General features: G+C 74.0%; 93 protein-coding genes, 1 pseudogene and 1 riboswitch (2 of these 95 only partly in view). Of the genes and pseudogenes, 53 read left to right on the forward strand and 41 right to left on the reverse strand.

Annotated elements, in window-relative coordinates:
* From ACH4SL_RS16795 to ACH4SL_RS16810, 4 genes are all read right to left on the reverse strand, one after another.
* On the reverse strand, positions 1–856 hold the 5' portion of the coding sequence (locus tag ACH4SL_RS16795) for a hypothetical protein (protein WP_398445968.1). Its footprint begins 26 nt before the window's first position; 856 of the gene's 882 nt are visible here — the first part of the coding sequence; the start codon lies at positions 854–856; the stop codon falls past the left edge of the window.
* Positions 849–1,778: an SRPBCC family protein gene (locus tag ACH4SL_RS16800; RefSeq protein ID WP_398445970.1), complete on the reverse strand. Its 930-nt coding sequence runs from the start codon at positions 1,776–1,778 to the stop codon at positions 849–851. Before ACH4SL_RS16800 ends, ACH4SL_RS16795 begins: the two co-directional genes overlap by 8 nt.
* A 4-nt stretch (positions 1,779–1,782) precedes the next feature.
* Complete coding sequence (locus ACH4SL_RS16805; RefSeq protein ID WP_398445972.1) at positions 1,783–2,490, reverse strand: hypothetical protein; 708 nt, start codon at positions 2,488–2,490, stop codon at positions 1,783–1,785.
* Positions 2,491–2,636: 146 nt separating this feature from the next.
* Positions 2,637–3,716 (reverse strand): aminotransferase class V-fold PLP-dependent enzyme, encoded by a 1,080-nt coding sequence (locus ACH4SL_RS16810; protein WP_398445974.1) that lies wholly within the window; start codon positions 3,714–3,716, stop codon positions 2,637–2,639.
* 84 nt (positions 3,717–3,800) lie between these two features.
* Here ACH4SL_RS16810 and ACH4SL_RS16815 point away from each other — a divergent pair, with 84 nt between their 5' ends.
* A complete protein-coding gene (locus ACH4SL_RS16815; RefSeq protein ID WP_398445977.1) occupies positions 3,801–4,718 on the forward strand; it encodes a LysR family transcriptional regulator in 918 nt (305 codons plus the stop codon).
* 32 nt (positions 4,719–4,750) lie between these two features.
* On the opposite strand, the gene ACH4SL_RS16820 is transcribed toward ACH4SL_RS16815, so the two are convergent.
* A complete protein-coding gene (locus ACH4SL_RS16820; protein ID WP_398445979.1) occupies positions 4,751–5,053 on the reverse strand; it encodes a WhiB family transcriptional regulator in 303 nt (100 codons plus the stop codon).
* A 421-nt stretch (positions 5,054–5,474) separates the two neighbouring features.
* On the opposite strand from ACH4SL_RS16820, the gene ACH4SL_RS16825 reads away from it, so the two are divergent.
* From ACH4SL_RS16825 to ACH4SL_RS16840, 4 genes are all read left to right on the forward strand, one after another.
* Positions 5,475–6,086 carry a response regulator transcription factor gene (locus tag ACH4SL_RS16825; protein WP_003948568.1) on the forward strand — a complete coding sequence of 204 codons (612 nt, stop codon included), beginning with the start codon at positions 5,475–5,477 and terminating at the stop codon, positions 6,084–6,086.
* Positions 6,087–6,508: 422 nt separating this feature from the next.
* The gene (gene shbA / locus ACH4SL_RS16830; protein WP_398445981.1) at positions 6,509–7,135 is read left to right on the forward strand and encodes an RNA polymerase sigma factor ShbA; all 627 of its coding nucleotides are present in this window, start codon (positions 6,509–6,511) and stop codon (positions 7,133–7,135) included.
* 148 nt (positions 7,136–7,283) lie between these two features.
* A complete protein-coding gene (guaB, locus tag ACH4SL_RS16835) occupies positions 7,284–8,783 on the forward strand; it encodes an IMP dehydrogenase (protein ID WP_398445983.1) in 1,500 nt (499 codons plus the stop codon).
* A 266-nt stretch (positions 8,784–9,049) separates the two neighbouring features.
* The gene (locus ACH4SL_RS16840) at positions 9,050–10,171 is read left to right on the forward strand and encodes a GuaB3 family IMP dehydrogenase-related protein (protein ID WP_398445985.1); all 1,122 of its coding nucleotides are present in this window, start codon (positions 9,050–9,052) and stop codon (positions 10,169–10,171) included.
* Between the two features lie 69 nt (positions 10,172–10,240).
* Here ACH4SL_RS16840 and ACH4SL_RS16845 read toward each other — a convergent pair whose 3' ends face one another.
* The gene (locus ACH4SL_RS16845) at positions 10,241–10,867 is read right to left on the reverse strand and encodes a hypothetical protein (RefSeq protein ID WP_398445987.1); all 627 of its coding nucleotides are present in this window, start codon (positions 10,865–10,867) and stop codon (positions 10,241–10,243) included.
* A gap of 276 nt (positions 10,868–11,143) precedes the next feature.
* Positions 11,144–12,415: a nucleotide sugar dehydrogenase gene (locus ACH4SL_RS16850; RefSeq protein ID WP_398445989.1), complete on the reverse strand. Its 1,272-nt coding sequence runs from the start codon at positions 12,413–12,415 to the stop codon at positions 11,144–11,146.
* 264 nt (positions 12,416–12,679) lie between these two features.
* On the opposite strand from ACH4SL_RS16850, the gene ACH4SL_RS16855 reads away from it, so the two are divergent.
* The 5 genes from ACH4SL_RS16855 (at position 12,680) to ACH4SL_RS16875 (ending at position 22,372) form a co-directional block, all read left to right on the forward strand.
* Positions 12,680–14,386: a glycerol-3-phosphate dehydrogenase/oxidase gene (locus ACH4SL_RS16855; protein WP_398445991.1), complete on the forward strand. Its 1,707-nt coding sequence runs from the start codon at positions 12,680–12,682 to the stop codon at positions 14,384–14,386.
* A 60-nt stretch (positions 14,387–14,446) separates the two neighbouring features.
* Positions 14,447–16,240, forward strand: a complete 1,794-nt coding sequence (locus tag ACH4SL_RS16860; RefSeq protein WP_398445993.1) for a protein kinase — start codon at positions 14,447–14,449, stop codon at positions 16,238–16,240.
* A gap of 121 nt (positions 16,241–16,361) precedes the next feature.
* A complete protein-coding gene (locus ACH4SL_RS16865; RefSeq protein ID WP_398445995.1) occupies positions 16,362–18,233 on the forward strand; it encodes a serine/threonine-protein kinase in 1,872 nt (623 codons plus the stop codon).
* A gap of 117 nt (positions 18,234–18,350) precedes the next feature.
* Complete coding sequence (locus tag ACH4SL_RS16870; protein WP_398445997.1) at positions 18,351–20,408, forward strand: protein tyrosine kinase; 2,058 nt, start codon at positions 18,351–18,353, stop codon at positions 20,406–20,408.
* A gap of 449 nt (positions 20,409–20,857) precedes the next feature.
* Positions 20,858–22,372 carry a serine/threonine-protein kinase gene (locus ACH4SL_RS16875; protein WP_398445999.1) on the forward strand — a complete coding sequence of 505 codons (1,515 nt, stop codon included), beginning with the start codon at positions 20,858–20,860 and terminating at the stop codon, positions 22,370–22,372.
* Here the strand turns inward: ACH4SL_RS16875 and ACH4SL_RS16880 are convergent.
* Positions 22,362–22,964, reverse strand: coding sequence for a TetR/AcrR family transcriptional regulator (locus tag ACH4SL_RS16880; RefSeq protein ID WP_398446002.1), 603 nt, complete (start codon positions 22,962–22,964; stop codon positions 22,362–22,364). The two genes, ACH4SL_RS16875 and ACH4SL_RS16880, sit on opposite strands and share 11 nt — an antisense overlap.
* Before the next feature lie 9 nt (positions 22,965–22,973).
* Positions 22,974–23,954, reverse strand: coding sequence for a quinone oxidoreductase family protein (locus ACH4SL_RS16885; RefSeq protein WP_398446004.1), 981 nt, complete (start codon positions 23,952–23,954; stop codon positions 22,974–22,976).
* 213 nt (positions 23,955–24,167) lie between these two features.
* Between ACH4SL_RS16885 and ACH4SL_RS16890 the strand changes: the two genes are divergently transcribed.
* Positions 24,168–25,835 carry a succinic semialdehyde dehydrogenase gene (locus ACH4SL_RS16890; RefSeq protein WP_398446006.1) on the forward strand — a complete coding sequence of 556 codons (1,668 nt, stop codon included), beginning with the start codon at positions 24,168–24,170 and terminating at the stop codon, positions 25,833–25,835.
* A gap of 10 nt (positions 25,836–25,845) precedes the next feature.
* On the forward strand, positions 25,846–27,732 hold the full coding sequence (locus ACH4SL_RS16895) for an FAD-dependent oxidoreductase (RefSeq protein WP_398446008.1): 1,887 nt from the start codon (positions 25,846–25,848) through the stop codon (positions 27,730–27,732).
* Between the two features lie 388 nt (positions 27,733–28,120).
* Here ACH4SL_RS16895 and ACH4SL_RS16900 read toward each other — a convergent pair whose 3' ends face one another.
* Entirely contained in the window at positions 28,121–28,402 is a 282-nt protein-coding gene (locus ACH4SL_RS16900) for a chorismate mutase (protein WP_398446010.1), read from the reverse strand.
* Between the two features lie 258 nt (positions 28,403–28,660).
* Between ACH4SL_RS16900 and guaA the strand changes: the two genes are divergently transcribed.
* Together guaA and ACH4SL_RS16910 are read left to right on the forward strand one after the other, a co-directional pair.
* Positions 28,661–30,277, forward strand: a complete 1,617-nt coding sequence (gene guaA, locus ACH4SL_RS16905) for a glutamine-hydrolyzing GMP synthase (RefSeq protein WP_398446012.1) — start codon at positions 28,661–28,663, stop codon at positions 30,275–30,277.
* A 167-nt stretch (positions 30,278–30,444) separates the two neighbouring features.
* The gene (locus tag ACH4SL_RS16910) at positions 30,445–30,999 is read left to right on the forward strand and encodes a DoxX family protein (RefSeq protein ID WP_398446014.1); all 555 of its coding nucleotides are present in this window, start codon (positions 30,445–30,447) and stop codon (positions 30,997–30,999) included.
* On the opposite strand, the gene ACH4SL_RS16915 is transcribed toward ACH4SL_RS16910, so the two are convergent.
* Together ACH4SL_RS16915 and ACH4SL_RS16920 are read right to left on the reverse strand one after the other, a co-directional pair.
* Positions 30,947–31,165: a hypothetical protein gene (locus ACH4SL_RS16915; RefSeq protein WP_398446016.1), complete on the reverse strand. Its 219-nt coding sequence runs from the start codon at positions 31,163–31,165 to the stop codon at positions 30,947–30,949. The genes ACH4SL_RS16910 and ACH4SL_RS16915 overlap by 53 nt on opposite strands.
* A complete protein-coding gene (locus tag ACH4SL_RS16920) occupies positions 31,162–32,736 on the reverse strand; it encodes a PspC domain-containing protein (RefSeq protein WP_398446018.1) in 1,575 nt (524 codons plus the stop codon). Before ACH4SL_RS16920 ends, ACH4SL_RS16915 begins: the two co-directional genes overlap by 4 nt.
* Before the next feature lie 167 nt (positions 32,737–32,903).
* On the opposite strand from ACH4SL_RS16920, the gene ACH4SL_RS16925 reads away from it, so the two are divergent.
* From ACH4SL_RS16925 to ACH4SL_RS16940, 4 genes are read left to right on the forward strand one after another with little or no spacing between them, the layout of a single operon-like run.
* A complete protein-coding gene (locus ACH4SL_RS16925) occupies positions 32,904–34,304 on the forward strand; it encodes a PspC domain-containing protein (RefSeq protein WP_398446020.1) in 1,401 nt (466 codons plus the stop codon).
* Positions 34,301–34,987 carry a LuxR C-terminal-related transcriptional regulator gene (locus ACH4SL_RS16930; RefSeq protein ID WP_398446022.1) on the forward strand — a complete coding sequence of 229 codons (687 nt, stop codon included), beginning with the start codon at positions 34,301–34,303 and terminating at the stop codon, positions 34,985–34,987. Before ACH4SL_RS16925 ends, ACH4SL_RS16930 begins: the two co-directional genes overlap by 4 nt.
* Positions 34,988–35,038: 51 nt before the next feature.
* Positions 35,039–35,410, forward strand: coding sequence for a type II toxin-antitoxin system RelE/ParE family toxin (locus ACH4SL_RS16935; RefSeq protein WP_398446024.1), 372 nt, complete (start codon positions 35,039–35,041; stop codon positions 35,408–35,410).
* On the forward strand, positions 35,407–35,742 hold the full coding sequence (locus tag ACH4SL_RS16940) for a helix-turn-helix domain-containing protein (protein ID WP_398446026.1): 336 nt from the start codon (positions 35,407–35,409) through the stop codon (positions 35,740–35,742). The genes ACH4SL_RS16935 and ACH4SL_RS16940 overlap by 4 nt, the downstream gene beginning before the upstream one ends.
* A gap of 60 nt (positions 35,743–35,802) precedes the next feature.
* Here the strand turns inward: ACH4SL_RS16940 and ACH4SL_RS16945 are convergent, their stop codons facing one another.
* Complete coding sequence (locus ACH4SL_RS16945) at positions 35,803–36,567, reverse strand: SDR family oxidoreductase (RefSeq protein WP_398446028.1); 765 nt, start codon at positions 36,565–36,567, stop codon at positions 35,803–35,805.
* Positions 36,568–36,668: 101 nt separating this feature from the next.
* Between ACH4SL_RS16945 and ACH4SL_RS16950 the strand changes: the two genes are divergently transcribed.
* From ACH4SL_RS16950 to ACH4SL_RS16970, 5 genes are all read left to right on the forward strand, one after another.
* Entirely contained in the window at positions 36,669–37,319 is a 651-nt protein-coding gene (locus ACH4SL_RS16950) for a TetR/AcrR family transcriptional regulator (protein ID WP_398446030.1), read from the forward strand.
* Positions 37,320–37,436: 117 nt separating this feature from the next.
* Positions 37,437–38,366, forward strand: a complete 930-nt coding sequence (locus ACH4SL_RS16955) for a transglutaminase-like domain-containing protein (protein ID WP_398446032.1) — start codon at positions 37,437–37,439, stop codon at positions 38,364–38,366.
* A 423-nt stretch (positions 38,367–38,789) separates the two neighbouring features.
* Positions 38,790–42,533, forward strand: coding sequence for a LamG-like jellyroll fold domain-containing protein (locus ACH4SL_RS16960; protein WP_398446034.1), 3,744 nt, complete (start codon positions 38,790–38,792; stop codon positions 42,531–42,533).
* A gap of 247 nt (positions 42,534–42,780) precedes the next feature.
* The gene (locus ACH4SL_RS16965) at positions 42,781–49,167 is read left to right on the forward strand and encodes an RHS repeat-associated core domain-containing protein (RefSeq protein ID WP_398446036.1); all 6,387 of its coding nucleotides are present in this window, start codon (positions 42,781–42,783) and stop codon (positions 49,165–49,167) included.
* 28 nt (positions 49,168–49,195) lie between these two features.
* A complete protein-coding gene (locus ACH4SL_RS16970; protein WP_398446038.1) occupies positions 49,196–49,816 on the forward strand; it encodes a hypothetical protein in 621 nt (206 codons plus the stop codon).
* Between the two features lie 53 nt (positions 49,817–49,869).
* Here ACH4SL_RS16970 and ACH4SL_RS16975 read toward each other — a convergent pair whose 3' ends face one another.
* The 3 genes from ACH4SL_RS16975 to ACH4SL_RS16985 all read right to left on the reverse strand — a co-directional run bounded on the left by ACH4SL_RS16975 (position 49,870) and on the right by ACH4SL_RS16985 (position 53,812).
* Positions 49,870–50,970 (reverse strand): NlpC/P60 family protein, encoded by a 1,101-nt coding sequence (locus ACH4SL_RS16975; RefSeq protein WP_398446040.1) that lies wholly within the window; start codon positions 50,968–50,970, stop codon positions 49,870–49,872.
* Positions 50,971–51,312: 342 nt separating this feature from the next.
* Positions 51,313–52,353: an NlpC/P60 family protein gene (locus tag ACH4SL_RS16980; RefSeq protein WP_398446042.1), complete on the reverse strand. Its 1,041-nt coding sequence runs from the start codon at positions 52,351–52,353 to the stop codon at positions 51,313–51,315.
* 6 nt (positions 52,354–52,359) lie between these two features.
* A riboswitch (cyclic di-AMP (ydaO/yuaA leader) is annotated at positions 52,360–52,517 on the reverse strand.
* A 164-nt stretch (positions 52,518–52,681) separates the two neighbouring features.
* The gene (locus tag ACH4SL_RS16985) at positions 52,682–53,812 is read right to left on the reverse strand and encodes an NlpC/P60 family protein (RefSeq protein WP_398446044.1); all 1,131 of its coding nucleotides are present in this window, start codon (positions 53,810–53,812) and stop codon (positions 52,682–52,684) included.
* A 198-nt stretch (positions 53,813–54,010) separates the two neighbouring features.
* On the opposite strand from ACH4SL_RS16985, the gene pcrA reads away from it, so the two are divergent.
* A complete protein-coding gene (gene pcrA / locus ACH4SL_RS16990) occupies positions 54,011–56,464 on the forward strand; it encodes a DNA helicase PcrA (protein ID WP_398446046.1) in 2,454 nt (817 codons plus the stop codon).
* 78 nt (positions 56,465–56,542) lie between these two features.
* Here the strand turns inward: pcrA and ACH4SL_RS16995 are convergent, their stop codons facing one another.
* Positions 56,543–58,027, reverse strand: coding sequence for a M23 family metallopeptidase (locus ACH4SL_RS16995; RefSeq protein ID WP_398446048.1), 1,485 nt, complete (start codon positions 58,025–58,027; stop codon positions 56,543–56,545).
* A gap of 139 nt (positions 58,028–58,166) precedes the next feature.
* Positions 58,167–59,114, reverse strand: a complete 948-nt coding sequence (locus ACH4SL_RS17000) for an esterase/lipase family protein (RefSeq protein ID WP_398446050.1) — start codon at positions 59,112–59,114, stop codon at positions 58,167–58,169.
* A gap of 401 nt (positions 59,115–59,515) precedes the next feature.
* Between ACH4SL_RS17000 and ACH4SL_RS17005 the strand changes: the two genes are divergently transcribed.
* A complete protein-coding gene (locus tag ACH4SL_RS17005; protein WP_031516380.1) occupies positions 59,516–59,923 on the forward strand; it encodes a cobalamin B12-binding domain-containing protein in 408 nt (135 codons plus the stop codon).
* A gap of 269 nt (positions 59,924–60,192) precedes the next feature.
* The gene (locus tag ACH4SL_RS17010) at positions 60,193–61,620 is read left to right on the forward strand and encodes an FAD-dependent monooxygenase (RefSeq protein WP_398446053.1); all 1,428 of its coding nucleotides are present in this window, start codon (positions 60,193–60,195) and stop codon (positions 61,618–61,620) included.
* A 303-nt stretch (positions 61,621–61,923) separates the two neighbouring features.
* Here the strand turns inward: ACH4SL_RS17010 and ACH4SL_RS17015 are convergent, their stop codons facing one another.
* Positions 61,924–63,498 carry a DUF5691 domain-containing protein gene (locus ACH4SL_RS17015; protein WP_398446055.1) on the reverse strand — a complete coding sequence of 525 codons (1,575 nt, stop codon included), beginning with the start codon at positions 63,496–63,498 and terminating at the stop codon, positions 61,924–61,926.
* Positions 63,499–63,556: 58 nt separating this feature from the next.
* A complete protein-coding gene (locus ACH4SL_RS17020; RefSeq protein ID WP_398446057.1) occupies positions 63,557–64,900 on the reverse strand; it encodes an SWIM zinc finger family protein in 1,344 nt (447 codons plus the stop codon).
* 138 nt (positions 64,901–65,038) lie between these two features.
* Here ACH4SL_RS17020 and ACH4SL_RS17025 point away from each other — a divergent pair, with 138 nt between their 5' ends.
* The 5 genes from ACH4SL_RS17025 (at position 65,039) to sucD (ending at position 73,099) form a co-directional block, all read left to right on the forward strand.
* Positions 65,039–66,151, forward strand: coding sequence for an AAA family ATPase (locus ACH4SL_RS17025; protein WP_398446059.1), 1,113 nt, complete (start codon positions 65,039–65,041; stop codon positions 66,149–66,151).
* 191 nt (positions 66,152–66,342) lie between these two features.
* Positions 66,343–69,234: a DUF5682 family protein gene (locus ACH4SL_RS17030; protein WP_398446647.1), complete on the forward strand. Its 2,892-nt coding sequence runs from the start codon at positions 66,343–66,345 to the stop codon at positions 69,232–69,234.
* Positions 69,235–69,572: 338 nt separating this feature from the next.
* Positions 69,573–70,679 (forward strand): VWA domain-containing protein, encoded by a 1,107-nt coding sequence (locus tag ACH4SL_RS17035; RefSeq protein ID WP_398446649.1) that lies wholly within the window; start codon positions 69,573–69,575, stop codon positions 70,677–70,679.
* A gap of 331 nt (positions 70,680–71,010) precedes the next feature.
* On the forward strand, positions 71,011–72,189 hold the full coding sequence (sucC, locus tag ACH4SL_RS17040) for an ADP-forming succinate--CoA ligase subunit beta (protein ID WP_398446062.1): 1,179 nt from the start codon (positions 71,011–71,013) through the stop codon (positions 72,187–72,189).
* A gap of 25 nt (positions 72,190–72,214) precedes the next feature.
* Positions 72,215–73,099, forward strand: coding sequence for a succinate--CoA ligase subunit alpha (gene sucD / locus ACH4SL_RS17045; protein ID WP_031516364.1), 885 nt, complete (start codon positions 72,215–72,217; stop codon positions 73,097–73,099).
* A 120-nt stretch (positions 73,100–73,219) separates the two neighbouring features.
* On the opposite strand, the gene ACH4SL_RS17050 is transcribed toward sucD, so the two are convergent.
* On the reverse strand, positions 73,220–74,203 hold the full coding sequence (locus tag ACH4SL_RS17050; protein WP_398446064.1) for an RNA polymerase sigma factor: 984 nt from the start codon (positions 74,201–74,203) through the stop codon (positions 73,220–73,222).
* 167 nt (positions 74,204–74,370) lie between these two features.
* Here ACH4SL_RS17050 and ACH4SL_RS17055 point away from each other — a divergent pair, with 167 nt between their 5' ends.
* A complete protein-coding gene (locus ACH4SL_RS17055) occupies positions 74,371–76,026 on the forward strand; it encodes a DUF6350 family protein (RefSeq protein WP_398446066.1) in 1,656 nt (551 codons plus the stop codon).
* Between the two features lie 6 nt (positions 76,027–76,032).
* Here ACH4SL_RS17055 and ACH4SL_RS17060 read toward each other — a convergent pair whose 3' ends face one another.
* Positions 76,033–76,851, reverse strand: a complete 819-nt coding sequence (locus tag ACH4SL_RS17060; protein ID WP_398446068.1) for a hypothetical protein — start codon at positions 76,849–76,851, stop codon at positions 76,033–76,035.
* A 401-nt stretch (positions 76,852–77,252) separates the two neighbouring features.
* Here ACH4SL_RS17060 and purN point away from each other — a divergent pair, with 401 nt between their 5' ends.
* Positions 77,253–77,852 (forward strand): phosphoribosylglycinamide formyltransferase, encoded by a 600-nt coding sequence (gene purN / locus ACH4SL_RS17065; protein ID WP_398446651.1) that lies wholly within the window; start codon positions 77,253–77,255, stop codon positions 77,850–77,852.
* Positions 77,849–79,432 (forward strand): bifunctional phosphoribosylaminoimidazolecarboxamide formyltransferase/IMP cyclohydrolase, encoded by a 1,584-nt coding sequence (gene purH / locus ACH4SL_RS17070; protein WP_398446070.1) that lies wholly within the window; start codon positions 77,849–77,851, stop codon positions 79,430–79,432. Before purN ends, purH begins: the two co-directional genes overlap by 4 nt.
* A gap of 116 nt (positions 79,433–79,548) precedes the next feature.
* On the opposite strand, the gene ACH4SL_RS17075 is transcribed toward purH, so the two are convergent.
* Positions 79,549–80,208 carry an RDD family protein gene (locus tag ACH4SL_RS17075; protein ID WP_398446073.1) on the reverse strand — a complete coding sequence of 220 codons (660 nt, stop codon included), beginning with the start codon at positions 80,206–80,208 and terminating at the stop codon, positions 79,549–79,551.
* A gap of 145 nt (positions 80,209–80,353) precedes the next feature.
* Between ACH4SL_RS17075 and ACH4SL_RS17080 the strand changes: the two genes are divergently transcribed.
* The 4 genes from ACH4SL_RS17080 to ACH4SL_RS17095 all read left to right on the forward strand — a co-directional run bounded on the left by ACH4SL_RS17080 (position 80,354) and on the right by ACH4SL_RS17095 (position 84,046).
* Positions 80,354–81,220, forward strand: a complete 867-nt coding sequence (locus ACH4SL_RS17080; RefSeq protein WP_398446075.1) for a bifunctional methylenetetrahydrofolate dehydrogenase/methenyltetrahydrofolate cyclohydrolase — start codon at positions 80,354–80,356, stop codon at positions 81,218–81,220.
* Positions 81,210–81,608, forward strand: a complete 399-nt coding sequence (locus ACH4SL_RS17085; protein ID WP_398446077.1) for a DUF3017 domain-containing protein — start codon at positions 81,210–81,212, stop codon at positions 81,606–81,608. Before ACH4SL_RS17080 ends, ACH4SL_RS17085 begins: the two co-directional genes overlap by 11 nt.
* A 459-nt stretch (positions 81,609–82,067) precedes the next feature.
* Positions 82,068–82,847, forward strand: a complete 780-nt coding sequence (locus ACH4SL_RS17090) for a helix-turn-helix domain-containing protein (RefSeq protein WP_398446079.1) — start codon at positions 82,068–82,070, stop codon at positions 82,845–82,847.
* Positions 82,848–83,056: 209 nt separating this feature from the next.
* Entirely contained in the window at positions 83,057–84,046 is a 990-nt protein-coding gene (locus ACH4SL_RS17095; RefSeq protein WP_398185095.1) for a malate dehydrogenase, read from the forward strand.
* Between the two features lie 214 nt (positions 84,047–84,260).
* Here the strand turns inward: ACH4SL_RS17095 and ACH4SL_RS17100 are convergent, their stop codons facing one another.
* On the reverse strand, positions 84,261–85,724 hold the full coding sequence (locus ACH4SL_RS17100; RefSeq protein ID WP_398446081.1) for a PLP-dependent aminotransferase family protein: 1,464 nt from the start codon (positions 85,722–85,724) through the stop codon (positions 84,261–84,263).
* A 49-nt stretch (positions 85,725–85,773) separates the two neighbouring features.
* On the opposite strand from ACH4SL_RS17100, the gene ACH4SL_RS17105 reads away from it, so the two are divergent.
* Positions 85,774–86,256: a carboxymuconolactone decarboxylase family protein gene (locus ACH4SL_RS17105; protein WP_398446083.1), complete on the forward strand. Its 483-nt coding sequence runs from the start codon at positions 85,774–85,776 to the stop codon at positions 86,254–86,256.
* 5 nt (positions 86,257–86,261) lie between these two features.
* Here ACH4SL_RS17105 and ACH4SL_RS17110 read toward each other — a convergent pair whose 3' ends face one another.
* The 5 genes from ACH4SL_RS17110 to rocD form a co-directional block, all read right to left on the reverse strand.
* Entirely contained in the window at positions 86,262–87,065 is an 804-nt protein-coding gene (locus ACH4SL_RS17110) for a hypothetical protein (RefSeq protein WP_398446654.1), read from the reverse strand.
* A gap of 22 nt (positions 87,066–87,087) precedes the next feature.
* On the reverse strand, positions 87,088–88,350 hold the full coding sequence (gene efeB / locus ACH4SL_RS17115; protein ID WP_398446086.1) for an iron uptake transporter deferrochelatase/peroxidase subunit: 1,263 nt from the start codon (positions 88,348–88,350) through the stop codon (positions 87,088–87,090).
* Positions 88,350–89,498 (reverse strand): iron uptake system protein EfeO, encoded by a 1,149-nt coding sequence (gene efeO, locus ACH4SL_RS17120; RefSeq protein WP_398446088.1) that lies wholly within the window; start codon positions 89,496–89,498, stop codon positions 88,350–88,352. Before efeO ends, efeB begins: the two co-directional genes overlap by 1 nt.
* A gap of 64 nt (positions 89,499–89,562) precedes the next feature.
* Positions 89,563–90,411, reverse strand: coding sequence for an iron uptake transporter permease EfeU (efeU, locus tag ACH4SL_RS17125; RefSeq protein WP_398446091.1), 849 nt, complete (start codon positions 90,409–90,411; stop codon positions 89,563–89,565).
* A gap of 128 nt (positions 90,412–90,539) precedes the next feature.
* The gene (rocD, locus tag ACH4SL_RS17130) at positions 90,540–91,787 is read right to left on the reverse strand and encodes an ornithine--oxo-acid transaminase (RefSeq protein WP_398446093.1); all 1,248 of its coding nucleotides are present in this window, start codon (positions 91,785–91,787) and stop codon (positions 90,540–90,542) included.
* A 228-nt stretch (positions 91,788–92,015) separates the two neighbouring features.
* Between rocD and trpS the strand changes: the two genes are divergently transcribed.
* From trpS to ACH4SL_RS17155, 5 genes are all read left to right on the forward strand, one after another.
* Positions 92,016–93,035 (forward strand): tryptophan--tRNA ligase, encoded by a 1,020-nt coding sequence (gene trpS, locus ACH4SL_RS17135; protein WP_398446095.1) that lies wholly within the window; start codon positions 92,016–92,018, stop codon positions 93,033–93,035.
* A 111-nt stretch (positions 93,036–93,146) separates the two neighbouring features.
* Positions 93,147–93,728: a 2'-5' RNA ligase family protein gene (locus tag ACH4SL_RS17140; RefSeq protein WP_398446097.1), complete on the forward strand. Its 582-nt coding sequence runs from the start codon at positions 93,147–93,149 to the stop codon at positions 93,726–93,728.
* A gap of 43 nt (positions 93,729–93,771) precedes the next feature.
* A complete protein-coding gene (locus tag ACH4SL_RS17145) occupies positions 93,772–94,209 on the forward strand; it encodes a hypothetical protein (protein WP_398446099.1) in 438 nt (145 codons plus the stop codon).
* A 107-nt stretch (positions 94,210–94,316) separates the two neighbouring features.
* The gene (locus ACH4SL_RS17150; protein ID WP_398446101.1) at positions 94,317–95,861 is read left to right on the forward strand and encodes an alpha-N-arabinofuranosidase; all 1,545 of its coding nucleotides are present in this window, start codon (positions 94,317–94,319) and stop codon (positions 95,859–95,861) included.
* Between the two features lie 38 nt (positions 95,862–95,899).
* The gene (locus tag ACH4SL_RS17155) at positions 95,900–96,910 is read left to right on the forward strand and encodes a LacI family DNA-binding transcriptional regulator (RefSeq protein WP_398446103.1); all 1,011 of its coding nucleotides are present in this window, start codon (positions 95,900–95,902) and stop codon (positions 96,908–96,910) included.
* A 58-nt stretch (positions 96,911–96,968) separates the two neighbouring features.
* Here ACH4SL_RS17155 and ACH4SL_RS17160 read toward each other — a convergent pair whose 3' ends face one another.
* From ACH4SL_RS17160 to ACH4SL_RS17175, 4 genes are all read right to left on the reverse strand, one after another.
* On the reverse strand, positions 96,969–97,427 hold the full coding sequence (locus ACH4SL_RS17160) for a lamin tail domain-containing protein (protein ID WP_398446105.1): 459 nt from the start codon (positions 97,425–97,427) through the stop codon (positions 96,969–96,971).
* 312 nt (positions 97,428–97,739) lie between these two features.
* Positions 97,740–98,561, reverse strand: coding sequence for a class I SAM-dependent methyltransferase (locus ACH4SL_RS17165; RefSeq protein WP_398446107.1), 822 nt, complete (start codon positions 98,559–98,561; stop codon positions 97,740–97,742).
* The gene (locus ACH4SL_RS17170; protein ID WP_398446656.1) at positions 98,562–98,957 is read right to left on the reverse strand and encodes a GNAT family N-acetyltransferase; all 396 of its coding nucleotides are present in this window, start codon (positions 98,955–98,957) and stop codon (positions 98,562–98,564) included.
* Positions 98,958–99,354: 397 nt separating this feature from the next.
* Positions 99,355–99,873, reverse strand: coding sequence for a GNAT family N-acetyltransferase (locus tag ACH4SL_RS17175; RefSeq protein WP_398446109.1), 519 nt, complete (start codon positions 99,871–99,873; stop codon positions 99,355–99,357).
* Positions 99,874–99,971: 98 nt separating this feature from the next.
* Between ACH4SL_RS17175 and ACH4SL_RS17180 the strand changes: the two genes are divergently transcribed.
* Entirely contained in the window at positions 99,972–100,568 is a 597-nt protein-coding gene (locus tag ACH4SL_RS17180) for a GNAT family N-acetyltransferase (protein WP_398446112.1), read from the forward strand.
* A 3-nt stretch (positions 100,569–100,571) separates the two neighbouring features.
* Here ACH4SL_RS17180 and ACH4SL_RS17185 read toward each other — a convergent pair whose 3' ends face one another.
* The 3 genes from ACH4SL_RS17185 to ACH4SL_RS17195 form a co-directional block, all read right to left on the reverse strand.
* Positions 100,572–101,666 carry a hypothetical protein gene (locus ACH4SL_RS17185; RefSeq protein WP_398446114.1) on the reverse strand — a complete coding sequence of 365 codons (1,095 nt, stop codon included), beginning with the start codon at positions 101,664–101,666 and terminating at the stop codon, positions 100,572–100,574.
* Positions 101,663–102,790, reverse strand: coding sequence for a hypothetical protein (locus ACH4SL_RS17190; protein ID WP_398446116.1), 1,128 nt, complete (start codon positions 102,788–102,790; stop codon positions 101,663–101,665). The genes ACH4SL_RS17185 and ACH4SL_RS17190 overlap by 4 nt, the downstream gene beginning before the upstream one ends.
* Before the next feature lie 216 nt (positions 102,791–103,006).
* Positions 103,007–103,312, reverse strand: a complete 306-nt coding sequence (locus ACH4SL_RS17195) for an SCO4848 family membrane protein (RefSeq protein WP_398446118.1) — start codon at positions 103,310–103,312, stop codon at positions 103,007–103,009.
* 105 nt (positions 103,313–103,417) lie between these two features.
* Here ACH4SL_RS17195 and ACH4SL_RS17200 point away from each other — a divergent pair, with 105 nt between their 5' ends.
* Positions 103,418–104,791 carry a D-alanyl-D-alanine carboxypeptidase family protein gene (locus ACH4SL_RS17200; RefSeq protein ID WP_398446120.1) on the forward strand — a complete coding sequence of 458 codons (1,374 nt, stop codon included), beginning with the start codon at positions 103,418–103,420 and terminating at the stop codon, positions 104,789–104,791.
* A 37-nt stretch (positions 104,792–104,828) separates the two neighbouring features.
* Here the strand turns inward: ACH4SL_RS17200 and ACH4SL_RS17205 are convergent, their stop codons facing one another.
* From ACH4SL_RS17205 to ACH4SL_RS17225, 5 genes and pseudogenes are all read right to left on the reverse strand, one after another.
* Positions 104,829–105,299 (reverse strand): GNAT family N-acetyltransferase, encoded by a 471-nt coding sequence (locus ACH4SL_RS17205; protein WP_398446122.1) that lies wholly within the window; start codon positions 105,297–105,299, stop codon positions 104,829–104,831.
* A gap of 96 nt (positions 105,300–105,395) precedes the next feature.
* A complete protein-coding gene (locus ACH4SL_RS17210; protein WP_398446125.1) occupies positions 105,396–106,385 on the reverse strand; it encodes a YihY/virulence factor BrkB family protein in 990 nt (329 codons plus the stop codon).
* Complete coding sequence (locus tag ACH4SL_RS17215; RefSeq protein WP_398446659.1) at positions 106,373–106,831, reverse strand: GtrA family protein; 459 nt, start codon at positions 106,829–106,831, stop codon at positions 106,373–106,375. The genes ACH4SL_RS17210 and ACH4SL_RS17215 overlap by 13 nt, the downstream gene beginning before the upstream one ends.
* A gap of 206 nt (positions 106,832–107,037) precedes the next feature.
* Positions 107,038–107,940: a decaprenyl-phosphate phosphoribosyltransferase gene (locus ACH4SL_RS17220; protein ID WP_398446661.1), complete on the reverse strand. Its 903-nt coding sequence runs from the start codon at positions 107,938–107,940 to the stop codon at positions 107,038–107,040.
* 178 nt (positions 107,941–108,118) lie between these two features.
* Positions 108,119–108,622, reverse strand: a pseudogene (locus ACH4SL_RS17225) (phosphatase PAP2 family protein); the annotation flags it as partial.
* A 584-nt stretch (positions 108,623–109,206) separates the two neighbouring features.
* On the opposite strand from ACH4SL_RS17225, the gene ACH4SL_RS17230 reads away from it, so the two are divergent.
* The 7 genes from ACH4SL_RS17230 to ACH4SL_RS17260 all read left to right on the forward strand — a co-directional run.
* Positions 109,207–110,577: an FAD-binding protein gene (locus tag ACH4SL_RS17230; protein WP_398446127.1), complete on the forward strand. Its 1,371-nt coding sequence runs from the start codon at positions 109,207–109,209 to the stop codon at positions 110,575–110,577.
* Between the two features lie 43 nt (positions 110,578–110,620).
* A complete protein-coding gene (locus ACH4SL_RS17235; protein WP_398446129.1) occupies positions 110,621–111,376 on the forward strand; it encodes a decaprenylphospho-beta-D-erythro-pentofuranosid-2-ulose 2-reductase in 756 nt (251 codons plus the stop codon).
* A gap of 548 nt (positions 111,377–111,924) precedes the next feature.
* Positions 111,925–113,346: a histidine kinase gene (locus tag ACH4SL_RS17240; protein WP_398446131.1), complete on the forward strand. Its 1,422-nt coding sequence runs from the start codon at positions 111,925–111,927 to the stop codon at positions 113,344–113,346.
* Positions 113,339–113,788, forward strand: coding sequence for a roadblock/LC7 domain-containing protein (locus ACH4SL_RS17245; protein ID WP_398446132.1), 450 nt, complete (start codon positions 113,339–113,341; stop codon positions 113,786–113,788). Before ACH4SL_RS17240 ends, ACH4SL_RS17245 begins: the two co-directional genes overlap by 8 nt.
* Positions 113,785–114,141 (forward strand): DUF742 domain-containing protein, encoded by a 357-nt coding sequence (locus tag ACH4SL_RS17250; RefSeq protein ID WP_031516293.1) that lies wholly within the window; start codon positions 113,785–113,787, stop codon positions 114,139–114,141. The genes ACH4SL_RS17245 and ACH4SL_RS17250 overlap by 4 nt, the downstream gene beginning before the upstream one ends.
* Complete coding sequence (locus ACH4SL_RS17255; RefSeq protein WP_398446133.1) at positions 114,122–114,718, forward strand: GTP-binding protein; 597 nt, start codon at positions 114,122–114,124, stop codon at positions 114,716–114,718. The genes ACH4SL_RS17250 and ACH4SL_RS17255 overlap by 20 nt, the downstream gene beginning before the upstream one ends.
* On the forward strand, positions 114,715–115,343 hold the 5' portion of the coding sequence (locus tag ACH4SL_RS17260) for a cytochrome P450 (protein WP_398446134.1). The gene runs 682 nt beyond the window's last position; the window shows 629 of its 1,311 coding nt (coding positions 1–629); its start codon is at positions 114,715–114,717; its stop codon lies off the right edge, out of view. Before ACH4SL_RS17255 ends, ACH4SL_RS17260 begins: the two co-directional genes overlap by 4 nt.

Genomic DNA, 115,343 nt, shown 5'->3' on the forward strand with positions numbered 1-115,343 from the left:
TGCGGGTGGTGTGCCTGCGCTTGTCGGCGCGCGCCGCGGCGCGGGGCCGGCGGGCGGTACGCGGGCCCCGCGCGGAGGAGCCGGAGCCCCGCCGGCCGCGGGACCGGCGGCCGCGCCGGGACGAGGTGCCGGCGTCGGCGGGCTCCGCGCCGGGTGCGGGATCGGGCGTGCGGCCGGCGCGCGGGGCGCGTTCGGCGTCTTCCGTGACCTCGGCGTCTTCCGCCTCCGGCGCGTCCTGGTCCGTCGCGTCGCTCGTCATGTGCGAGGTGCCCTCCACCGTGTCGTCCACGGCGTCCTCGACCGCGCCGGTGGCCGCGCCGGTGGCCGTACCGGCCGCGTCGCCCGCCGCCTCGCCCGTGTCCTGCACGGCCTTCCCCGCGGCCTCGCCGGTGCTCTCGACGGCCTTCCCCGCGGCCTCGCCCGTGTTCTCCACGGCCTTCCCCGCCGCCGGGGCGAGTTCCCCGGCCGCGCGGCCGGTCTCGCGGCCGACCGCGGCCACGGCCTCGCCCGCGGGGGCGGTGATGCGCTCCACGAGTTCCGGGTTCCGGTCGAGGGTGCGCAGGACGTCGGACAGGATCGCGGCGACGTTGTCCAGCCGGACGTCCAGCAGCGCCTGCGCGTCGACGCCCGACAGGTCGAGCTCGACGTCGCCGAGGTGCGCCTCCGCGCCGACCTCCAGCTTGAGCACGTCCAGGACCTCGGCGTGCAGCGCCACCCGCGCGTGCAGGTCCTGCACATGCAGGTTGAGCCCGTCGACGTGCAGCGTGGGCACATCCAGGTGGACGTCGGGCTGCGCGCCGGGATCCCGGGAGTCCGGGCGCCCGGCGGAGGGGGCGGGGCTCCGCTCGTCAGTCATCGTCCTCGCCCTCGTCCGTCCCGTCGTCGTCCTCGTCGTCCTCGGTCTCGTCCTGGTCCCCGTCCTCCAGCTCCCCCTCCTCCGCCATGGCCTCCTCGTGCGTGCGCACCACCTGGCCCTCGCGGATCTCGCCGCGCCAGCCCTCGGCCTCCTCGTCGGCGAAGGTCACGTACCGCTGGAAGTTCTTGAAGTCCAGCCGGGCCCGGCGGCCCTGGGCGCGCCAGAGGTTGCCGGTCTTCTCGACGAAGCCGGTCGGGGAGTAGACCAGGACGAGGATGATCCTGGTCAGGGTCGGGGTGATCTCGTGGAAGCTGACGGCTCCCTGCGTGGTGCCGGACGAGCCCTCGGTCGTCCACACGATCCGGTCGTCCGGCAGCTGCTCCTGGACGGTGGCCTTCCACGTCCGGGTGGACGGGCCGATCTTGACCATCCACTCGCTCGTGGTGTCGTCGCCGCGCTCCGCGCTCTGGACGGCCTTCGCGAAGCCGCTGAAGGACTCGTACTCGGTCCAGTGGTCGTAGGCGGTGCGCAGCGGCACACCGACGTCGATCACCTCGACGATGTTGGTCGCCTTGGTGTCGGTCGTCCCGTCGCCGCCGCCGCCTCCGGAGTCGTCGTCCTCGGAGTCGTCCCCCGGCGTCACCGCGTTCTTGATCTTCCCGGCGACCCCGCTCGCCGTACCACCGACGGTCTCCTCCGCGAGGGCCTTCGCGGGGGATTCGCCGTGCAGGACGCGCGAGCCGACCTTCGGGAGCGTGCCGCCGTCCTCCTCCTGCGCGACGCGGTCGGTCGCGTCCCGCAGCCTCGTGCCGACCGTGCGGGCGGCGCGGCGGGTCCGGGCGGACATGTACTGGCCCAGCTCGTGGCGCAGCATCGCCAGGGGGCCCTGGTCCGTTTCCGCGTTCTTCTGTCCGGTTGCCATCGGATCACCTGTCCCGTTGCGTTCGTGAGCCGGACGCGGCCCGCGGCTGGGCCTTCTTCGCGGTCCCCGCGGCCTTGCCCGCCTTCGGTGCCGTCTTCCGCGCGGTCTTCCCGGCCGCCTTCCCGGGGGCCTTCGCGCCGCCGGTCTGCTTGCCGCCGCGCGCGGCCGTCCCGGACGGCTTCCCGGCCGGTGCCTTCTTCCGGGCCGTGGACCGGGTGGACTGGGCGGCCTTCTTCGCCGGACGGGAGGAGCCGCGGGTCGGTGACGCGCTCCGCGTGTCCTTCTTCCGCGAGTCGCCGCCACCGCCCGTGGGCTCGTCGTCCTCGTCCTCGCCGCCCTTGTCCTCCTCCTCGGCGGTGTCCTCCTCCGCCGGGGGCTCGTCCAGTCCGGCGAGCGCGGCGGTGCGTTCCCGCAGGGTGTCGCCCAGGGCGGAAGCGCCCCGGTCGGCGACCCCGCGGACGGCCCTGCCGAGCGGCCCGCCGCGCCGGGGCTTCTTCCCGTCGCCCTCGGCCTCGTCCTCGTCCGTCCCGCCCGGGGCGCCCGGGATCCCGGGGACCTTGCGGACGGCGCCGGCCAGGGCGCTGCCAGGACGCAGCCCCCGACCGGCCAGGAGCGCGGCGGCTGTCAGCGCCACCTGGCCCCGTTTGGTACGGCCGAGCACATAGCCACTGGCGATGGCGGCTGCCAGGCCGATGTTCCGCGGTTCGTCCATCACGGTGCGCCTTCTCCCGATGGATGCGCATGGTGACGGGGCGCGCCGGGCCTCCGGCGTGCGAGGCACGGCACAGCGCTCCCGTCCTCTCCCCCCAGTCTCGTCGAATCGGCCGAAAGCGCATCTCAGGGAGCCGGGCGGGCCTGCTACGAGGCCGCCGCCAGCACGAGGTCGACGTCGGCGGCGGTGGTGTAGAAGTGCGGCGCCAGCCGCAGATTCCCCGCGCGGGCGGCGAAGGAGGCGCCCGCGGCGCGCAGCCGGTCGGTCACCGCGGTCGGCACGCCGGGGACGGCGACGATCGCGGACGGGCCCGGCACGGGGGAGTAGCCCAGGGCGGTGAAGCCGTCGCGCAGGCGCTGCGCGAGCGCGGTGTCGTGGGCGTGGACGCGGTCGACGCCCAGCTCCTCGACGAGGGAGAAGGACGCGGCGGCGGCGATGTGCGGCAGATAGGCCGGGCGGGTGTCGAAGCGGTGTGCGCCCGGCGCGAGTTCGGCGATGGGGCCGTAGATGGAGTCGCGGTCGGCGGCGGCGTACCAGCCGGCGAAGGTCGGCGCGAGGGTGTCCTCGGCGCCGGGCCGTACGGTGAGGAAGGCGGCGCCGTGCGGGGCGCACAGCCACTTGTAGGTGTGGCAGACCACGTAGTCGTCGAGCGACGCGTCCAGCGGCAGCCAGCCCGCGGACTGCGTGGCGTCCACGAGCGTACGGGCGCCGTGCACGGCGGCCGCGGCGCGGATCGCGGGCAGGTCGGCGACCCGGCCGTCCGACGACTGCGCGGAGCTGACGGCGACCAGCGCGGTCCCCGGCCGTACGGCAGCCGCCAGCTCCTCCAGCGGGACGAGCCGCAGCGTGATGTCGGGGCGGGCGGCGAAGGGGTGCACGAGCGCGCTGAAATCCCGCTCGTACGCGACGACGTCGGCGCCCGGCGGCAGGGCGGTGGCGATCAGGCCGACGCTGCCCGCGACCGACCCGGCCAGCGCGACCTGCTCGGCGGGCACGTGCGCGAGCCGGGCGAAGGCGGCGCGGGCGGAGGTGACCGCGGCCTCGAAGGCGTCGCCGCCGGTGTGCCCGGCGGCCCAGGGGCCGAGCGCGTCGTGCAGGGCGGCGAGGGCGCGGGCCGGGGGGATGCCGACGGTCGCGGTGTTGAGGTAGCCGGGGGCCAACGACGGGTATTCGGCGGGGGCGAGGGGGCTGGTGAGGTCAAGGGGAGCGGTGGTGTCGGAGCTCATGGCACCTCAGCCTGGACCGGGAGCAGGGCAAAGTCTATTGCTGATCTCTTGGGCTCACCCCTAAGCAATGCTTATGGTGGGGAGATGATGGAGGCACGGCACCTGCGCGTGCTGCGGGCCGTGGCGCGCGGCGGCTCCTTCTCGGCCGCCGCCCGCGCGCTGGGCTGCACCCAGCCCGCGGTCAGCCAGCAGATGAAGGCCCTGGAGCAGTCGGCGGGCACCCCGCTGCTGGTGCGCGGCCCGCGCGAGATGCGGCTCACGCAGGCGGGCGAGGCACTGGTCCGGCACGCCGACGGCATCCTGGCCGGGCTGACCGCCGCCGAGGAGGAGATCGCCGCGATCGCCGGGCTGCGCGCCGGGCGGGTGCGGCTGGCGTCCTTCCCGTCGGGGACGGCGACGCTGGTGCCGGGCGCGGTCGCGGAGATGCGGGCGGCGCACCCGGGCACGGAGATCTCGCTCGTGGAGGCCGAGCCGCCGCGCTCCGTGGAGATGCTGCGCGCCGGGGACTGCGACATCGCGCTGGCCTTCCGCTACGCCGACCTGCCGACGCCCGCGGAGGAGTCGTGGGACGACCTGGTGGTGCGCCCGCTGCTGAGCGACCCGCTGGTGTGCGTCGTCCCTCCCGGGCACCGGCTCGCGGACGGCGGCGGCCCCGCCGAGCTGGCCCAACTCGCGGGCGAGCGCTGGATCGCGGGCTGCCCGCGCTGCCGGGGGCATCTGGTCGAGCTGTGCGAGCGGGCGGGCTTAACGCCCCGGATCGACTTCGCGACCGACGACTACCCGGCGGTGGTCGGCCTGGTCGCGGCGGGGCTCGGTGTGACGGTGCTGCCGCGGCTGGCGCTGGAGTCGGTACGCGCGCGGGGCGTCGCGGTGGTGGGCCTGGGGCCGGGGGTGCGGCGCGAGGTCGTGGCGCTGACGCTGCCCGACCTCGCGCAGGTACCGGCGGTGGACGTGATGCTGGGGCGGCTGGCGCGCGCGGGGCTGCGGCGGCGCGTCGGGTGAGGGGGGCGGACCTCGGGGCGTATCGGTTCTGCTCAGTTCTGCGCGACGGGCGTCCGGTTGCGGGAGCGGCCCATCATCTCCTCGCGCTCGTCCTCGGTGAGCCCGCCCCACACGCCGTACGGCTCGCGGACGGTGAGGGCGTGCGTGGCGCACTCCGCGCGCACCGGGCAGCGGCTGCACACCTCCTTGGCGGCGGTCTCGCGCGCACTGCGAGCGGCACCGCGCTCACCCTCGGGGTGGAAGAACAGCGAGCTGTCGACGCCGCGGCAGGCTGCCACGAGCTGCCAGTCCCAGAGATCGGCGTTAGGGCCGGGTAGGCGGGAGAAGTCTGCCATTGCTCATCCCCTCGACGGGTGCGTGACGGCCAAGACGACCTCGGTGTCTCCGACCGTACATCTACTGTCGTAGTAGATGTAAATATGACTCTTCGCCAATCTAACGGCGATTAGCGCACGCATCAGAAAAGAGCGGCCAAAGGGTGCAAAGCGGCCGCAAAGGCCGCATCACCGCCCGTTCAGCAGTATTCGCCGCGCCGCCCGCGCCCCCTCCCGCACGGAACGACGCGCGGAATTTTCCCGGCTCACCCGTTCTGACCTGCGGCGTGGCGGATCCGTATGCGCATGATCACGTAGAGTGCCGATCGCGACGACCAAACCTCGTAACTCTTTCGGGTGAGGGTCGTTGAGTGTGGCGGAAGTGGTTACTTCGTACAGCCTGGAGGCACAACGTGACGCGGTTCAGCTGCGGGGGGCGGTCATGACTTCCGTCCTCGTCTGCGACGACTCCCCGCTCGCCCGAGAGGCCCTGCGCCGCGCGGTCGCGACCGTACCCGGCGTCGAGCGCGTAACGACCGCGGCCAACGGTGAGGAAGTGCTCCGCCGTTGGGGGGCCGACCGGTCCGACCTGATCCTCATGGACGTCCGGATGCCCGGCCTCGGCGGGGTGGAGACGGTCCGGCGGCTGCTGTCCGCCGACCCCGGCGCCCGCATCATCATGCTCACCGTCGCCGAGGATCTGGACGGCGTCGCGCTCGCGGTCGCCGCCGGCGCCCGCGGCTACCTGCACAAGGACGCCTCGCGCGCCGAACTGCGGGCCACCGTCACCCAGGCGCTCGCCGACCCCACCTGGCGGCTCGCACCGCGCCGGCTGCGGTCCGCCGAGATGGGCGCCGCGCCCACCCTCACGGCCCGCGAGATCCAGGTCCTGGAGGGCATGAGCCACGGGCGGTCCAACGCCGAGATCGGCCGCGAGCTGTTCCTGTCGGAGGACACCGTCAAGACGCACGCCCGGCGGCTGTTCAAGAAGCTGGGCGCGTCCGACCGCGCGCACGCCGTCGCCCTCGGCTTCCGCTGGGGCCTGGTCCGCTGAGGCCGGCCGAGCCCGCGGGGGCCGGCGGGTCCGGCGCGCCCGCCGGGTCCGCGGCGCGGGCCGCCCGATGCGCCGGGCGGGTCGTCCGACGCACCGCGCCGTACGCCGTACGCATTACGCCGTACGGTGAAGCCCCGCACGAGTCCACGCTTTCCCGGGGGAGGACGCATGCTTGACGTATGGACTTCCTCGGGGATCGGCGGGGGCACCAGATGGCAGACCACACAGCGCAGGACGCGGCGGAAGACCCGGCGGGGCACGCGGCGGACCGGACCGTGCAGATGACGGCCCCGGCCGCCGAGCGGGCTGCCGGCCCCGCCGCGGAGCCGGGTGCCGATTCGGGCCCGGCGGCTCATAACGCTTCGGTGCAGAACTACCCCCGCGATGCGGCGGAAGCTCCTGCGGCGAGGCACCATGGGTGGATGCGCGACGACGACACTCCGGCCGGCACGGCCATCGGTGCCCTCGTCCGCCGCGCCGTCGCGGGCGACCAGCGGGCGACGCACGAGCTGCTCGCGCTCGTCCACCCGCTCGCCGAGCGCTACTGCCGCACCCGGCTCAGCCGGCTGCCCGGCGACGCGAGGCACTTCGTGGACGACCTCGCCCAGGAGGTCTGCCTCGCGGTGCTGTGCGCGCTGCCGCGCTACCGCGACCTCGGGCGGCCCTTCGAGGCCTTCGTGGTGTCGATCGCCGCCCACAAGGTCGCCGACCTGCAACGCGCCGCGATGCGCCACCCCGGCAGCACCGCCGTACCGTCCGACGAGATGCCGGAGAAGCCCGACGACTCGCTCGGGCCCGAGGAGCGCGCGCTGCTCAACAGCGACGCCGCCTGGGCCCGCGGCCTGCTCGACCGGCTGCCCGGCCACCTGCGCGAGCTGGTGCTGCTGCGGGTCGCGGTCGGGCTGAGCGCCGAGGAGACCGGCCAGGTGCTGGGCATGTCGCCGGGCGCCGTACGCGTCGCGCAGCACCGTGCGCTGAGCCGGCTGCGGGCGATCGCCGAGGAGTCGGCCGCCGCGCACCCGACGAGCGCGCGCGGCCTCAGCGCCTGACCCGTACGGGTGACGGCCCGGTCGCACCGCGTGCGTTCTGGCCGGTGAGCGCCCCGCACGGGTGACGTGGGGGCGGGTGGTCCGGGGAATACCGGCGATGCCACTACCATTGAACAACTCGCCGGGCAAGACCATTCGAGAAGGTGTCATGACGCTGAACGCCGACGGAGTAGCCGAGAAGTTCGCCGCCCTGGGGCTGACCTACGACGATGTGCTGCTGCTGCCGGGCGCGTCCGACGTACTGCCCAACCAGGTCGACACCTCCTCGCTCGTCTCCCGCAATGTCAGGGTGAACATCCCGCTGCTGTCCGCGGCCATGGACAAGGTCACCGAGGCGCGGATGGCCATCGCCATGGCCCGTCAGGGCGGCGTCGGCGTGCTGCACCGCAACCTGTCCATCGAGGACCAGGCCAACCAGGTCGACCTGGTCAAGCGGTCCGAGTCCGGCATGGTCACCGACCCGATCACCGTCCGCCCGGACGCGACGCTCGCCGAGGCCGACGGCCTGTGCGCGAAGTTCCGCATCAGCGGTGTCCCGGTCACCGACGAGGCGGGCAAGCTGCTCGGCATCGTCACCAACCGCGACATGGCCTTCGAGACCGACCGCAGCCGCCAGGTGCGCGAGGTCATGACCCCGATGCCGCTGGTCACCGGCAAGGTCGGCATCTCCGGTGTGGACGCGATGGCGCTGCTGCGCCGCCACAAGATCGAGAAGCTGCCGCTGGTCGACGAGGACGGCCGGCTGCGCGGCCTCATCACCGTCAAGGACTTCGTCAAGGCCGAGCAGTACCCGAACGCGGCCAAGGACTCCGAGGGCCGGCTCGTCGTCGGCGCCGCCGTCGGCGCCGGGCCCGAGGCGCTGGACCGCGCGCAGGCGCTGGTCGGCGCGGGCGTGGACTTCCTCGTCGTCGACACCTCGCACGGCCACAACAGCAACGCGCTGAACTGGATGGCCAAGATCAAGTCCGCGGTCGGCATCGACGTCGTCGGCGGCAACGTCGCGACCCGCGACGGCGCCCGCGCGCTCATCGACGCGGGCGTGGACGGCGTCAAGGTCGGCGTCGGCCCCGGCTCCATCTGCACCACCCGCGTCGTCGCCGGCATCGGCGTCCCGCAGGTCACCGCGATCTACGAGGCCGCGGTCGCGTGCCAGGACGCGGGCATCCCCGTCATCGGCGACGGCGGCCTCCAGTACTCCGGCGACATCGGCAAGGCGCTGGCCGCGGGCGCGCAGAGCGTCATGCTCGGCAGCCTGCTCGCGGGCTGCGAGGAGTCGCCCGGCGAACTGCTCTTCATCAACGGCAAGCAGTTCAAGTCCTACCGCGGCATGGGCTCGCTCGGCGCGATGCAGTCGCGCGGCCAGGGCCGCTCGTACTCCAAGGACCGCTACTTCCAGGCGGAGGTCTCCTCCGACGACAAGCTCGTCCCCGAGGGCGTCGAGGGCCAGGTCGCCTACCGCGGCCCCCTCTCCGCGGTCCTCCACCAGCTCGTCGGCGGCCTGCGCCAGACCATGGGCTACGTCGGCGCGGCGAACGTCGCCGAGATGGCGACGAAGGGCCGCTTCGTCCGCATCACCGCGGCGGGCCTCAAGGAGTCCCACCCCCACGACATCCAGATGACCGTCGAGGCCCCCAACTACCACAGCTGAGGCTCCCTACAGCGCAGGGCGGTGCCATGCGCCCCGCAGGGGCGCGGGAAACTGCGCGCTCAGCCACGACGGTGGCGCGCGTCGTCACCGACCCGAAGGGGCAGTTCGGTCCGTACCGGACCACCGGCCGGTGGTGGGTTGCTCGCGCAGTTCCCCGCGCCCCTGGTGGTTGCCCGGCGCGGCATGCGCGACCCCCGGCGGGGGCGCGCCGCTGTGCGCGGGGTGCGGGATACTGGGGCCGCAGGCCAATGAGAGAGGCACAGGACGTGACAGAGATCGAGATCGGGCGGGGCAAGCGCGGGCGCAGGGCGTATTCCTTCGACGACATCGCCGTGGTGCCGAGCCGCCGGACGCGTGACCCCAAGGAAGTCTCGATCGCCTGGCAGATCGACGCCTACCGCTTCGAGCTGCCGTTCCTGGCCGCGCCGATGGATTCCGTCGTGTCGCCGGAGACGGCGATCCGGATCGGCAACCTCGGCGGGCTCGGGGTGCTGAACCTCGAAGGGCTGTGGACGCGCTACGACGACCCGGAGCCGCTGCTCGCGGAGATCGCGGAGCTGGACGACGGGCGGGCGACCGCGCGGCTCCAGGAGATCTACGCCGCGCCGATCCGCGAGGAGCTGATCGGGCAGCGCATCAAGGAGGTCAGGGACGCCGGGGTCGTGACGGCGGCGGCGCTGTCGCCGCAGCGCACCGCGCAGTTCTCGAAGACGGTCGTGGACGCGGGCGTGGACCTGTTCGTGATCCGCGGCACCACCGTGTCCGCGGAGCACGTGAGCGGGTCGCACGAGCCGCTGAACCTGAAGCAGTTCATCTACGAGCTGGACGTCCCGGTCATCGTCGGCGGCTGCGCGACGTACACCGCGGCGCTGCACCTGATGCGTACGGGTGCGGCCGGCGTGCTGGTGGGCTTCGGCGGCGGCGCCGCGCACACCACGCGCAACGTGCTGGGCATCCAGGTGCCGATGGCGACCGCGGTCGCGGACGTGGCGGCGGCCCGCCGGGACTACATGGACGAGTCCGGCGGCCGGTACGTGCACGTCATCGCGGACGGCGGCTTCGGCTCCAGCGGCGACCTGCCGAAGGCCGTGGCCTGCGGCGCGGACGCGGTGATGATGGGCTCGCCGCTGGCGCGCGCGACCGACGCGCCGGGCCGCGGCTTCCACTGGGGCATGGAGGCGGTCAACACCGAGCTGCCGCGCGGCAAGCGGATGAACCTGGGCACGGCGGGCACCACCGAGGAGATCCTGCTCGGCCCCTCGCACGCCCCCGACGGCTCGATGAACCTCTTCGGCGCGCTGCGCCGCTCGATGGCGACGACCGGCTACTCGGACCTGAAGGAATTCCAGCGCGTCGAGGTGACGGTCTCCCCGACCCACCACCGCTGAGGATGTGAACGACGACGGAGGGGCGGCCCCGCGGGGCCGCCCCTCCGTCGTCGTTCGCGTACGGCTCGTTCAGCCGTTTGCCACGCGCTTGGTGATCACGAAGCCCTCGATGCCGGCGACGGCGTAGAAGACGAAGTCCATGCCGCCCATCGCTTCCTTCCAGGCCTCGTTCACGATGCCGTAGTGGTCGGTGAGGATGGTCATCACGCCGGGGGCGCCGGGGTAGGTCGCCAGGAGCAGGGCGATACCGAAGATCTGGCCGGCGTACACGCCGAGGAGGGCGAGCGGGATGCCGATGAACGGCAGTGCGGGGTTCCGGCCGCCGGCCTTGGCGAGGGCGAAGCCGACCAGCACGCCGACGGCGACCGCCGCGTAGGTGATCTCGTGCTTGGTGCCGCGGATGATGAGGCCGTAGAGCACGGCGGCAACCAGGGCCGCTGCGATGCCGGCGGCCACACCCGCGCCGAGGTTGTCGCGCCCGGTCCCACCGACCGGCGCGGGCGGGGCGTAGGCGCCCGCGTTGAAACCGCCGGGTGCCGGAGCGCCGGGCTGGCCGCCGGCGTACGGCGACGCGGCGTAGGGCGACTGCGGCTGGCCGGGCTGCGGCTGACCGTACGGGTTCTGGCCACCGGCCGGCGGCGGACCGTACGGGTTCTGGCCGCCGGGCTGCTGCGGCGGCGGGTAGTTGGAGCTCATGACTCTTCCCCCGGGGGACGGACGTGCTGCGGGTGTCGTGGTGCGGACGCGATGTGGGCTTGATGCGCACATGCCCGCGCACGAGTGGTGACGAGGAAATCTAGCAGGGGGAGGTGACAATCGGACAAGACGATTCGTCCGGTCGTTACATGACCCGTACGTATGGCCCGACCTGGACGGTTGTCCGGGAGTGTCCCGAACCGGGATCCGGGCGCGTCGCGGCGTCGGCGCGGGTGGCGGGGTCGTGCCGTACCGGGTAAGGGAGTTGACGGTACCTCAGAGCCGGGCGGCGGCGCCCGCGGGGGTCGCCCCCCGGGTGTCGAGCAGCAGCTGGGCCTTGACGGCGAGTCCTTGCAGGTCGTACGTGCGGTGGTGCTGGAGCAGCAGCGTGAGGTCGGCCTCGGCGGCGGCCTCCCACAGCGAGTCCGTGCGCGGGACGGGGCGGTCCATGACGCGCCACTGGGGTACGTAGGGGTCGTGGTAGCAGAGCTGGGCGCCGAGTTCGAGCAGCCGGGTGGCGATCTCGCGGGCGGGCGCGCCCTGCTGGTCGGCGAGGTCCGCCTTGTACGTCACGCCGAGCAGCAGGACGCGGGCGCCGCGCAGCGACTTGCCGTGCTCGTTGAGCAGGGCGGCGGCGCGCTGCACGACGTAGCGCGGCATACGGCCGTTGACCTCGGCGGCGAGTTCGACCATCCGCAGGGGGTGTCCGGGCAGCCGCGGGTGGGCAGGCGGGGTGAAGTGCGGAGCAGCGTTGGGATCCAGCGGGTGGGCCGGGCCTCCGACGCCGGGGCCGGGCCGGAAGGCCTGGAAGCCGAAGGGCTTGGTCTCGGCGCAGCGGATGACGTCCCACAGGTCGACGCCGAGGTCGTGGCAGAAGACCGCCATCTCGTTGGCGAAGGCGATGTTGACGTGCCGGTAGTTGGTCTCCAGCAGCTTGACCGTCTCGGCCTCGCGGATGCCGCGGGCGCGCACCACGCGCTCGGTGAGCCGGCCGTAGAAGGCGGCGGCGGCCTCGGTGCAGGCGGGGGTGGCGCCGCCGACGACCTTGGGGGTGGTGGCGAAGTGGACGGCGCGGTTGCCCGGGTCGAGACGGCCGGGGGAGTAGGCGAGGTGGAAGTCGCGGCCCGCGCGCAGGCCGTGCGCTTCGAGCAGCGGGCGCAGGAAGCCGTCGGTGGTGCCGGGGTAGACCGGCGATTCGAGGACGACGGTGGTGTGCGGCCGCAGGTGCGGGGCGAGCGCGCGGGCGGCGGCGGCGACCGCGGACAGGTCCAGCGCGTGGTCCTCGCCGGGCGGGGTGGGCGCGCAGATCACCGCGGTGCGCACCCGGCCGAGCACCGCGGGGTCGGAGGTCGCGCGGAAGCCGCAGGAGAGCATGCGGCGCAGGTCGGCGGCGGCCAGCGAGCCGGGCGGCACCCGGCCGGCGGCGATGTCGGCGACCGCCTCGGGGTCCGGGTCGTAGCCGATGACGCCGATGCCCGTGGCGGTCGCCGCCTGGGCGAGCGACAGCCCGGTGTGTCCGAGGCCGAGCACGGCGAGGTCTGCGGGCATGGGTGTCCTCCCTGGCGACCACCACGAACCACCTCGAACGGGCTCATGCACGGCGCCAAATCAGGCTAACCAGACAAATGACTGATATGACCACTCGCCGCGCCGGTCGGCGCCAGGACGCGCCCCGCCTCAGCCGTACGGGCTGCCCTGGCAGCGCCCCGCCCGGCCGGTCACTATCGAAGGGGACGGGCCCGCCCGCCGGCGCCCGCGCCACGCCCCGCACGACCCGCAAGCCCGACGAGCGCCGGAAGGCACGGAGGCAGGATGCGTACGACGACACTCGGACCCGACCAGCGGGCCGCGGCCATCGCCCGGATGGCCGAGCAGGAGCTGGACATCCTGGTGGTGGGCGGCGGCGTCGTCGGCGCCGGGACCGCGCTGGACGCCGTGACCCGCGGGCTGTCGACCGGCCTGGTCGAGGCCCGCGACTGGGCCGCGGGCACCTCCAGCCGCTCCAGCAAGCTCATCCACGGCGGCCTGCGCTACCTGGAGATGCTGGACTTCGCGCTGGTCCGCGAGGCCCTCAAGGAGCGCGGGCTGCTGCTGGAACGCCTCGCCCCGCACCTGGTGCGCCCGGTGCCCTTCCTCTACCCGCTCCAGCACAAGGGCTGGGAGCGGCTCTACGCGGGCACCGGTGTGGCCCTCTACGACACCATGTCGGTCTCCTCCGGCCACGGCCGCGGGCTGCCCGTGCACCGCCACCTGACCCGCCGCCATGCGCTGCGGGTGGCCCCCGCGCTGCGCAAGGACGCGCTGGTCGGCGCGCTCCAGTACTACGACGCCCAGGTCGACGACGCGCGTTTCGTCGCGACCCTCGCGCGGACCGCCGCCTCCTACGGCGCGCACGTCGCCAACGGGGTGCGGGTGACCGGCTTCCTCCGGGAGGGGGAACGCGTTGTCGGTGCCCGGGTGCACGATGGTGAGGCGGGCGGCGAGTACGAGATCCGCGCGCGGCAGGTCGTCAACGCGACCGGGGTGTGGACGGACGACACCCAGGCGCTGATCGGGGAGCGGGGGCAGTTCCATGTACGGGCGTCGAAGGGCATCCACCTGGTGGTGCCCAAGGACCGGATCCACTCGAATACCGGGCTGATCCTGCGGACCGAGAAGTCCGTGCTGTTCGTCATCCCGTGGGGGCGGCACTGGATCGTCGGCACCACCGACACCGACTGGGATCTCGACAAGGCCCACCCGGCGGCCTCCAGCGCCGATATCGACTATGTGCTCGACCATGTCAACTCCGTGCTGGCCACCCCGCTCACGCGGGACGACGTGCAGGGCGTCTACGCGGGCCTGCGGCCGCTGCTGGCGGGCGAGTCGGACGCGACCAGCAAGCTGTCGCGCGAGCACACCGTCGCCCACCCGCTGCCCGGCCTGGTGGTGGTCGCGGGCGGCAAGTACACGACCTACCGGGTCATGGCCAAGGACGCCGTGGACGAGGCGGTGCACGGCCTGGACCACCGGGTGGCGCCGTGCTGCACCGAGGAGATCCCGCTCGCCGGGGCCGAGGGCTACCAGGCGCAGTGGAACGCCCGCGCCAGGACGGCGGCCCGCACCGGGGTGCACGTCGCGCGCGTCGAGCACCTGCTGGGCCGCTACGGCGGGCTGACCGAGGAGCTGCTGGAGCTGATCGCCGCCGACCCCTCGCTCGCGGCCCCGCTCGGCGGCGCCGACGACTACCTGCGCGCCGAGGTCGTCTACGCGGCCTCGGCCGAGGGAGCACGGCACCTGGACGACGTGCTGGCCCGCAGGACGCGTATCTCGATCGAGACCTTCGACCGCGGCACCCGCTGCGCGCGCGAGGCGGCCGAGCTGATGGCACCCGTGCTGGGCTGGGACGCCGCGCAGATCGACAAGGAGGTGGCGTACTACGAGAAGCGCGTCGAGGCGGAGCGCGAATCGCAGCGCCAGCCCGACGACTTGACCGCGGATGCCGCACGGCTGGGGGCGCCGGATATCGTGCCACTCTAGGCGCGGGACGTCTGGGCGCGGCAAATCCGCGCAAAACGGGGGACGGTGGAGGGGCGCGAGATGGTGGGACCGGCGGACCAGGGGCGATTGGTCGCGGGCCGCTACCGGCTGCTCGAACGCATCGGCCGCGGCGGCATGGGCACGGTGTGGCGCGCGCAGGACGAACTGCTCGACCGTCAGGTCGCCGTCAAGAAGCTGCACCCGCCGCAGCCGGACATGGATGACGACGAGCTGGCCACGCTCTTCGAGCGCACCCGGCGGGAGGCCCGCGCCGCCGCCCGCATCAGCCACCCCAACGTCATCGTCGTGCACGACGTGGTCGACGACGCGGGCCTGCCGTCGATCGTCATGGAGTACGTCCCCTCCGTGACCCTCGGCGACCTGGTCAAGGAGCACGGCCCGCTGGCCCCCGGCGAGGCCGCCCGGATCGGCCGCGGCATGGTCGCCGCGCTCATCGCCGCCCACCGCGCCGGGGTGCTGCACCGCGACGTCAAACCCGGCAACGTCCTGCTCGGCCACCCCGCGGGCGGCCCGCACCCCGGCGAGGACACCGGCACCGGGCGCGTGCCGCTCGGCAGCCGCATCGTGCTCACCGACTTCGGCATCGCCCAGTCCTCCGGCACCTCCACCCTCACCCGCACCGGCGAGATCATCGGCTCCATCGACTTCCTGTCGCCCGAACGGCTGCGCGGCGCCCCGCCCGGCCCCGAGGCCGACCTGTGGTCGCTGGGCGCCACGCTCTACCAGGCCGTCGACGGCCGCTCGCCCTTCCGCCGCCCCACCGCGATCGAGACCGCCTACGCCATCGCCGAGGAGACGATCGAGCCGCCGCCGAGCGCCGGCGCGCTCACCGAGGTGATCGCCGGGCTGCTGGCCAAGGAGCCCGCCGAGCGGCTGTCCGCCGAGGACGCCGAGCGGATGCTCCGCATACCCGCCGCCGAGCCGGACACCGCGTACGTCGCGCACACCGGTCTGACCCGGCCCCTGCCGCCGCCCGCCGCCGGGCCCGTACGGCCGGTCACCATGGGCCCGCCGCCCGGGGCCGAGTCGCCCGCGTACACCGGCAGCGTGCCCCCGCCGCGCGCCCCGCACCAGGAGCCGCCGCACACCCCGCAGCACGGGCCGCTGCACGGGTCGCAGCACGGGCCGCTGCACGGGTCGCCGCCCGGCCCGCAGCGCCGCCGCGGGCGCTGGATCGCCGCCGCCGTCGCGGTCGCCGTCGTGGCCGCGGGTGTCGCGGTGGCCGTCGACCGGGCGCACAGCTCCGACGCCGCGAGCCCCGACCCGTCCCCGACCGCGACCGCCACCGGCACCTCGGCGGCCCCCACGAGCGACGCCCCGACGCAGGACCCGACGACGCGGCCGGCGCCCACCACCGAGGCCCCGACGTACGAGCCGCCGCCCGTCCCCGACGGCTACCACCTGGCCGAGCAGGCCAACCGCGGCTACCAGGTCCCGGTGCCCGACGGCTGGCACAAGAAGGTCTACGACGGCGGCGACCAGGTCAGTTACGTCGACCCGACCGACACCGTCGCCCTCAAGATCAGCGCCCTGGACTTCGCGGGCCTCGACCCGTACCAGCACTGGATCGACCTGGAGCCGCAGACCGAGGGCCAGGTCAAGGACTACCACCGCGAGCGCATGGAGCGGACGAAGACGGCGGACGGCCAGGAGGCCGCGCTGTGGCAGTTCACCTTCCAGGGCACCACCAAGCCCTTCCGCGCGCTCGACCTCGGCTTCGGCAAGCCGGGCGGCCGGGAGTACGCGGTGTACCTGTCGGCGCCCAAGGACCAGTGGTCCGACTACAAGCCGGTGTTCGACACCGCCGTCGCGGGCTTCCGCGGGACCGGCTGACCCCGGCCGGCCGGATCGCACCGCCGTTCGCCGAACCACCGGGCCCTCTCCTGCGTATTGGCCTGTGAGTGCCCGCTTCGGGGATGATGGGGTTTCACCCGAACGACCACAGAGGGAAGCCATGAGCGAGGTCGAAGGTACCGACGGACGCCTGCTCGCCGACCGGTACCGGCTCGACGGCGTGCTCGGCAAGGGCGGCATGGGCACGGTCTGGCGCGCGACCGACGAGACCCTGGGCCGTACCGTCGCCGTCAAGGAGCTGCGCTTCCCGGGAAACGTCGACGAGGAGGAGAAGCGCCGCCTCGTCACCCGCACCCTGCGCGAGGCCAAGGCGACCGCGCGGATACGCGGCACCGGCGCCATCACCGTCTACGACGTCGTCAAGGAGGACGACCGGCCGTGGATCGTGATGGAACTCATCGAGGGCCGCTCGCTGTCGGACCGGATCCGCGACGACGGCCCGCTCACCCCGCGCCGCGCCGCCGAGGTCGGCCTGGTCGTCCTGGACGTGCTGTCCGCCGCGCACCGCGAGGGCATCCTGCACCGCGACGTCAAACCCTCCAACGTCCTCATCGGCGACGACGCGCGCGTCGTGCTCAGCGACTTCGGCATCGCCCAGATCGACGGCGACCCGTCCGTCACCTCCACCGGCATGCTCGTCGGCGCGCCTTCGTACATCTCGCCCGAACGCGCCCGCGGCCAGAAGCCCGGCCCGCCCGCCGACCTGTGGTCGCTCGGCGCGCTGCTCTTCGCCGCCGTCGAGGGCCACCCGCCGTACGACAAGGGGTCGGCCATCGCGACCCTCACCGCGGTGATGACCGAGCCGGTCGGCCCGATGCCCAACGCCGGTCCGCTCGCCCGCGTCATCTCCGGGCTGCTCACCAAGGATCCCGACAAGCGGCTCGACGAGCACGCGGCCCGCACCCTGCTCCAGCAGGTCGTCAACGCGCCGGAGCCGCCCGCGGGCGCCCCGCGCATATCGGGTGGCGAGACCCGCACCAGCGTGCTCCCGCCCGTCCCGGAGCAGCCCGCCGCTCCCGCGGACGAACCCGCCGCCGCCCCGGCCTCCGCCGGGGCGCCCGACCTCGACCGGGCCCGCGAGGCGCTCGCCGCCGTCCGCCGGGCCGCCGCCAAGCCCAAGTCCAAGCCCGCCGCCGCGCACCCCGCGGCCGGACCCGGCGCGCCCGCCGACGCCGCCCCGCGCCCCGCGCGCGCCCCGCTCACCGATGTCGTGCCGCGCCGCACGCTCTTCATCGTGGTCGTCGCCGTCCTCGCGGTGATCGCCGCGATCATCGGCGTCCTGGCCGCCAACACCGGCGGCGGCAGCGGCGACAAGGACGGCGGTACGAAGGGCGGCACCACCGCGGGGGCCACCGGCAAGGCCGCGGACGGCAAGGACACGGCGCAGACGTCCGCCCCCACCACCCGGCCCGGGGACGACGACCAGGGCGACGACCACGGCGGCAACAAGGGCAAGGGGAAGGGGAAGGGCGGCGACGACGACGCGGACGGCGCGGACGACGACGCGGCGCCCGCCCCCGGTGTCGCCCCGAAGGACTTCCAGCTCGTCACCGCCAACGGCGGCGCCGTCGTCGCCCTCCCGAAGGGCTGGAAGCGCCTGCCGGACCGGGCCAGTTACCGCACGGGCACGTACTACAGCGGTCCGAACGGCGCGCGCCTGATGGTCGACCACACCGACTCGCCCAAGCCCAGCGCCCTCGCCGAGTGGCAGAAGGACGCCGCCCGCACCACGATCCCCGGCTACCAGCAGATCAGGATCGAGAGCGCCTCGTATCGCACGTACGACGCGGCGGACTGGGAGTACAAGCGCACCTCCGGGGGTAAGCAAGAGCACGTCCTGAACCGCGGGTTCGTGGTGGACAAGAAGCACGGCTACGCGCTGCTCTTCACGACCCCCGTGGACGACTGGAACAGCCCGGAGAACCGGCAGATGCGCGAGGTCGCCTTCGCCACCTTCAAACCGGCCGGATGAGCGCGGGACAGCACGTATGGTAAGGGTGCACGAACCGTCCGCAGCCGGATGAGGGCCGGACGCGACCGGTTCGGCGCGCGGAAGGACCGCAGTCGACCGGGCCAGGGAGGGGGCACCGTGGACGAATACGCGGGGCGGGTGCTCGCCGACCGCTACCGGCTGCCCAGGCCGCCCGCGGACGAGTTCGAGCTCGTCGAGACGCGCGCCTTCGACACGTACAGCGGCCAGGAGGTCCTGGTCCGCCAGGTGCTGCTGCCCGAGGTCGTCGGCGACGACGACGGCGCCTACGGCGGTTACGGCTACGGCTTCGGCGAAGGGGGCGGCGCGCTCGGCGAGAGCGCCCGGCGCGCCCTGGAGGCCGCCCGCGCCGCCGCCGCGATCCCCGACCACCCGCGCCTGGTGCAGGTCTTCGACATCTTCGTCGAGGGCGGCAGCCTCTGGATCGCGAGCGAACTGGTGTCCGGCCGGCCGCTCGCCGCGTTACTCGCCGAACGCCCCATCGACGCCTACCGCGCCGCCGAGATCGCCTCCGACGTCCTCACCGCGCTGCGCGCGCTGCACGCCGACGGCTGGACGCACCGCAACGTCACCGCCAGCACGGTGCTGGTGTGCGACGACGGCCGCGCCATGCTCGGCGGCCTCGCCGCGGGCGCCGCTCAGGAGGCGCTGTGCGGCTACGACACGCTGCCCGAGGCCGACGCCGAGCCCGTCCCGGCTATGACTGGCGGCCCCGCGGAGGAGGGCTCCGACGGGCCCGACGCCGGGACGGATCCCGCTCCCGACGCCGCCGCCTGGCACGGGCCGCGCTCCGCGCTGGAGGCCGAACGGGCGCGGCAGAACCGCATCACCGTCGTCGGCGCCGTCACCGAGCGCTGGGCGCCTGAACAGGCCCACCCCGTCCACGAGAAGTGGCAGCTCTCGCCGCCCGTCGGCCCGCCCGCCGACCTGTGGGCGCTCGGCGCGCTCCTCTTCCGCTCCGTCCAGGGCCACCCGCCCTACCCGGAGGAGAACGCCGCCGAACTCGTCCAGATGGTCTGCTCCGAGCCGCCCGCCTTCGCCGAGGAGTGCGGGGCGCTGCGCCCGCTCGTCGAATCGCTGCTCCGGCCCGATCCCGAGGAGCGCCCCGAGGCCGAGGAGCTGGGCGGCTGGCTGCGCTCCCTCATCCGCTCCGCGCCCGAGCCCGACCTCGGCGAGCACACCGTCTTCGTCCCGGCCGACCCCGCGAAGCTGCCCGTCAAACGCCGCAAGGGCGAACTGGTACGGCGCCGCCGCCGCGAATCCGCCGACCCCGGCGGGCTCCAGCACCGCCGCCACGCCCGCGGCAAGCAGGCGAAGGCGGCGCGGCCGGTGCGCCCGCCCCGCCGCGAGCGCGCGCCGCGCGCGGAGCAGGCGCACTTCCTGCACGAGCAGGTCGTCTCCTCCCGCCCCGCCGCCGACGGGGCTTCCTCGCCGCGCCGCCTCGGGCTGCGGCTGCTGGTCGTCCTGCTCGCGCTGATCGTCGTGGCCGCCGTCGCCGTCGTGCTGCTGATGCCGCACCGCGACACGTCCTCCGACGGCTCGAACGGCGACCGGACGGTGCCGGCGCAGATGCCCGGTTCCGGGTCCGGCGGCTCGGGGGGGAAGAAGCCTTCCGCGTCCGCGTCTGCTTCTGCCTCTGCCTCGCACTCCGCTCCCGCCTCCAAGGCGCCCACCAGCGCGGCCCCGCCGCCCGCCGCGCCCCCCGACCTCGGGCCCGACTTCGCCCTGCGCACCGACCCCGCGGGCTTCACCGTCGCCGTCCACACCGGCTGGCAGCGCGCCGGCAAGAACGGCAAGGACCAGGTCCGCTACACCGGCAGCGACCTCACGATGACCGTCGTGCCCGGCCGCGACAAAGCCACCGGCGACGCGCAGGATCCGCTGGCCTACCAGCTCGTCGAGCCCGAGCTCGCGGACTTCCGCGCATCGTCCTGGTCCTCGGCGTCGGGCCTTCAGACCGTGAACGTCCACGGTCACACTGCCGCCGAGGGCGAGTACACGTGGCGGGACGCGAACCAGCAGTCCGTCTACGCGCGGAATCTGGCGATCCAGATCGCGGGGCGGTATCACGTGGTGCTCGTCTACGGGCCCGATGCGCAGCGGGCCGCTGTGCAGCGGGCTTTCGACAAGGTCGTCGAAACGTACACTGCGGGCTAGCGCCCCGCCGGGTGCCCATGCTTTGGGCGGTGCCGCTCCGGGGTGCCTCTTGCGGTGGTCCGCGCGACCTTCTGCCGGTGGTGGGTTGCTCGCGCAGTTCCTCGCGCCCCTTCGCGGCGGCCCGGCGGTGGGGTCGGGGGACGGCACGGGGCACCTCCTCGGAATGCGCGTTCGCCCTCTTACGTGTTGGTGAGGTACGGGGAAGCGCATTCCTGCGGGGGCACCCCGCACCGTCCCCCTCCAGGTTGTACGGCGGGCTCGCCGCCGACGGTGGTTGAGCCCCACAGGAGGACCGTCAGACGACGTCTTACCTGCACGGGTCATGGGGGCACCCCCGGACGGAGTCTGGGGGAGGGTGGGAGAACCCCGCGCCGTTAGGCGCGGGCACCCCCGCGGCGGGAAGCCGATAGGGTCCGGAGGTTGGGGGCGGGGGAGCGTCCGGAGGGGGCATGGGAACGGACCGGGTCGTCGCGGAGAGGTATCGGCTGGGCGCGCGCCTGGGCCGCGGCGGCATGGGCACCGTCTGGGCGGCGACAGACGAACTGCTCCACCGCACGGTGGCCGTCAAGGAACTGCACCTTGCCGACGGCGAGCAGCGCGCGCTGCGCGAGGCGCGGGGCCTCGCCCGGATCCGGCATCCGAACGTGGTCCTCGTGTACGACGTCGTGGAGCAGGACGGCCGCCCGTGGATCGTGATGGAGCTGGTCGACGGCCGCTCGCTCGCGGAGGTCCTGCGGGAGGACGGCCCGCTCCCGCCGCGCGAGGCCGCGCGGGTGGGCGCGGCGGTCGCGGGCGCGCTGCTCGCGGCACACGAGCACGGCATCCAGCACCGTGACGTGAAGCCCGCGAACGTGCTGCTCGACCGTACGACCGGCCGCGTCGTGCTCACGGACTTCGGTATCGCCCGGGTGCCGGGCAGCGACACGGTCAGCGAGACGGGCGCCTTCGTGGGCTCGCCCGAGTACACCGCGCCGGAGCGGATGGATCCGAACCAGGCGGCGGGGCCGGAGTCGGACCTGTGGTCGCTGGGGGCGCTGCTGTGCGCGGCGGTGGAGGGGCATTCGCCCTTCCGGGGCGAGTCGGTGGCGGAGATCGTGCACGCCGTGGCGTTCGCGGACATCCGCCCGCCGGAGGCGGTGGGCCCGCTGCTGCCGGTCGTACGGGGGCTGCTGGAGCGGGATCCGGCGCGCCGGATGGCGGCCGCGGACGTGCGGACGGTGCTGGTGGCGTACGCGGAGGCGGGCATCGAGCCGCCGACCCCGCCCACCGTGCCGGCCGTGCCGAAGGCCCGGGCGGGCGGCGGCGAGCGCGCGCAGCGCGGGGCCGGGCGGCGCCGCCGGATACTGGCGGGGCTCGCGGTGGTGGTGCTGGTCGCCGTGGTGGCGGGCGGCACCGCCGCGCTCGTCGTCCTGCGGGGGAGCGACGGCGACCGCGGCGGCCAGGCCGCCACCGCGCCCCCGGCCACCACGGCGTCGCCGTCACCGGCCGCCACGACGCCGACGCCGACCGCCTCCCCGCTCCCGGCGGGCTTCCGCACCGTGACCGACAAGCACGGCTGGTCGGTCGCCCTCCCGGACGGGTGGGTCCGGCAGGAGGTCCCGCCGCGCGTCTACTACTGGTCCGCGGACCACGCCTTCCGCTTCGGGCAGCGCATACAGCCGCCGGGCAAGGGCACGGCGTACGACGTGATGCACGGTCAGGACGTCGCGGCCCGCGGGCCGAAGCCCCCGTACCAGGGCTACCGGGACGGCGTGGTGACGCGTACCACGCAGAACGGCGCGGACGCCGCGCTGTGGGAGTTCACCTACGACGGTTTCGCCGACGGGAAGGGCGCGAGGCGCACCTTCGACCTGTGCTGGGTGCAGGACGGGCGGATGTACGACGTGTGGCTCTCCGGTCCGCTGGACCGGACCGAGGAGACCAGGTCGCTCTTCGACACCGCCCGCCGGACGTTCACGCCGTGACGGGCGCGCCGCGGCGCAATGCGGCGATGCCCTCGTCGAGCGCGGCCTCCAGGTGCCCGATGCTGCCGGTCGACATGAGGATCAGCACCCCGCCCTGGATCGCGGCGAGCAGCGCGGCGGCGACGCGCTCCGGGTCGAGGTCGGGCGCGGTGCGGCCGGCCGCCCGCATGTGGGCGACGCCCACCGCGAGCGCGGACTGCCAGTGCTGCATCAGCTCGGCGACGACCGCCTGCGTGGCGGGCGTGGAGCGGCCCGCCTGCGAGACGGCGATGCTCAGCGGGCAGTCCTGGCCCTGCGTCCGGTAGTGGCCGACGACCTTGTCCCGCCAGGCCTGCCACGCCTCCCAGGAGGTGAGCGTGCTCAGCTCCGGCTGCTGGTCGGCGAGCACGCGGTCGGCCTCGTACCGGGCGACGGCGAGGAACAGCTCCTCCTTGCCGCCGGGGAAGTAGTGGAAGAGCTGGCTCTTGCTGGTGGCGGTGGCGGCGAGCACGTCGTCCAGCGTCACCGAGAAGACGCCCTGGCGGCGGATCTCGGCGGCGGCGCCCTCCAGGATGCGGTCGCGGGTGGCCGCACCCCTGCTGGTCAGCTTCACACGGGCCTCCTACGGGATCAGCAGCAGCTTGCCGGTGGTGCGGCGCGACTCCAGGTCGGTGTGCGCGGCCGCGGCCTCGGCGAGCGCGTACCGCCCGCCGACACGTACCCCGATCTTGCCCTCCGCGAGCATCGCGAAGACCTCCGCGCTGCGGCGCCGCAGCGCCTCGGGGGTGCGGACGTGGTGCTGCACCATGGGGTAGCTGAGCAGGATGCTGTTGGGCAGGTCCGTCACGGCGAAGGACGGGACGCCCATGAAGGGCCCGTAGTAGGCGTGCACGCCGTGCGGGCGCAGGGCGAGCTGGGAGGAGCGGAAGGTCGCGGTGCCGGAGCCGTCGTAGACGACGTGCGCGCCCTCGCCACCGGTCAGCTCGCGGACGCGGTCCTCGAAGCCGCCGCCGGACCACACCAGGACGTGGTCGGCGCCGGCCTCCTTCGCGACGGGGGCCTTGTCCTCGCGGGAGACCAGGCCGATGACGCTGCCGCCGCGGGCCTTGACCATCTGGGTGAGCAGGCGCCCGACGCCGCCGGCCGCCGCGTGCACGACGGCGGTGTCGCCGGGGCGTACGGCGTAGGTCTCGGTCGTGAAGTGGTTGGCGGTCAGGCCCTGCATCATGACGGCGGCGGCGGTCTCGTCGTCGACGCCGTCCGGCACCCGGACGAGGGACGTGACGGGGATCGCGGCGAGCTGGGCGTAGCTGCCGGGGTGGTAGAACCAGGCGACCCGGTCGCCGACCGCGAGGCCCTCGGGCCCGTCGGCGGTGGCGGCGCCTTCGCCGAGCGCGACGACCTCGCCCGCGCCCTCGACGCCGAGCAGGAAGGGCGGCGCCCAGCCGGGCCCGCCGACCTGCCGGGCGCCGACGTCCATGTAGTTCACGCCCGCCACGGCGACCTTGACCAGGGCCTGGCCGGGGCCGGGGACGGGCTCGGGGATGTCGGCGACGTCCATGACCTCGGGGCCGCCGTGCTGCTCGACGCGGATCGCGCGCATGGGCTGATTCCTTTCCGGAGGGGCCCGGGGGATGTCCGGGGGCCCGCTTGCGGGGATGTCTTCGACGGTAGGAAGTGAAAAATGGACCGGCAAGTCCAGTTCTGTGCGGGCCGCCGCCGGGGGCGGCCAGGCGTCCGCCAAAGGTGTTACCGCCGGTAGAAAGTGGCTACTCATGGGTAGCCACACCGGGCCCCGCGCCGTAACCTCACCGGCATGACGGAAAAGCCGCAGCCGACCCCGAGCAGCGCGGACGCCGCCGCGTCCGGGGCCCCCACCGCCACCGCGACCGCCGAAGCCCCCGAGAGCGGCAACCCGGTGCTGCCCCGCGGCACCCGCGGCCCCGCGGACGTCGTCACGCCCGACCTCGTCGCCCGCCTCACCCGCGGCCTGCCCGGCGCCGGGCGCACCGCGAGCCACACCCCGCTCACCGGCGAGGAGCTGGCCTTGCTCCCCGAGGCCACGCCCGACGACGTCGCCGAGGCCTTCCGCCGGGCGCGCGCGGCCCAGCCGCAGTGGGCGGCCCTTCCGGCGAAGCGCCGGGCCGCGGTCCTGCTGCGCTTCCACGACCTCGTCCTCGCCCGCCAGGCCGAGGCGCTGGACCTGATCCAGGTCGAGACCGGCAAGGCCCGGCTGCACGCGCACGAGGAGGTGCAGGTCGTCGCGATGGCGGCGCGGCACTACGGGCTCAAGGCCCCGTCCTACCTCGCCGCCCGGCGCCACCAGGGCGCGATCCCGGTGCTGACCCGCACGGTCGAGCTGCGCCAGCCGCGCGGGGTCGTCGGGCAGATCTCGCCCTGGAACTACCCGCTGGAGCTGTCGGTCGGCGACGCGCTGCCCGCCCTCGTCGCGGGCAACGCGCTCGTCACCAAGCCGGACACCGAGACCGCGCTGACCGCCCTGTGGGCGCGCGAGCAGCTGATCGAGGCGGGCCTGCCCGAGGGCGTGTGGCAGATCGTGATCGGGGAGGGCCCGGTCGTCGGGCCCGCCGTCGTCGAGCACGCCGACTACGTGTCCTTCACCGGTTCCACCCGCACCGGCCGCGAGGTCGCCCGGCGCGCCGCCGACCGGCTGGTCGGCGCGAGCCTCGAACTCGGCGGCAAGAACGCCCTGCTGGTGCTGCGCGACGCCGACCTCGACAAGGCCGCCGAGGGCGCGGTACGCGCGTGCTTCGCCTCCGCGGGCCAGCTGTGCATCTCCATCGAGCGGCTGTACGTGGACAGTTCGGTCGCCGACGCCTTCCTGGAGCGCTTCGCCGCCCGCACGAAGGCACTGAAGCTCGGCACCGCGCTCGCGTACGGCGCGGGCATGGGCTCGCTCGCCGGACCGGCCCAACTCGACGTCGTCACGCGGCACGTGGAGGAGGCCCGGGAGAAGGGCGCCCGTGTGCTGGCCGGCGGCCGCGCCCGGCCGGACGTCGGCCCGTACGTCTACGAGCCGACGATCCTGGACGGCGTCGAGGCGCCGATGGCCGTCTGCACCGAGGAGACCTTCGGGCCCGTCGTGTCCGTCTACCGCTTCCGGGACGAGGACGAGGCGGTCGAGCGCGCCAACGCCACGCCGTACGGCCTCAATTCGAGCGTCTGGACCAAGGACGTACGGCGCGGCGCCCGGATCGCCGCGCGGCTGCGTTCCGGCACGGTCAACGTCAACGAGGCCTACGCCGCCGCCTACGGCAGCGTGCGCGCCCCGATGGGCGGCATGAAGGACTCCGGGCTGGGCCGCCGGCACGGCTCGGAGGGCATCCTCAAATACACCGAGGCGCAGACCGTCGCCACCCAGCGGCTGCTGCCGCTCGGTCCTGCCCTCGGCATGGACGACGAGAAGTACGCGGCTTTCCTGAGCCGTTCGCTGCGGCTGATGAAGACGCTCCGGATGCGCTGAGGAGGCGCTTGTGACAGCGGAAGGCGAGCCCCGCGGCTACCGCGAGGCGGACGACGGCTTCGACTACGACGTCGTCGTGATCGGCTCCGGTTTCGGCGGTTCCGTCGCCGCGCTGCGGCTGACGGAGAAGGGCTACTCGGTCGGCGTGCTGGAGGCCGGCCGCCGCTTCGCACGCGGCGAACTGCCCAGGAATTCCTGGGACCTGCGCAACTACCTGTGGGCGCCCGCGCTCGGCCTCTACGGCATCCAGCGCATCCACGTCCTCGGCAACGTCCTGGTCCTCGCGGGCGCGGGCGTCGGCGGCGGCTCGCTCAACTACGCCAACACCCTCTACGTGCCGCCCGCCGCCTTCTTCCAGGACCGCCAGTGGGGCCGCATCACCGACTGGCAGCGGGAGTTGGAGCCGTACTACGACCAGGCGAGGCGCATGCTCGGGGTGCGGCTCAACCCCACCATGACGCCCTCCGACGAGCATCTGAAGGCCGCGGCCCAGGAGATGGGCGTCGGCGACACCTTCCACCTCGCCCCGGTCGGCGTCTTCTTCGGCGACGGCGCCGACGCCGACGGCGCCGCCAAGGCCGCCCCCGGCGAGGAGGTGCCCGACCCGTACTTCGGCGGCGCGGGGCCCTCCCGGCGCGCCTGCACCGAGTGCGGGGAGTGCATGACCGGCTGCCGGCACGGCGCGAAGAACACCCTCAACGAGAACTACCTGCACCTGGCCGAGCGGGCCGGCGCCACCGTCCACCCCATGACCACCGTCGTCGGCCTCACCGAGGAGGCGGCCGGGGGCTACCGGGTCACGACCGTGCCCACCGACCGCCGCCGCAAGGGCGCCCGCACCACCCTGCGCGCCCGCCAGGTCGTCGTCGCGGCGGGCACGTACGGGACGCAGACGCTGCTGCACACCATGCGCGACACCGGCCGGCTGCCCGCCCTGTCGCCGCGGCTCGGAGAGCTGACCCGCACCAACTCCGAGGCCCTGGTGGGCGCGCAGACCTCGCCGCGCCGCTACCGGAAGAAGAACCCGGGCCGCGCACCGGACTTCACCCGCGGCGTGGCGATCACCTCGTCCGTCCACCCCAACGACCACACCCACATCGAGCCGGTCCGCTACGGCCGCGGCTCCAACTCCATGGGCTCCTTCTCGATCCTGGCCGCGCCGCACCGCGGAAAGCTGCCGCGCTGGGCGGAGTTCGCCGGCGCGTACCTGCGGCACCCGCTGCTCGCGGTGCGGTCGCTGTCCAACCGGCGCTGGTCGGAGCGCACCATCATCGGCCTGGTCATGCAGACCAGCGACAACTCCCTTGCCACGTACCGCAAGAAGCGCGGCCCGGGCAAGGGCCTGCTGACCGCCCGGCAGGGCCACGGCGAGCCCAACCCCGTGCACATCCCCGAGGGCGCGCGGGCCGCGGGGCTCATCGCCGAGCAGATCAACGGCTTCGCGGGCAGCAACATCGGCGAGGCCGTCAACCGCCCGATGACCGCGCACTTCCTCGGCGGCTGCCCGATCGGCGAGGACGCCGAGCACGGTGTCATCGACCCCTACCACCGGCTGTTCGGCCACCCGGGCATCCATGTCGTGGACGGCGCCGCGGTGTCGGCGAACCTCGGCGTCAACCCGTCGCTGACCATCACCGCGCAGGCCGAGCGCGCGATGTCGCTGTGGCCCAACAAGGGCGAGCCGGACCCGCGTCCGGCGCAGGGCGAGACCTACCGCGAGATCCCGGCCGTGCCGCCGGCCGCCCCGGCGGTGCCGGACGGCGCCTTCGGCGCGCTGCGGCTGCCGCTGCTGCCCGTCCCGGTGGTGCCGCGCAGGGACACCGGGAGCACGGCTCCGGGGGACGAGGGGGCTCCCGGAGCCGCCGCGGACGACGCGGAAGGCCCCTCTTCCCGGTGAAGAGCACCGAACGCGCCTGTACGCACGGTAATGTGTGCGTTACGGTGCTCTCGGTGCAAAGCTCGCAGAGCGGCCGGTCCCGGGCGTCCCCGGAGCCGACCGCCTCCTTGGAGTCGTGACCGGGCTGCTGTCCCCTGCCGTCCGGTCACTCGCTGCCGGTGCGAGGTCCCACGGCGGCGCATCCCTGCGCCGCCTCATCGCACCGGCCACACCCCGCCCAGCTGCGTCTGGGCGGTGTCCACTTCCACGCGTGGTGCTGGTGACCGCCCCTGGCTGGCACGGACACCACCTCCAACGAAGGCGCCGCGGGGCGGTCACGTGCCGTTCGGGTGATGCCCCCCGAAAGGGTCGCGGCCGCCCGCGCGTTGTCCCGGCGCGCCCGGCCGTCTCACACCGTGCCGCGGCACAGCTCCAGCAGCGTCATCGCGACCGAGGTGCCGGGCCGGCCGAGCGCGTCGCCGTACGTGCGCAGGATCTCCATCTCGCGCGCCAGGTGCACGCGCCGCCCCCCGGCGCCCATCCGCGCCTGCTGGACGGCGCGCGACGCCGCCACGCGCTCCTCGACCAGGGCGATAATGCGCGCGTCCAGGTCGTCGATACGCGCCCGGTTCGCCGCGATCACCTCGTCGGGTGTGGGGGCGTCCTGCTGCTGCGGTGCCGGTGTGGTCATGTCTGCTCCTCGGGTCCGGTCGGTGGTGGACCTCCGGGAGCCGCGGTGCCGTCCCGCCCGGGAAACGGCAGACGCCCCGGGCGGTGAGCCCGGGGCGCCTGGATGTCGCGGTGTCAGCGGCACACGCGACGCGACCATGGCAGCCGGCCGGGCCGGTTGCCATAGGTAAACGCGAAGGTGTGCGCGGTCATGGGGGTGAGTGTAGCGGCGGTAGAATCGGAGATCGACCCCCCCTCGCAGACCGCCGGAAGGCAGCACGTGGCACCAGCGACCCCCGCGAACACCGAGACGCCCAGGACCGACGAACTGACGCCCGAGAACGACACGGTCCTCGTCGTCGACTTCGGGGCGCAGTACGCCCAGCTCATCGCCCGCCGGGTGCGCGAGGCCAGGGTCTACAGCGAGATCGTCCCGTCGACCATGCCGGTCGAGGAGATGCTCGCCAAGCGCCCCAAGGCCGTCATACTCTCCGGCGGCCCCTCGTCCGTCTACGAGCCGGGCGCGCCCACGCTGGATCCGGCGCTGTTCGAGGCCGGTGTCCCGGTCTTCGGCATGTGCTACGGCTTCCAGATCATGGCCACCACGCTGGGCGGCACGGTCGACAACACCGGGGCGCGCGAGTACGGGCGCACCGCGCTGAGCGTGTCGCGGCCCGGTTCGACGCTCTTCGAGGGCACCCCCGCCGAGCAGTCGGTGTGGATGTCGCACGGCGACGCGTGCTCGGCCGCGCCCGAGGGCTTCACCGTCACCGCGTCCACCGACTTCGTGCCGGTCGCGGCGTTCGAGAACGACGAGAAGCGGCTCTACGGCGTCCAGTACCACCCCGAGGTGCTGCACAGTACGCACGGCCAGCAGATCCTGGAGCACTTCCTCTACCGCGGCGCGGGCCTGGCCCCGACGTGGACGGCGGAGAACGTCGTCGAGGAGCAGGTCGCCGCGATCCGCGCGCAGGTCGGCAGCAGCCGCGCCATCTGCGGCCTGTCCGGCGGCGTGGACTCCGCGGTCGCCGCGGCCCTCGTCCAGCGCGCCATCGGCAGCCAGCTGACCTGCGTCTACGTCGACCACGGCCTCATGCGCAAGGGTGAGACGGAGCAGGTCGAGAAGGACTTCGTCGCCGCGACGGGCGTGCAGCTGCGGGTCGTCGACGCCTCCGAGCGCTTCCTGAACGCGCTCGCCGGGGTGTCCGACCCCGAGCAGAAGCGCAAGATCATCGGCCGGGAGTTCATCCGGGTCTTCGAGCAGGCGCAGGCCGAGATCGTCGCCGAGGCGCCGGACGACCACCCGGTGGAGTTCCTGGTCCAGGGCACCCTCTACCCCGACATCGTCGAGTCCGGCGGCGGCACGGGCACCGCCAACATCAAGTCGCACCACAACGTCGGCGGCCTCCCCGAGGATCTGGAGTTCCGGCTCGTCGAGCCGCTGCGGCAGCTCTTCAAGGACGAGGTCCGGATGGTCGGCCAGGAGCTGGGCCTGCCCGAGGAGATCGTCCAGCGCCAGCCCTTCCCCGGCCCCGGCCTGGGCATCCGCATCGTCGGCGAGGTCACCCGGGAGCGGCTGGAGCTGCTGCGCGAGGCCGACGCGATCGCCCGCGAGGAGCTGACCGCGGCGGGCCTGGACCGCGAGATCTGGCAGTGCCCCGTCGTCCTCCTCGCCGACGTCCGCTCCGTCGGCGTCCAGGGCGACGGCCGCACGTACGGCCACCCGATTGTGCTGCGCCCGGTCTCCTCCGAGGACGCGATGACGGCGGACTGGTCGCGCCTGCCGTACGACGTGCTGTCCCGTATCTCCACCCGCATCACCAACGAGGTCCGCGACGTCAACCGCGTCGTCCTGGACATCACGAGCAAGCCGCCGGGCACCATCGAGTGGGAGTGACCTCCCGCACACTCCGGAGGATCCCGGCGGCCGCACGGCCGCCGGGATCTTTTTGTGCCCTCCGCGGTGAGACACAGCGGGCTGGTGTACGTATGACTGTCTGACGCAGACAGGGCGGAAGAAACGCTTCCGCGGTACGTGGTGTGTGGCGGGAGAGGCGGAGGACCATGCGGGAGACGGTCGAGAGGTGGCGGGAGGTCGCCGGGCGGTACGCGCTGTTGCCGCTGCGGGTGTTCCTCGGGGTGACGTTCGTGTACGCCGGGCTGGACAAGCTGACCAGCGACAGCTTCTTCACCGACAGCGCCAACGGGTCGCTGCTGCAGATCCTGCACTCCTCGCACGACACCGCCGCGATCCCCGGCCTGGTCGACCTCGCGCTCAAGGCGCCGCACGGCTTCGGGTACGCCATCGCGCTGGGGGAGATCGCCGTGGGGCTCGGGACGCTCGCCGGGCTGTTCGGGCGGGTCGCCGCCGCGGGCGGGGCGCTCATCTCGCTGAGCCTGTGGCTCACCGTGAGCTGGCCCACCACGCCGTACTACTACGGCAACGACCTCGCCTACCTCATGGCCTGGCTGCCGCTGGTGCTCGCCGGGGCGCCCGTGCTGTCGGCCGACCGGCTGCTCGCCGTACGCCGGGGGCGCGCGGCGGATGCGCCGGGCGCCCCCGAGGTCACGCGCGCCCCCGGCGCGAGCGGGCCCGTACGGTCCGCACCGCCTGCGTGAGGACGCCGGTGGCGGCGGCCAGCACCAGGCCGCCGGCCGCCAGGAAGGCGGCGGTGTGCCACGTCAGGTGCCACACGCCGCCCGCGTCCAGCAGGAAGAAGACCGCGAGGGTGCAGAGCGCCAGGCCCAACACCAGGGCCGCGGGTTCGAACCGGTGCCTTCTCACCTGACCACCTTCAGCTGGCCCACGCCCACCTCGACGTGGAGATCGACCGTTCCGTGCGCGGGGACGCCCGCCGCCGGGCGCAGCGTCAGCGTGCCGTGCTCGTCCGACTGGATGCGCACCCCGTGGTTGACCTTGTCCGGCACGACCAGCTCGGCCAGGCCCAGGTCGTAGTCGAGCACCACCGTCGCGTCCTTCGGCAGATGCACCTCCGCCTGGCCCGCGCCCACCTTGACGTGCATGGCGACCGTCGTGCCCGCGGGCAGCGCCAGGCCCGACAGGTCCAGCAGGCCGCGGCCGGTGCCGCGCTCGTACAGCGGCCGCACCTGGGCGGCGTCCGCGGGGCGCCAGGTCGTCGTGCCGACGCCGGGGCCGCCCGCGGTGGGCAGCGCCGTCACGCCGACGAGCGCGCCGAGCGTCAGCACCGACCAGACGACGGTGCCGCCCCGGGCGCGTCCCGCGAAGGACGCGACGACGAAGGCCGTGCCCAGCACGGCGAGCGCCGACGCCAGGCCGATCTCCGCGCTGACCGCCGCGGGCTGGTAAGGCCACGACACGCCCGTGCCGACGCCGAGCGCGGTCACCGCCAGCAGGAAGACCGCGAGCGAGAAGGGCCACGACCGGTGGGCCGCCCGTACCGCCTTCTTGCGGTCCCGCCACGCCGCGCGGTCCTCGTCGCCGTACGGCCCGTCGTCCGGGCCCCACAGATACCGCGGCGGCTCCTTCGTCAGCGGGTCCCGCCACCACGAGGGCCGGCCCGGCTCGGGCGGCGGCGCCACCGCGGGCGGCGCGTCCACCACCGCCGCCGCGGCCGCCGGGGACACCGGCGGGGCGGGGGACTGGCGGCGCTGCGACCAGTACACCGCGCCCGCGGTCGCGAAGAGCAGCACGAGCGAGAAGGCCTGGTTGGTGGCGTTGCCGAGCATCGAGGCGTAGAGGCCGCAGCCGACGAGGGTCATGAGCACGGCGGTGAGCGGCGCTCCCTCGATCCGCCCCGACATCAGCCGGTGCGCCTCGCTCTGCTCCTCGTCCTCCTGCGGGATGACGAGCCAGCCCATCCCGTACACGATCAGGCCGATGCCGCCGGTGAGGGCGAGCACGGCGAGGACGATCCGGAAGATCACCGGGTCGAGCCCGAAATAGCGCCCGGCCCCGTCGCACACCCCCGCGACGACGCGGTGCTCACGGCTGCGCGTGATGCGCGGGCGGGCGGGCCGCCCGGCGCCGTCCGGGCCGCCGCCCGGCTGCCCGGCGGGGCCGTGGGGGTCGCTGTCCGCGGCGGTGCTGTCTGCGCGGGTGCTGCCGTGGCGGTCGCCGTCCGGGGCGGTGCTGTCTGCGCGGGTGCTGCCGTGGGGGTCGCCGTCCGAGGCGGTGCTGTCTGCGCGGGTGCTGCCGTGGGGGTCGCTGTCTGCGGCGGTGCTGTCTGCGCGGGTGCTGCCGTGGGGGTCGCCGTCCGGGGCGGTGCCGGCCGTCGCGCCGCCCGCAGCGGCGCTGTCCGCGCGGGTCGCGCCGGCGCGCGGCTCGGCGCCCCGCGCGGGGGAGGGCGGGGGGGCGTCGGTCGGCTCGTCCGTCATAGGCACCATGGTGGCCGCTCGTGGCGCGGCCCGGCACCCGGCTCGACCCTGGTAGGACCCTGATCCGACCCTGGGGCCCGCCCCGGGGCAAGCCCCGGTGGTCCGGCCGACCCTTGGGGGGTCAACCCTGATGCCCGGCGGGGGCCGGACGTGTGACGATCGGGGGTATGTCAGCGAGCAGCGCCCCGGCCGGGGCGCACACCGGACCGCCGGGCGGCGCGGCGCGCAGCACGGGCGCCGGGGCCGCGGGGGCGGGGACGACCGGGGGCGCCACGGGCAAGGGGCCCGGCGCGCGCTCCGGCGCGGGCGGCGGCCCCTCGGGCGCGTCCTTCCTCAACCCGCCCGACCCCGCCGCCGCCCCGCGCCGCCTCTACCGCAGCTCCGAGGGCCGCTGGGTCGGCGGCGTCGCGCGCGGCCTGGCCGGGCACCTCGGGCTGCCGGTCCTGTGGGTCCGCGTGCTCTTCCTGACCCTCTCCTCCTTCAACGGCATCGGCGTGCTGCTCTACGCCGTGTTCTGGTTCTTCGTCCCGCTCGGTGTCGGCGGCGTCGCGGAGGCCAAGGAGCCGCGCGACGCCCGCTCCTGGCTGGCCGGCCGCCGCCCCGACAAGGGCCAGGTCATCGCGCTGATCGCGCTCGCGGTCGGCACGGTCGTGCTGATCGACAACCTCAACCTCGGTGTCGCCAACCGCGCGGTGTGGCCGCTGCTGGTCATCGGCCTGGGCGCCGCCCTGGTGTGGCGGCAGGCGGACAACGCGCGCAAGGCCCGCTGGGTCGAGATGAGCCACGGCAAGCGCTTCTGGCCGCTGGTACGGGCCGCGGGCGGCATCGTCCTGGTCGTCGCGGGCGTGACCGGCTTCATCGTGGTGCGCGGCTCCGGCAGCCACCTCGGCGCGATCCTGCAGGCCGCGCTCGCCGTGCTGGTCGGCGTCGCGCTGATCGCGGGCCCGTACCTGGTGCGGATGACGCAGGATCTGTCGGCGGAGCGGCTGGCCCGTATCCGGGCGCAGGAGCGCGCCGAGGTCGCCGCGCACGTCCACGACTCGGTGCTGCACACGCTGACGCTGATCCAGCGCAACGCGGACGACCCGCGCGAGGTGTCCCGGCTGGCCCGCGCGCAGGAGCGCGAGCTGCGGGCGTGGCTCTACCGCCCCGAGGGCACCGGCCGCGACGACGAGCCGACGACGCTCGCCGACGCCGTACGCGCCGCCGCGGCCGAGGTCGAGGACGCGCACGGGGTGCCGGTCGAGGTGGTGTGCGTCGGCGACTGCCCGCTCGACGACCGCCTCGTGGCGACGATGCAGGCCGCGCGCGAGGCCATGGTCAACGCGGCCAAGTACGGTGGCGGCGGGGCCGTGCAGGTCTACGCGGAGGTCGAGGACGGCAGGGTCTTCGTGTCGGTGCGCGACCACGGGCCGGGTTTCGACATCGACGCGGTGCCGGAGGACCGGATGGGCGTCAGGGAATCGATCATCGGCCGGATGCGGCGCAACGGGGGCGAGGCGCGGCTGCGCCCCGCGCCGGGCGGCGGCACGGAAGTCGAACTGGAGATGGAGAGGGCCACGACATGACGGACACCGAGGGCGGCGCGCGCCGCCACGTACGGGTGGTGCTGGTGGACGACCACCGGATGTTCCGCACCGGCGTGCAGGCGGAGATCGGCGCGACCGACGAGACGGGCGTGGAGGTCGTCGGCGAGGCGGCCGACGTCGACCAGGCGGTCGCCGTCGTCACCGCGACCCGCCCGGAGGTCGTCCTGCTCGACGTCCACCTCCCCGGCGGCGGCGGCGTCGAGGTCCTGCGCCGCTGCGCGACCCTCGCCGCGGATCCCGACCAGCCCGTGCGCTTCCTCGCGCTGTCCGTCTCCGACGCGGCCGAGGACGTCATCGGCGTCATCCGCGGCGGCGCCCGCGGCTACGTCACCAAGACCATCACCGGCCCCGACCTCATCGACTCCATCTTCCGCGTCCGCGACGGCGACGCCGTCTTCTCCCCCCGCCTGGCCGGCTTCGTCCTCGACGCCTTCGCCTCCACCGACGCCCCACCCGTCGACGAGGACCTCGACCGCCTCACCCAGCGCGAACGCGAGGTCCTCCGCCTCATCGCCCGCGGCTACGCGTACAAGGAGATCGCCAAGCAGCTCTTCATCTCGGTGAAGACCGTCGAATCCCACGTCTCCGCGGTCCTGCGCAAACTCCAGCTCTCCAACCGCCACGAACTCACCCGCTGGGCAACGGCCCGCCGGCTGGTCTGAACGCGGGCGCACTCGGGGGTCCTGAGGTAAAGGATTTGCTACACTCTCGGCGTGGACGAGTGGGAAATCCGGGTCACCAATGAGCTGTTGGCCTGGATCAAGTCGCTGGACGAGGCGTCCCGTGCGCAGGTCGTCGATGCGGTGGACCGCCTTGCCGAAGCCGGGCCCGGCCTGGGGCGTCCGCTGGTCGATCGCGTGACGGGCTCCGACGTCCACAACATGAAGGAGTTACGCCCGGGCTCGGCCGGGCGGTCGGAGATCCGGGTCCTCTTCGTCTTCGATCCGTGGCGGTCGGCGATCCTGTTGGTGGGCGGCGACAAGTCGGGCGAATGGGCGAGGTGGTACCGCCACGCGATTCCGCGAGCCGAAGAACTGTACGAGGATTACCTCAAGGAGCGGCTGGCCGAGGAGGAGTCATCATGACGGACTTTCCCAAGTGGAGCGACGTCCGCGCCGGGGTCGTCGCCGACGCGGGGGGTGAGGAGGCCGTGGCCGAGGCCCGGCGGCGGAACCAGGCGTATGTCGACGGTCACCGCCTCGCCGAGCGCCGCACCGCCCTGGGGCTTTCGCAGAGCGACGTCGCAGCCCGGATGGCGGTCACGAAGAGCCGTGTGTCGCAGATCGAGCGCGGGGAGGTGTCGACCGTCGAGGTCATCGCCCGCTACGTCGAGGCGCTCGGCGGCACGCTCCAGGTGGCCGCGGTCTTCGGGGACGACCACTACATCCTGCGCGGCGCGGACACGCACGCCGCCTGAGCCGCGCCGGCGCAGGCGGCGAACGGCAGCCCGGAGGGCGCGCCCTCCGGGTCGGGGGCGCTACAGGCCGGAGCCGCCCGTTGCGTCGATGACGCGGCCGGTGACCCAGCGGGCGTCGTCGGAGGCGAGGAAGGCGACGACGTCGGCGACGTCCTCGGGTTGGCCGACGCGGCCGAGGGCGGAGAGGGCGGCGGCTTCGGCCTCGGCTTGCGGATTGCCGCGGAGCCAGGACGCGTTGATGTCGGTGTGGATGATGCCGGGGGCCACGGAGTTGGCGGTGATGCCGCGCGGGCCGAGTTCCTTGGCGAGGTTGAGGGTGAAGGTGTCGAGGGCGCCCTTCGTGGCCGCGTAGGCGATGATGCGCGGCAGGGCGATGCGGGAGGCGCCGCTGGAGACGTTGACGATCCGGCCGCCGTCGCGCAGCCGCGACAGCGCCTCCTTGACGATGAAGAAGGGCGCGCGGACGTTCACCGCGTAGACCTTGTCGAAGGTCTCCTCGTCGATGCCGGCCAGCTCGCTGTCGTAGCCGACCCCCGCGTTGTTGACGATGATGTCGACCGCGGAGCTGTCCGCGTACGCGCGTATCCCCTCGTCGAACGCCGCCCACAGCCGGGCCGCGTCGCCGTGCGTGCCCAGCTCCGCGTGCAGCGCGAACGCCCGGCCGCCGTCCTTCGCGATGCGCGCGACGACCTCGCGCGCGGCCGTCTCGTCGCGTGCGTAGCCGACCGCGACGGTCGCGCCGTCCCGGCCGAGCCGCTCCGCGATGGCCCGGCCGATTCCCCTGCTGCCGCCCGTGACCAGCGCGATCTTGCCTTCGACCGTCATGGGACCCCTCCTGGTGCTCGGTATTTGTTGAGCGATGACTCAACAAATGGACGACGCCGACGCTAGCACGCTTTTTGAGCGAACGCTCTAGAATGAGGGGCGTGAGCGACACGACACCCCCCAGGCGCGGCCGCCCCCGCGGCTTCGACCGCGACGAGGCGCTCGCCGCGGCGACCCGGCTGTTCTGGGAGCGCGGCTACGAGGCCACCTCCATCGGCGACCTGACGGAGGCCATGGGCATCAGGCCGGGCAGCCTCTACGCCGCCTTCGGCGACAAGAAGGCCCTCTTCCGCGAGGTCGTCCGGGTGTACGGAAGCACCCCCACCGGCGCCTTCCTCGGCCGCGCGCTCGCCGAGGAGCCCACCGGCCGCGCCGCCGTCGCCCGCATGCTGCGCGAGGCGGCCGCCAACTACGCGTGCTCCAGCCACCCCGCGGGCTGTCTGACGATCAGCGCCGCCACCAACGTCAGCCCGCAGGACGCCGAGGTGCAGGACTTCCTGTGCGGGCTGCGCACCGCCAACATCGATGCCTTCGAGGCCCGGCTGCGCGACGCCGGGCAGGCCGGGGAGCTGCCCGCGGGGGCCGACGCCCGGTCGCTCGCCGCCTACTTCGCCGCCGTCCTCCAGGGCATGTCGCAGCGCGCCCGCGACGGCGCCACCGCGCAGGAGCTGGCCGCGACGGCCGAACTGGCCCTGGCCGCCTGGCCGGAGCCCGTCTCGTCCCGGAAGACGGGTGCAGCGGGCGGGAGTTAATGCCCTGGACATTTCCGGGCGAAATTTGGCACGGTGGGCGGCGGTCGGCCGCGTCCGAGCGCGTCGGTGGGCCGCCGCACCCTTCCGCCGTACCCCTGCGCCTTTCGGAGGCCCACCGTGCCCGTTCCCCGTCTCACCCCCGAGGCTGCCGCGTACTACTCGACGCAGAGCCCGACGTCCGACCCCGGCGCGTACGCCGGGCTCCTCGCAGACCTGCCGCGCGACGTCGGCGGGCTCGCCCGGGTCGTACGGGGGCTGATGATCCACCGCGCCGAGGGCGGGCAGTGGGGCGTACCCATCGCCGACGACCGGATGCGCGACGACGCCGAGACGCGCTACGTCGACGACATCCTCGGGCTCGTCGCCGCCCGCGACCCCGGGCCGCTCACCGGCCGCCGCGCGTGGTCGGACCGCTTCGTCGGCATCTGCCGGGATTTCACGCTGCTGCACGTCGCCCTGCTGCGCCACTTCGGCATACCCGCCCGGCTGCGCTCGGGCTTCGCCACGTACTTTTCCGACAAGGGCTTCCACTGGGACCACGTCGCCACCGAGTACTGGGACGCCGAGCGCGGCTGGCTGCTGGCCGACGCGCAGATCACCGACCCCGAGCACTACGCGTACGGCTTCGACCCGATGGACATCCCGCGCGACCGCTTCATCGTCGCCGGCCAGGCCTGGCAGGCGATCCGCGCGGGCGACGCCGACCCGCTGAGCTTCGGCCTCGACCTGGAGGACACCCCGATGCTCGGCAAGCGCTTCGTCGCGGGCAACATCCGCTACGACCTCTCGGCGCTCAACAAGGTCGAGACGCTGCTGTGGGACGTCTGGGGCGCGGGCTCCGGGACGAGCGCCGAGACGTTCATGGACGAGGAATTCCCCGCGGAGCTGGACCCGCTCTACGACCGCGCCGCCGCCGTGACGGCCGGCCCCGACCCGGATTTCGCGGCCGTCCGCGACCTCTTCGCCACGGAGGACGGGCTCCGCACCCCGCAGACCGTGCGCTCGCTCGCCCCGCTGCGCGGCCCCGCCACGGTCACCCTGCGCTGAAAGCCGGCGGATTTCTCCGCAGCGTCCCCTTCCCGGCGGATCCCACCCTTTGCCGCCTTCGCCGGGAAGGGTATTCGAGAGCGCTCGAAGTCCCTGCGCATGCGGGATGAAACTTTTCCCGGACGATCACCCTGTTTCGGGCGTGGGCCAGGGTGATCGCCCCTCTCCAGCACCTTTCTTCCCTCAGTGCTCCATAGTTTCAGCGCATGGAATTAAGGCTTCCATCTTCTTTTGTTAATGTGGAATGAACCCTACCGGGGGTGTTTCTCGCGGCTAATTGCAAACGGCAAAGTTTGTATTGACGGTGCCTCGTCGGCGGTGTTTCCCTTGCTCCGTTTGTAAATTCGCAGCGCTCATTGGGTGGGTATTGTGAAACGGAGTGCAACAGGCCGCCGCCGGCCGGTGGCGGGCAGGCTCGGACCGGTGGTCGCGGTGCTCGCCGCGGCCGGGCTGCTGTCGGTGCTGCCGGCGGTCGGCGGCGCGCCCGCCGTGGCCGACAGCGGGCAGAAGGCCGCGGCCGGGAGCGGCGCGGCGGCGAGGACCGCGTCGCAGCGGGCCGCGCAGAGCGGCAAGCGCGTCGAGGTCACCGAGGACAGAACCGAGTTCGCCACCGTCTACGCGAATCCGGACGGCTACACGTACACCCAGGAGACCTCCGCCGTACCGGTGCGGGTGCACACCGCGTCCGGCGGCTGGACGCGGCCGGACGCCACGCTGGTACGGCGCCCGGACGGCAGCGTCGGGCCCAAGGCCGCGATGGTGGACCTGGCCTTCTCCGGCGGCGGTTCGGCGCGGATGGTGACGATCGGCAGCCAGGGCAAGGACATCTCCCTGACCTGGCCCGGTACGCTCCCGAAGCCCGTGCTCGACGGCGACAGCGCCGTCTACCCGGAGGTGCTGCCGGGGGTGGACCTGCGGCTGACGGCGTCGGTGCAGGGCTACCGCGAGGTGCTGGTGGTCAAGACCCCGCAGGCCGCCGCGAACGCCGACCTCAAGCGGCTCGCCTTCGGCGTGCGCAGCAGCGGCCTGAACGTCGCCCCGCTGGCGGGCGGCGGCCTCGCGGGCGTGGACGACAACGGCACGCAGCTCTTCACCGCGCCGCCCGCCCAGATGTGGGACTCCCACGGCACCGGGCCCGCCGCGCAGGCCGGGACGCCGCAGGCGGCCGCCCGGACCCTGTCCGCCACCCCGGCGACGCAGAAAGCCGCGCCGCAAGCCACGCAAGAGGCCACGCAGCAAGCCGCCCCCGCCGACCCGCCGCCCGACTCCGCCGTGGACGGCCCGGCGCCCGGCGCGGGCGCGGTCGACCTCCCCGTCACCGTGTCCGCCGGCGCGCTGGCCCTCACGCCCGACGCGCACCTGCTCGCGCAGACCGACCCGGCCGCGTACCCGCTCTACATCGACCCCAACATCAGCCTCTCCTCCGGCTCGCCCGAGCGCACCCTGCTGCGCAGCGACGGCTACGACGACTACGCCTGGGCCAACGGCACCAACGGCGAGGGCGACGGCAAGTGCGGCAGCTGGAACGGCTACTACTGCGGGCCCGGCTACGTGCAGAAGCTGTACTTCCAGTTCACGCCCGGCAATCTCAAGGGCAAGCAGGTGCTGTCGGCGACCTTCCGGGTGACGTCCCCGTGGGCCTTCCAGTGCGCGGCCCGGCAGACCGACCTGGTGCGCACCAACAACATCTCGTCCTCCACGACCTGGGCCACCCGCCCCAAGGAACTGGACTGGATGGTCGACGAGTCCTTCTCGGCGGGCCGCGGCTCGTCCTGCGACCCGGACACCCCGGACGCGCCGATCGAGTTCAAGGACAACCCGGCGGAGTCGGACGAGAACCTCACCCCGACGGTGCGGGACTTCGCGGCGGGCAAGTTCGCCAAGCTCACCCTGGAGCTGCGGGCGCACGACGAGGGCGACACCTCGGCGTGGAAGCGCTTCAAGAACGACGCGACGCTCACCGTCACGTACGTGGGCCTGCCCGTGCCGCCCACCTACGCGGGCATCCAGGAGGGCAGCGGCATCTCCTGCGAGCCCAGCGCCTCCGCGCCGGACGTCGTCGCCGACCCGCACCCGCAGCTGACCGCGCGGCCCCAGGTCGCGTCGGGCGGCACCTCGGCGGGCGCGCCCGCCAAGCTGCGGGTGGACTTCCAGATGCAGGCGCAGTCGGCGTCCGGCACCTGGTCGGTGGTCACCGAACCGATCAGACCCATGGCACCGGACTTCGCGGGCGCGAACTCCACCGTCTCGACCCCGACCCCGGTCACCCTCACCGAGGGCACGCTCTACCGGCTGGCGGCCTCCACCTGGTCCTACGAGGACAACCAGAGCACGCACATCAACTCCCACAGCACCGTGACCACGCACGGCTGGTGCTACTTCAAGGTCGACACCACCGCGCCGAAGCCGCCGCAGGTGACCTTCGGCGGCCCGTACACCCCGTGCACCACCAACGACTGCCAGGCGGCGGGCGGTCCCGGCCAGGCGGGCGCCTTCACCTTCGCCGCGGCCTCCGGTGACAAGGTGTCGGGCTTCCAGTACAAGCTGGCCAGCGGCGGCTGGTCGTCGACGATCAGCGGCGCGGGCCCGGTGACGGTGCACATCACCCCGCAGCTCACCGGCACCCAGCAGCTCCAGGTGCGCGCCAAGGACGACGTGGGCACCGGCCGGTGGGGCGCGCAGACCATCGTGTCGTTCAAGGTCGCCGAGGGCGCCGACGCGATCGGCCGCTGGCACTTCGACGACGGGGCCCCGGGCAGCGGCACGGTGGTCGCCGCCGACAGCGCGATGGAGGCCGGTGCCCGGCACCCGGCGACGCTGCGCAACGCGGGCGCCGGCTGGTCGAGCCTGGCCCGGCGCGGCGACGCCGACCGGTCGCTGTGGCTCAACGACACCACCGCGGCCGCCCAGCAGACCGGCTACGCCGACACCGCGGGCCCGGTGGTGAACACGCAGGACTCCTTCACCGTCTCCGCGTGGGTGCGGCTCTCCGACACCGACAACTACCACACCGTGCTGTCGCAGACCTCCAGCGACAAGAGCAGCTTCACGCTGCGCTACTCGCCGGGCGTGCACCGCTGGGTCTTCCTGTGGACCTGGCCGTCCGGCGGCAAGGTGACCTGGCTCGGCGCGAACGGCCTCACCGACGTCGTGCCGAACGAGTGGACCTCCGTGGCCGCGTCGTACGACGCGACCGCGGGCACCATCGCGCTGTACGTCAACGGGGTGCCGCAGGGCGCGCCGGTCGCGCTGCCCGCCGGGGCGAAGGCGGGCGCGAGCGACGGGCCGCTGGAGTTCGGCCGCTACAACGACCCCAACAAGGCGGCCTGGACGGAATATTGGAAGGGCCGGATCGACGAGGTCGAGGTGTGGCAGCGCGCGCTCACGCCCGAGGAGATCGCGCTGGACGCGCGGCTGCTGGACGAGAACGGCAAACCCGCCGTGGAGAACGTCGGCTACTGGTCGCCCGACCCCGCGGCCACCGGCACCGCCGACCTGGCCGACGCGGGCAGCGGCTACGGCCGGGCGCTGGCCCTGCAGAACGGTGCCTCCGTCGCCGACGGCGCGCTCGTGCTGGACGGTGTCAACGACGCGGCCGCCACGCCGCAGCCGCTGGTGGACGAGACCGGCTCGTTCACCGTCACCACCAGCGTCCAGATCGACCAGGACGCGATGCTCGCCAAGCCGGACGGCTACACCGCGCAGGTCGTCGGCCAGCGGTCGGCGGACGGCTCGTCGTGGGGCGTGTGGTACCAGCTCACCGGGCGGACCACGGCACTGGACGACGACCTGAACGTCATCACCGTGCCGACCAGCCGGTGGCTGTTCGGCCGGATCAACGCGGACGGCAGCTTCTCCGGCGCCGCCTCGGCCGTCGAGGTCGGGGCCGGCGACATCGGCGACACCTCCAACGGCGAGGGCGCGGTCCGGGTGACCGGTGTGTACGACGCGCAGGACGGCACCGGCACCGCGACCCTCTACCTCGGGGAGAGCGGCCAGGAGACCCAGGCGTACACCGCGCAGCCCGGCATCGCGAGCTTCACGGTCGGCGACGGCTACGTGGCCGGCGTCTGGGGCCACTACCTGCCCGCCCGCGTCGGGGAGGTCCGGGTCTGGACGGGCGCGATGAGCGACCCCGACCAGATCGGCTCCGTCATCGGCGACTGACCGCACGCGCGGCGACCGGGCGGCCCGCACCCGCGTCCCGCCCGGTTCGTCCGCTCCACCTGATCCACCTCTCGTCCGCACCACCGCTCCACCCCACCGCGGCCGGCACCGGCTTCTCCCCGTGCCGGCCGCGGTCAGGTCCGCGTGCCCGCACGCGGTTCGTCCAGGAAGGGATTCCGTGAGATCACCGAATGGCCCCCGGGGGCCGCGCCGTTCGGCGTGGTGGCGGGGCAGCACGATATGCGCGGTGCTCGCCGCGGCCGTCGTCGTGCCGATGCTGGGGCTGAACGCCGCCCCCGCGGCGGCGGACGCCGGACCGCTCGGCCGCAGCGCGGTGCCGAAGCCGCACAGCACGAAGACCCACCCCGTCGCGCTGGGCGCCCAGCAGCAGCGCGACGCCTTCGCCCGGCAGCGCAAGGCCGACGACACGCAGGCCGCCCGCGCCCTGACCCAGCAGCACGCGTCCTGGCCCGCGGGCGGTACGGGCACGGTCGCGGTCCGCGCGGCCGGCGGGCACGCCGCCGCCGCGGCGGCCGGCGGACTGCCCGTCGCCGTCACCGCCGCGGGGGCCGCCGCCGGCGCCCCGCAGGCGGCCACCGTCACGGTCGCCGACCGGGCGGCCACCCGGGCCGCGGGCGTCACCGGCGTCCTGCTCTCGGTCACCGGGCAGGGGACCACCCGGCCGGACGGGGTCCAGGTCGGCTACGGGGGCTTCGCCTCCGCGTACGGCGGCGGCTGGTCCGGACGGCTGCGGCTCGTGCGGCTGCCGGCCTGCGCGCTGACCACCCCGCAGCAGCCGCAGTGCCGTACGCAGACGCCGCTGGACGACACCAACGACGTGGCCGCGCAGACCGTCTCGGCGGCGCTGCCGCGGACCGCCGCCGCGGCCGCGCCGACCGTGCTCGCGCTCACGGCGGACGGCACCGGCGGCGAGGCCACCGACGGGGCGGGCGACTACTCCGCCACGAAGCTGGAGCCGTCCGCGACCTGGACAGCGGGCGACTCGTCCGGGTCCTACTCCTGGTCGTACGCCATGGACGTGCCCTCCGCGCCCGCAGGACCGGCGCCCTCGCTGTCGCTGGCCTACGACTCGGGCAGCATCGACGGGCAGATCGCGACCAGCAACAACCAGGGCTCCCAGGTCGGCGCGGGCTTCACCGACACCGCCGAGTCCTACATCGGCCGCAACTACGGCTCCTGCGACGAGGACGGCCAGAGCAAGGTCTACGACCTGTGCTGGAAGTACGACAACGCCTCGCTCGTCCTCAACGGCCGGGCCACCGAGCTGGTCAAGGACGACACGACCGGCACCTGGCGGCTCGCCGACGACGACGCCTCCACCGTCACCCACTCCACCGGCGCCGACAACGGCGACCAGGGCGACAGTGTGGACGGCGCGGGCGAGTACTGGACGGTGACGACCGGCGACGGCACGAAGTACGTCTTCGGCCAGAACAAGCTGCCCGGCGCCGGCACCCAGCGCACCAACTCGGTCTGGACGGTGCCGGTCTTCGGCGACGACTCCGGCGAGCCCGGCTACGCCAAGGGCAGCGCGTTCGCCGACCGCTGGTACCAGCAGGCCTGGCGGTGGAACCTGGACTACGTCGTGGACACGCACGGCAACGCCGAGACGTACTGGTACACCCCGGAGACCAACTCCTACAAGAAGGACAAGGCCACCACCGCCAACGCCACCTACACCCGCGGCGGCTACCTCGACCACATCCTCTACGGGCAGCGGTCCGACACCCTCTTCACCGCCACCGCCCCCTACCAGGTGCACTTCGGCTACGCCGAGCGCTGCCTGGCCGCCGACTGCTCCAGCCTGACCGAGAAGACCGCGCAGAGCTGGCCCGACGTGCCCTTCGACCAGATCTGCGCCGCGAACGCCTCCGACACCGCGTGCAAGGCGGTCGCCCCGTCCTTCTTCACCCGCAAGCGGCTGACGCAGGTGCAGACGTCGGTGTGGTCGGGCAGCGGCACCACCTACACGCCCGTCGACACCTGGGCGCTCACGCACAAGTACCTGGACCCGGGCGACATCGGCGACAGCTCCGACCAGTCGCTCGTCCTCGACACCCTCACCCGTACCGGCAACAGCGCGGGCAACGTCGCCCTCAAGCCGGTGTCCTTCACCTACCAGCAGCTGCCCAACCGGGTGGACGCCACCGACAACGTCCTGCCGCTGTCGCGTCCGCGGCTGGAGGGCATCACCTCGGAGACGGGCGCGGTCACCACCGTCACCATGTCCACGGCGGACGACTGCGTCCGCGGGTCGAAGATGCCGGCCGCCGAGGACGACGACACCATGGCGTGCTACCCGGTCTACTGGCACGTCAACGGCGCCACGGACGCCTCGGTGGACTGGTTCCACAAATACCGTGTGCTGTCGGTCAGCACCGCGGACCCGACCGGCAACAACGAGCCGGAGGAGCACTCCTACGAATACGCCGACCCCGCGTGGCACCACGACGACAGCCCGCTGACCCCCGAGGACGAGCGCACCTGGTCGATCTGGCGCGGCTACCGCACCGTCACCGACTACCTCGGCACGGGGGCGGGCCGGGAGAAGACCGTCACCACCTACTTCCAGGGCATGGACGGCGACAAGCGGAAGTCCGGCGCCGCCCGCTCGGCCACGGTCACGGGCCAGCCGGTCGCCGGCCTGAGCATCCCCGCGGTCACCGACGCCGACCAGTACGCGGGCTTCACCCGTGAGTCCGTCACCTACGACGGCGCCACCGCGATCTCCGCGACCGTCAACGACCCGTGGTCGGCGCGGACGGCGACGCAGCACAAGTCGTACGCCGACACCGAGGCCTACTACGTCCGCACCGGCAAGACGTACGACTACACCTGGCTCACCGCACGGTCGGCGTGGCGCTCCACCTCCACCGCGACCACGTACGACTCCTACGGCATGGCCGTCAGCGAGGACGACGCGGGCGACACCGCCAAGAGCGGCGACGAGACCTGCACCCGCACCTGGTACGCCCGCAACCCCGGCGCCGGCCTGACGGCGCTGGTGTCCAGGACCCGTACCGTCGGCAAGCCGTGCGGCACCGCCGACAGCGCCCTGGCGCTGCCCGCGAACAGCAGCACGCCCGGCGACGTGCTCTCCGACACCGCCACCGTCTACGACACCCCGTCCGCCACCACCTGGACCTCCGCCCAGACCCCCACCAAGGGCGACGGCACCTGGACCGGCCGCGCCTCGGCGTATCCGGCGACCGCCGACAGCAACGGCGACCGCAAGCCCACGAGCTGGCAGACCGTCACCAAGACCGCCTTCGACACGCTGGGCCGCGCCACGTCCTCGACCGACGCCGCCGGGCACACCGACACCACCGCCTACACGCCGTCAGGCGCGGGGGTCCCGACCCAGACCGTCGAGACCAACGCGGCCAAGCAGTCCACCGTCACCGTCCTGGAGCGGCTGCGCGGCCAGAAGACGCAAATCTACGACGCCAACGGCAAGCTCACCGAGCTGACCTACGACGGCCTCGGCCGGCTCACCGGCGTCTGGCTGCCCAACCGCAGCAAGGGCGGCGGCGAGAGCGCCAACACCACCTACACCTACCACGTCGACAACGCGACCCAGTCGTACGTCGCCACCTCCACCCTGGGGCTCAACAACACCCGCAGCACCAGCTACGACATCTACGACGCGCTGCTGCGGCCGGTCCAGAAGCAGACCCCGACGCCGATCGGCGGCCGGCTGCTCACCGACACCCGCTACGACTCGCGCGGCCTGGTCACCGCCACCTACGCCGACACCTACGACAGCTCCACGGCGCCCACCGGCACCTACGACCGGGGCGAGTACGGCGGCACGCCCACCCAGCACCAGTTCACCTTCGACGCGGCCGGCCGCACCACGGCCGACCAGCTGCTGGTCTACGGCGTGCCGAAGTGGACCACCACCACCAGCTACACCGGTGACTCCACGGCCGTCAGCGCGCCCGCCGGCGGCTCGGCCACCCGTACCGTGACCGACGCGCTCGGGCGGACCACGCAGCTGCGCGAATACTCCGGCGGCTCCTACTCCGACGCCGACTACGGCGGCACCGCGCCGCTGCCCGCGCACACCACGACCGCGTACACCTACGGCGCCGACGACCGCAAGCTCACCGTGACCGGGCCCGACAAGGCCGTGTGGTCGTGGGGCTACGACCTCTTCGGCCGCCAGACGTCGGCGACCGACCCGGACGCCGGGACCACCACGACGACCTACACCGCGGTCGACAACGTCGACACGGACACCGACGCCGAGGGCCGTACGCAGCTGTTCGGCTACGACGCGATCGGCCGCAGGACCGGCCTGTGGCAGACCGACCGCAGCGACGCCAACCGGCTGGCGAGCTGGACCTACGACACCGTCGCCAAGGGCCAGCCGGCGACCTCGACCCGCTACGACGGCGGCAGGCAGTACACCGACGCGGTCACGTCGTACGACAGCCTCTACCACGTCACCGGCAGCACCGTGAGCCTGGACCCGACCGATCCCCTGGTCACCTCCGGGGCGGCGCAGGCCGCCTACAGCTTCGCCGCGAGCTACAACGTCGACGGCAGCCTCGCCTGGAGCCGCGAACCGGCCGTCGCCGGGCTCCCGCAGGAGGACGTCAGCTACACCTACACCCCGACCGGGAACGTCGACACGGTGGTCGGCAAGTCCGGCTACGTGCTGGACACCGCCTACTCGCAGACCGCCCGGCCGGAGCAGCTGACCCTCGGGGTCTCCCCCTCGCCGACCGTCAAGCAGGCGTACCTCGACAACGAGTGGGAGGAGGGCACCGGCAGGCTGCTGCGCAGCTACGTCACCGACGACACGCACGCGTGGATGCCGATGGACCTGCACTACAGCTACGACGCCGCCGGCGACGTCACGAAGATCAGCAACCCCGCCACCCTCGGCGGCACCACCACCGCCGACACCCAGTGCTTCGGCTACGACGGCTACCAGCGGCTGACCAGCGCCTGGACCCCGGCCGGCGGCGACTGCACCTCGGGCACGGCCGCCACCGCCGGACTCGGCGGACCGGCGCCGTACAGCAGCAGCTACGCCTACACCGACGGCGGGCTGCGCACCAGCGACACCGAGCGCACCGCGGCGGGCAGCACCGGCACCACCACCTACTGCTACGGCAAGCCGAGCCAGCCGCACACCCTGACCAGCACCGTCACCAGCGGCAGCTGCACGGGCGCGGCCGACACGTACACCTACGACAAGGACGGCAACACCCTCACCCGCCCTGTCGCGGGCACCGCCGGGCAGTCGCTCACCTGGAACACCGAGGGCGACCTCGCCACCTCCGCCGAGGGCACCGACGCGGCGGGCTACCTCTACGACGCCGACGACGACCTGCTCGTCCGCCACGCCACCAGCGGTGACGGGGAGAGCGTGCTCTACCTCGGCGCCACCGAACTGCACTCCCGCAAGGGCGCCGACGGCAAGGCCACGACCTGGGGCGTACGGCAGTACACCGAGGGCGCGGACGGCCAGGTCGTCGCGGAGCGCACCACCGAGCCGGGGGTGCCGCAGCTGAGCTGGATCGCCTCCGACGACCACGGCACCGCGGGCATCGCCCTGGACGGCACCACCCAGGCCGTCAGCACGCGCTACACCACGCCGTTCGGCTCCTCGCGCGGCAGCAGCCCCGCGAACTGGCCGGACGACAAGGGCTTCCTCGGCGCCCCGGCCGACCCCGGCAGCGGCCTCACCCAGGTCGGCGACCGGCAGTACGACCCGCTCACCGGCCGCTTCCTGAGCACCGACCCGAAACTGGAGACGGACAAACCCCAGACCCTCAACGGCTACGCGTACGGCGCGGACAACCCCGTCACCTTCGCCGACCCCACCGGCGACGGCCTGGCCTGCGGCTTCGGCGACGAGCCGGCCTGCCCGCACACCCCGAGCAAGGGCAAGGGCGACGGCGGCGACCACCGCACCCAGAAGGAGAAGGAGCAGGACGCCCGGAGCCACAAGGGCGCGACCCACACCGCCACCAGCGCCTCCTACCACACCAAGGGCAGCAACAGCGGCGGCAGTTCCGTCGACAGCAAGACGCAGGACTGGCTGCGCAAGAACCTCGGGTACACCGGCGGCGGCAACCTGGACGACAAGACGTTCCGGAACTGGATGGACAGCGCGGGCGGCAAGTATTCGGCGCAGATCCAGCAGTTCGGCAAGTGCCTGGACGGCGGCAGTTCGGCGGCGCAGTGCAAGGACGCCGTCAAGATGCCGCACAAGAACGACGTCGCGGACAAGCTCAACGCGGCGTCCAACGCGGCCATCGCGGTGGCCGCCGGAGGGCTGCTCTTCTGCTCGATCGTGGGCCCCGAGGGCGGCGCGGCGTGCGGCGCGACGGCCATCGCCGTCTACACCGGCATCCAGATCGTGGCCAACGGCTACCAGGCGTACTACAACTGCCGTAACGGATTCGGCACCGCGTGTGTGAAGTCCTCCGTGCAGGCGCTGCTCATCTTCACCGGCATCGGATTCGCCCCCAAACTGGCGGCGACACCCGTCGGGAAGGTGGCGAACAAGATAGGGACCTCGGTGGCCGGCGGCGTCGTCAAGGGGGTCGGCGGGGTCGCGAAGGGACTCAAGAAACTCGGTGGGCTCTTCGGATGAGCGCGGTGAGGACGAAGGAGAACACGGAATGTCCGGCGACAGCGCAGGAGGTGGACCGGTGACGGCCGCGGCGGCAGAACTGCCGCACGGGCGGCAGCGGTTCCTGGTGCCGCTGGTGGCGCACGCCCGGTGGATGACCGCCGGGTGCGTGGCCGGCACCGCGGCGGGCCTCGCCGTGGCACTGTCGGTCGGCAGCCAGGAGCAGGACTGGGAGACCTTCAACCTGACCGGCCAGCTGGTCCTGCTGGGCGTCTTCCTGGTCGTCGTGCCGTGGGCGCAGCTCAGGCAGAAGACCCGGCGTTCGCTGGCCGAGGGCTACGCGGCGGCGGTACCGCTCCAGGCGCCGCCGGCCGTGCGGCGCGACCACGAGGGGCGGGACGCCGTCCGGCGCCGGCTCGCCCTCGACGCCGCCGTGACGGGGCTGGTCGGCGTGCTGCTCGCGCTGTTCGGCGTCTGGCGGCTGCATGTGCCGCTCCTCGTGCTGCTGCTGCCGCTGCTCTTCGCGGTGTTCGCGGTCGGGACGCGCAGCACCCGGCGGTGGGAGCGGGAGCACGGCGTCGTCCTGTGGCGGCCGGCGCTCGGCCGGGCCGTCGGGACGAAGGGCCCCGGGCTGTACGTGACGCCCGCGGAGGTGAGGCCGCCCGTGTAGCGCGGTGGGCCCCGCGGTGCCGCGGGGCCCACCTGTCACGGCCGCACCCCGGTTCAGCTGGGGCGGACCGCGCCCGCGAAAGGCATTTCGCTGATCGGCGCGATCCGCACCGTCGAGCCGGGGTGCGGTGCGTGGATCATCTTCCCGCCGCCGATGTAGATGCCGACGTGGCTCACACCCGAGTAGAAGAAGACCAGGTCGCCGGGCTGGAGCTGGTCGCGCGAGATGCGCGGGCCCGCGTTGATCTGGGTGTACGTGGTGCGCGGCAGCGACACACCCGCCGCCTTCCACGCCGCCTGCGTCAGGCCGGAGCAGTCGTACGCGCGCGGGCCCGTCGCGCCCCACACGTACGGCAGGCCGAGCGCCTGGTAGGCGAACGCCACGGCGCGGGCGGCGCGCGGCGAGGGGGCCGCGACCGCGGGCAGCGGCGCGGGGGCGGTGCCGTGCGCGGGGGCGGTGTCCTGCGCCGGGGGGCCGTCGTCCGCCGCGAGGGCCGCGCGCTGGGCGGCGGTCAGCCGGGCCAGCAGCGCCTGGGCGGCGGCGAGCTTGCCGGTGACGGTGCGGCGGTGGGCGGCGACGGCGGCCTGCGCGGTGCGCAGGGCGGCGAGCTTGTCGGTGGCCTGCGCGCGGGTGCTCGCGATGTCGCGCTGCTGGGAGGCGAGTTGGCGCAGCGTCACGGACTGGCGGGTGCCGGCCTGGTCGAGGAAGGCGGCGCGCTCCAGGTAGGTGCTCGGGGAGGAGCTGAGGGCGAGCTGCAGCAGCGGGTCGATGCCGCCGGTGCGGTACTGGGCGGCGGCGAGGCTGCCGAGCGCGTCCCGCGTGGTGTTGAGGGCGGCGGTCTTGCGGGCCAGCTCGTCCTGGAGGGCGGTGACCGCGGAGTTCGCCCGGTCGGCCTGCTCCGTGGCGCCGTCGTACTCCTGCGTGGCCTGCTCCGCCTGCTGGTAGAGCGTCGCGACCTGGGCGCGTACCTGGTCGGGGGTGAGCTGTGGCTCGGCGTGCGCGGCCTCGCCGAGCAGGGTCACGGAGGCGGCCGAGGCGAGGGCCAGGGTGACACCGACCCGTTTGGTGGCCGCGGAGGGACCGCCGGCTAAAGGAGGGCGCCTGCGGTGCGCGGCGGGGCCGGTGGGACTGCCGGCGGGACTGTGTGAGGCCATCGCGGCCGTCACTCCTTCCAGGGAACGGCCCGGCGGCGCCTGCACGGGGGGTCAGGGCGCCGCCGGGCCTTCGGCGGGGGTGGCCGAGTGCCGTCCACGAGCCGGGACGGCAGTGGGGTGTCGGCCACCTGAGGAGCGACGCTAGACCCGCCGGGGGCGGGAAAGGGGCGCGTTGACCGGGATTGGCCTCATCCGGTCACCTCTGCGCGCTTTCGACCGCCGTTCGACGGGTGACCCGCCCGCATATGCCCGCAGCCTGACCGGATGCCCCGGATCCGTACGACCGACGTACGGGCAGGGGCGCGGTCAGGCTGCGGAGGAGAGGCCGCGCGGGCGCCGGGGTCAGGCGACCCGGCGCGCCTGGGAGAAGGGCATCCAGCTCATCGGGGCGACCTCGACGACCGCGCCGGTGTGCGGGGCGTGCACGATCTGGCCGTTGCCGAGGTAGATGCCGACATGCGAGTTGCCGGAGTAGAAGAAGACCAGGTCGCCGGGCCGCAGATCGGCCTTCGAGACGGCCACCCCGTCGTGGATCTGGTCCTGAGTGGTGCGCCCGAGGGTCACGCCCGCCGCGCGGAAGGCGGCCTGGGTGAGCCCGGAGCAGTCGTACGAGCCGGGGCCGGTCGCGCCGCGCACGTACGGCTTGCCGCGCTGCGCGAGGGCGAACTGGATCGCGGCGGCGGCACGGCCGCTCGCGGGGCCGGAGTAGGTGTAGTCGCTCTTGGACGACGAGCCCTTGTGGATGTTCGCGACCTGGGCGCGCTGCTGGGCGGTGAGGCTGTTGAGCAGCTTCTGCGCCGCGGCGAGCTTGGTCTCCATCGTCTTCTTCTGCGTCGCGAGCTGCTGCTGCGCGGTGGTGAGCTGGGCGAGGCTCGCGGTGGCCTGCGCCCGCTTGATGGAGGCCTGCTCCTGCTGGATCTGGAAGTTCTTCAGCGCCGCGGTCTGGCTCGCCGACAGCTGGTTGAGCGTGTGCGACTGCTCCAGGAAGGCGGTCGGGTCGCTGGACAGCAGCAGCTGGACGGTCGGGTCGATGCCGCCGTCGCGGTACTGCGCGCTCGCGAACTGGCCCAGCAGCTGCCGGGTGGCGTTCATCTGCTCGGTCTTCCGGGCGACCTCGCCCAGCAGCGTGTTGGTCTTGTCGCGCTGCGTCTTGGTGTTCTCCACCGCCTGGTTGTAGGCCTCCGTCGCCACCTCGGCCTGCTCGTTGAGGGTGTCGATCTGCTGCTTGACCTCGGCGATGGTGGGCTTCGGTTTGGCGGGCGTGGCACTGGCGCTCTCGCTGAGCAGGGTGACGGAGGCAAGAGCCGCGGCCGTGACCCCGACCGCCGCGCGCGGGGCGGTGACGGCCAGCAGGCTCTGACGCGGCTTGCGGTGCGACGCCACGAAGGCGACTCCTTCCGTGAACCGCCGACCGGGTTAGCTGACGGGTTCGGGCCGGGAAGGTTGGCCCTACGGTCCGGCGCCTCGCGGCACCGTGTCCGATTCACCCCAACTGTGCTTGGTGGGTCCCCGGTTCCGGCCTGGGCCGGATTGAGCGGAGGTGAGACGCTGCCGGTGCGGTCACCGGCGGAGAACGTATCGCCTAGCGGGCTACCGTAGCCAAACTCTCCCGGGTCTGGGAAGTTTGGATCGGAACGTGACCGAAATCGCTTTGTGATCTTACGGTTCGTGACCGTGCGCCATGACGCCGGTCAACGTTCCCCGACGTCGGTCAGTACGGGCGGACCACGCCGTAGATGGGCATCTCGGTGATCGGCGCGATCTTCACGACGGTGCCGGTGTGCGGCGCGTGGATCATGTTCCCGCCGCCGATGTAGATGCCGACGTGGCTGTGGTCGCTGTAGAAGAAGACCAGGTCGCCCGGCTCCATGTCGGACTGCGACACCCGGGTGCCGACGTTGACCTGCTCGCCGGTGGTACGCGGCAGCGTCACGCCCGCCGCCTTGTACGCCGCCTGCGTCAGGCCCGAGCAGTCCCACGAGCCGGGGCCGGTCGCGCCCCACACGTACGGCTCGCCGATCTGGGCGCGGGCGAACGCGATGGCCTTGTCGGCGAGCGAGCTGTTCGCGGCGGAGGAGGTCGAGGTGGTGGAGCCGGCCTGCTGGGCCTGCTTGGCCGCCGCGTCCTTCTTCGCCTGCTCCTGCTTCGCGATCGCGGCGGCCTTGCGCGCCGCCTCCTCCTCCTGCTTCTTCTCCAGGGCCGCGAGCCGCGCCTTCTCCTGCGCGGTCAGGCTGTTGAGGAGCTGCTGCGCGGCGCCCAGCTTCTTCGCGACATCGGCCTTGGCGGTCTTGAGCTGCGCCTGCTTCGCGGTGAGCGTCTGGAGGGCCTGCGCGGCCTGGATGCGCTTCTGGGTCGCGTCGGCCTGCTGCACCCGGAAGTCCTCGACGGCGGCCTTCTGCCGCTTGCCGAACAGGTCGGTCAGGTGCCGCTGGTCCAGCAGGTCCTGCGGGCTGGCGGCGAGCAGGTAGGTGGCGGTGGAGTCGTCGCCGCCGCTGCGGTACTGCGCGGCGGCGTAGATGCCCAGCTGCCGGCGGGACTCGTTCAGCGTCTGCGTCTTCTGGGCGGCCTGCGTCAGCAGCGTGTTGACCTTGGTGTTCTGCTGGCTGGTGGCTTCCTTGATCCCGTTGTAGTTCTCGGTGGCCACCTCCGCGTCGTGCTGGAGGGCGTCCACCTTCGCCTTCACCTCGGCGATCGAGGGCTGCGGCGACGGGGCCTCGGGCGCGGCGCTCGCCGCCTCCGCGAAGATGGTCATCGTGGCCAGCGCGGCGGTCGTCAGCCCCACGGCCGTACGCGGCCCCGGGCTGCTGAGTATCGCGGTGCGGGACTTGCGGTGTGTCGCCATGCCCGACGGACTCCTTTCGGACGCTGCCTGGTGCGGCACCGTAACCAAGTGCCGCAGCGAGGGGAAGGCCGGTGTCCGGTTGGCCCCGATACCTTTTCGTAATCAATTCTGATTCTCACCGAGTGTGATTCGCGCGCTACGGGGAAAGGGGCCGAACCGGACGTCGCTGTCAGTACGGGCCTCTAGACTCGGGAGGCGATGAGCAGCCTCTTTGACGACGACTTCCTCGCCGGCCTCCAGTCCGGTCTGCACGTGGCCCCCGAGCCCGCCGACCCGGACGCCCCGCCGCCCCCGGAGGACCTGGAATCCGGCGGCGGCGCCCCGGCCGGCGAGCGCGACGCGTACTACCGCAACGGCGCCCCGCGCCCCGCCACCGACCCCGCGCAACTCCTCGAAGGGCTCAACGAGCAGCAGCGCGCCGCCGTCGAGCACGCCGGCGGGCCGCTGCTCATCGTCGCCGGCGCGGGCTCCGGCAAGACCCGGGTGCTCACCCACCGCATCGCCCACCTGCTCGCCGCGCGGCACGTCCACCCCGGCGAGATCCTCGCGATCACCTTCACCAACAAGGCCGCGGGCGAGATGAAGGAGCGGGTGGAGGAGCTGGTCGGCCCGCGCGCCAAGGCGATGTGGGTGTCCACCTTCCACAGCGCGTGCGTGCGCATCCTGCGCCGCGAGTCCAAGGTGCTCGGCTTCACGTCGTCCTTCTCCATCTACGACGCGGCCGACTCCAAGCGCCTGATGGCCCTCGTCTGCCGCGACCTGGACCTGGACCCGAAGCAATTCCCGCCGAAGTCCTTCAGCGCGAAGATCTCGAACCTCAAGAACGAACTGGTCGACGAGGAGACCTTCGCCGGGCAGGCCGAGAACGGTTTTGAGAAGAAGCTCGCGGAGGCGTACGCGCTCTACCAGGCGCGGCTGCGCGAGGCCAACGCGCTCGACTTCGACGACATCATCATGACGACGGTCAACCTGCTCCAGGCATTCCCCGACGTCGCCGACCACTACCGGCGGCGCTTCCGGCACGTCCTCGTCGACGAGTACCAGGACACCAACCACGCGCAGTACACGCTGGTGCGCGAGCTGGTCGGGACGGGCGAGGAGGCGGGGGAGCTGTGCGTCGTCGGTGACGCGGACCAGTCGATCTACGCCTTCCGCGGCGCGACGATCCGCAACATCCTCCAGTTCGAGGAGGACTACCCGCAGGCCCGCACGATCCTGCTGGAGCAGAACTACCGTTCCACCCAGACGATCCTGTCGGCCGCGAACGCCGTCATCGAGCGCAACGCCGGCCGCCGCGCCAAGAACCTGTGGACGGAGGCCGGCGACGGCCCCGTCATCACCGGCTACACCGCCGACCAGGAGCACGACGAAGCGCAGTTCGTCGCCGACGAGATAGACCGCCTCACCGACGCCGGCGACGCCCGCCCCGGCGACGTCGCCGTCTTCTACCGCACCAACGCGCAGTCCCGTGTCTTCGAAGAGGTCTTCATCCGCGTCGGCCTGCCCTACAAGGTCGTCGGCGGCGTGCGCTTCTACGAGCGGCGCGAGGTCCGTGACGTCCTTGCGTACCTACGCGTGCTGGCCAACCCCGAGGACGGCGTCCCGCTGCGGCGGATCCTCAACGTGCCCAAGCGCGGCATCGGCGAGCGCGCCGAGGCGATGGTCGAGGCGCTCGCGGCCCGCGAGAAGATCTCCTTCGCCGCCGCGCTGCGCCGGGTCGACGAGGCGTACGGCATGGCGGCGCGCTCGTCCAACGCCGTCAAGCGCTTCACGACGCTGATGGACGAGCTGCGCACCGTCGTCGAGTCCGGCGCGGGCCCCGCCGTCGTCCTGGAGGCGGTGCTGGAGCGCACGGGCTATCTCGCCGAACTGCAGGCCTCCACCGACCCGCAGGACGAGACCCGGGTGGAGAACCTCCAGGAGCTGGCCGCGGTCGCCCTGGAGTTCGAGCAGGAGCGCGGCGAGGAGGAGCCCGGCTCGCTGGCGGAGTTCCTGGAGCGCGTCGCCCTCGTCGCCGACTCCGACCAGATCCCGGACGACGACGAGTCCGGCGGCGTCATCACCCTCATGACGCTGCACACCGCCAAGGGCCTGGAATTCCCGGTCGTCTTCCTCACCGGCATGGAGGACGGCGTCTTCCCGCACATGCGGGCGCTGGGCCAGGTCAAGGAGCTGGAGGAGGAGCGGCGGCTCGCGTACGTCGGCATCACACGGGCCCGCGAGCGGCTCTACCTGACCCGGTCGATGATGCGCAGCGCCTGGGGACAGCCCGCCTACAACCCGCCCTCGCGCTTCCTGGAGGAGATCCCGGACGCCCTCATCCAGTGGCGGCGCACCGGCTCCGACGCCAAGGGCCCCGGCGGCGGGGGCGGCAGCCCGGCCTCCAAGGCGGCCGCGTCCCTCTCCTCGACCCTCGGCTCCGGCACGGGCGCGGGGCGGCGCGGCGCGGGCGGCTTCGCGACCCGGCGCGGTGCGGCCGACCGCCCGGTCATCTCGCTCGCGGTCGGCGACCGTGTCACGCACGACCAGTTCGGGCTCGGCACGGTCATCGCGGTGACCGGCCGGCCGGGTGACGAGAAGGCGACGATCGACTTCGGCGACGAGCGGCCCAAGCAGCTGCTGCTGCGGTACGCGCCGGTGGAGAAGCTGTAGCCGTTGTCGTTGCCGCAGGGATCGGGGTCCGCGGGGCTTGCGCTTCGCGGGCCTGCGGGTCCTGCGGGCTCGCGGGCCTCAGCGCGGGTCGAGGCCGTGCTTCAGGAGCCACGCCAGCGGGTCGATGGGGGAGCCGCCGTTCGGGCGGACCTCCAGGTGCAGGTGCGGGCCCGTGGTGTTGCCGGTGTTGCCGGAGTAGGCGATCACCGTGCCCGCCTTCACCTTGCCGCTGCGGATCTTCGTGCTGCTCAGGTGGCAGTACCAGGTCTCGGTGCCGTCCGGCGCGGTGACGATGGCCATGTTGCCGTAGGAGCTGTTCCACTGGGTGCGGACCGTGCCGTCGGTCACCGCCATCACCGGGGTGCCGACCATGACCGGGAAGTCGATGCCGGTGTGCACCGACATCCAGTTCACACCCGACTGCCCGAAGTACGCGCTGAGCCCGTGCTGCTTGACCGGCAGCAGGAACTTCGGCCGCAGCGCTTCCTTGCGGGCCGCCTCGGCCTCGGCCGCCTTCTTGGCCGCGGCCTGCCGGTCCTTGAGGTCGATGCGCTCCTGGGTGCGGCTCGCGCGGTCGGCGAAGTCGCTGGCGTCCGCGCTCACCCCGGCGAGCTGCCGGTCGAGCTGGGTGGTGGGCGCCTTGCCGCCGCTCGCGTCGGCGTCCGCCTTGCCGCTGTCCTGCGCCACGCCCACGCCGGTCACGGCCGCGGCGCCGACCGCCGCGACGCCCATCACGGCGACCGACGGCACCGCCACGGTGAGCAGCGCGGAGCGCCGCGCGGGCTTGCGGCGGCGGCTGCGGGCGGCGGGCGCGGCGGGGTCGGGGCCGTCGGCGGCGAAGTCGTGCCGCTCGTCGGGGGAGGGGGCGGTGGGCGCGCCGAGGTCGTCGAGCCCGTCGAGGTCGAGGTCGCTGAGGTCGGGGCCGAGGCCGGAGCCGGGGTCCGCGGCGGGCTGCGCGGCTTCGGGCGCGGCGTATCCGTACGGGTCGGGGGCCGGCGCGTCGTAGCCGTAGTGCTGCTGCGGGCCGGGCTGCGGGGCGTAGGCGTCGTAGCCGCTCGCCGCCGCGTACGGGTCATGGGGCTGGGCCTGCGGCTGCTGGGGCTGCGGCGGGAACTGCTCGTAGATCCCGGTGTCGCCGCCCGCGTCGTAGCCGTAGCCGTAGCCGTACGCGGGGTAGCCGCCCGAATCCCAGTCCTGCGACGGGTGGCCGGGCTGGGCCTGCGGCTGCGCCTGGGGCTGCTCGTACGACGCGAACTGGGTGGCGTCGAAGGTGCCCGTGTCGTAGTACGTCGTCCCGGAGGGGTACGCGTACGGGTCGTAGCTCTGCTGCTGGGCGTTCGGGTCGTAGCCGTACCCGTAGCCGGTGCCGTAGCTCACGTCCTGGGCTGCCTGCGGCTGGTCGTAGCCGTAGCCGGGGGCCTGCTGCGGGATGTAGCCGTACGTCCCGGTCGCGGTGTCGTCCGCGAAGGCGGTGCCGACAGCCTGGTAGGCGCCCGTGGAGTAGGCGTCGTACGGGTAGGCGTCGTGGTCGGGGGTGTGGCCCGACGGGTGACGTTCGTTCACCGCCAGCTTCTCTTTCGCCTCGGCAGCAGGAGAATCAGCGGTGACTGTAGCCGCCGGTAGGGGACGGGGACAATCTCTGCCCGGAGCGTGACGTCCGCCTTGCCCGGTGTTCGGTCGATATTCGACCGTTATGTGTCCGTTATGCGGCCTCGATCGCCGGACGCAGCGGACCGGCGCCCAGCAGCGCCCTGCGGATCTCCGCCACCACGGTGCCGTGCACCGGCAGGGCCAGATGGCCCACGCCGCTGACCTTGACGTTTTCCGCCGGCAGATCCGGATGGACCAGCCGGGCCGCCTCCGCCGGGATCATCAGTTGGTCCAGATCGCTCCAGAAGGCCACGAACCGCGTCCGGCACCCGGGTGACGGCGCGGCGAGTTCCTGGAGCACCTCGGAGCCCGGCCGCAACTGCCGGATGATCGGGTGCGGCGCGAGCACCGGCACCGCGCGCGTGCCCGCGTGCGGTGTCCCCAGCGTGACCAGCGTGCGGACGCGGTGGTCGCCGCCGAGCCGCTGGACGTAGTAGCGGGCGATCAGACCGCCCAGGCTGTGCCCCACCACGTCCACCCGGCGGCGGTGGCTCCGCGCGCACACCTCCTCCACATGGCGGCCCAGCATCTCCGCGGCCGTGCGGATGTCGCCGATCAGCGGCGAGTAGTTCAGCCCCTGGACCTGCGGCCAGCCGTGCTCGTGCAGCGAGCGGCGCAGGACGGAGAAGGTGGAGCGGTTGTCGACGAAGCCGTGCAGGAGGAGGACGGGCGGGCGCCCCCTCGCCGCCGCCGTACCGCGGACGTGGCCGTGCGTGCTCGCGGGGTCGCTCTCCCGGGCGGACGGGAGCTCGTGCCCGTGCTGGTTCTCGGCCTCGTGCTCGTGCTCGTGCTCGGGGAGCATGCCGGTGGGGTAGAGCACCAGGTGGCGGGCCAGCACCGCGAGGTCGGCGGCGGTGGCCCTGGCCAGGCCCACGCTGTGCCACAGGCGGCTTGCCGGGTGGTCGGGGTGGTCGGGGTCGTTCGTGGGGTCGGGGTAGGGGTCGGGGTCGTTCGGGCTGTTCGGGCGGTCGGAACTGTCCGTGCCGTCGGGGCCGGCCATGGCCCACCTCCCGTCGCGGCCCGGATCCGCACCGACCCGGGCACGCACCGGAGAAACCGCCGCTCGGGCGGGCGTCCGCGGGGTGCCCGCGGGCGATTCCGCGGATGCCGCACCGCCGCGCCCTGCGGCTGGGAGCGCGGCAATGCGGCGTCCTGACAGCGGCTCCTCAGAACCAGACGAGTCGGCGTACCGCCCGGGCGCGTCCCGTGCCCGCTCGCGGCCCCACCGGCCCGACCTTGCGGGGAATGTGTCCCACTGTGTGATTTCCCCCTCGGTGCCGTCCGTAAAACTGACGCCCGGCGGAGGGTGGAGATAACGTTCGTTCACACGGTTCGCGCACAGTGCGGTCCACGGGCGGCCGGACGGGTCGGCGCGGGGGCCGCGTACGCATGGAGGCAGAGATGGGTGTGTCCGGTCCGATCCGCGTGGTGGTCGCCAAGCCGGGGCTCGACGGCCATGACCGCGGGGCCAAGGTCATCGCCCGCGCCCTCCGGGACGCCGGCATGGAGGTCATCTACACCGGCCTCCACCAGACGCCCGAGCAGGTCGTCGACACCGCCATCCAGGAGGACGCCGACGCGATCGGCCTGTCCATCCTCTCCGGCGCCCACATGACCCTCTTCGCCAAGGTCGTCGAACTCCTCAAGGAGCGCGACGCCGCGGACATCACCGTCTTCGGCGGCGGCATCATCCCCGAGGCCGACATCGCCCCGCTCAAGGCGCTCGGCGTCGCCGCGATCTTCACTCCCGGGACGCCGACCGGCGACGTCGTCGAATGGGTCACCGCGAACGTCGCGACCGCGGCGTAGGCGCTGCGCTGCCTGCCGTAGGTGTGCGGGGCGCGCCGGCCGCGCCCCATTGCCCGTCCCGGAATGCCGCGGGGCGGGCAAAAAAATAGCGGCAAGGACGTCGTACTTTCCTTGCCACTCTTAACTTATAGCGCACAGGGGGGCTTGCGGCAAGGCCCGTCCGATACCGCACAATGACCGGCCCGAGGTGCTGTGGGCTGCGGAAACGCGGATTTCCCGGCCGGCGCGCCGCGGATCGGAATGCACCCTCGGCGAACGGGCAATACCGAATGACTGACGTGATCGTGATCGGCGCCGGGCCCACCGGCCTCATGCTGGCCGGCGAGCTGCGGCTGTACGGCGTACGCGTGCTCGTCCTGGAGCGGACACCCGGACCGGTCGACCAGCCCCGCGGGCAGGGGCTGCACACCCGCAGCGTCGAGATCATGGACCAGCGCGGCCTGCTCGACCGCTTTCTCGCCATCAGCGAGAAATTCCAGGTCGGCGGCTTCTTCGGCGGCATCCACAAGGACTGGCCCGCGACCCTCGACACCGCCCACCCCTACGGCCTGGCCGTCTCGCAGCCCGCCACCGAGCGGCTGCTGCGCGAACACGCGGAGCGCCTCGGCGCGGAGATCCGCTTCGGCAGCGAGGTCACCGGCGTGGAGCAGGACGAGGACGGTGTCGCGGTGGGGCTCGCGGACGGTACGCGGGTGCGGGCGCGGTACGCCGTCGGCTGCGACGGCGGGCGCAGCGCCGTCCGCAAGGCCGTCGGCGTCGGTTTCCCCGGCGAGCCCGCGACCGTCGAGACACTGCTCGGGCACATGACGCTCACGGAGGAGCCCGAGACGATCGCCGCCGTCGTCGCGGAGGTCCGCAAGACGCAGCTGCGCTTCGGCGCGCACCCGCTCGGGGGCGGGGAATACCGCATCATCGTGCCCGCCGAGTCCGTCTCGGAGGACCGGGCGGCCCCCACCCTCGACGAATTCCGCGCCCGGCTGCGCGCGTACGCGGGCACGGACTTCGGGGCGCACTCCCCGACCTTCCTCTCCCGCTTCACCGACGCCACCCGGCAGGCCGAGCGCTACCGGGTCGGCCGCGTCCTCCTCGCCGGCGACGCCGCGCACATCCACCCGCCGACCGGCGGGCAGGGCCTCAACGTCGGCGTGCAGGACGCGTTCAACCTCGGCTGGAAGCTCGCCGCGCAGGTCGCGGGCCGGGCGCCCGAGGGCCTGCTCGACTCCTACGAGGCCGAGCGGCACCCGGTGGGCGCGGCCCTCCTCGACAACACCCGCGCCCAGATCATGCTCCTCGGCACCGAGCCGGGCGCGGTCGCGCTGCGGGGGCTGCTGTCGCGGCTCATGGACTTCGAGGACGTCAACGCGTATATGACGGGCCTCGCTACGGCGGTGGGGGTCCGGTACGACCTCGGCGACGACGAGGCGGGCCTGCTCGGCCGGAGGATGCGGGACCTCCCGCTTCCCGGCGGCCGGCTCTACGAGCGCATGAGGTCGGGGCGCGGTGTCCTCCTCGACTCCACGGCTTCCCTCTCGGTGACCGGCTGGTCCGACCGCGTCGACCTCGTCCCCACGGAGCGCGCCCTCCTCCCGTCCCCGGCGCTGCTCCTACGCCCCGACGGCCACGTGGCGTGGCTCGGCACCGAGCAATCCGCGCTGCGCGCGCCGCTGGAACGGTGGTTCGGCGCGCCGACGCTGTGAGGGGTTACCCGGCGGGGCATCGCGCACTCCGTGCGTGGGTGGGGTCGGGTGCCACTCCGGGGGTACCTCCTCGGAATGCGCGTCTGACGTCATGGGGTAGGTGGCGGGTCTTGCGTGCGCATTCCTCCGGGGGCACCCCCGGATCGTCCCCCTCTGGGTTGTACGGCGGGCTCGCCGCCGATGGTGGTGCGGTCCCACTGGTGGACGGATAGCCGACGTCTTACCCGCACGGGTGGTGCGGGTGGGCAAACCCCGCGCCGTTAGGCGCGGGTACCCCCCGAGGCGGGAAGCCGCACGCGCAACTCAAGCCCCGAGCGGTCGGAGCTCAGAGAGCATGGCGGCGCGCAAGCGAAGTGTGCCGGCGAGGCGCTGGAAGGCCTCGGCCCAGTACGCGGAGGCACCCGGCGCGCCGTCAACCGCTTCCTCGCCGGCCGCGGCGAGGAGAGCGACCTGCTCGGCCCCCGCCGGGTCGAGGCAGCGCTCAGCGAGGCCCATGACACCGCTGAAGCTCCAGGGATAGCTGCCCGCGTCCCGCGCGATGTCGAGCGCGTCGACCACCGCGCGGCCGAGGGGCGCGGCCCACGGGACGGCGCACACCCCGAGCATCTGGAAGGCCTCGGAGAGGCCGTGCGCGGCGACGAAGGACGCGACCCAGTCCGCTCGTTCGGCGGCGGGGAGTATGGAGAGGAGCTTGGCCGGGTCGCCGATGGCGACGGCGGGTGCGGCGGGCGCGGGCGGCGGTCCGAGAAGGGCCCGCGCCCAGACGGCGTTGCGCTGCCGGACGGCGGCCCGGCACCAGGCGGCATGCAGGTCGGGCTGCCAGTCGTCCAGCACGGGCAGGGCGACGATCTGTTCGGCGCGGCGGCCGCCGAACCGTGCGGACCACAGGGACAGCGGCGCCGCGTCGACCAGTTGTCCGAGCCACCACGCGCGTTCGCCGCGGCCGTTCGGGGGCCGGGGGGCGACGCCGTCCCGCTCCATCGCGGCGTCGCACTCGTAGGGTGCCTCCACGACGATGCCCTCGGGGCCGAGCGACACGCAGGTGCGGGCGCGTACGGCCATGCGTGCGGCGAGCGCGGACTCCGGGAGCGCGGAGAGCAGTTCCGCCGCTGTCGCCCGTACGTTGCGGCTGCGGTCGGACAGCGCCTGTTCGAGGAAGGTCTCGTCCGCCGCGGAGAGCCCGGTGCGCAGCGAGTCGAGGAACATCAGCCGGTCCTCGGCGCGCTCGCTCTTCCAGGTCGCCGCGAGGAGTGCGAGCCCGGTGTCGGGGGCGGTCGTCCGCAGCCGGGCGAGCAGCGCGACCCGCTCGGCGAACAGCCCCTCCTCCCACAGCCGCGCGGCCTCCTCCTGGTCCTGCTCCGTCGCCGCGGGCACCGCTGCCGCGCCCGCGCGCAGCGCGTACGCCCAATCCGGGTTGAGCTGCGCGAGCCACCGGCCGCGGGGCCCGGCGAAGGCGAGTGCGTCGGCCCGCAGGTCCGTACGGGCCCGGGCCACGTCCAGCAGCGCGGGCAGCAGCTCGGGCGGTACGGCGTAGCCCTCGCGGCAGGCGGCCGCGAGCCACTGGGGGAGCAGCTCGGCGAGGTTGGGGGCGGCGCCGCGCCGGTTGCCGCCACCGCCGCCGGAGCGGTCGGTGAGGAGCGTGGCGAGCCGCCGGCGGGCGGCGGGCGGCAGTTCGGGCCGCCGGTCCGGGGCGGCGGGCCTGGGCCGCGGACCGGACGTACCCGGCAGCAGTCCGGCGCGCCGCCGTACGACACCGGCCGCGGCGGCGTCCAGCAGGCTCGACGCGGCCTCGGCCGCGTCACCTACGACCCCGGCCGGGCGGCGCCGCTCGGTGCCGAGCAGTGCGATGCCGATGAGGTCGTCCCACGCCATCTCCATGCGCTTGCCTCCTCGCGGTGGGCGGTCGTCCTTGTCGGTGCGGTTGCCCCGTGCCCTCTCACACGGGGAGGGGGAGGGGCGACTCCGGTGGCCAGGCCGCGAGCGGGCGCAGGCCGGTGGGGGTGGCCTCGGCGAAGAGGGTGACGGGGTGGCCGCCGGATATGGAGGCCAGGCGCCACAGCGGGGCGGGGCTCGTGAGGGGGGCCGCCGCCTCGGACGTCGCGTCGGCCACCTGCCAGTGGTCCTGGCCCGGGAGGGGCACGACGTCGGCGAGGACGACGGGGAAGGCGTCCAGCCAGGGGTCGTCGGCCAGCGCCGTGCCGTACGCGTCGAGGGCGGCGGCCACCGAGGTGCCCGGCGGGGTGCGGTCGGGGGCGCCCGTCGCGAAGACCTCGCCGAGCACCGCGCGCAGCGGCACCGCGGCCGGGTGGTAGGCCAGCTCCGCGTCGAGGACCGAGCCGACGGGCAGCGTCAGTTCGGGGGCGCGGCCCGCGGCGCCGAAGGAGAGGAGCAGGGCGAAACGGCCCGACGCGGTGTCATGGAGCCATGTCCGGCGGGTGGTCAGCCGCTCGTCCGGCGTGTCGTACTGCGCGAGGACCAGCCACTGCCCGCGGATCCGCGGCCCCGCCAGGACCTCCGCGGATTCGACGGTGAAACCGATGCGCGTGCGTACCGTCTCCGCGAGGGGGCCGGGCAGGCGCTCGCGGCCGAGGTAGCCGCGGGCCAGCAGATGCAGGAGCCCCGTCTCCTCCAGCATCCGGGAGGGCCAGTCGCCGCCCGCCGTGGCGGCGGCCCCCAGCGTGCGGACCCGGGAGGCGAGACCGGGGGCCTGGGCGTCGACCATCCGGGCCGCCATCTCGTCCCACTGCTGGTGGCCCGCGCGCTCCGCGCCCGCGAGGCCGCCCCGCAGCAGGTCGGTGAGGCGCTGCTCCAGCTCGGCGGCGCCGCCCTCGACCCGCACCGCGCGCCGCTCGGCCCGCTTCCGCGCCGCGTCCGCGGCGGACGGGCCGGGCGCGGGCTCGTCCTCCTCGGTGACGGCGGCGGCCGCCTCCGCCTTCTTGCGGCGGGCCGTGAGCCACTGCTCGGCCCACTCCGGCGCGACCGCCCCCGCGGCGACCGCCCCTTCGTCACCGGCCCACAGTAAAAGCAGCCCCAGCGCGTGCTTGCACGGGAACTTCCGGCTCGGGCACGAGCACGCGTACGCGGGCCCGCGCAGATCGACGGCCGTCTGGTACGGACGGCTGCCGCTGCCCGCGCACAGGCCCCACACCGCGTCGTGCGACGCGCCCGCGCCGGACCACGGCGCGCGCGTCGCGAGCCGCGCGCCCGCGGTGCGTGACGCCGCGTCAGGCGCGAGTCCGAGCACCTGGTCGGCTGTCCACCGAGCTTCCGTTTCGTCCATGCCCACCACGCTAGGGCCACCCACTGACAATCGCCCTGACCTGCGCGGACAGCGGACGGTGACGGATTGTCAGTGGTGGGGTGCACAGTGGGATCAGCACGGACCGAGGGGGTCCGTTCGAACGAGTGGGGGAGAGCCATGAGCGCTTCGACGAGCGTCGCGGCCGGCACCGAGGAGGCCCTGCGGCCGCACGCGGAGGAGACCTTCGCGGCCGAGCTGGCCGCCCTCGCCGCCGCCGACGACCGCCCGCGCCCGGCGCGCTGGAAGCTCTCGCCCTGGGCGGTGGCCACCTACCTGCTCGGCGGGAGCCTCCCGGACGGCACGGTGGTGACCCCTAAATACGTGGGCCCGCGCCGGATCGTCGAGGTCGCGGTGACGACACTCGCGACGGACCGGGCGCTGCTGCTGCTCGGTGTGCCCGGCACGGCGAAGACCTGGGTGTCGGAGCATCTGGCGGCCGCGGTCAGCGGCGATTCGACGCTGCTGGTGCAGGGCACCGCGGGCACCCCGGAGGAGGCCATCCGCTACGGATGGAATTACGCACAGCTGCTCACGCACGGCCCGAGCCCGCAGGCGCTCGTGCACAGCCCGGTGATGCGGGCGATGGCGGAGGGCCGCATCGCGCGCGTGGAGGAGCTGACGCGCATCCCGGCCGACGTGCAGGACACCCTCATCACGATCCTGTCCGAGAAGACGCTGCCGATCCCCGAGTTGGGGAGGGAGCAGCAGGCCGTCCGCGGCTTCAACCTCATCGCGACGGCCAACGACCGCGACCGCGGGGTCAACGAGCTGTCGAGCGCGCTGCGCCGCCGCTTCAACACGGTGGTGCTGCCGCTGCCCGCGAGCGCGGAGGACGAGGTGGAGATCGTCGCCCGCCGCGTCGCCCAGATAGGACGCGGCCTCGACCTGCCCGCCGCCCCGCGCGGCGCCGACGAGATCCGCCGCGTCGTCACCGTCTTCCGCGAGCTGCGCTCCGGCGTCACGGAGGACGGGCGCACCAAGCTCAAGTCCCCGTCCGGCACGCTCTCCACGGCCGAGGCGATCTCCGTCGTGACGAGCGGCCTCGCCCTGGCGGCCCACTTCGGCGACGGTGTGCTGCGCGCCCCCGACATCGCCGCGGGCCTCCTCGGCGCCGTGGTCCGCGACCCGGCGGCGGACCGCCTGATCTGGCAGGAGTATCTGGAGACGATCGTCCGCGAGCGCGACGGCTGGAAGGACTTCTACCGCGCCTGCCGTGAGGTGTCGTCATGAGGCCGCCCCGCGCGGCGGGCGTACGGGCAGGTGCGGCCTCGCCCGCCAGGGCGTTCGGGAAGGGGGAGCGTGTGACGGGATCCGCGGTGCGGGAGCCGTTCGCCGGGGCGGGATCCGTCCGGGGGCAGGCGGTCCCTGGGGCCGGGACCGGCCCCAGGGCGGAGGGGCAGCGGTCGGAGGAGGTCGACGACATGGGCGGGGTGTCCGGGCCGCGGGGGAAGGCGCGGGATGTGCTGGCCGCGACCGTGGTGGCGCGCGGGACGGGGGATGCGGTGCTGCTCGGGGTGCGGCACCACGGACCCGGGTCCGCGCGGGCGGTGCTCGCCGCGCTGGAGGCGTATCGGCCGCAGGCGGTGCTGATCGAGGGCCCGCCGGAGGCCGACGCGCTGGTGGCGCTCGCCGCCGATCCGGCGATGCGCCCTCCGGTCGCACTGCTGTCGCACGTGCTCGACGATCCGGCGCGGGCCGCCTTCTGGCCCTTCGCGGAGTTCTCCCCCGAATGGGTGGCCTTGCGCTGGGCGGCCGCCGCAGGCGCGGAAGTCCACTTCATCGACCTCCCCGCCGCCGTCACCCTGGCCCTGCGCCCCTCCCCGGAGGAGCTGGCCCTGACCGAGGGCGCTGACGACGCAGACGGGGCCGGGCCTGGGCCCGGGATGGCGCCGGATGCGCCAGCGCCCGTGCCGCGGGAGGCGTCTGCCCGGACGGGGGGTCCTGGCGGCCCGGACGGAGAGCTCCCGGACGCCCCCGGACCTGCACTCGGGGTGGCGCCGGGCGCGACCGCGCCGGTGCCGCCGGGGGAGTCGGCCCAGGCCGAGGGGCCTGGCGGGGCGACGCCGGGTGGCCCCGGGCCTGCACTCGGCGTGGCGCCGGGCGCGACCGCGCCCGTGCCGCGGGAGGTGTCTGCCCGGACCGGGGGTCCTGGCAGCGCGGGCGGCTCGGGTGGCGCCGGGCCCGTGCCCGACGCGGCGCCGGACGGGGCCGCGCGGGTGCCGTCCGGGGGGTCGGCCCAGGCTGAGGGGCCTGGCGGGGCGGCGCCGGGCGCCCCTGGCCCCGGGCCCGAGCCCGGGGTGGTGCCGGGCAGCCCTGGGCCGGGGGGCGGCGGGGGTGCCGCGCCTGCGGGGGAGGCGGACGTACGGATCGATCCGCTCGCGGTCCTCGCGGAGACGGCCGGGTACGACGACCCGGAGCGGTGGTGGGAGGACGCGGTCGAGCACCGCGGAGACGGCACGGGCGGCGGGGAGGCCGACCCGCTCGCACCGTTCGCCGCGCTCGCCGAGGCGATGGGCGCGATCCGCGCCGTGCACGGCGACGGTGGCCACCCCCACGACGCCGTGCGCGAGGCACACATGAGGCTGCGGCTGCGCGAGGCCCGCCGGGCGCACGCGCGGACTGCCGTGGTGTGCGGCGCCTGGCATGTGCCCGCGCTCGCCGAGCGGACGGCGGTCGCCGCGGACCGGCAGCTGCTCAAGGGCCTGCCCAAGGCCCGGGTGGAGACGACCTGGGTGCCCTGGACGCACCGCAGGCTCGCCCGCGCGAGCGGCTACGGCGCGGGTATCGACTCGCCGGGCTGGTACCGCCATCTGTTCACCGCGCCCGACCGGCCGGTCACCCGCTGGATGACGAAGGTCGCCGGGCTGCTGCGGGAGGAGGACATCCCGGTCTCGTCCGCGCATGTCATCGAGGCGGTGCGGCTGGCCGAGACGCTCGCCGCGCTGCGCGGTCGGCCGCTCGCCGGGCTCAGCGAGGCGACGGACGCGGTGCGCGCGGTCATGTGCGACGGCTCCGACGTGCCGCTCGCCCTGATCCGCGACCGCCTGGTGGTCGGGGACGCACTCGGCGAGGTGCCGCCGGACGCCCCCGCGGTGCCGCTGGCCCGCGACCTGGCCCGGCAGCAGCGCACGCTGCGGCTCAAGCCCGAGGCGCTGGAGCGCCCCCTCGATCTGGACCTGCGCAAGGACACCGACGCGGCCCGCAGCAGGCTGCTGCACCGGCTGGCGCTGCTCGACGTCGGCTGGGGAGAGCCGGCTGGCGGCCGGGGGAGCACGGGCACCTTCCGGGAGCAGTGGCGGCTGCGCTGGGAGCCCGAGCTGGCGGTGCGGGTCGCGGAGGCGGGGATCTGGGGGACGACGGTCGCGTCCGCCGCGGCGGCGAAGGCGGCGGACGCGGCGGCGCACGCAGGGACGCTCGCCGAGGTCACGGCGCTCGCCGAGACGTGCCTGCTGGCCGGCCTCGGGGACGCGCTGCCCGTGGTGATGCGGGTGCTGGCGGATCGCGCGGCGCTGGACACGGACGTGGCGCATCTGGCGGCGGCGCTGCCCGCGCTGGTGCGGGCGGTCCGCTACGGGGACGTGCGGGGGACGGACGCGGGGGCGCTCGGCGAGGTCGCCGAGGGCCTGGCCCTGCGGATCTGCGTCGGGCTGCCGCCCGCCTGCGCGGGACTGGACGCAGACGGGGCGACCGCGATGCGCGAGCACCTCGACGGGGTGCACCGCGCGGTCGCGCTGCTGCCCGACCCGGCGCTCCGGGACCGCTGGGCCGCGGCCCTGCGCGGGCTCGCCGAGCGCGCCGACCGGCCCGGCGGGGCGCCGGGCGGCATACCCGGGCTGCTGCGCGGGGCGGCGGCCCGGCTGCTGCTCGACGACGGGCGGCTGACATCCGAGGAAGCCGCCCGGCTGATGGGCCTGACGCTCTCCCCGGGCACCGCCCCGGCGGAGGCGGCCGGCTGGATCGAGGGCTTCCTCGCGGGCGGCGGCATGCTGCTCGTGCACGACGAGCGGCTGCTCGCCCTGCTGGACACGTGGATATGCGCGGTGCCGCCCGCGGCCTTCACGGATGTGCTGCCGCTGCTGCGGCGGACGTTCGCGGAGTTCGAGCCGGGCGTACGCCGCACGGTCGGCGAGCTGGTGCGCCGCGGCCCGGCCACGGCCCGCCGCCCCGCCCCTGCTTCCGCGGAACCCGGCCTGCCCGGCTTCGCCCCGACCCTCGACCCCACCCGCGCGGCCGCCGCGGCCCACACCGTCCGCCTGCTGCTCGGCACGACCACGACCACCGACCTGGGAACCCACCCCACCGGGGGAGCCTGACGATGACGAATCCCCCCCACCACACCGAAGCGCCCGCCTCTGCCGGGCAGCCCGCCGCCTCGCCGCCCCCCGCCCCCGGGCGGCCCGACGCCACGACCTCCCCTGCCCCCACGGCGGCCGCCGCCGCCACACCGCCCGCCCCCGCGCCGCTCGGCGGCAGCGCCGCCCTCCGCCCCACCGGCGCGGCAGCTGCTCCCGCCGGGGAGAGCGGCGCCCCTGCCCCAGCCCCCGCGCCCGGCCCCGCGGCGCCCGGCACCCCCGCCCCCGCACCCACCGCCCCCGCGCCCGGCACCACCCCCGCCCCCGCCGGAGGCGAGGAGCGGTTGCGGCGGTGGCGGATGGTGCTTGGTGGAGGGGCTGGGGCGGAGGGGACGGGGTATGTGCCGGCGGGGCGGGATGCGGGGATGGACCGGACGCTCGGGGCGCTCTACGGGGGGAGCGGGGCGGCGGGCGGGGAGCGGGGGGCCGGGCTGGGCGGGTCGGCGCCGCAGGTCGCGCGCTGGCTCGGGGACATCCGCCGGTATTTCCCGACCTCCGTCGTGCAGGTGATGCAGCGGGACGCGATCGGCCGGCTCGGCCTGTCCGCGCTGCTGCTGGAGCCGGAGATGCTGGAGGCGGTGGAGGCCGACGTCCACCTCGTCGGCACGCTGCTGTCGCTCAACAAGGCGATGCCCGAGACGACGAAGGAGACCGCGCGGGCCGTGGTCCGCAAGGTCGTCGCGGACCTGGAGGCCCGGCTCGCGACGCGTACCCGCGCCACGCTGACCGGCGCGCTGGACCGGTCGGCCCGCGTCGGCCGGCCGCGCCACCGCGACATCGACTGGGACCGTACGATCCGCGCCAACCTGCGCCACTACCTGCCGGAGCACGGCACGGTCGTGCCGGAGCGGCTGATCGGCTACGGGCGCGCCGACCGCGCGGTGCGCAAGGACGTCGTGCTGTGCATCGACCAGTCGGGTTCGATGGCGGCCTCCGTCGTCTACGCCTCCGTCTTCGGCGCGGTGCTCGCCTCGATGCGCGCGATCGCGACCTGCCTGGTGGTGTTCGACACCGCGGTGGTCGACCTCACCGACCAGCTGGCCGACCCGGTGGACGTGCTGTTCGGCACGCAGCTCGGCGGCGGTACGGACATCAACCGCGCGCTGGCGTACTGCGCCTCGCAGATCACCCGTCCGGCGGACACCGTGGTCGTCCTGATCAGCGACCTCTACGAGGGCGGCATCCGCGACGAGATGCTGAAGCGGGTCGCGGCGATGAAGGCGTCCGGCGTGCAGTTCGTGGCGCTGCTCGCGCTGTCGGACGAGGGTGCGCCGGCGTACGACCGGGAGCACGCGGCGGCATTGGCAGCACTCGGCGCGCCCGCGTTCGCCTGCACGCCCGACCATTTCCCCGATGTCATGGCGGCGGCCATCGAGAAGCGCCCGATCCCGATACCCGAGGCCTGAGGCCCCACCGCGCCCGCTGGGCCCCGCCCCCCAGGGGCGCCGTCGGGGCTGGCCCGAACGGGCGTGTTGTGACCGTTCTCACCGCTCACGGGCATGCCCGGATTTCGGCAGCGCCGCCGCGCGGCGATAACCTGCAAGACGGACATGCCGCGTACTCGGACACCGCGTGCGCTTATCTGGTGACAGCTGGTGGTGCAGTCGCCCTGCCCGTGCGGCACGCCCAGCCGGCAGGCGGCGCTGTACGTGTTCACGACGGCAGCCTCCCGCCGACGCCGTACACCATCCGGGCTTAACTACCAGCCGATTCCATGGAAAAGGGAGACGGACGCGCGTGGACCTGTTCGAGTACCAGGCGAGGGATATCTTCGCCAAGCACGGGGTACCGGTGCTGGCCGGTGAAGTTATCGAGACGCCTGAGGCGGCGCGCGAGATCACCGAGCGGCTCGGCGGCAAGTCGGTCGTCAAGGCCCAGGTCAAGGTCGGTGGCCGTGGCAAGGCGGGCGGCGTGAAGCTGGCCGCGACTCCGGACGAGGCCGTCGCCCGCGCGACGGACATCCTCGGCATGGACATCAAGGGCCACACGGTCCACAAGGTGATGATCGCCGAGACGGCCCCGGAGATCGTCGAGGAGTACTACGTCTCCTTCCTCCTGGACCGCGCGAACCGCACCTTCCTCTCCATCGCCTCCGTCGAGGGCGGCATGGAGATCGAGGAGGTCGCGGCGAACCGCCCCGAGGCCGTGGCGAAGACCCCGATCGACGCGATCGACGGTGTCGACAAGGCCAAGGCCCAGGAGATCGTGGCCGCCGCGAAGTTCCCGGCCGAGGTCGCCGACCAGGTCGCGGACGTGCTGGTGGGCCTGTGGGAGGTCTTCGTCAAGGAGGACGCCCTCCTCGTCGAGGTCAACCCGCTGGCCAAGGTCGCCTCCGGCAAGGTCATCGCGCTGGACGGCAAGGTGTCGCTGGACGACAACGCGGAGTTCCGCCACCCGGACTTCGAGGAGCTGCACGACAAGGCCGCGGCCAACCCGCTGGAGGCCGCCGCCAAGGCCAAGGGCCTGAACTACGTCAAGCTCGACGGCCAGGTCGGCATCATCGGCAACGGCGCGGGCCTCGTCATGAGCACCCTCGACGTCGTCGCGTACGCCGGTGAGGCGCACGGCGGCGTGAAGCCCGCCAACTTCCTGGACATCGGCGGCGGCGCCTCCGCCCAGGTCATGGCCAACGGCCTGGAGATCATCCTCGGCGACCCGGACGTCCGCTCCGTCTTCGTCAACGTCTTCGGCGGCATCACCGCGTGCGACGAGGTCGCCAACGGCATCGTCCAGGCGCTGAAGCTCCTGGAGGACCGCGGCGAGCAGGTCACCAAGCCGCTCGTCGTCCGCCTCGACGGCAACAACGCCGAGCTGGGCCGGAAGATCCTCACCGACGCCGCGCACCCGCTGGTGCAGCGCGTCGACACCATGGACGGCGCGGCCGACAAGGCCGCCGAGCTGGCCGCCGCGAAGTAAGCAGAGGACGAGGACACACACCACCATGGCTATCTGGCTCACCAAGGACAGCAAGGTCATCGTCCAGGGCATGACCGGCGCGACCGGCGTCAAGCACACCAAGCTGATGCTGGGCGACGGCACCAACGTCGTCGGCGGCGTCAACCCGCGCAAGGCCGGGCAGAAGGTCGACTTCGACGGCACCGAGGTACCGGTCTTCGGCAGCGTCAAGGAGGCCATCGAGGCCACCGGCGCGAACGTCTCGGTCATCTTCGTGCCGGAGAAGTTCACCAAGGACGCCGTCGTCGAGGCGATCGACGCGGAGATCCCGCTCGCCGTCGTCATCACCGAGGGCATCGCCGTGCACGACTCGGCCTCCTTCTGGGCGTACGCCGGCAAGAAGGGCAACAAGACCCGCATCATCGGCCCGAACTGCCCCGGCATCATCACCCCGGGCCAGTCCAACGTCGGCATCATCCCGGGCGACATCACCAAGCCGGGCCGCATCGGCCTGGTGTCGAAGTCCGGCACGCTGACGTACCAGATGATGTACGAGCTGCGTGACATCGGCTTCTCGACCGCGGTCGGCATCGGCGGCGACCCGATCATCGGCACGACGCACATCGACGCGCTCGCCGCCTTCGAGGCCGACCCCGACACCGACCTGATCGTCATGATCGGCGAGATCGGCGGCGACGCCGAGGAGCGGGCCGCGGACTACATCGCGAAGAACGTGACGAAGCCGGTCGTCGGTTACGTCGCGGGCTTCACCGCGCCCGAGGGCAAGACCATGGGCCACGCCGGCGCCATCGTCTCCGGCTCCTCCGGCACCGCGCAGGCCAAGAAGGAGGCCCTGGAGGCCGCGGGCGTCAAGGTCGGCAAGACGCCGTCCGAGACCGCGCGGCTCGCCCGGGAGATCCTGGTCGGCTGACGCCCCGCGTCCACCGCGGACGGCCCGCTCCCCGCTCGGGGGGCGGGCCGTCCGCCGTTCCAGGACCGGACCGGACCCGTTCCCGTTCCCGGACTCGGACTCGGACTCGGACCGGATCGCTCAGCGTGCGGGCTGCGCCGCCTGCCCGTGCGGGGGTACGGGGTCGTGCCGGTGGGATTCGCCCGGCCGCTGCGGTCCGACGATCATTCCGACGGTCGTGACCAGCAGCACCGTCCCGGCCGCGGCGAAGGACGCGAGCGTACGGCGCCGGGTCCCGCGCTCGCTGGCCTCGCGTACGCCCGCGGGCCGCGCGGGCACCGCCGCGGCGCCGTCCGGCACGGGAGGCGGTTCGGGTACGGCCGCGAGCAGCCCGGCCAGCTGCTCGGCCGCGTCGCCCCCGTCGTACGCGTCCGGCACCGCCGCGGCCAGCTCGCGGCGGGCCCCGATGATGCGGGACGCGGCCGTGGCCGGGCTCGACTCGACCTCGGCGGCGGTGCGCACCAGGCTCATCCCGAGCCCGTCGTGCAGCAGCAGCGCCCGCCGCCGCTCCGGGTGCAGCCCCACCAGCGCGCGCCACAGGCCGTCCTCGGGGGCGGGCACCGGCGGGCGCCTGCGCACCCGCTTCCAGTGCCGCTGCCAGGGCGCGAGCGCGTACGTGTGCGCGGCGGCCCGCAGCCAGCCCGCCGGGTCGCTGTCCCGCGCGATCTCCGGCCAGCGCTGCCAGGCCTGGTCGAACGCCCGCCGCACCGCCTCCGCGGCCAGCTCCGCGTCTCCCGTGAGGACGACCACCTGCCGCCGCAGCGGCCCCGCGCACCGCAGGTAGAGAGCGTCGAACGAGGCTTCGGGGTCGAGGGTGTCGGCCGGGTCGAGCAGGGTGGCGCCCGGGTCCGCGACCGCCGGACCGGGCTCCCGCGACCCGCGCAGCGGCAGGATCTCGGCGGCCACCGCGGGATAGACGGTGACCGCCCGCACCGGAAGGGCCCCCGCCGGGGCGGCGACGGACCGGGACGCGGAAGCGGCGGAAGCAGCGGAGAACGCGGGAGCGGTACGGGCCCGGCCGGCGGGCCGGGGCCGGGACTTGTGGGGCCGCTTGCCCCTGCTCACGGGGTACGCCTGCTCACGGGGAGACCTCTCATCTCATCCGACTCGTCATACACATCAGACGGTCTGAAAAAAGCACGTATATGCCTCACCATGGGCGACACGACGACCAACCGCCCGCTGCGCGGGCGAAACGGGTGTTGTTGGCACCATGGGACGCCGTGACCCATATGACGCAACCGGCTGCCCGCTCCGGCTCCGGCTCCGGGCCGGCGGCCGAGCCCGACCCCGACACCCCCCGCCCCCTCCCCGCGCTGCGCGCGTCCGCCGCCGTCGCGGGGATGGCCGCGGCCGGGCTCGCGCTGCTCGGGCTCGCGGCGGCCGTGCTGCTGCTCTGGGTCGTCTCGCCCTTCCCCGACAGCGGCCTCGGCGGGGCCCTGCACATCGCCGCCGACCTGTGGCTGATGGCGCACGGCGCGGACCTGGTGCGCGACACGACCCTCTCCGGGGTCCCGGCGCCCGTGGGCGTGACACCGCTGCTGCTGAGCGTGCTTCCCGCGTGGCTGCTCCACCGGGGCACGGCGTCGGTGGTCGCGAACGGCACGCGGGCCTGCGCGGGCTGGGTGCTCGGCGGCTACCTCGCCGTCGCCGTGCCCGTCACGGCGTACGCGGCCGCCGGGTCGCTGCACACCGACGTGCTGTCGGCGCTGCTGCACGTGCCGCTGCTGGCCGCTGCCGCGACCGCCACCGGGGCGTGGACGGGCTGCGGGCGGCCCCCGCTGTCGGACTACCGGGCATGGGGCGGCGACGTGGCGCTCGCGCTGCGGGCCGGCGGCGTCGGGGCGGGCGTCCTGGTCGGCGGCGGGGCAGTCGTGGGCGGGGTCGCGCTCGGATGGCACGCCGGCGCGGCGGGGCGGACGTTCGGGCAGCTCAGCGCGCCGTTCACGGGGCAGGTCGCGGTGTTCCTGCTGTGCGTGTTGCTGGTGCCGAACCTCGCAGTGTGGTCGGCGGCGTACGCGCTCGGGCCCGGCTTCTCCGTCGGCGCGGGCAGCACGGTCGCGCCGACGGGAGCCTCCGGCTATCCGCTGCTGCCGCGCTTCCCGCTGCTGGCGGCGCTGCCCGGCCAGGGCGGACCGCACCCGGCGGGCTGGGCGACCCTCGCGGTGCCCGTCCTGGCGGCCGCGGCGCTGTGCTGGGTCTGCGTACGCGCCCGGCTGCGGCCCGCCCGTACGGCCCTGGTCACGGCGGGTGCCGCAACAACGTGCGGGCTCGCACTCGGCGTGCTCGCGGCAGCCGCGGGCGGCCCCCTGGGCGTCGGCACGCTCGCGCACGTCGGCCCGGTGTGGTGGCTCACCGCCGCCGCGGCCGCAGCCTGGCCCCTGGCCCTCGCACTCCCCCCCGCCGCGGCGGTGTCCTGGCTCCGCACCCGCACCCCCCGCCCCCGACCAGCACCCCAGCCACCCGCGCATCCGATGCCGGCCAAGTCGCAGCAGCCGCTCACGCCGCCGGTTCCGGCCAAGCCGTCGCAGGCGCCCGGGCCGCCGGTGTCACCTCGGCCACCGCAGCCGTCCGCGCATCCGATGCCGGCCAAGCCGGCGCAGTCGCCCGGGTCATCGCAGCCGCCTGCACGGCCGCAGCCGCGTCAGGCTCCGCAGTCGGTCAAGCCACCGGTGCCGCCGGTGCCGCCGGTGTCGGCCCAGCGGCTGCAGGCGCTCGCGCCGGTCGAACCCTCCGCGCCGTCCGCGCAACCGGCGCCGCCCAAGCCGCAGCAACCGCTCACGCCGCCGGTATCGCCCCGGCCACCGCAGCCGTCCGAGCCGCCGCAGGCGCCCGCCGCGCCGCCGCAGCCGGCCCGGCCGCCCGCAGGGCCGTCCGCCGAAGCCTGAGAAGACTTACGCGCGCATCGACGGCAGGTCGCGCAGCGGCTTCGGGAGGAGCTTTTGGCAGGCGTGGGCGGCCGGGGTGGTGAGGGCGTCCTGGCGGCAGGTGTAGTAGTCGCGGTAGGCGAGGTGGAAGGCGTACGTGCCGGCGACGATGGCGAGGGCGAGGCCGCTGACGACGATGCCCGTCCAGGCTGCCGTGACGAACGAGCGCTGGGCGTCCGGGCCCGGCGCGGGCGGGGCGGGGCGGGGGGACTGCGTGGCGTCGGCCAGCGCGGCGGCGGCCGCGGCGCGGGCCTGGGCGCGCTCCTCGGCCGGCATCCGCAGTGCGCTGATGCCCCAGTAGAGCGCGAGCGCCCCGAGCAGCAGGCCGACCGGCGTCCAGCCGAGCAGGGCGAAGAGCAGGCCGCAGCTGCCGGAGAAGAGGGCGTAGCGGGAGCGCCGGTGGGCCGGGTCGGTGGGGTCGAAGCGCGGTCCCGTGCCCTGCGGGCCGGTGGGGCCCTGCATGGGGTCGGGCCGCCGCCCGTACGGGTCGGGCCGTCCGCCCTGCGGCTGCCGGCTGCTCCACTGGCTACCCCACGGCTGCGGCGCGCCCTGCGGCGGGCCGGGCGGCGTGGAGTCGGGACCGTCCGAGGAGCCCGAGCCCGAGTCGGAGCCGCCCGAGCCGCCGGAGCCCCCGGACCCGCCCGAGCCCGACGGCTGCCGCGGCTGCCAGGGCCGGTCCGGCGTCCCCTCGGGCGGCGGCGCGAACGGGTTCTCCTGGTCCTGGTCGCCCTCGGGCGCGCGCAGCGCAAGACGAATACGGCCGCTGCTCATGATGTGATGCGCCATCCCCTGGGCTCGACTCCTCGTGCGGGCATTGCGGTCTGGTGAAATCCTCCGGCCTGTGTGCCGTATGTACGTCATACGTGACACAGGTGTCGGATACATCACGTTCACCCTCGCGCAGGGCGCGCGAAGTCCGTGTTCCCGGCAGACGCTACCCTCCGCGCGCTCCCCCGTCCCGCGGGGGCCGTCCGGAGTGCCGGTATCGTTGCTGACGGTCGGGGGTCTCGTAGGGTTCCCCGGAATCCGGCCAATCCCCCGCTCGTACGATCATCCTAAGGCTGCCGGGTGCCTGCCCGGCGGCCGCGAGAGAGAGCCTCCCGCCAGTGGCCGCCCGTACCCCCGCCGCGTCCGGCGACCCGTTCGTCGTCCCGCCCGCCGCCGACTCCGCCGGAGCCACCGCCCGTGTGGTCGTGCTCGTCTCCGGCTCCGGCACCAACCTGCAGGCGCTGCTCGACGCCATCGCGGCCGACCCCGGCCATGGCGCCCGGATCGTCGCCGTCGGCGCCGACCGTCACGCGATCGCCGGCCTGGAGCGCGCCGAGCGCGCCGGGATCCCCACCTTCGTCGTACGGGTCGAGGACCACCCCGACCGCGCCGCCTGGGACGCCGCCCTCACCGCGGCGACCGCGGCGTACGCACCGGACCTGGTCGTCTCCGCCGGCTTCATGAAGATCGTCGGCAAGGACTTCCTCGCCGCCTTCGGGGGCCGCATCGTCAACACCCACCCGGCACTGCTGCCGAGCTTCCCCGGGGCCCACGGCGTACGCGACGCGCTCGCGTACGGCGCCAAGGTCACCGGGTGCACCGTCCACTTCGTCGACGACGGCGTCGACACCGGCCCGGTCATCGCCCAGGGCGTGGTCGAGGTCCGCGAGGACGACACGGAGGACGCGCTCCACGAGCGCATCAAGGACGTCGAGCGGCGGCTGCTCGTCGACGTCGTAGGGCGGCTGTCGCGCGACGGCTACCGCATCGAAGGACGAAAGGTACGGATTCCGGCATGAGCGCCGACACCACCGAAGGCCAGGACAAGCGCCCGCTGCGCCGCGCACTGATCAGCGTCTACGACAAGACCGGCCTGGAGGAGCTGGCCCGCGGGCTGCACGAGGCGGGTGTGGAGCTGGTCTCGACCGGCTCGACCGCCGGCCGGATCGCCGCCGCCGGGGTGCCCGTCACGCCCGTCGAGGAGCTGACCGGCTTCCCCGAGTGCCTGGACGGCCGGGTCAAGACGCTGCATCCGCGGGTGCACGCCGGGATCCTCGCCGACCTGCGCCTGGAGGACCACCGGCGGCAGCTGGAGGAGCTGGACGTCAAGCCGTTCGAGCTGGTCGTCGTCAACCTCTACCCCTTCCGTGAGACCGTCGCCTCCGGCGCGTCCGACGACGAGTGCGTCGAGCAGATCGACATCGGCGGCCCCTCGATGGTGCGCGCCGCCGCCAAGAACCACCCCTCCGTCGCCGTCGTCACCAGCCCCACGCGGTACGCCGACGTGCTCGCCGCCGCGCAGACCGGCGGCTTCGACCTGGCCGCCCGCAAGGGGCTCGCCGCCGAGGCCTTCCGGCACACCGCCGCCTACGACGTGGCCGTGGCCTCGTGGTTCGCCGACGGCTACGCGGCCGACGGGGAGAGCGACTTCCCCGCCTTCGCGGGCGAGGTCTTCACCCGCCGCCAGACCCTGCGCTACGGCGAGAACCCGCACCAGGCCGCCGCCCTGTACGTCAGCGCCGACGCCCCCGCGAGCGGCCTGGCCGGCGCGGAGCAGCTGCACGGCAAGGAGATGTCCTACAACAACTACGTGGACACCGAGGCCGCCCGGCGCGCCGCCCACGACCACGACGAGCCGTGCGTGGCGATCATCAAGCACGCCAACCCGTGCGGCATCGCGGTCGGCGCGGACGTCGCCGAGGCGCACCGCAAGGCGCACGCGTGCGACCCGCTGTCCGCGTACGGCGGCGTCATCGCCGTCAACCGCCCGGTGTCGGTCGCGATGGCCGAGCAGGTCGCGGAGATCTTCACCGAGGTCATCGTCGCCCCGGGGTACGAGGACGGCGCCGTGGAGGTGCTCGCGCGCAAGAAGAACATCCGGGTGCTCAAGGTCGAGGGCGCCCCGGCCGCGGTCACCGAGCGGCGCCCGATCGAGGGCGGCGTCCTCATCCAGGCCAAGGACCGCTTCCAGGCCGAGGGCGACGACCCCGCCACCTGGCGGCTGGTCAGCGGCGAGCCGCTGGCGCCCGCCGAGCTGGCCGACCTGGCCTTCGCGTGGCGCGCCTCGCGCGCGGTGAAGTCCAACGCGATCCTGCTGGGCAAGGACGGCGCCACGGTCGGCGTCGGCATGGGCCAGGTCAACCGGGTCGACTCGGCCAAGCTCGCGGTCGCCCGCGCCGGCGCCGAGCGCGCCACCGGCTCGTACGCCGCGTCCGACGCCTTCTTCCCCTTCCCCGACGGCTTCGAGGTGCTCGCCGAGGCGGGCGTCAAGGCCGTGGCGCAGCCCGGCGGCTCGGTCCGCGACGACGCGGTGGTCGAGGCCGCGCAGAAGGCCGGCGTGACCATGTACCTGACGGGCACCCGGCACTTCTTCCACTGACCGGACGGTGAAGCGGCCGCGGCCGCACCCCCAGCGGAACGGGGGGTGCGGCCGCGGCCGTCGTACGTGCCGATTCGGTACCGGTGCAGCAGATCCGGCGTATCGGAAACGGCGTATCAGAACTGGTCTCTGACCACCACGCTGTGGGTCATCTTGTCGGCCCACGTCTGGTTCTTGGAGTCCCACAGCGGCCACAGGTAGCCCAGGAAGCACGGGATACGGTCCAGGATGTGCGCCATCTGCCGGCCGAAGCCGCGGCCGAAGCCGAGCGCCGAGCCGTCGTACTCGCGCAGCACCCGGATGCCGACGATCTTCTTGCCCGGGCTCTGGCCGGTCAGGCCCTCCCGGTAGCTGATGAAGATCAGCGCGCCGAGCGCCAGGATGCCGCCGACGACCATCAGCGTCACCTCGTTGTCCGTGGCGCCGGGCAGGTCGCAGTAACGCTCCTTGAGGCCGTTGTCGAGACACGCGTCCAGCGCGTCCTGCCGCCTTTTCAGGTCGGGGATCATGCCGGCCAGGTAGATGCCGACCGGCACCAGGTAGACGATCAGGAAGTCCAGCAGCAGCGCCCCGAGCCGGGCGCCCCAGCTCGCGAGCGGCGGCATCCCCGGCGGCAGACCGCCCGGCTGCGGATAGCCGTACGGCTGCTGGTAGCCGTAGCCGGCCGGCTGCTGCCCGTACGGGACCTGCGGCGGAACACCGGGCGGCTGCTGGCCGTACGGCTGCTGCTGGGGCTGGCCGCCGTACGGGTACGGGGGGCCGGGAGGCTGGCTCACGTGCGGTTTCCTTCACGGGGACGGGGACGGCGTACAGCGAACCGCCACATAGTCCGACCGGGTGACATCACCGCGCAAGGGCTGTCCGCGTAGGGAACCGCACGGATTTGCTGACCGGCACCCCCCATCGACGACAATGGGGGCCATGAGCGCCCAGATTCTCGATGGCAAGGCCACCGCAGCCGCGATCAAGTCCGAACTGACCGAGCGTGTCCAGGCGCTCAAGGCCCGCGGTGTCGCCCCCGGGCTCGGCACTCTGCTGGTCGGCGACGACCCCGGCAGCAAGTGGTACGTCGCCGGCAAGCACCGCGACTGCGCCCAGGTGGGCATCGGCTCCCTCCAGCGCGAGCTGCCCGGCACCGCCACCCAGGAGGACATCGAGGCGGTCGTCCGCGAGCTCAACGAGGACCCCGCCTGCACCGGCTACATCGTGCAGCTCCCGCTGCCCAAGGGCATCGACACCAACCGCGTCCTGGAACTCATGGACCCCGCCAAGGACGCGGACGGGCTGCACCCCACCAACCTCGGCCGGCTCGTCCTCGGCGTGCCCGCGCCGCTGCCCTGCACGCCCAACGGCATCGTCGAACTGCTGCGCCGGCACGGCGTCGCGATCAACGGCGCGCACGTCGTCGTGGTCGGCCGCGGCATCACCGTCGGGCGCTCCATCGGGCTGCTACTCACCCGCAAGTCCGAGAACGCGACGGTGACGCTGTGCCACACCGGCACGCGCGACCTGTCCGCGCAGCTGCGGCAGGCCGACATCGTCGTCGCCGCGGCCGGTGTGCCGCACATCGTCAAGCCCGAGGACGTCAAGCCGGGCGCGGCCGTGCTCGACGTCGGCGTCAGCCGCGACGAGGCCGGCAAGATCGTCGGCGACGTGCACCCCGCCGTCGCCGAGACCGCCGGCTGGCTCTCCCCGAACCCGGGCGGTGTCGGCCCCATGACCCGGGCGCTGCTGCTCCAGAACGTCGTGGAGGCGGCCGAGCGGCAGGCGGCGGGCGATGTCGGCTGAGTTCGGCCCCGGAGGCCGCCCCGCCGTCACGACCTCCACCGCGCGCCCCGAGGGCGGCGGCCGCGCCGCCCCGGGCAACGCGCCCGCGCCCGCGCGGCAGTGGCCCATCCTGCTCGTCGTCGCCGGTACGGTCGCGGGCCTCGTCACCACCGCGTCCGGCGCGTTTCGCGCGGGCGCGATCACGGTGGGGGTCGCGCTGCTGCTCGGGGGCGTGCTCCGGTGGACCCTCACGTCCGTCGGCATGCTCGCCGTCCGCAGCAGGTTCACTGACGTGATCACCTACGCGATCCTGGGGCTGGCGATCGTGCTTCTGGCTCTCATGGCCCAGCCGGACCCGATCCTCCGGATCCCGTTCCTGGAGGACATCATCCACTTCTCGGTGCGCTGACCTGGCGCTCCGGGCTGCCTCTTGCGGCGGGCGCCGCGACCTTCTGCCGGTGGGTGGTTGCGCGCGCAGTTCCCCGCGCCCCTGAAAAACGCTCGCCCTCGCTCGCAAGGCCGGCCCCCGCAGGGGCTCGCGCATGCCGCGCAGGGCGACAAACCAGGGGCGCGGGGAACTGCGCGCTCAGCCCCCACCGGGCGGAAAGGCGCCATGCCACGCCAAGTGGCAATCACCGCAGGGGCGCGTGGGGGTACCTCCCAGGCGAAGCTCTGGGGGAGAACTGCGCGCGTAACCCACCACCGCGGATGGTCGCGGCGCCCGCCGCAAGAGGCGACCCGGGGCGTCGCGAGGGTGTGCGTTAGCACAAAGGCGGGCCCCGTGTGGGGGTTGAGCGGAAAGAACATGCGTGCGGCACGGGTGTTCTATCGTTGCCCTCGGTATCCGCCGGGACACGAAGGGTGCGGCATGGGGCAATGGGAGCCGCTCACGGACCACATCCCCGTGGACATGCGGCGGCTCGCGACGCAGCTGCGGCGCATGAAGGACCGCAGCGGGCTCACCGTGCCCGCGCTCGCCGCGCGTACCGCGGAGTCCGCGGAGGCGTGGGCCTCCTACCTCGCGGCGCGCCGCGTGCCGCCGCTCGCCGCCGTGGAGGTGCTGGCGCAGGCGAGCGGCGCGGACTACGCGCGGGCCGGCGCCCTGTGGCGGCTCGCGGACAAGGCGGCGGACGGCACGGGCGAGCGCGGCCGCGGCCGGCCCGTACCCGATCCGGACCCGCTGGATCCGCTGAGCGCCGAGGAGGGCCTGCCGCCCGGGCGCCGGCGGGCCGTCCTGCTGGGGGCGGCCGGCGTGTGCGCGGTGGCCGCGCTCCTCGCGGTCGTCCTCCTCGCGAGTACGGGCAGCAGCAGCGCCCCCGGTCACGGCGCCGCCCCGACGGCGACGGCCACGACGGCGCCCGCGTCCCGTCCCCCCGCCACCTCCCCGCCGCACACCCACGCGCAGGCCTCGGCGCGCCCGCCCGCCGGCACGACCGCGCCGCCCGTGCCCGGCAGCACACCGCAGACCCTGGCCCCGACGCCCGCTGCCCCGCCCACGACGGCGGACCCGGCGCCGTCGCCCCCCGCGTCCTCGCCGCCCCCCACGCCGAGCCCCTCGGACGGGCCGCCGACCACCGCCCCGGCCCCGAGCCCGACGTCCACCGGCCTGTGCCTGGGCCTCGTCGTCCTCGGCATCTGCATAGGGTGAGGCAGGTCACGCCGGTGCGGGACACGCACGCCGGGGCGGGGCCGGGTCGGTGCGGCCGCGGCCCCGCGATAGCCTGGCGGGTGGTTCTCCCGACGACGGGGAGATCCGCGATCTGGGCCGCCGCCCAGCCATAGCCGAGCGGCCGCGCACAGGCCGCACCCCCGACCCCGCAGCACGCGCGGCCACCGCGCACAGGCCAGGAGAAGGCAATGACTCGCACTCCCGTCAACGTCACCGTCACCGGAGCGGCCGGCCAGATCGGCTACGCCCTCCTCTTCCGCATCGCCTCGGGCCACCTGCTCGGCGCGGACGTACCGGTGAAGCTCCGGCTGCTGGAGATCCCGCAGGGGCTCAAGGCCGCCGAGGGCACGGCCATGGAGCTGGACGACGCGGCCTTCCCGCTGCTGCGCGGCATCGACATCACCGACGACCCGAACGTCGCCTTCGACGGCGCCAACGTCGCGCTCCTCGTGGGCGCCCGCCCGCGCACCAAGGGCATGGAGCGCGGCGACCTGCTCTCGGCCAACGGCGGCATCTTCAAGCCGCAGGGCAAGGCCATCAACGACCACGCCGCCGACGACATCAAGGTCCTGGTCGTCGGCAACCCGGCGAACACGAACGCGCTGATCGCGCAGTCCGCCGCTCCCGACGTCCCGGCCGAGCGCTTCACCGCGATGACGCGGCTGGACCACAACCGGGCGATCGCGCAGCTCGCGAAGAAGACCGGCGCGGCCGTGGCCGACATCAAGCGCGTCACGATCTGGGGCAACCACTCCGCGACGCAGTACCCGGACATCTTCCACGCGGAGGTCGCCGGCAAGAACGCGGCGGAGGTCGTGAACGACGAGCAGTGGCTCGCCGACACGTTCATCCCGACGGTCGCCAAGCGCGGCGCCGCGATCATCGAGGCGCGCGGCGCCTCCTCCGCGGCGTCGGCCGCGTCCGCGGCGCTGGACCACGTCCACACGTGGGTGAACGGCACGGCCGAGGGTGACTGGACGTCGATGGGCATCGTCTCCGACGGCTCCTACGGCGTGCCCGCCGGCCTCATCTCGTCCTTCCCCGTCACGACGAAGAACGGCACGTTCGAGATCGTCCAAGGCCTGGAGATCAACGAGTTCTCGCGCCCGCGGATTGACGCGTCCGTCAAGGAGCTGGAGGAAGAGCGCGCCGCCGTGCGCGAACTCGGCCTCATCTGAGCTCGACCTTTCCTCGCCGCGACGCCCCGGGCTGCCCCTTGCCCGGGGCGTCGCGATCTTCCCGCCGGTGGGGGCTGAGCGCGCAGTTCCCCGCGCCCCTGGTTTGTTGCCCTGCGCCGCAGAAGCGAGCTCTCACCGCGCAGGGTGAGCGTTTCTAGGGGCGCGGGGAACTGCGCGCGCAACCACCCGCCGGCGGACGGTCGCGCGACTCAGCTCAGGACGCATCCCGGAGCGCCGTGCACAGCAAGCTCAGCGCATGCGTGAACGCGTGGTCCGGCGGGGTGCCGTAGCCCACGACGAGGGCGGGCGGGCGGGTGGGGGAAGCTCCGAAGGCCGTGAGCCCGGGCACGGACAGCCCCAGCCGGTGGGCCCGGCCCACCACCGCGTCGGCCGGCCCCGCGTCGGCGGGCAGCTCCACCACCGCGTGGAGCCCGGCGGCGATGCCGGACACCGCAACGCCCGGCGCGCAGCCGCGCAGCACCTCCACCACCCGGTCCCGCCGCGCGCGGTAGCGCGACCGCATCCGGCGCACGTGCCGGTCGTACGCCCCGGAGCGCAGGAATTCCGCCAGCGTCAGCTGGTCGAGCACGGCCGACTGGTGGTCGGCGATCCGCTTCTCGCGCACGACCGCGTCGAGCAGATGCGGCGGCACCGCGAGCCAGGCGAGCCGCAGCGCAGGGGCGAGGCTCTTGCTGGCGGTGCCGGCGTAGACGACGTGGTCGGGCGCGAGCGCCTGGAGCGCGGCGACGGGCTGCCGGTCGTAGCGGAATTCGCCGTCGTAGTCGTCCTCCAGGACGATGCCGCCGGTGGAGCGGGCCCAGGCGACGACCGCGGTGCGCCGCGCGGGCGACAGGCTGACGCCGAGCGGGAACTGGTGCGCGGGCGTGAGCAGCACCGCGGCGACGTCGCCGCCCAGCTCCGCCACGCGGGCCCCGTCGGCGTCGACGGGCAGCGGGCGCGCGTCGAGGCCCGCGGCGCGCAGCACGGTCGGCACGTCGGGCAGCCCGACGCTCTCGTACGCCGCCCGGCGTGCGCCCCGCGCGTGCAGGGCGCGGGCGAGCAGGCCCACGCCCTGCGTGTAGCCGGTGCAGACCACCAGGTGCTCGGGGTCCGTGCGCACCCCGCGCACGCGCGCGAGGTAGTCGGCGAGGGCGGCGCGCAGCTCGGGGCGGCCGCGCGGGTCGGCGTAGCCGAAGGCCTCGTTGGGCGCGGCGGTCAGCGCGCGGCGGGCGGCGCGCAGCCAGCCGGTGCGGGGGAAGGACCCGAGGTCGGGCGAGCCGGGCCACAGGACGTACGGCAGCCCCGAGTGGTGCGGTGCCAGCTCCGCGGGGCCGCAGCGGGGCGCCTCGGGGGTGTGCTGTGCCGTACGGTGCGCGGGGACGGCGGGGCGCGGGGCGACCGTGGTGCCCGAGCCCTGCCGGGCGGTGAGCCAGCCCTCCGCGACGAGCTGCCCGTACGCGTCGGCGACGGTGTTGCGGGCGAGGCCGAGGTCGCGGGCCAGGACCCGGCTGGACGGCAGCCGGGTGCCGGGGGCGAGCCGCCCGTCGCGTACGGCCGCGCGCAGCGCCTCCTCCAGGCCCGCCCGGGTGCGCTGGCCCGCGAGGTCGAGCAGGAGGTCGTAGTCGCCGCCGCCGCGCGTCGGTGTCCCGGAGCCGGACGGATTGGCCCATGTGGTCATGCCTCTAGTGGACCATGGGGCGGTGCCACTTGGCGGCTACGGTGAGGTCATGACCACCAACGAAGCAGCCGCCCCGACCGTCCCCGCCCCCGTCCGCCGCATCAACCTCATGGACCGCGCCCCGGATTTCTACGAAGCCATGTTCGCCCTCGACAAGGCCGCCGCCCACGGTCTGGACCCGGTGGTGCGCGAGCTGGTCCGGGTCCGCGTCTCGCAGCTCAACGGCTGCGCCTTCTGCGTCGACAAGCACAGCCACGCGGCGCTCGCCGAGGGGATGACGCAGCAGAAGCTCCTCGGTGTCACGGTGTGGCGCGAGACCCCCTTCTTCACCGCCCGCGAGCGGGCCGCCCTGGCGCTGGCCGAGGCCGTGACGGAGCTGGGCCCGCACGGTGTCGCGGACGACGTCTACGACGAGGCGGCGAAGCTCTTCGACGAGGACGAGATGCCCAGGCTCGTCGCGATGTGCGTGACGATGAACGCCTGGAACCGCATCGGCGTGACCTGCCGCCTCTCGCCCGCGACCCGCAGGTAGCGGCCTCAGGCCGCCGTCGGCTCCCCGAAGCGGGTCAGGGCCAGGGCGGCGAGGACGGCGAGGGCGAAGCCGGTGACGGCGACGGGCGCCCAGCCGGGACGGGTGCGGTCGTCGAGGGCCAGGACGCCGACCAGCGCGGGGGCGACGGTCTCGCCGATGACCATCGCGGCGGTCGCGGTCGTCACGGAGCCCTGGCCGAGGGCCGAGGTCAGCAGCAGGAAGGCGGCGCCGCCGCCGAGGAGCAGGGCGTAGAGCGCCGGGCCGGTCACGCCGTCGACCAGCCGGACGGCCACCTCGACGACGCCGAAGCCGAGCCCCGCCCCCAGCCCCAGGACGGCCGCGCGGGCCCTCCCGGGCAGCCGCCCGGCGGCCGCGCCGATCAGCAGGACGCCCCCGGCGGCGACCAGCGTGCCCCAGCGCAGCGCCGTACTGCCGTGCGCGGCCCCCTCGTCGCCGGAGGCCAGCCCCAGCAGGGCGAGGCCCCCGCAGACGGCGCCCACCGCGGTCCACTCGGCGCGGCGCAGCCGCATGCCGAGCAGCCGCCCCGCGGCGACCGCGGTGACGGCCAGGCTCGCGGCGAGCGCGGCCCCCACGGCGTAGATGGGCAGCCTGCGGAGCGCGACCAGCTCCATGCCGAAGCCGACCGCGTCCAGGGCGAGCCCGGCGAGGTAGACGCGCTGGGCCAGGGCGCGGGCGAGCAGCCGGGTGTCGACGCCCGAGCCGCTGCCGGGCTCGGCGGCCCGCGCGCCCTTCGCCTGGAGCACCGAGGCCACACCGAAGCACACGGCCGCGCACAGCGCCGCCACCATCCCGAGGATCACCCGCGTGACCCTACGCGAGCAGCTCCTCCGCCCAGTGCTTGCCCGCGGCGGCCGGAGCGGGCGGGCAGGCGAAGAGGCCGGAACCGACGTGCTGGATGTACTCGTTGAGCGCGTCGTGCGCGCCCAGCTTGGTCTGGAGCGGCACGAACTGCTTGCGCGGGTCCTTCTGGTAGGCGATGAAGAACAGCCCGGCGTCCAGTTCGCCGGTGGCGGGCACGATGCCGTCGGTGAAGGAGTAGCCGCGGCGCAGGATGCGCAGCCCCGCGTTGTTCTCGTGCGCGGCGAGCCGGATGTGCGCGCCCGCGGGGATGACGGGCTCGCCGCCGCCCGCCTTCTTCGCGGCGAAGTCCGGCTGGTCGGTCTCCTTCTTGCCGGTCAGCGGCGCGCCGGTGTATTTCGCCCGGCCGAAGACGTCCTCCTGGTCGGACAGGAAGTCGCGGTCCCACGCCTCGATGCGCATCCGGATGCGGCGCGCGACGAGGTAGCTGCCGCCGCGCATCCACGGCTGGTCGGTCTCGGCGCCGACCCACACGTTCCCGTCCATGAGGCTCTTGTCGTTACCGGCGATGTTGCGGGTGCCGTCCTTGAAGCCCATGAGGTTGCGCGGGGTCTCCTTGCCGCCGCCGTTGCCGGTGGCGTTGCCGAAGCCGAGCTGCGACCAGCGCATGACGACCGTGCCGCGGCCGATACGGGCCAGGTTGCGGATGACGTGGAAGGCCACGATCGGGTCGTCGGCGCAGGCCTGGATGGCGAGGTCGCCGCCCGAGCGCTCGGGGTCCAGGTTCTCCGGCGGCAGCTTGGGCAGGTCGGCGAGGGCGGCGGGGCGGCGCCCGGCCAGGCCGAAGCGCTCGTCGAAGAGGGACGGGCCCAGGCCCAGGGTGATCGTCAGGTTGGCGGGGGAGAGGCCGTACGCCTCGCCGGTGTCGGCGGGCGGCGCGGCCGGGTTGTCGTTGTCGCCGGGCACCGTCTTGCCCTGCGCCATCGCGGCGGCCGCGGCCGTCCACTGCTGGAGCAGGGTGCGCAGGGCCGCGCGGTTCTCTTCCACGGAGCCGCTGACCGTCAGGTCGTAGGTCGCGAAGGCCAGCCGGTCCTGGGCGGGCGTGGCGATGCCCGCCTGGTGGGTGCCGTAGAAGGGCACGGTGGCGGAATCGGCCTTGGACGCGGACTTGTCGTCGTCGCTGCATCCGGCGAGCGCCGCCCCGGCGGAGCCCGCCAGGGCCGCGCCACCGAGGGTGGCGAGCAGGCCCCGGCGGGTGGTGCCCGGCGAACCCATCAGCCGTTGACCTTTCCGGCGACCTGGGACAGCGGCTCGGCCAGCGCGTCGACCTTCTGCGTCAGCTCGCGGCGCTTGTCGTCGCCGACCGTGGAGTAGTCGACGTAGGCGGCGCCCTGCTTGTACGGCTTGAGGGCGTCGAGCACGGCGGTGAACTGCGTGCTGACGTTGCTCGACAGGCTCGCGTCGATCTTGTCCAGCGCGGGCTTGAGCAGGTCGAACGCCTTCTGCGCGCCGATGACGTTGGCCTCGAAGTCCGACAGGTCGGTGTGGCTGTAGCGGTCCTCCTCGCCGGTGACCTTGCTGGCCGCGACCTCGTCGAGCAGCCCGGTGGCGCCGTTGGCGAGCTGGGCGGGCTGGTAGGTGGTGGTCGCCACGAGCGTCTTGAGCTTGGCGACGTCCGCGTCCAGCTTGTCGGCGATCGGCTTCATGCCGGTCAGCGACTTGTCCTGCCACAGGGCCTTCTCCAGCCGGTGGAAGCCCGTCCACTTCGTGGCGTCGGTGACGTCGTCCTCGCGCGCGTCGAGGTCCGGGTCGAGGTCGCCGAAGCTCTCCGCGACCGGCTCGACCTCCTCGTAGTAGTAGCGCGCCTGCGCGAAGGACGCCTTGGCCTTCTCGACGTCCCCGGCGCGCACCGCGTCGGTGAAGGTCTTCGTGGCGGGCAGCAGCTTGTCGACCTCGGCGATGACGTACGCCTGGTAGCCGGTGGTGGCCTGGGTCAGCAGGGCCTTGACGGCCGGGTCCTGGGAGGGCGCGGCGGCCGTGCCGGTCACCGTGAAGGCGCTCTTCTCGGTCTTCGCGTTGGGGCAGTACATCTCGTACTTGCCGCCTTTGAGGGTGAGCGAGAAGCTGCCGGACAGGCCCGGGGTGAGGTTCTCCTTCTCGCCCATGATGGTGTCGCCGCTGAGCAGTTCGGCCTCGGTGACCTTGTTCGCGCTGACGTTCTTGACCTGGAAGGTCACCGGGCCCGCGGGCACGGAGGCGGGGGAGGGCTTGCAGCCGTCGTCGGTCAGGTTGACGGTGACCTTCGGGGAGCCCTTGGGCGCGCTGTCGTCCTTGCTCTTCGCACATCCGGTGGCGACCAGCCCGGCGATGGCCAGCAGGCCGGTGGCCCGCAGCACGCGGGGGGTGGTGGTGGACATGGACATGGGCGGGCGCTCCTAGGACGTGTTCAGCGAAGAAGGGGATTCAGCGAAGTGGGGGACGGGCAGGTCAGCTGCCCGAGGCGGTGGCCGGGGCGGGCTTGGGCGCCGGGCGCCCGCCGCCGCGCGGCCAGGCGACGAACGCGAGCATGGGCAGCGCGTAGACCAGCCACACGGTGACCTCGGCGGCGGTCGGCTCGGGCTGGATCCCGAGCACACCCGTCAGCAGCGAGGACAGCACCGTGCCGGGCCGGACCAGCCAGCTCAGGTCGAGCGCCTGGGACTGGCCCGCGTCGATCCAGCCCGCCTCGTGCGCGGTGTGGGCCACCGTCATCACGAGCCCGGCCGCGACGAGCACCAGCACCAGGCCGGTGATCTTGAAGAAGCGGCCCATGTTGAACTTCACGCCGCCGCGGTAGATGCCGTAGCCGATGACGACCGCGATGGCGACGCCGACCAGGGCGCCGGTGGTGCCCGTGGCGACGCTCGTGCTGTTCTGGATGACCGAGACCAGGAAGACCGCCGTCTCGAACCCCTCGCGCAGCACCGCGAGGAAGGCCATCAGCACCAGCGCCCGCGCCGAGCCCTGGGCCAGCGCGCTCGCCGCCTGGCCCTCCAGCTCGCGCTTCATGCCGCGGGCGTGCTTGTTCATCCACAGGATCATGCCGGTGACCATGACGACGGCGAGCGCGCCGATGACCGTCTCCATCGCCTCCTGCTGCTGCTGCGGCAGCTCGCGGGAGAGCGTGACGAGGCCGATCCCGATGGCCAGGCACAGGGTGACCGCGATGGCCACGCCGATCCAGACCTGGCGCAGCGCGTCGCGGCGTCCGTTGCGGCCCAGGAAGGCGGCGATGATGCCCACGATCAGGGACGCCTCGATGCCTTCTCGCAAGCCGATGACGAGAGTGGGGATCACCTGCGTAGTCCTTCCGGGGCAGCCTTCATGCGTTGGTTAGGCTAGCCTAAGTTTTGGACTCCGCTCCCCGCGGTGGCTAACGATCGGGCAAAATATCCGGCCGTGCCCGTGTCGCGTCCTCGAAAGTGCTAACGCACGGCCAGCGACTCCCGCAGCCGGTCCAGCGACCAGTCCAGGTCGTCCTTCGAGATGACCAGCGGCGGCGCCAGCCGGATCGTCTCGGTGTGGGTGTCCTTGACGAGGACCCCGCGCGTCAGCAGATCCTCCGAGACGGCCCGGCCCGTACCGCGCTCCGGCGGGATGTCCAGGCCCGCCCACAGCCCGCGGCCGCGCACCTGCGTCAGCAGGCCCGCGCCCAGCAGCCCGGCCAGCTCGGTGTGCAGATGGTCGCCCAGCTCCGCGGCCCGCTCCTGGTATTCGCCGCTGCGCAGCATCGCGACGACCTCCAGGCCGACCGCGCAGGCCAGCGGGTTGCCGCCGAAGGTCGAGCCGTGCTCGCCGGGCCGGAAGACGCCGAGGATCTCGCGGGAGGACACCACCGCCGAGACCGGCACCACGCCGCCGCCGAGCGCCTTGCCCAGCACGTACACGTCCGGCACGACGCCCTCGTGCTCGCACGCGAACGTCCGCCCGGTGCGGCCCAGGCCCGACTGGATCTCGTCGGCGACGAAGAGCACCCCGCGCTCGGCGGTGATCCGCCGCACCCCGGCGAGGTAGCCCGGCGGCGGCACGAGCACGCCCGCCTCGCCCTGGATCGGCTCCAGCAGCACCGCCACCGTCGCGTCGTCGACGGCCGCCTCCAGCGCCGCCAGGTCGCCGTAGGGCACGACCTCGAAGCCGGGGGTGTACGGGCCGAAGTCCGCGCGGGCCTCGGGGTCGGTGGAGAAGCTGATGATCGTGGTCGTCCGGCCGTGGAAATTGCCGTCCGCCACGACGATCTTCGCCTGTCCGTCCGGCACGCCCTTGACGCGGTAGCCCCACTTGCGGGCGGTCTTGACGGCGGTCTCCACCGCCTCCGCGCCCGTGTTCATGGGCAGCACCATCTCCATGCCGCACAGCTCGGCCAGCTCGGCGCAGAACTGCCCGAAGCGGTCGTGGTGGAAGGCCCGCGAGGTCAGCGTCACCCGCTCCAGCTGCGCCTTCGCGGCGGCAATGAGCCGCGGATGGGCGTGCCCGAAGTTCAGTGCCGAGTAACCGGCGAGCATGTCCACGTAACGGCGGCCCTCGACGTCGGTGACCCACGCGCCCTGCGCCCCGGCGATCACCACGGGCAGCGGGTGGTAGTTGTGCGCGCCGTACGTCTCGGCCTCGGCGATCTGCCGCTCGGTGGCCGTCCGTGGCTCCGGACCCGGTGTGCTGCTGCTCGGCTGCGTCACTGCGTACTCCGTTCGTCGTGCGTCGGGAGCCAGGCGGCGGGCGTAGGGCCCGGGGTCGGGCCGCGGCGCGGGCCTGGAGGGGGGCGGGGTGGTGCCCCCAGCGCATTCCTCTGGTGTTTCTATCGTCGCTCACCGGGGCCCGCACGAAACCTTCCCGCGCCCGCGCGATTCCACCGCAGATCCGCCCGCCGCGATCGGGGGTACGGCTCCGCGGCCCGACCTGAGAGAATGGTGGACATGGCCTCTCGTCCCCGCGCCCTCTCGGGCATCCAGCCCACCGCCGGTTCCTTCCACCTGGGCAATTACCTCGGTGCGATCCGGCAGTACGTGGCGCTCCAGGAATCCCACGACGCCTTTTACATGGTCGTGGACCTGCACGCGATCACGGTGCCGCAGGATCCCGCGGAGCTGCGCGCGAACACCCGGCTGGCCGCCGCGCAACTGCTGGCGGCGGGGCTCGACCCGGACCGCTGCACGCTCTTCGTCCAGAGCCATGTGCCCGAGCACGCGCAGCTCGGCTGGGTCATGAACTGCATCACGGGCTTCGGTGAGGCATCCCGGATGACGCAGTTCAAGGACAAGTCCGCGCGGCACGGCGCCGACCGCGCCACCGTGGGCCTGTTCACGTACCCGATCCTCCAGGTCGCCGACATCCTGCTCTACCAGGCGGACGCGGTGCCGGTGGGCGAGGACCAGCGCCAGCACATCGAGCTGACGCGGGACCTGGCCGAGCGCTTCAACGGCCGCTTCGGGCAGACCTTCACCATCCCGGCGCCGCACATCGTCCGGGAGACGGCGAAGATCTACGACCTCCAGGACCCGAGCGCCAAGATGAGCAAGTCCGCGGCCACCGCCAAGGGCCTGGTCAACCTGCTCGACGACCCGAAGGTCTCGGCGAAGAAGTTCCGCAGCGCCGTCACGGACACCGACACGGTCATCCGGTACGACGAAAAGGAAAAGCCGGGCGTCAGCAATCTGCTCACCATTCACTCCGCCCTCACCGGTACCGGAATTCCGGAACTGGAACGACAGTACGAGGGCAAGGGCTACGGTGCGCTCAAGACCGACCTCGCGGAGATCTTCGTGGAGTGGGTCACGCCCTTCCACGAGCGCACGAAGGAGTATCTGGGAGACCCGGAGACACTGGACTCGGTCCTCGCCAAGGGCGCCGAGAAGGCCCGGGCCGTGGCGGCGGAGACGCTGGCCGCGGCGTACGACCGGATCGGTTTCGTGCCCGCCAAGCACTGACCGCGGCGGAGGGCCGGAGGGCGGGCCGGGCGAACGGGGGATTTCGGGGGAAGGGCACGCACCCGCGCGCTCGCGGGCAGGGCACCGACCTGGGGGAAAAGGGGTGAACGCATGGAGACCACCACGACGATCGGCGTGTCCCTCGCGGTCCCGGAGCCGTACGGGCGGCTGCTCCAGCAGCGGCGCGCCGGATTCGGCGACCCGGCGGCGTACGCCATCCCCACCCATGTGACGCTGCTGCCGCCCACCGAGGTCCGCCCCGCCGAGCTGCCGCCCTTCCGCCGCCACCTCGCGCGGGTCGCCGCCGAGGGCCGCCCCTTCGCGATGCGGCTGCACGGCACGGACACCTTCCGCCCGCTGTCCCCGGTGGTCTACGTCCGGCTCGCCGAGGGCGCCGCGGACTGCGCGGATCTCCAGGAGCGGCTGCGCTCCGGCCCCGTCGAGCGGGAGCTGCAATTCCCCTACCACCCGCACGTCACCGTCGCCCACGCGATCCCCGAGCCCGCGCTGGACCGCGCCCAGCGCGAGCTGGCCGACTTCGCCGCCGCCTGGACCGCGACCGGCTTCGCCCTCTACGAGCAGGGCGGTGACGGCGTATGGCGCAAGATGCGGGAATTCCCTTTCGGCGCTGAGCCCCCGTCCCCCGCCGTCCCCCACCAGGGCGCGGTGCGTACGGCGGCGGGCCCTTTCTAGCCGGGGGTGCCGGGGCCGGGCGGCCGGGGGTAGGTTGCCGCGCGTGTCCTCCTCCCTCAGCCGCATCACCCTCACCTCCCGGCGCGGCATCTACCTGAGCGACCTGCGGATGTCCGCCACGTACGGCGGGCTGCTCGAAGGCGTGCCGACCGCGCACGTCAACGACCACATCGTCGACTACCGGCTGCGCCACGCCCGCGAGACGTACCCGGACCGCCCGGTGCACCTCATACCGCCCGAGCGCACCGAGACCGGCCGCACCGGCTTCCGGGGCCGGCCGGTCGAGTACCTGCCGCCCGTCGTGTGCCTGGGCAGCTTCGACTCCACCGAGATCGACCCGGCCCACAACGACGGCTGGTGGACGTCGCTGCTGGTCGTCGTGTGGTTCCAGCAGGTCGCGGAGGTGCCGTCGGACACCGCCGGGCTCCCGGCGCTGCGGGAGCTGGCGTGGGAGGAGCTGGCACGGGACTTCGAGGACTGACCCGCTCACCGTAGCCCCGCCCCACCGGCGCGGTGCCTTGACACGCCCGCGGGCGGATGCCACTTTTGTATCGATCCAATGTAGCGATACAAATCCGGGAGTCCACCGTGCCCGCCACCTCAGCGGCCACCGCCGCCACCGCCGTGATCAACCTCGATCTCGAAGGCCCCCGTATCAGCCGCCACCTGTACGGGCATTTCGCCGAGCACCTGGGCCGCTGCATCTACGGCGGCTTCTGGGTCGGCGAGGATGCGGCCGTCCCGAACGAGGGCGGGATACGGCTCGACGTCGTCGAGGCGCTGCGCGCGCTGGACATCCCCAACCTGCGCTGGCCCGGCGGCTGCTTCGCCGACGAATACCACTGGAAGGACGGCGTCGGGCCGCGCGCGGACCGCCCCCGCATGGTCAACACCCACTGGGGCAACGTCGAGGAGAACAACCACTTCGGCACGCACGAGTTCATGGCCCTGTGCGAGCTGCTGGGCGCCGAGCCGTACATCAACGGCAACGTCGGCAGCGGCACCGTGCAGGAGATGAGCGAGTGGGTCGAGTACCTGACGCGCGACGGCGACAGCCCCATGGTGCGGATGCGCAAGGCCAACGGGCGCGACGAGCCGTGGAAGGTCCCCTTCTGGGGCATCGGCAACGAGACATGGGGCTGCGGCGGCAACATGCGCGCCGAATACTCCGCCGACCTCGCCCGGCAGTACGCCACCTACTGCCGCGACCACGGCGGCAACACCCTCTACCGCGTCGCGTCCGGTGCCAACGGCGACGACTACCGGTGGACGGAGACGCTCATGCGGCAGATCAGCTGCTTCGGCTGCGAGGCCACCCCGCGCACCTTCTTCCAGGGCCTGTCCGTCCACCACTACACCCTGGCCGGGCCGTGGGAGGCGAAGGGCAGCGCGACCGGCTTCGACACCGCCGACTACTACCGCACGATGGCCTCGGCCCGCCGCATCGACCGCATCCTCAGCGGCCACAGCGCCGTCATGGACGTCTACGACCCGGGCCGCGCGGTCGGCCTCGTCCTCGACGAGTGGGGCACATGGTGGGACGTCGAGCCCGGCACCAACCCCGGCTTCCTCTTCCAGCAGAACACGATGCGCGATGCCCTCGTCGCCTCCACCCACTTCGACATCTTCCACCGGCACGCCGCCCGGCTGGTCATGGCGAACATCGCGCAGACCGTCAACGTCCTCCAGGCGATGCTGCTGACGGACGGCGACGCGCTCGTGCGCACCCCGACCTACCATGTCTTCGAGATGAACAAGGGACACCACGACGCCGCCTCGCTCGCCGTCCACCTGCGCACCACCGCGGGCACCGCGCGCCGCACGGTGGGGGACACCGAGCTGGACACGCTGTCGGCGTCCGCGAGCGTCAAGGACGGCGCCCTGCTGGTCTCGCTCAGCAACCTCGACGCCGAGCAGAGCGCCGGGATCACCCTCGACCTGCGCGGCGGCCGCGTCGGCACACCGACCGCCCGGCTGCTGACCGCGGCCCGGGTGCAGGCCCACAACACCCCCGCCGAGCCGGACGCGGTCGCGCCGCGCGCCTTCGACGAGGTCGCGGTGACGGACCGCGGGATCACCCTCACGCTGCCCCCGCACTCCTTCGCCACGCTCAGCGCGCCGCTGGAGGCCTGACGGGATGGAGGACATGACGGGATGACGGGTATGACGGCATGACGACGATCCAGGACGTCGCGAAGGCGGCCGGAGTCTCGCCGATGACGGTCTCCAACGTCATCAACGGCCACCCCAACGTCCGCCCCGCGACCGCCGCGAAGGTCCGCGACGCGATGGCCGCGCTCGGCTACCGGGTCAACGTCGCCGCCCGCAACCTGCGCAGGGGCCGCACCGGCACCATCGGCCTGGCCGTCCCGGAGATCAACCGCCCCTACTACGGGCGGCTGGCCGCCGCCGTCATCACCGCCGCCGCGCGGCACGGGCTGCGGGTCGGCATCGAGCAGACCGGCGCGGTGCGGGAGAACGAGGTCGCGGCCCTGGAGCTGTCCCGCACCCGGCTCTACGACGGGCTCATCCTCAGCGCGGTCGGCATGGGCGCGGCCGACACGGAGTGGCTGAAGGTCGACCACCCGGTGGTGCTGCTGGGCGAGCGCATCTTCGGCGGGCCCGTCGACCACGTCGCCATGCCCAACGCGGAGGCCGCGCACGCCGCGACCGCGCATCTGGCCGCGCGGGGCTGCCGCCGGATCGCGATCGTGTGCGGGCCGGTCGGCCCGGGGCCCGGCGTGTCCGCGCTGCGGCTGGCCGGCTACCGGCAGGCCCTCGCGGACGCGGGCCTGCCCGCCGACCCGGCCCTCGTCCGTACCGCGCCCGAGCTGACGATGGCGGCGGGCGCGGCCTGCGCGCGGGAGCTGGCGGACGCGGGGGCCGGTGTGGACGGGGTCTTCTGCGTGACGGACACCGTCGCGATGGGCGTGCTGCGCGGGCTCGCCGACCGCGGGGTGCGGGTGCCGGGCGACGTCAAGGTCATCGGCTTCGACGACATCGACGAGGCGGCCTTCCTCGTCCCGTCCCTGTCGACGGTGGACCCGGACCACAACGCGATGGCCCGCCGCACGGTGGAGCTGCTGGTGCGGCGGCTGGAGGCGGCCGGGCCCGCGGCGCCGCCGGAGGAGGTCGTGGGGCCGTTCTCGCTGGTCGTGCGGGAGTCGACGGGCGGCCCGTAGCAGGCGTGAAGGTGCCCCGCCGGGATCACCGGCGGGGCACCTTTCACGTCAGGGCCGGTCAGCGGTGGCTGTGGCCCCAGGACTCGGTGTCGACGACGTGCCCGCGGGCGTCGCGCAGGGTCGCGCGGTCGTTGCTGCCCCACACCGAACGGGTGCCGCCCTGGTAGAGGTCGCGGTAGGTGTTGTGCCCGCGGCCGCTGTGGACGCGCAGCGACTGGTGCGCGCGCAGGGTGACGTGACCGAAGCGGTAGACGTGGTGGTCGGCGTCGGTGAGCGTCCAGTGGTCGAGGCTGACGGTGCGGCGGCCCTCGTTGGTGACCGTGATCCACTCGTCGTTCAGCCCGCGGGCCGAGCGCGTGTCGCGCGTGTGGTGGACGCTGCCGAGGACGACCTGCGCGCCCATCTGCTGGTGCCGCCCGTGCTGGGCGGGCGCGGCGGACGCCGGGAGCGCGGCGACGGTGACGAGCGCGCCCGCCGCGAGGACGGTCGCGGCCAGGCGGGATGCGATACGGGACACGTGCGGTCCCCTTCCGTGTTGGTGCTGTTCTTCGTGGTCCGGTGCGGGATGGCCGCGCCGGGGATCACACGGTCGCCCCGCCGCCCCGGCGGTGCGGCGAAGGGCGGCACGGTGTTACCGATTCCGGACAATTCCGTAATCGTCGGCTGCGTGGCGCATGAAACGACCGGTTCGGTGTGTCGTTCGTACGATCCGCATAAACCCGCGGACGCTCGGCGTGCGGCGCCGGGCGGCGGCCGGTCCGCCACCCCGCGGGCCACCCCGAACGCCCGCCCGGACGGCGGGCGGGTGAGGGCCGGAACAGGTAACAGGTCAGCGGCGGTGGGAGACGGCCAGCTCGGTGAGGTAACGCTTCGTCACCCTGCCCCCGTACCGCCCGTCGATGAGGTCACCGAGGCAGCCCAGCAGGCCGCTGCGGGCGGGCTCGGGGAGGGCGCGGTGGCCGGAGTACGTCAGGAGCAGGTCCAGGTACTCCGCCGTGGTGTACGTCAGGTCGCGCTCGTAGCGGCGGAAGAGCGTCGGGCCGAAGCGGCGGCTGCGGGCGACCTCCACGGCGTGGTCCGACCCGTCGACGTCGGCCGCCGCGGGCAGCCGCAGGCCCGGCTCGGTGGCCGGGTCGAAGCGCTCGTAGCACCCTTGGGCCTCGGCGAAGAAGTCCTCGGTGCCGCCCCGCACATGCTGCGTACGGACGACGGCGAGCGCCCCGCCCGGCCGCAGCGCGTCCGCGGCCCTGGCCACCCGCACCGCCGGGTCGATCCAGTGGAAGGCCGTCGCGGCGAGCACCGTGTCGTACGGCTCCGCGGGCAGCTCCCACCCCTCGAACGCCGCCGTCACGACCTCGGCGTCCGCCCCCAGCTTGCCGCGCGCGACCGCGGCCATCCGCGCCCCCGCCTCCACCGCCGTGACCCGGCACCCGCGCGCGGCCAGCGGCACGGTCGCCTGCCCCGTCCCGCACCCCACCTCCAGCACCCGGCTCCCGGGCACCGCGCCGGCGAGCCGCGCGAGATCCCCGTACATCCGCTCCGGATAGCCGGGCCGGGCCCGGTCGTAGCGCGCCGCGTCCTCGTCGTCACCGTCGAACGTCCGCGCCAGCTCGACCCGTCGCGCCTCGGCGGGCCGGTCGTCGCGGACCACTTACGGCGTCCAGCGCAGCGTCATGTCGGGCAGCTTCTCCATGTTGCGCTCCCCGTCGTTCGTGTCGAGCACGGTGAAGCCGTGCCGCGCGTAGAAGGCCCGCGCGTCGGTGTTCTGCTGGAAGACGTGCAGCGACAGCCCGCCGGGGCTGTGCCGCCTGACCTCCTCCAGCAGCAGCGTCCCGATCCCCTGCCGGCGCGCCTCGGGCCGCAGGTACAGCGCGTCGAGCAGATCGCCCTCAAGAGCCGCGTACCCCACGACCTCGCCGCCGCTGCCGCGCTCCGCGACCCACACGCGGCACTCCTTGAGCACGATCTCCCGTACCCACCAGGTCACTTCGTCGTGCGTCCGCTTCTGCGGCGGCAGATACGGCATCGCGGCGGCCCGCGAGTCCATGTGCACCCGCGCGATGACGTCGGCGTCCGCGGCTCCCGCCGCGCGCACGATGACGCTGCCTTCCCCCGAATCCTTCACGCGCGCGACCGTACTCTTCCGAGTGCCTCGGGCTCCACCGGTTAACCCGCCGGGGTGCCGCTTTCCGCCGCCGCGGGACCGTTCCCTTCCGCTGTGGCTGGTCGCGCAGTTCCCCGCGCCCCTGAAAAACGCTCACCCCGCGGGGTGAGGGCACCCACCAGGGGCGCGGGGAACTGCGCGACCAGCCCCCACCGGGCGGAAAGGCGGCATGCCACGCCAAGTGGCAATCACCCAGGGGCGCGGGGAACTGCGCGCGCAACCACCCACCGGCGGAAGATCGCGGCGCCTGCCGTCAGAGGCAGCTCGGAGCGCCCCCCCGCTAGAGATCAGCCGCGTGGATGTGCACCGGCAACTCCTGGCGGGAGATCGCCGTCCGCTCGAAGGGCAGGCCGATCTTCTCCGCGACGCGCCGCGACGGCGCGTTCTCGGGGCGGATGATCGCGATCAGCCGCTTCGCGTCGAGCACGTCACGGGCGAAATCCCGGCAGGCGGCCGCCGCTTCCGTGGCGTATCCCTGCCCCTGGAGGGCGGCGCGGACGTGGTAGCCGACCTCGATCTCGGTGACGCCTTCGATGAGCTGCGGGGTGAGCCCGCAGTCGCCGACGAAGGCGCCGGTGTCGCGGAGGGTGACGATCCACAGGCCGTGACCCTCCTCGCGGTAGAGGCGGCGATTCCACGCGATCCAGTCGGCGGCCTCCTCCCGCGACTTGGGCTGCGGGTAGTGCCGCATGACGTCCGGGTCGCCGAGCAGCGCGGCCATCGGGTCGAGGTCGGCCTCGGTCATCTGCCGGAAGGCGAGCCGTGCGGTGGGGAGCGGCACCAGGTCCAGGGACAGCAAGAAGGCCTCCTACCGGCGGATGAGCAGCGACACTACACGCTCCGTGTACGGCGAACCGTTTTGCCCGGCGCGTCGGGGTGTGCCTAATGTCCCTCGTCATGACCGCCACGCACCCCGTCCCCGTGACCCTCACCGGCCGCACCGTCCGGCTCGAACCGCTCACGCCCGCACACCTGCCCGACCTCTTCGCCGCGGGCGGCGGGGACGAGGAGGTGTGGCGCTGGCAGGGCGGCCCCGCCCCGCGCACCCAGGACGAGCTGGCGCAGCGCCTGCGGATCGTCCTGGAGGGCCCGTACGTGCCCTTCGCCGTCGTCCACCTGCCCTCGGGCCGGGCGATCGGCTGGACGACGTACATGGACGTCGACGTCCCCAACGAGCGCCTGGAGATCGGCTGGACGTGGTACGGCCGCGCGTACTGGCGCAGCTCCGTCAACACCGAGGCCAAGCTCCTGCTGCTGACGCACGCCTTCGAGGAGCTGGGCATGGGCCGCGTCCAGCTCAAGACCGACCACCTCAACCTCCGCTCCCAGGCGGCCATCGCCCGCCTCGGCGCCCAGCGCGAGGGCGTCCTGCGCCGCCACCGCCGCCGCCCGGACGGCACGTGGCGCGACACCGTCTACTTCTCGGTCCTGGCCGACGAGTGGCCTGCGGCAAAGGCGGTCCTCCAGGCCCGCCTGGCCGCGCACGCGGGCTGAGGCTCAGCCCGCGGCCACCCCGATGTCGAGGACGTAGGAGCGCTGCCCGGCCAGGTAGACGTGGCCCGCGCGGTAGGCGATGCCCTCCGGGAAGTAGCAGGGGAAGCCGCGCGCGGCCACGAGCTTGTGGACGTCGCAGGTGTCGGAGGTGGCCGTGGCCGTGCTGGACGCGGCGACGTCGATCCGGCCGTCGTGGACGTGGACGACGTAGAGGCCGCGGCCCTTGCGCCGGAAGGTGTTCGCGTAGACGCCGCCGGCCCCGTCGCTCGCGAGGTAGGTGGCCGCGAGGTCGGCGGTCGGCACGTCCGTGCCCGCCGGCCGGGCCGGGACGGCGAGCTTGTGCGGCGCCCGCCCGTCGCCGGGCACGACGACGATGTCGGCGAGCGAGGCCGTGTCGTTGCCGGGGACCAGGAAGGCGGTGCCGTCGGGGCCGGCGGCCGACATCTGCCCGACGAAGGGTGACATGTAGTCGGCCGCGGGCTTCACCGCGGCCTGCCGGTAGCGCTGCGTCAACCGCCCGCCGCTCAGCGCCCATACGGCGGTGCCGTCCGCGATGACGACCGTGCCGTCCTTCTCCACCGCCAGCGGTGTCACCTCGCGGGTGAAGCGGAAGCCCGCCGCGGCGGCGCTCCGCGGCACCGGATCGGTGAGGGAGCGGAACGTGCCCGCCGTGCCCGCCAGTTCGGTGACCTGGCCGTCGTCCGGGTCGATCGCCACCACCTGGCCGTCCTCACCGGCGAGCATGCTGCCGTCACCGCGGAGCACGAGCCCGCTCATCCCGCGGTCCTGACGCGCCGGCCGGCCCGACTGCCGCCCGGAGACATCGGTGTACACCCCGTCCTCGCCGAGCCGGACCAGCCGCTCACCGGTGTCCACGTACACCGTCCCGTCCGCGCCGACGGCCACACCACGCGTCGCGCCGGAGTCCTCCGGCCCGATGCCCCCGTCCGCAGGCGTACGCGCGACCACCCGCGCCTGCCCGGCCTCCGGCGCCGCCGGCGGCCCGGAGTGCCCGCCGCACGCGGTCACGGCGAGCAGTACGCAGCAGGCGGCCAACGCCGCGGCGCCCCGCGTCAGCGGTGTGCCGGACGCCCTCACCGGTGGCTCACCAGGAGCCGTACCGCGTACGGTTTCTCGCCGGCGAGGACGAGTTGGCCGGCGTGGTAGGTCAGGGCTCTCGGCAGCGGGCAGGGGAAGCGAGTGGCGTCGACCGGGTCGTGGACGTTGCACGTACCGGGCTCGGCGTCGCTCGTGGAGGGCTTGGCGGACATGACCAGTGTGGTGGTGCCGTCGTGGAGGTGGAGGACGTAGTCGCCGTGGCCGGGGGAGGCCTGTGCGGCGTGGATGTAGAGGCCGTTCGCGCCGTCGGAGGTGAGCCAGGCGGGGACGAGGTCGGCGGGGCGGCCGCTGACGCCGGGGATCGAGGGAGGCAGGGGCAGGGCGGTCGGCTTGCCGTGCGGGGGGATGACGAGGACGTCGGCCAGGGTTGCGTAGTTTTCCCGCGTGCCCTGTACGTAGGCCGTGCCGTCGGCGGTCACGGAGCCGCCCGCCCCGATGAGGGTGTCGTCCTCGCCCTTGGCAGGTGCGGGCTGCTGGTAGACGCGGGTGAGGTGGCCGGCGGCCAGCGACCACAGGGCCCGGCCGTCGACGATCATGACGGTGCCGGTTGCGGACACACCGATCGGGGTGACGTCCTTGGTGAACCGGATGTCGGCGGGCGTGGCGGTGGCCGGCGCGGGCGCGGTGTAGTCGCGTGTCCGGGCGGCGTCGCCGACCAGGACCGAGGTGTCCCCGGTTCTCAGATCGAGGCGGACCACCTCGGCGCCGTGGCCGAACAGCACCGAGCCGTCCGGCATCGCCACGAGGCCCTGCGGCCCGAACGCGTCGAAGTAGGAACCGGTCGCGACGAAGGTGCTTCCCTTGCCCGCGGCGCTCAGCCCCACCATCAGCGGGCTGTTGAGCAGGTAGGTGGTCCCGGCGCTGTCGCTCGTCGCACCGAGCGGGTGGAGGGAGTCCAGGACCTGGCCGACCGTGGTGCTGCTGTCGTACGTCCCGAGCAGCACGGCCTGCCCCGGCCCGGGCGCGGACGACCCGCCGCATCCCGCCGCCGCGGCGAGACCGACCGCGAGGGCGGCCGCGACCGCCCCGCGTCGCGCCCGGCCCGTGCGCTTGAGTGCTGTGAGTCCGCCTGCGGCACCGGTGATGCCCGAGAAATCCCCCATGACGTCCCCCCGGACGGTTCGCGGCGCGGTTCGGCGTCCGTGGGTCAGCCTGCACCACGGACGGCTGTGTCCGCCGGTCCGCGGGGGGATATTTGACGTCTTCTTGTTCTTCCACCGGCTGCGGCATACGCCGGTCCCCGTATCCGCACGGAATCCGTGCATGCGGAATCCGTGCGTCCGGGATTCCCGGCCGGGTGCCTGTCCGGTGGATTGCGGTTACGGCTGCCGCAGCTCGAATTCCGGTGCGGGCTCGTGGCCGGTGTGCGCCTCCGGCGACGGCTCGCGGCGCAGGGCGCGCAGGCCGCGGATGCCGAGGACGCCGATCGCGGTGCCGAGGACCGTGGAGACCACCGCGAGGGTGAGGTGGATCCAGAAGTAGGCGGTGGGCGACCCGTGGTCGCCGTGGTGGAAGGCCAGGCCGCTGGTGTCCTTCCACAAATTCTTGACAAAGGTGGTCCAGACGATCCAGGACCAGACCCCGAAGGCGGCGAGGAACCAGGAGACCGGGCGACTGAGCTTCATACGTCCCAGTATGTGCCGCCCGCCCCACGCGGCTTGCGGCGGGGGAGGGGGGCGGTCCGGGACCTGAGGGGCGCGCGGACATCTTCGCCCTGTACGTTCGGGCGGGTGCTGACGTCACTCACCGGACCTGTCCGCCCCGCGAGGCCGCGCCCCGCCCGGCGCCGCCGCGTCACGGGGGCCCTCGCGAGCCTCGCTGCCGCCGCACTGCTGGGCGGCACCGTCGGCGCGGGAACGGCGGGCGCCGCGCCCGTCCGCGCGCCCAAGACCCCGCAGCCACCGGCGCAGATGTCGACGGTCGGCGGGGACCGGCTGGGGGTGCCCGGGACCCAGGTGGACCTGTCGGGCGGCGCCCCGGCGCTGCCCGCGAAGCTGACCGCCCGCTCGTGGCTGGTCGCGGACGCCGAGACCGGCGACATCCTCGCGGAGCACAACGCGCACTGGCAGCTGGCCCCGGCCAGCACCCTGAAGATGCTCTTCGCGGACACGGTGCTGCCGAAGTTCCCGAAGACGCAGACCCACGTCGTGGCCGCGAGCGACCTCAAGGGCATGGGCGAGGGCAGCAGCCTGGTCGGTATACAGGAGAACCACCCGTATACGGTCAAGGACCTGTGGCTCGGCGTCTTCCTGCGCTCGGGCAACGACGCGGTGCACGTCCTGGCGGCGATGAACGGCGGCGTGCCGAAGACGGTGGCCGACATGAACGCCATGGCCAAGGAGCTGCAGGCGGGCGACACCAATGTCGTCACGCCGGACGGCTACGACGAACCGGGCCAGCACAGCAGTGCTTACGACCTGACGCTCTTCGCCCGCCAGGGCCTGCTGAACGCCGACTTCCGCGCGTACTGCTCGACGGTCGTCGCGCAGTTCCCCGGTGACTTCACCAAGGACAAGAAGACCGGCAAGAAGGTCCGCGGGTCCTTCCAGATCCAGAACACCGACCGCCTGCTGAGCGGCGACTACGACCTGAAGCGCTACGCGGGCATCGCCGGTGTGAAGAACGGCAACACCACGAACGCGGGCGCCACCTACACCGGTGTCGCGCAGCGCAACGGCCGGACGCTGCTGGTCACGGTCATGAACCCGGCCCCCGGCCACAACAACGTCTACCGCGAGGCCGCCTCGCTGCTGGACTGGGGCTTCAAGAGCGGCGCCACGGCCAAGCCGGTCGGCACGCTGGTGCCGCCGCTGAGCCAGGTCAGGGCGTCGCAGGAGGCCGCGGCCTCGGCCAGCGCGGCCGCGAAGGCGCCGGGCAAGCACGTGGACGCCTCGGCGAGCGCGACCTCGTCCTCCGGCGGCGGCGTCTGGACGGCCGCGGGCATCGCGCTCGGCACGGTCGTGGTGCTGGGCGCGATCGTGGCCGTCATCCGCCGCAGGCGCCCGCTGCCGGGAACGGCGGGCGGGTCCGGCATCGGGTCGGGCGAGCCGCGCACCCCGGGCGGCGCGGGCGGCGGGCGGCGCCGCAGCCACCGCAGACGCTGAGCCCCGCGGGGCCGGAGAGGGGCTGACGGCCCGGCCGTCAGCCCAGCTCGCGGGTCATGAAGGTGCTGTACGGGTCGGGCCGGTAGTCGCCGAAGGGCGGGCATTCGGTGAAGCCGAACTTGGCGTAGAGGCGGCGCGCGGGCAGGAACGGCTCGTCGCTGCCCGTCTCCAGGCTCAGCCGGGTGAAACCCATTCCGGCGGCCTCGTCGAGGATGTGCGTGAGCAGCAGCGACGCGATGCCGCCGCGCTGCCGCGCGGGCCGGGTGCGCATCGACTTCAGCTCGGCGTGCCGCGCGTCGAGCGCCTTGAGGGCGCCGCAGCCGACGAGCGGGCCGCTGCCGCCCTCGCCGTCCCGTACCGACCAGAAGGTGACGCCGGGCGCGCGCAGGGCGTCCAGGTCGAGGGCGTGGGTGCTCTCGGGCGGCGAGAGGGAGCGCATGTGCGCCAGGTGCTCGTGGAGGAAGGCGGCTATCTCGGGGCCCGAGAGGTCGTCGGTCGCGATGTGCATGCGGTGCGGGTCTTTCGTCCGTCGTTCGTCTGCCGCGTCGTGCGGGCGGACCGGCCCGGGGCGCGGGCGGCCTGCCTGAATTCTCCCCTCCGTTTGTTACGGGCGGATCTCGCGGGCTTCCCCCGGCGGCGGCGACTTCTTCCAGCGGGTCGCCCCGCCGCCCTCCTCGGGGAGCGGCGGGTGGGGGCCGAGCGGCTCGGGCGGGTAGCGCGGGGTGACGGTCCAGGCGGCGCAGAACAGCAGCAGCTTGGCCATGAAGTTGAACCACAGCAGCAGCGCGATGGGCGTGCCGAAGGCCCCGTAGATGTTGCGCCCGGCGACGCGCTGGAGGTAGCCGGACAGGGCGACCTTCAGGATCTCCAGCCCGGCCGCCCCGATCGTCGCGGCCACCACCACGGCCTGCCGGGGCGGGTCCACGCCGGGTGTGAGGGTGAGCAGGTAGACCAGGATGAGGAAGTCGGCGACCACCGCCAGCAGGTAGCCGACGACGGTCAGCGCGATGCGCCCGGCGCCGTGCTCCGACAGGCCGATGTGGTCGGCGGACCAGTTGACCGCGGCCGTCGCGAAGCCGGACGCGCCGAGCGAGACGAGCACCGCGACGCCGAGCCCGACCAGGATCACCCCGTCGGTGAGCTTGGCCTTCACCGGGTTCGGGTGCACGTCGTCCTTGCGCCACACCGCGCGCAGGCAGTCCCGCAGCGAGCTGACCCAGCCGATACCGGTGAAGAGCAGCACGCCGGACGCGATGAGGCCGACCGTGCCGGCGTTGGCGACCAGGCCGTGGATGTCGATCTGGTCGGCGATGCCGGGGATCTGGTCGATGAGCTTGTTCTCCAGCCGGTTCAGCTGCCCCTGCGACAGCAGGGCCGCGCCCACCGCGGCCGCGACCGTGATCAGCGGGAAGAGCGCCAGGAAGCTCGTGAAGGTCATCGCGGCCGCCAGCCGCGTCCAGTGCACGTCCTGGAGGTGGTCGAAGGCGCGGTAGGCGTGGGTGCGCATCGCGCGCTCGACGCGCGACTTGAGGTGGCGGTCGTACCACGGCCCGAGCCGCGGACCGATCCACGGGATACGGGTCAGCCAGTCCATGTCGGTCGGCTACCCTCGTCGGCCCGCCGCACGCCGCGACTGCGCCGGGTGGCGGTACGGAAGACCAGCGTGCGGGTGCCCCAGAAGCGCAGCGCGGTCGCCAGCGCCATGCCGACGACCCCGCCCGAGACGACGTCGGCGCGCGCACCGGTGAGGCCCAGCGCGTAGTGCGACACGGCCAGGCAGAGCAGCTGCACGCCCGCGCCCGCCGCGTTGACGGCGAAGAAGACGCCGTAGCGGCGCACCCGCGGAGTGGCCAGGACGCGGCGCCGGTACGTACCCAGCGCGTTGCCGTTGTACGCCACGCCGCATCCGGCGAGGAAGGACAGCGCCTTGGCGGAGAGCGGGCCGAGCCCGGCGTGGCCGCGCAGCCAGATGAAGAGGGCCAGGTCCGCGGCATAGGCGGCGCCCCCGGAGAGGGCGAATCCGGCGATCTCCGGGAGCATGGCGCGCAGCCGCGCGGGGAAGAGGACGGCGATTCCCCCGGCGGGGCGGCGCGGGCGCCCGCGCGAACGGCGCGGCAATGTACGCCGGGTGAGCCGGAATCCGGTGCCGTGGCGCCGCAGGTCCGGCAGGTGGCGCCGGTGGGCCCGCCGCGTGGCGATACGCGGCGGGCGGCGCAATGTGCGCCGGGTTTGTACGCCGCGCCCGCTCACCTGTTGACCGCGGCGAGCACGTACAGCGCCCCCCATGCCAGTCCGATCACCACCAGGGCGCGGTCGCGCAGCAGTACGTCCTCGGGCGCCCCGGCCGACCCGGCGTCGGCGAAGACGGCGTAGCGCAGCACCGCGAGGATGAAGGGCACCATGGACAGCTGGCGCCAGGGCAGCAGCCCCGACGGCCGCGCCCCGGTCTCCATCGCCCACAGGCAGTAGGCCAGCACCCCGACGCCCGCCGCGAGCTGCCACACGAAACGCAGGTAGCCCGAGGTGTACGCGCCGAGCAGCGCGCGGGAGGCGGCCACGTCGCCGTCCTGACCGGACATCAGCACCAGCTCCGAATACCGCTTGGCGGCGACGACGAAGAGGGCGCAGAAGCCGGACGTGATCAGGAACCAGCGCGACAGCCCGATGCCGAGGGCGATGCCGCCCGCCATGGCGCGCATCAGGAAGCCGGTGGTGACGATCACCAGGTCGACGACCAGCATGTGCTTGAGCCACACGCAGTAGGCCAGCTGCATCAGCACGTAGCCCGCGAGCAGCCCGGCGGTGTCGGCGCCGCAGGTGAGGGCGGCGGTCACGGGCGCGGCCACGGCGAGCGCGCCGCCCGTGGCGTATGCGGCGCCGACCGGCACCTGCCCGCAGGCCACCGGGCGGCGGCGCTTGACCGGGTGGGCCCGGTCGGCCTCGGCGTCCCGGGCGTCGTTGATCAGGTAGACGGCGGACGCGCACGCGGTGAACAGCACCAGGACGACGCCGAGCCGCACGCACTCGCCCGCGGTCAGCAGCCGCCCGGCGGCGAAGGGCGCGGCCAGGACCAGCCCGTTCTTGACCCACTGCCGCGGCCGGGCAGTCCGCACCAGCCCCGCGGACAGCCCCCCCGGCACCCGCCCCACCCCGAGCCCCGCAACCCCCGCACCCCCCGTCGTCTCCTCGACCAGCACAGCGGACGGCTCACCCACGCCCCCCACCCCCTCGCCCACGCATGCCTGCGGCGCTGGGCAATATGCGGGCGATTCGCGGCAGTACGTGCCGGGCCGCGTCGCGCAGGGCGTCCGGGACGCCCGGGCGCTCACCGGCGACCCACGCCCGGGCCGCCCGCGCGGCGACCGCGCCCAGCAGCGCGCCGCCCGCGACGTCGCTCGGGTAGTGGACCCCGGCGACGAGCCGCGACACGCATATGGCGGCGGCGAGCACGGGCACGGTGGCTGCTCCCGGCAGCAGCGCCCCGAAGGCGACGGCCGCGGCGGCCGAACTCGCGGCGTGCGAGCTGGGGAAGGAGTGGCGCCCGGCGGTCCGCACCAGCGGCGCCTCGCCGACCAGCGGCCGGGGCCGCCGTACGACCCGCTTGACGCCCATGCTCGCGAGGTGCGCCCCCGCGACCAGGGCCGTGGCCCGCGCCCAGGCAGCGCGCCGCTCCGGGTCGGCGACCGCGCCCGCCGCCCCCGCGGCGAGCCAGACGGCGCCGTGCTCCCCGGCGAGCCCGAGGACGCGTACGGCGGCGGCGACCCGCGGGTCCCGCCCACCGGCCCGCAGGCCCACCAGCAGCCGCCGTTCGGCCCGCACGGCGTCGCGCACGACCCGCCGGGCACGCCCGGCAGGCGCGTCGTCCCGCCCGGCGGACCAGACAAGCGCGAGGTGCGGCCGAGCGGCCGCGGGCTGCCAGGCGTCCGGCGCCGCTGGAAGTGGCGCGTCCGCGCGCAGCGGTGGCCGTCCCGTTCCGCCGGGGGGCTGCGGCGCGGGCCCTGACGGGGCCTCCGACGGCCGGGCGGTCGGCGCGGGCGGGGCGACAGCGCTCGGGTCGGGGTGTCGAGCGGGCGGCGCGGGCGGCGCCGCAGCTCCCGGCGTCGGCTCGGGCTCCGGGCTGGATATCGAGGTGCTGCCGCGGGGTGCGGCGGAGTCGGACGGGCGCATCGGCGGTCTCTCCCTCCGCAGGGGGTGGGGCGGGCGGCGGTGCCACCTCGGCCCGGTCCCGCAGGAGGTCCGCGGGGCCGTTCGTGCGCGCCGGGCGCCCGCGGCAGGCGAATCGTCGCCGCGTGGTGCGTCCAGCCCCGAGTGATTACCGTGCGGGGCCACCGCTCACGCCGGACCGCTCGCCCTTTACGGTGAGAAGCCTGTGCATAACCCCCTTTTGGTATCTTCCGGGCGATACGGTCAGCGATATGCCCGTACCCTTGGCCGCCGAGGCCGTCCCCGTCACCGGCTGGGGCCGCACCGCTCCCACCTCCGCCCAGGTGCTGCGCCCCGGGTCGTACGAGGAGGCGGTGCGCGCCGTGCGCGAGTGCGGCGGGCGCGGCGCGATCGCCCGCGGGCTCGGCCGGGCGTACGGGGACGCCGCGCAGAACGCGGGCGGCGCGGTCCTGGACATGACGGGCCTGGACCGCATCCACGAGATCGACGCCGTCGGCGGCCTGGTCACGTGCGACGCGGGCGTGTCGCTGCACCGCCTGATGCAGGTGCTGCTGCCGCTCGGCTGGTTCGTGCCGGTCACCCCCGGCACGCGGTACGTGACGGTCGGCGGCGCGATCGGCGCCGACATCCACGGCAAGAACCACCACCTGTCCGGCTCCTTCACCCGCCATGTCCGCGCGTTCGAACTGCTCACCGGCGACGGCGAGACCCGGGTCGTGACCCCGGACGACGAGCCCGACCTCTTCTGGGCCACCGCGGGCGGCATGGGCCTGACGGGCGTGATCCTCGCGGCCACGATCGCGCTGCTGCCGGTCGCGACCGCGTTCATGTCCGTCGACACCGAGCGCGCCACCGACCTCGACGACCTGATGGCCCGGCTCGCCGCCGACGACCACCGCTACCGCTACTCCGTCGCCTGGATCGACCTGCTCGCCCGCGGCGCGAAGACCGGCCGCGCGGTCCTGACCCGCGGTGACCACGCCCCGCTCGACGCGCTGCCGCCCCGGCTGCGCCGCGAACCGCTCGCCTTCCGCCCCGCCACCCGGCTCCCCGCCGCCCCCCGCTTCACCCCCGGCGGGCTGCTGGGCCGCCGCAGCGTGGGCCTGTTCAACGAGTTCTGGTACCGCAGGGCGCCCCGCGAGCAGCGCGGCCGGATCCAGAAGCTCTCCGCCTTCTTCCACCCGCTGGACGGCCTGCCCGAGTGGAACCGCGTCTACGGGCCCGGCGGCTTCGTCCAGTACCAGTTCGTCGTGGGCTACGGCGAGGAGGACGCGCTGCGCCGTATCGTGCGGCGGATCGGCTCGCGCCGCTGCCCGTCCTTCCTCGCCGTCCTCAAGCGCTTCGGCGAGGCCGACTCCGGGTGGCTGTCCTTCCCGGTGCCCGGCTGGACGCTCGCCCTCGACATCCCGGCGGGTCTTCCGGGCCTGGCCGCCTTCCTCGACGAGCTGGACGACGAGGTCGCCGCGGCCGGCGGCCGGGTCTACCTCGCCAAGGACGCCCGGCTGCGCCCCGACGTCCTGGCCCGCATGTACCCGCGGCTCGACGACTTCCGCGAGCTGCGCGCCCGTGTCGACCCGCGCCGCGCCATCACCTCCGACCTCGCCCGCCGGCTGGGCGTATGAGGCCGGGAACCACCGCGAAGCCCACCGTGTTGAGGGAGAAGCCATGAAGGACGCCTTCGGTGCCCCGCAGTCCCTGCTGGTGCTGGGCGGCACGTCGGAGATCGGCCTGGCGACCGCGCGCCGGCTGATCGCCCGCCGTACGCGCACGGTCTTCCTCGCCGGGCGCCCGTCCGAGCAGCTGGAGGCGGCGGCGCAGTCGCTGCGCGCGCTCGGCGCGGGCGTCACGACGGTGGAGTTCGACGCGCTCGACCCGGCCTCGCACGAGGTGACGCTCGGCAAGGTCTTCGCCGAGGGCGACATCGACATGGTGCTGCTCGCCTTCGGCGTGCTCGGCGACCAGGCGCGCGACGAGCAGGAGCCGCTCGCGGCCGTGCACGTCGCGCAGGTCAACTACACCGGCGCGATCTCCGCCGCCCTCGTCGGCGCGGCCGCCCTCCAGGCGCAGGGCCACGGCTCGCTCGTCGTGCTCTCCTCCGTCGCGGGCGAGCGCGCCCGCCGCGTCAACTTCATCTACGGCAGCAGCAAGGCGGGCCTGGACGCCTTCTGCCAGGGCCTGGCCGACGCGATGCACGGCTCGGGGGTGCACGTCATGGCGGTGCGGCCCGGCTACGTCCACACCCGGATGACCGCGGGTCTGCCGCCCGCCCCGCTGGCCACCACCCCGGAGGCGGTGGCCGCCGCGATCGAGACGGGCCTGCGCCGCCGCAGCACGACGATCTGGGTCCCGGGCACCCTGCGCGCGGTCATGACGGCCGTCCGCCACCTCCCGCGCCCGCTCTTCCGCCGACTGCCCGTCTGAGACGGCGTTCGAGAGCCGCCCGTCCGGGGGCTTTCCGTCCGAGAGCTTCCCCCGTTTCCGGAATTGCCGATATTTCGGACCGCCGGAATCCGGCCACGGAACGGCCTGAATTCGTCGTGCCGACGGGCCGTCAGCAGCGCCAGGATGAGGGCTGTTTGTGCCGGGCTTTCCGTAGTTTTGGTGCGCCGGTGCTTTGCCGCATTCGCTATTCCCGAAATCGCCGATCGCCGATCGGCCGGTGGTATCGTGCACGGCGTCGTGCGCACCGGGTTACGGATGGGATGCACGCGTTCAAAGGTTCACGTGTCAACGCTCCCCAGGTTTGGGCCTCCACAGTGCAGTCTCGGTCATGAAGCGGCGCCCGTTATCACCGCGCCCACCGGCACGAACTCCCTCTGACCGGCAGCGCAATCCCGGCGCCGACCGCGGATTCGCCCCCCACGGCGTGAACAGCTCCCATCGGCCCGACCGGCCCGGCCGACCCGCGCGGAATTCCCGGGCGGCCGCGACCTTCCCGTTCACCTGACCACGCCGTACAAGGACCCCCCATGATCGAGCCACTGGTGACCACCGCCGCGCTGCTGGGCGGCGGTTTCGCCGCCTCGGCGGCCGGCCTCGTCGCGCAGACGCGCGCCAAAAGGGCCGCCAACACCCGTGCGGGACAGCTTCAGGAGCGCCTGCGGGCGTCCGAACAGGCCGTCACCCTGAAGACCGGCGAGTTGGAGGAGCGCGCCCGCGCCGCCGAGCAGGCCGCGGGCAGACGGGCCGACGACCTGGCGGAGCGGCTGCGCGAGGCCGAGCGGCACGCCGCCGCGCTCTCCGCGGAGATCGAGCACCTGGCCAAGGTCAGGCTGCCCGCGCTGGTCGACACCCAGGCCCGCGGCCACCGCGGCATCACCCTCCCCGGGCTGCTCGACGACTCCCTCGAGGGGATGCCGGTCGACGGCCACCACCGCACCGTCCTCGACCTGTGCTCCGAGGCGATAGGCCTGACCCGCGAGTCCATAGGCCTCGCGGCCCGCGCCTCGGTGCGCGACCTCGTCGACGAGGCGCAGACGTACCTCGTGCGCTGCCAGATGGCGGTCATCGACGAGATGAACAAGGTCCCCGAGGCGACCGCCTTCCAGCAGGGGCTGATGAACATCGACCACCCGCTCACCCGCTCCGTGCACACCCTCCAGCGGCTGCGCATCCTCGCCGGGTCCTGGCCCGGACTCCAGCGCGCCGACTGCACGTTCGCCGAGATCGTGGAGTCCGCCCGCGGCCGTATCGACGCCTACCAGCGCGTCCACTACACCCACGAGCCGATCAGCGGCGGGGTGTGGGTGGAGGGCCGGGTCGTCGAGCCCGTCACCATCGCGCTCACCGAGCTGCTGTCCAACGCCGCCTCCTACTCCGACGGCAAGGTGCTCGTCGAGGTGCAGCAGACGCAGACCGGCTGGGTCGTCGTCGTCGACGACAGCGGCCTGAACATGAGCCCCCAGCAGCGCACCGAGGCCGAGCGGCTGCTGGCGCAGCAGACCGTGCTGGACGTCACGACCGTCCCCGACACCCTCAGCCTCGGCTTCCCGGTGATCGGCCGGCTCATGGCCGCGTACGGCTTCCGCGTCGACGTCAGCTCCACCTCCCCGTACGGCGGTGTCCGCGCGGTGCTGAACGTGCCCCGTGAACTGCTGGGCAGCGGGCCGACGGAGGAGGAGCAGCGGGCCGAACGGCGCGAGGCCCGCGCCGCGATGGGCGTGCCCGTGCTCGATGAGGCCCCCGCGGGCGGCGGCCGCACGGAGAGCAGCGTCGGCCTGCCGCAGCGCCGCAGGCGCCGGCCCCGGGCCGCGGACCCCGCCGCCGGGCGCGTCGCCGAACCGGCCCCGCAACAGGACCCCGAGGCGTTCAGCGAGGGCTTCGCCGGTCTGGCGGCGGCCATCCGCGACGGCGAGGACCAGCACACCGAAGGAGAGCGCAGCGATGACTGAGCAGCAGCCCACCGCCGACACCCACGACATGAGCTGGGTGCTGGAGCACCTCAGGAAGGAGAAGGGCGTCCTGCACGCGGTGCTCTTCTCCGCCGACGGCCTGGTCCTCGCGGCCACCTCGGACATCGAGCGCCCCGTCGCCGAGCGGACCGCCGCCAACGCGTGCGCCGCCTTCGCGCTGGGCCGCAGCATCAGCGAATTCGCCGAGATCGAGGGCACCTCGCCGCACCGCATCATCATCGACCTGCCCGACCACTGCATCCTGGTCTTCAGCGCCGGCCACGGCACCGCCCTCGCGGTCGCCGTGGACGCCGAGATGACCAGCCCCGAGGTGGCCGTGGCCTCCGCGGCGACCATCAAGGCGATCAACGGGCTGCGCGACGCCCTCTCGGCCCGCGAGCGCAGGCGGGCCGCGGACGCGCCGGGGGCGGCCACGTCATGACGCCGCGAGGCCGCCGCCGCACCGGGATGGTGCGCCCGTACACACCGGCGGAGGGGCATGCCGCGCCCACCCGCCGGTCGCTGGACCTGGCGACGATCCTGATCGCCGACCGCGAGATGCCCCTGCGCGGCCTGGGCCCGCACGCCTACCGCGTCATGCAGCACTGCCTGCCGGGGGCGCTGTCGGTGGCCGAGGTCAGCGCCGACCTCCAGTTGCCCGGGGCCGTCACGAAGGTGATCGCCGCGCATCTGGTCGACAGCGGCCACCTCATCGCCCGCAACCCGGCGCCCGCGGCTCAGAAGCACGACAGGGCGCTGCTGGAGAGGATGCTCAATGCACTCCAAGAGCTCTGACGGCCACTACCTCGACGCCGGGGTGACCCCGGTCAAGCTGGTCGTGATGGGGCCCTTCGCCGTCGGCAAGACGACCTTCGTCGGGGCGGTCTCGGAGATCGCCCCGGCGTCGACGGAGGAGAGGCTCACCCGGGCGGGCGAACTCGTCGACGACCTGCGCGGCCTGGAGGACAAGGACACCACCACCGTCGCCCACGACTTCGGCCGCCTCACCCTCACCGACGACATCGTGCTCTACCTGTTCGGCACCCCCGGCCAGCCGAGGTTCGCCTCGATGATCGAGGACCTGATGTACGGGGCGCTCGGCGGCGTCGTCCTGGTCGACACCCGGCGCGTCGCCGAGTCCTGGGACGCCATGGAGCGCCTGGAGGAGGCCGGGATCTCCTACGTCCTGGCCGTCAACGAATTCCCGAACGCCCCGCGCTACACCGAGGCCGAGCTGCGCACCGCGCTCGACCTGGACCCCTGGACGCCGCTGGTGACGTGCGACGTCCGCGAGCGCGACTCGGCCAAGTCCGTGCTCGTCGCGCTCGTCTCCCACCTGCTGTCCCGTTCCAGCCTGGAGCCCGCCTCATGACCAGCGCTCCCGAAGCGACCAGCGTTCCCCAAACGACCGGCGCCCCCGAAGCGACCGGCGCCCCCGAACTGCCGCTGTCCGCGAAGGGGTGCCCCGTGCTGCACGGCGAGTCGTTCGCCACGCGCTCGGCCGAGGTCTACGCGCAGTTGCGCGCGCAGGGCGCGGGCGCCTGGGCGGAGATCGCCCCCGGGGTGCACGCGCTCGTCGTCACCGGCCGCCGCGCCGCCGTCGACATGCTCAACGACCCGGCCGTCTACGCCAAGGACTCCCGGCTGTGGGCCGACCTCAACGCCGGGAAGGTCCCGCAGGACAGCCCCGTCCTGCCGCTCATGGCCTGGCGGGCCTCCGTGCTGTACGCCGACGCCGAGGACCACACCCGGCTGCGCTGGGCGCTGGACGACTGCATCGCCCGGATCAGCCCGCACCGGCTGCGCGAGGTCACCCGGCGCAGCGCGCTGACCCTGGTCTCGCGGGTCGCGGAGCAGGGCGCGGCCGACATGATGGCCGACTTCGCCGACACCCTGCCGCTCATGGTCTTCGCCGACCTGCTGGGCTGCACCTCCGAGATGGCCACCCGCATGGTGCGCCTCGCCCAGCAGATGATCAGCGCGGGCCCGGAGGCCGC

Origin of the sequence: Streptomyces sp. NPDC021020 (genome assembly GCF_044333285.1) — a bacterium.
In the GTDB taxonomy this organism is placed as follows: Bacteria; Actinomycetota; Actinomycetes; order Streptomycetales; family Streptomycetaceae; genus Actinacidiphila.

Bases quoted from the DNA above. Each gene is read 5' to 3' on its own strand.
- ACH4SL_RS17190 (WP_398446116.1), bottom strand. From the start codon at position 102,790: ATGGGGGATTTCTCGGGCATCACCGGTGCCGCAGGCGGACTCACAGCA.
- ACH4SL_RS17000 (WP_398446050.1), bottom strand. From the start codon at position 59,114: ATGGCCGGCCCCGACGGCACGGACAGTTCCGACCGCCCGAACAGCCCG.
- ACH4SL_RS17010 (WP_398446053.1), top strand. From the start codon at position 60,193: ATGACTGACGTGATCGTGATCGGCGCCGGGCCCACCGGCCTCATGCTG.
- ACH4SL_RS17255 (WP_398446133.1), top strand. From the start codon at position 114,122: ATGCACTCCAAGAGCTCTGACGGCCACTACCTCGACGCCGGGGTGACC.
- ACH4SL_RS16845 (WP_398445987.1), bottom strand. From the start codon at position 10,867: ATGAGCTCCAACTACCCGCCGCCGCAGCAGCCCGGCGGCCAGAACCCG.
- ACH4SL_RS16820 (WP_398445979.1), bottom strand. From the start codon at position 5,053: ATGGCAGACTTCTCCCGCCTACCCGGCCCTAACGCCGATCTCTGGGAC.
- ACH4SL_RS17015 (WP_398446055.1), bottom strand. From the start codon at position 63,498: ATGGAGATGGCGTGGGACGACCTCATCGGCATCGCACTGCTCGGCACC.
- guaB (WP_398445983.1), top strand. From the start codon at position 7,284: ATGACGCTGAACGCCGACGGAGTAGCCGAGAAGTTCGCCGCCCTGGGG.
- ACH4SL_RS16860 (WP_398445993.1), top strand. From the start codon at position 14,447: ATGGTGGGACCGGCGGACCAGGGGCGATTGGTCGCGGGCCGCTACCGG.
- ACH4SL_RS16855 (WP_398445991.1), top strand. From the start codon at position 12,680: ATGCGTACGACGACACTCGGACCCGACCAGCGGGCCGCGGCCATCGCC.
- ACH4SL_RS17025 (WP_398446059.1), top strand. From the start codon at position 65,039: ATGAGCGCTTCGACGAGCGTCGCGGCCGGCACCGAGGAGGCCCTGCGG.
- ACH4SL_RS16890 (WP_398446006.1), top strand. From the start codon at position 24,168: ATGACGGAAAAGCCGCAGCCGACCCCGAGCAGCGCGGACGCCGCCGCG.
- ACH4SL_RS17060 (WP_398446068.1), bottom strand. From the start codon at position 76,851: ATGGCGCATCACATCATGAGCAGCGGCCGTATTCGTCTTGCGCTGCGC.
- ACH4SL_RS16900 (WP_398446010.1), bottom strand. From the start codon at position 28,402: ATGACCACACCGGCACCGCAGCAGCAGGACGCCCCCACACCCGACGAG.
- ACH4SL_RS17155 (WP_398446103.1), top strand. From the start codon at position 95,900: ATGACGACGATCCAGGACGTCGCGAAGGCGGCCGGAGTCTCGCCGATG.
- ACH4SL_RS16810 (WP_398445974.1), bottom strand. From the start codon at position 3,716: ATGAGCTCCGACACCACCGCTCCCCTTGACCTCACCAGCCCCCTCGCC.
- ACH4SL_RS17090 (WP_398446079.1), top strand. From the start codon at position 82,068: ATGGGGCAATGGGAGCCGCTCACGGACCACATCCCCGTGGACATGCGG.
- ACH4SL_RS17055 (WP_398446066.1), top strand. From the start codon at position 74,371: ATGACGCAACCGGCTGCCCGCTCCGGCTCCGGCTCCGGGCCGGCGGCC.
- ACH4SL_RS16805 (WP_398445972.1), bottom strand. From the start codon at position 2,490: ATGGACGAACCGCGGAACATCGGCCTGGCAGCCGCCATCGCCAGTGGC.
- ACH4SL_RS17210 (WP_398446125.1), bottom strand. From the start codon at position 106,385: ATGGACTGGCTGACCCGTATCCCGTGGATCGGTCCGCGGCTCGGGCCG.
- ACH4SL_RS17035 (WP_398446649.1), top strand. From the start codon at position 69,573: ATGGTGCTTGGTGGAGGGGCTGGGGCGGAGGGGACGGGGTATGTGCCG.
- ACH4SL_RS17215 (WP_398446659.1), bottom strand. From the start codon at position 106,831: ATGCTCCCGGAGATCGCCGGATTCGCCCTCTCCGGGGGCGCCGCCTAT.
- ACH4SL_RS16920 (WP_398446018.1), bottom strand. From the start codon at position 32,736: ATGACGGACGAGCCGACCGACGCCCCCCCGCCCTCCCCCGCGCGGGGC.
- ACH4SL_RS17105 (WP_398446083.1), top strand. From the start codon at position 85,774: ATGACCACCAACGAAGCAGCCGCCCCGACCGTCCCCGCCCCCGTCCGC.
- ACH4SL_RS17250 (WP_031516293.1), top strand. From the start codon at position 113,785: ATGACGCCGCGAGGCCGCCGCCGCACCGGGATGGTGCGCCCGTACACA.
- ACH4SL_RS17240 (WP_398446131.1), top strand. From the start codon at position 111,925: ATGATCGAGCCACTGGTGACCACCGCCGCGCTGCTGGGCGGCGGTTTC.
- ACH4SL_RS16815 (WP_398445977.1), top strand. From the start codon at position 3,801: ATGATGGAGGCACGGCACCTGCGCGTGCTGCGGGCCGTGGCGCGCGGC.
- ACH4SL_RS17140 (WP_398446097.1), top strand. From the start codon at position 93,147: ATGGAGACCACCACGACGATCGGCGTGTCCCTCGCGGTCCCGGAGCCG.
- ACH4SL_RS17205 (WP_398446122.1), bottom strand. From the start codon at position 105,299: ATGCACATCGCGACCGACGACCTCTCGGGCCCCGAGATAGCCGCCTTC.
- purH (WP_398446070.1), top strand. From the start codon at position 77,849: ATGAGCGCCGACACCACCGAAGGCCAGGACAAGCGCCCGCTGCGCCGC.
- ACH4SL_RS16985 (WP_398446044.1), bottom strand. From the start codon at position 53,812: ATGGCGACACACCGCAAGTCCCGCACCGCGATACTCAGCAGCCCGGGG.
- trpS (WP_398446095.1), top strand. From the start codon at position 92,016: ATGGTGGACATGGCCTCTCGTCCCCGCGCCCTCTCGGGCATCCAGCCC.
- ACH4SL_RS17180 (WP_398446112.1), top strand. From the start codon at position 99,972: ATGACCGCCACGCACCCCGTCCCCGTGACCCTCACCGGCCGCACCGTC.
- ACH4SL_RS16930 (WP_398446022.1), top strand. From the start codon at position 34,301: ATGACGGACACCGAGGGCGGCGCGCGCCGCCACGTACGGGTGGTGCTG.
- ACH4SL_RS17245 (WP_398446132.1), top strand. From the start codon at position 113,339: ATGACTGAGCAGCAGCCCACCGCCGACACCCACGACATGAGCTGGGTG.
- ACH4SL_RS16800 (WP_398445970.1), bottom strand. From the start codon at position 1,778: ATGGCAACCGGACAGAAGAACGCGGAAACGGACCAGGGCCCCCTGGCG.
- ACH4SL_RS17030 (WP_398446647.1), top strand. From the start codon at position 66,343: ATGGGCGGGGTGTCCGGGCCGCGGGGGAAGGCGCGGGATGTGCTGGCC.
- ACH4SL_RS17195 (WP_398446118.1), bottom strand. From the start codon at position 103,312: ATGAAGCTCAGTCGCCCGGTCTCCTGGTTCCTCGCCGCCTTCGGGGTC.
- ACH4SL_RS16875 (WP_398445999.1), top strand. From the start codon at position 20,858: ATGGGAACGGACCGGGTCGTCGCGGAGAGGTATCGGCTGGGCGCGCGC.
- ACH4SL_RS17235 (WP_398446129.1), top strand. From the start codon at position 110,621: ATGAAGGACGCCTTCGGTGCCCCGCAGTCCCTGCTGGTGCTGGGCGGC.
- ACH4SL_RS16910 (WP_398446014.1), top strand. From the start codon at position 30,445: ATGCGGGAGACGGTCGAGAGGTGGCGGGAGGTCGCCGGGCGGTACGCG.
- ACH4SL_RS16970 (WP_398446038.1), top strand. From the start codon at position 49,196: ATGTCCGGCGACAGCGCAGGAGGTGGACCGGTGACGGCCGCGGCGGCA.
- ACH4SL_RS16865 (WP_398445995.1), top strand. From the start codon at position 16,362: ATGAGCGAGGTCGAAGGTACCGACGGACGCCTGCTCGCCGACCGGTAC.
- ACH4SL_RS17095 (WP_398185095.1), top strand. From the start codon at position 83,057: ATGACTCGCACTCCCGTCAACGTCACCGTCACCGGAGCGGCCGGCCAG.
- efeO (WP_398446088.1), bottom strand. From the start codon at position 89,498: ATGTCCATGTCCACCACCACCCCCCGCGTGCTGCGGGCCACCGGCCTG.
- pcrA (WP_398446046.1), top strand. From the start codon at position 54,011: ATGAGCAGCCTCTTTGACGACGACTTCCTCGCCGGCCTCCAGTCCGGT.
- ACH4SL_RS17110 (WP_398446654.1), bottom strand. From the start codon at position 87,065: ATGGTGGCGGCGCTGTGCGCGGCCGTGTGCTTCGGTGTGGCCTCGGTG.
- ACH4SL_RS16825 (WP_003948568.1), top strand. From the start codon at position 5,475: ATGACTTCCGTCCTCGTCTGCGACGACTCCCCGCTCGCCCGAGAGGCC.
- sucD (WP_031516364.1), top strand. From the start codon at position 72,215: ATGGCTATCTGGCTCACCAAGGACAGCAAGGTCATCGTCCAGGGCATG.
- ACH4SL_RS16925 (WP_398446020.1), top strand. From the start codon at position 32,904: ATGTCAGCGAGCAGCGCCCCGGCCGGGGCGCACACCGGACCGCCGGGC.
- ACH4SL_RS17020 (WP_398446057.1), bottom strand. From the start codon at position 64,900: ATGGACGAAACGGAAGCTCGGTGGACAGCCGACCAGGTGCTCGGACTC.
- ACH4SL_RS17080 (WP_398446075.1), top strand. From the start codon at position 80,354: ATGAGCGCCCAGATTCTCGATGGCAAGGCCACCGCAGCCGCGATCAAG.
- ACH4SL_RS16885 (WP_398446004.1), bottom strand. From the start codon at position 23,954: ATGCGCGCGATCCGCGTCGAGCAGCACGGCGGCCCCGAGGTCATGGAC.
- ACH4SL_RS16945 (WP_398446028.1), bottom strand. From the start codon at position 36,567: ATGACGGTCGAAGGCAAGATCGCGCTGGTCACGGGCGGCAGCAGGGGA.
- ACH4SL_RS16850 (WP_398445989.1), bottom strand. From the start codon at position 12,415: ATGCCCGCAGACCTCGCCGTGCTCGGCCTCGGACACACCGGGCTGTCG.
- shbA (WP_398445981.1), top strand. From the start codon at position 6,509: ATGCGCGACGACGACACTCCGGCCGGCACGGCCATCGGTGCCCTCGTC.
- efeB (WP_398446086.1), bottom strand. From the start codon at position 88,350: ATGGGTTCGCCGGGCACCACCCGCCGGGGCCTGCTCGCCACCCTCGGT.
- ACH4SL_RS17085 (WP_398446077.1), top strand. From the start codon at position 81,210: ATGTCGGCTGAGTTCGGCCCCGGAGGCCGCCCCGCCGTCACGACCTCC.
- ACH4SL_RS17170 (WP_398446656.1), bottom strand. From the start codon at position 98,957: ATGGACTCGCGGGCCGCCGCGATGCCGTATCTGCCGCCGCAGAAGCGG.
- ACH4SL_RS16975 (WP_398446040.1), bottom strand. From the start codon at position 50,970: ATGGCCTCACACAGTCCCGCCGGCAGTCCCACCGGCCCCGCCGCGCAC.
- ACH4SL_RS17230 (WP_398446127.1), top strand. From the start codon at position 109,207: ATGCCCGTACCCTTGGCCGCCGAGGCCGTCCCCGTCACCGGCTGGGGC.
- ACH4SL_RS17100 (WP_398446081.1), bottom strand. From the start codon at position 85,724: ATGACCACATGGGCCAATCCGTCCGGCTCCGGGACACCGACGCGCGGC.
- ACH4SL_RS16940 (WP_398446026.1), top strand. From the start codon at position 35,407: ATGACGGACTTTCCCAAGTGGAGCGACGTCCGCGCCGGGGTCGTCGCC.
- ACH4SL_RS17005 (WP_031516380.1), top strand. From the start codon at position 59,516: ATGGGTGTGTCCGGTCCGATCCGCGTGGTGGTCGCCAAGCCGGGGCTC.